The 115,095-nt window shown below is 58.4% G+C and carries 99 protein-coding genes and 1 riboswitch (2 of these 100 only partly in view); of the genes, 45 read left to right on the top strand and 54 right to left on the bottom strand.

Features of this window, described 5'->3' with window-relative positions; translation table 11 throughout:
• Positions 1–181: the 5' portion of a LysR substrate-binding domain-containing protein gene (locus ACW4YW_RS06225; protein ID WP_457136780.1), read on the bottom strand. 695 nt of this gene lie to the left of the window's left edge; the window shows 181 of its 876 coding nt (coding positions 1–181); the start codon lies at positions 179–181; the stop codon falls past the left edge of the window.
• Between the two features lie 244 nt (positions 182–425).
• On the opposite strand from ACW4YW_RS06225, the gene ACW4YW_RS06220 reads away from it, so the two are divergent.
• Positions 426–704, top strand: a complete 279-nt coding sequence (locus ACW4YW_RS06220) for a hypothetical protein (protein ID WP_309565846.1) — start codon at positions 426–428, stop codon at positions 702–704.
• Between the two features lie 74 nt (positions 705–778).
• Positions 779–3,046, top strand: a complete 2,268-nt coding sequence (gene katG / locus ACW4YW_RS06215) for a catalase/peroxidase HPI (RefSeq protein ID WP_457136779.1) — start codon at positions 779–781, stop codon at positions 3,044–3,046.
• 86 nt (positions 3,047–3,132) lie between these two features.
• On the opposite strand, the gene ACW4YW_RS06210 is transcribed toward katG, so the two are convergent.
• The 11 genes from ACW4YW_RS06210 to ACW4YW_RS06160 form a co-directional block, all read right to left on the bottom strand.
• Complete coding sequence (locus tag ACW4YW_RS06210) at positions 3,133–4,350, bottom strand: hybrid sensor histidine kinase/response regulator (RefSeq protein WP_457136778.1); 1,218 nt, start codon at positions 4,348–4,350, stop codon at positions 3,133–3,135.
• A complete protein-coding gene (locus ACW4YW_RS06205) occupies positions 4,340–4,951 on the bottom strand; it encodes a chemotaxis protein CheB (protein ID WP_457136777.1) in 612 nt (203 codons plus the stop codon). Before ACW4YW_RS06205 ends, ACW4YW_RS06210 begins: the two co-directional genes overlap by 11 nt.
• The gene (locus tag ACW4YW_RS06200) at positions 4,948–5,763 is read right to left on the bottom strand and encodes a CheR family methyltransferase (RefSeq protein ID WP_309565842.1); all 816 of its coding nucleotides are present in this window, start codon (positions 5,761–5,763) and stop codon (positions 4,948–4,950) included. Before ACW4YW_RS06200 ends, ACW4YW_RS06205 begins: the two co-directional genes overlap by 4 nt.
• 51 nt (positions 5,764–5,814) lie before the next feature.
• Positions 5,815–9,288, bottom strand: a complete 3,474-nt coding sequence (locus ACW4YW_RS06195) for a response regulator (RefSeq protein ID WP_457136776.1) — start codon at positions 9,286–9,288, stop codon at positions 5,815–5,817.
• 221 nt (positions 9,289–9,509) lie between these two features.
• Entirely contained in the window at positions 9,510–9,707 is a 198-nt protein-coding gene (locus ACW4YW_RS06190; RefSeq protein ID WP_457136775.1) for a DUF3008 family protein, read from the bottom strand.
• 90 nt (positions 9,708–9,797) lie between these two features.
• On the bottom strand, positions 9,798–10,703 hold the full coding sequence (locus ACW4YW_RS06185; RefSeq protein WP_457136774.1) for an efflux RND transporter periplasmic adaptor subunit: 906 nt from the start codon (positions 10,701–10,703) through the stop codon (positions 9,798–9,800).
• 13 nt (positions 10,704–10,716) lie between these two features.
• Positions 10,717–10,914 (bottom strand): DUF1656 domain-containing protein, encoded by a 198-nt coding sequence (locus ACW4YW_RS06180; protein WP_457136773.1) that lies wholly within the window; start codon positions 10,912–10,914, stop codon positions 10,717–10,719.
• Positions 10,907–13,090 carry an FUSC family protein gene (locus tag ACW4YW_RS06175; protein WP_457136772.1) on the bottom strand — a complete coding sequence of 728 codons (2,184 nt, stop codon included), beginning with the start codon at positions 13,088–13,090 and terminating at the stop codon, positions 10,907–10,909. Before ACW4YW_RS06175 ends, ACW4YW_RS06180 begins: the two co-directional genes overlap by 8 nt.
• The gene (locus tag ACW4YW_RS06170) at positions 13,090–14,526 is read right to left on the bottom strand and encodes an efflux transporter outer membrane subunit (RefSeq protein WP_457136771.1); all 1,437 of its coding nucleotides are present in this window, start codon (positions 14,524–14,526) and stop codon (positions 13,090–13,092) included. The genes ACW4YW_RS06175 and ACW4YW_RS06170 overlap by 1 nt, the downstream gene beginning before the upstream one ends.
• A 51-nt stretch (positions 14,527–14,577) precedes the next feature.
• Positions 14,578–15,081 carry a MarR family winged helix-turn-helix transcriptional regulator gene (locus ACW4YW_RS06165; protein WP_309565839.1) on the bottom strand — a complete coding sequence of 168 codons (504 nt, stop codon included), beginning with the start codon at positions 15,079–15,081 and terminating at the stop codon, positions 14,578–14,580.
• Positions 15,082–15,177: 96 nt separating this feature from the next.
• A complete protein-coding gene (locus tag ACW4YW_RS06160) occupies positions 15,178–15,777 on the bottom strand; it encodes a TetR/AcrR family transcriptional regulator (protein WP_457136770.1) in 600 nt (199 codons plus the stop codon).
• A gap of 102 nt (positions 15,778–15,879) precedes the next feature.
• Here ACW4YW_RS06160 and ACW4YW_RS06155 point away from each other — a divergent pair, with 102 nt between their 5' ends.
• The 4 genes from ACW4YW_RS06155 (at position 15,880) to ACW4YW_RS06140 (ending at position 18,642) form a co-directional block, all read left to right on the top strand.
• Positions 15,880–16,671, top strand: coding sequence for a quinoprotein dehydrogenase-associated SoxYZ-like carrier (locus ACW4YW_RS06155; RefSeq protein ID WP_457136769.1), 792 nt, complete (start codon positions 15,880–15,882; stop codon positions 16,669–16,671).
• An 89-nt stretch (positions 16,672–16,760) separates the two neighbouring features.
• A complete protein-coding gene (locus ACW4YW_RS06150) occupies positions 16,761–17,036 on the top strand; it encodes a DUF4242 domain-containing protein (RefSeq protein WP_407993354.1) in 276 nt (91 codons plus the stop codon).
• Positions 17,036–17,386 carry a c-type cytochrome gene (locus tag ACW4YW_RS06145; RefSeq protein WP_457136768.1) on the top strand — a complete coding sequence of 117 codons (351 nt, stop codon included), beginning with the start codon at positions 17,036–17,038 and terminating at the stop codon, positions 17,384–17,386. Before ACW4YW_RS06150 ends, ACW4YW_RS06145 begins: the two co-directional genes overlap by 1 nt.
• On the top strand, positions 17,383–18,642 hold the full coding sequence (locus ACW4YW_RS06140) for an FCSD flavin-binding domain-containing protein (RefSeq protein ID WP_457136767.1): 1,260 nt from the start codon (positions 17,383–17,385) through the stop codon (positions 18,640–18,642). Before ACW4YW_RS06145 ends, ACW4YW_RS06140 begins: the two co-directional genes overlap by 4 nt.
• A gap of 36 nt (positions 18,643–18,678) precedes the next feature.
• On the opposite strand, the gene ACW4YW_RS06135 is transcribed toward ACW4YW_RS06140, so the two are convergent.
• From ACW4YW_RS06135 to ACW4YW_RS06125, 3 genes are all read right to left on the bottom strand, one after another.
• Positions 18,679–19,611 (bottom strand): GGDEF domain-containing protein, encoded by a 933-nt coding sequence (locus ACW4YW_RS06135; RefSeq protein WP_457136766.1) that lies wholly within the window; start codon positions 19,609–19,611, stop codon positions 18,679–18,681.
• Positions 19,612–19,778: 167 nt separating this feature from the next.
• Complete coding sequence (locus ACW4YW_RS06130) at positions 19,779–20,693, bottom strand: DMT family transporter (protein ID WP_457136765.1); 915 nt, start codon at positions 20,691–20,693, stop codon at positions 19,779–19,781.
• Between the two features lie 84 nt (positions 20,694–20,777).
• Positions 20,778–21,674 (bottom strand): LysR substrate-binding domain-containing protein, encoded by an 897-nt coding sequence (locus ACW4YW_RS06125; RefSeq protein WP_457136764.1) that lies wholly within the window; start codon positions 21,672–21,674, stop codon positions 20,778–20,780.
• A 118-nt stretch (positions 21,675–21,792) separates the two neighbouring features.
• Here ACW4YW_RS06125 and ACW4YW_RS06120 point away from each other — a divergent pair, with 118 nt between their 5' ends.
• From ACW4YW_RS06120 to ACW4YW_RS06110, 3 genes are all read left to right on the top strand, one after another.
• A complete protein-coding gene (locus ACW4YW_RS06120; RefSeq protein WP_457136763.1) occupies positions 21,793–22,659 on the top strand; it encodes a pirin family protein in 867 nt (288 codons plus the stop codon).
• A 42-nt stretch (positions 22,660–22,701) separates the two neighbouring features.
• Positions 22,702–23,325, top strand: a complete 624-nt coding sequence (gene ycaC / locus ACW4YW_RS06115) for an isochorismate family cysteine hydrolase YcaC (RefSeq protein WP_457136762.1) — start codon at positions 22,702–22,704, stop codon at positions 23,323–23,325.
• Between the two features lie 174 nt (positions 23,326–23,499).
• On the top strand, positions 23,500–24,498 hold the full coding sequence (locus ACW4YW_RS06110) for a catalase family peroxidase (protein ID WP_407993346.1): 999 nt from the start codon (positions 23,500–23,502) through the stop codon (positions 24,496–24,498).
• A gap of 106 nt (positions 24,499–24,604) precedes the next feature.
• Here ACW4YW_RS06110 and metE read toward each other — a convergent pair whose 3' ends face one another.
• Positions 24,605–26,890, bottom strand: a complete 2,286-nt coding sequence (gene metE, locus ACW4YW_RS06105; protein WP_457136761.1) for a 5-methyltetrahydropteroyltriglutamate--homocysteine S-methyltransferase — start codon at positions 26,888–26,890, stop codon at positions 24,605–24,607.
• Positions 26,891–26,995: 105 nt separating this feature from the next.
• On the opposite strand from metE, the gene ACW4YW_RS06100 reads away from it, so the two are divergent.
• On the top strand, positions 26,996–27,892 hold the full coding sequence (locus ACW4YW_RS06100) for a LysR substrate-binding domain-containing protein (protein WP_457136760.1): 897 nt from the start codon (positions 26,996–26,998) through the stop codon (positions 27,890–27,892).
• Positions 27,893–27,895: 3 nt separating this feature from the next.
• Positions 27,896–28,585 carry an epoxyqueuosine reductase QueH gene (locus ACW4YW_RS06095; protein WP_457136759.1) on the top strand — a complete coding sequence of 230 codons (690 nt, stop codon included), beginning with the start codon at positions 27,896–27,898 and terminating at the stop codon, positions 28,583–28,585.
• A 107-nt stretch (positions 28,586–28,692) separates the two neighbouring features.
• Here ACW4YW_RS06095 and ACW4YW_RS06090 read toward each other — a convergent pair whose 3' ends face one another.
• Complete coding sequence (locus tag ACW4YW_RS06090) at positions 28,693–29,019, bottom strand: hypothetical protein (protein ID WP_457136758.1); 327 nt, start codon at positions 29,017–29,019, stop codon at positions 28,693–28,695.
• A gap of 187 nt (positions 29,020–29,206) precedes the next feature.
• On the opposite strand from ACW4YW_RS06090, the gene ACW4YW_RS06085 reads away from it, so the two are divergent.
• The 5 genes from ACW4YW_RS06085 to ACW4YW_RS06065 all read left to right on the top strand — a co-directional run bounded on the left by ACW4YW_RS06085 (position 29,207) and on the right by ACW4YW_RS06065 (position 35,953).
• Entirely contained in the window at positions 29,207–29,566 is a 360-nt protein-coding gene (locus ACW4YW_RS06085; protein WP_457136757.1) for a hypothetical protein, read from the top strand.
• 74 nt (positions 29,567–29,640) lie between these two features.
• Positions 29,641–30,900, top strand: coding sequence for a TolC family protein (locus tag ACW4YW_RS06080; protein ID WP_457136756.1), 1,260 nt, complete (start codon positions 29,641–29,643; stop codon positions 30,898–30,900).
• A gap of 2 nt (positions 30,901–30,902) precedes the next feature.
• Positions 30,903–32,096 (top strand): efflux RND transporter periplasmic adaptor subunit, encoded by a 1,194-nt coding sequence (locus tag ACW4YW_RS06075; protein ID WP_457136755.1) that lies wholly within the window; start codon positions 30,903–30,905, stop codon positions 32,094–32,096.
• A 21-nt stretch (positions 32,097–32,117) separates the two neighbouring features.
• Positions 32,118–35,243 carry an efflux RND transporter permease subunit gene (locus ACW4YW_RS06070; RefSeq protein WP_457136754.1) on the top strand — a complete coding sequence of 1,042 codons (3,126 nt, stop codon included), beginning with the start codon at positions 32,118–32,120 and terminating at the stop codon, positions 35,241–35,243.
• Positions 35,244–35,344: 101 nt separating this feature from the next.
• Positions 35,345–35,953 (top strand): cation transporter, encoded by a 609-nt coding sequence (locus ACW4YW_RS06065; RefSeq protein WP_457136753.1) that lies wholly within the window; start codon positions 35,345–35,347, stop codon positions 35,951–35,953.
• A 110-nt stretch (positions 35,954–36,063) separates the two neighbouring features.
• Here the strand turns inward: ACW4YW_RS06065 and ACW4YW_RS06060 are convergent, their stop codons facing one another.
• Positions 36,064–36,882, bottom strand: a complete 819-nt coding sequence (locus ACW4YW_RS06060) for an IclR family transcriptional regulator (protein ID WP_457136752.1) — start codon at positions 36,880–36,882, stop codon at positions 36,064–36,066.
• Between the two features lie 158 nt (positions 36,883–37,040).
• Between ACW4YW_RS06060 and ACW4YW_RS06055 the strand changes: the two genes are divergently transcribed.
• The gene (locus ACW4YW_RS06055; RefSeq protein WP_457136751.1) at positions 37,041–37,697 is read left to right on the top strand and encodes a pyridoxamine 5'-phosphate oxidase family protein; all 657 of its coding nucleotides are present in this window, start codon (positions 37,041–37,043) and stop codon (positions 37,695–37,697) included.
• 1 nt (position 37,698) lies between these two features.
• Here the strand turns inward: ACW4YW_RS06055 and ACW4YW_RS06050 are convergent, their stop codons facing one another.
• The 10 genes from ACW4YW_RS06050 to ACW4YW_RS06005 are packed head-to-tail and all read right to left on the bottom strand — an operon-like array spanning position 37,699 to position 48,504.
• On the bottom strand, positions 37,699–40,251 hold the full coding sequence (locus tag ACW4YW_RS06050; RefSeq protein ID WP_457136750.1) for an ATP-binding cassette domain-containing protein: 2,553 nt from the start codon (positions 40,249–40,251) through the stop codon (positions 37,699–37,701).
• A 45-nt stretch (positions 40,252–40,296) separates the two neighbouring features.
• Positions 40,297–41,304 (bottom strand): sugar ABC transporter substrate-binding protein, encoded by a 1,008-nt coding sequence (locus ACW4YW_RS06045; RefSeq protein WP_457136749.1) that lies wholly within the window; start codon positions 41,302–41,304, stop codon positions 40,297–40,299.
• 26 nt (positions 41,305–41,330) lie between these two features.
• Complete coding sequence (locus ACW4YW_RS06040; RefSeq protein ID WP_457136748.1) at positions 41,331–42,308, bottom strand: ABC transporter permease; 978 nt, start codon at positions 42,306–42,308, stop codon at positions 41,331–41,333.
• A gap of 51 nt (positions 42,309–42,359) precedes the next feature.
• Entirely contained in the window at positions 42,360–43,067 is a 708-nt protein-coding gene (locus tag ACW4YW_RS06035) for a YoaK family protein (RefSeq protein ID WP_457136747.1), read from the bottom strand.
• 18 nt (positions 43,068–43,085) lie between these two features.
• Positions 43,086–43,760: a pyridoxamine 5'-phosphate oxidase family protein gene (locus tag ACW4YW_RS06030; protein WP_457136746.1), complete on the bottom strand. Its 675-nt coding sequence runs from the start codon at positions 43,758–43,760 to the stop codon at positions 43,086–43,088.
• Positions 43,761–43,775: 15 nt separating this feature from the next.
• A complete protein-coding gene (locus ACW4YW_RS06025; protein ID WP_457136745.1) occupies positions 43,776–44,651 on the bottom strand; it encodes a DMT family transporter in 876 nt (291 codons plus the stop codon).
• A gap of 50 nt (positions 44,652–44,701) precedes the next feature.
• Entirely contained in the window at positions 44,702–45,952 is a 1,251-nt protein-coding gene (locus tag ACW4YW_RS06020) for an NAD(P)-binding domain-containing protein (protein ID WP_457136744.1), read from the bottom strand.
• Entirely contained in the window at positions 45,949–47,157 is a 1,209-nt protein-coding gene (locus ACW4YW_RS06015; protein WP_457136743.1) for a hypothetical protein, read from the bottom strand. The genes ACW4YW_RS06020 and ACW4YW_RS06015 overlap by 4 nt, the downstream gene beginning before the upstream one ends.
• Before the next feature lie 8 nt (positions 47,158–47,165).
• Positions 47,166–47,675 (bottom strand): GNAT family N-acetyltransferase, encoded by a 510-nt coding sequence (locus tag ACW4YW_RS06010; protein ID WP_457136742.1) that lies wholly within the window; start codon positions 47,673–47,675, stop codon positions 47,166–47,168.
• A 16-nt stretch (positions 47,676–47,691) separates the two neighbouring features.
• A complete protein-coding gene (locus ACW4YW_RS06005) occupies positions 47,692–48,504 on the bottom strand; it encodes a HalD/BesD family halogenase (protein ID WP_457136741.1) in 813 nt (270 codons plus the stop codon).
• Between the two features lie 209 nt (positions 48,505–48,713).
• Between ACW4YW_RS06005 and ACW4YW_RS06000 the strand changes: the two genes are divergently transcribed.
• Together ACW4YW_RS06000 and ACW4YW_RS05995 are read left to right on the top strand one after the other, a co-directional pair.
• On the top strand, positions 48,714–49,733 hold the full coding sequence (locus tag ACW4YW_RS06000) for an isopenicillin N synthase family dioxygenase (RefSeq protein WP_457136740.1): 1,020 nt from the start codon (positions 48,714–48,716) through the stop codon (positions 49,731–49,733).
• A gap of 9 nt (positions 49,734–49,742) precedes the next feature.
• Positions 49,743–50,918 (top strand): M20 aminoacylase family protein, encoded by a 1,176-nt coding sequence (locus ACW4YW_RS05995; protein ID WP_457136739.1) that lies wholly within the window; start codon positions 49,743–49,745, stop codon positions 50,916–50,918.
• Between the two features lie 21 nt (positions 50,919–50,939).
• Here ACW4YW_RS05995 and ACW4YW_RS05990 read toward each other — a convergent pair whose 3' ends face one another.
• Together ACW4YW_RS05990 and pdxR are read right to left on the bottom strand one after the other, a co-directional pair.
• Positions 50,940–51,650, bottom strand: coding sequence for a helix-turn-helix transcriptional regulator (locus ACW4YW_RS05990; protein ID WP_309565807.1), 711 nt, complete (start codon positions 51,648–51,650; stop codon positions 50,940–50,942).
• 210 nt (positions 51,651–51,860) lie between these two features.
• Entirely contained in the window at positions 51,861–53,339 is a 1,479-nt protein-coding gene (pdxR, locus tag ACW4YW_RS05985) for a MocR-like pyridoxine biosynthesis transcription factor PdxR (protein ID WP_457136738.1), read from the bottom strand.
• Positions 53,340–53,481: 142 nt separating this feature from the next.
• Between pdxR and ACW4YW_RS05980 the strand changes: the two genes are divergently transcribed.
• Both ACW4YW_RS05980 and ACW4YW_RS05975 read left to right on the top strand, forming a co-directional pair.
• Positions 53,482–53,970, top strand: a complete 489-nt coding sequence (locus tag ACW4YW_RS05980; protein WP_457136737.1) for an antibiotic biosynthesis monooxygenase family protein — start codon at positions 53,482–53,484, stop codon at positions 53,968–53,970.
• A 177-nt stretch (positions 53,971–54,147) separates the two neighbouring features.
• Positions 54,148–54,405 carry a (2Fe-2S) ferredoxin domain-containing protein gene (locus tag ACW4YW_RS05975; RefSeq protein WP_457136736.1) on the top strand — a complete coding sequence of 86 codons (258 nt, stop codon included), beginning with the start codon at positions 54,148–54,150 and terminating at the stop codon, positions 54,403–54,405.
• Positions 54,406–54,464: 59 nt separating this feature from the next.
• Here ACW4YW_RS05975 and ACW4YW_RS05970 read toward each other — a convergent pair whose 3' ends face one another.
• The 6 genes from ACW4YW_RS05970 to ACW4YW_RS05945 form a co-directional block, all read right to left on the bottom strand.
• Complete coding sequence (locus ACW4YW_RS05970; protein ID WP_407996201.1) at positions 54,465–55,178, bottom strand: TSCPD domain-containing protein; 714 nt, start codon at positions 55,176–55,178, stop codon at positions 54,465–54,467.
• A 71-nt stretch (positions 55,179–55,249) separates the two neighbouring features.
• A complete protein-coding gene (locus ACW4YW_RS05965) occupies positions 55,250–57,409 on the bottom strand; it encodes an adenosylcobalamin-dependent ribonucleoside-diphosphate reductase (protein ID WP_457136735.1) in 2,160 nt (719 codons plus the stop codon).
• Positions 57,410–57,764: 355 nt separating this feature from the next.
• Positions 57,765–58,361, bottom strand: coding sequence for a cysteine hydrolase family protein (locus tag ACW4YW_RS05960; protein ID WP_457136734.1), 597 nt, complete (start codon positions 58,359–58,361; stop codon positions 57,765–57,767).
• 223 nt (positions 58,362–58,584) lie between these two features.
• Entirely contained in the window at positions 58,585–60,123 is a 1,539-nt protein-coding gene (locus ACW4YW_RS05955) for an autotransporter outer membrane beta-barrel domain-containing protein (protein WP_457136733.1), read from the bottom strand.
• Between the two features lie 260 nt (positions 60,124–60,383).
• A complete protein-coding gene (locus ACW4YW_RS05950) occupies positions 60,384–61,085 on the bottom strand; it encodes a response regulator transcription factor (RefSeq protein ID WP_457136732.1) in 702 nt (233 codons plus the stop codon).
• Positions 61,070–62,908, bottom strand: a complete 1,839-nt coding sequence (locus ACW4YW_RS05945) for a sensor histidine kinase (RefSeq protein WP_457136731.1) — start codon at positions 62,906–62,908, stop codon at positions 61,070–61,072. The genes ACW4YW_RS05950 and ACW4YW_RS05945 overlap by 16 nt, the downstream gene beginning before the upstream one ends.
• A 66-nt stretch (positions 62,909–62,974) precedes the next feature.
• Between ACW4YW_RS05945 and waaA the strand changes: the two genes are divergently transcribed.
• Positions 62,975–64,252: a lipid IV(A) 3-deoxy-D-manno-octulosonic acid transferase gene (gene waaA, locus ACW4YW_RS05940; RefSeq protein ID WP_457136730.1), complete on the top strand. Its 1,278-nt coding sequence runs from the start codon at positions 62,975–62,977 to the stop codon at positions 64,250–64,252.
• Positions 64,253–64,273: 21 nt separating this feature from the next.
• On the opposite strand, the gene ACW4YW_RS05935 is transcribed toward waaA, so the two are convergent.
• The 6 genes from ACW4YW_RS05935 to ACW4YW_RS05910 all read right to left on the bottom strand — a co-directional run bounded on the left by ACW4YW_RS05935 (position 64,274) and on the right by ACW4YW_RS05910 (position 72,036).
• On the bottom strand, positions 64,274–64,831 hold the full coding sequence (locus ACW4YW_RS05935) for an isochorismatase family protein (RefSeq protein ID WP_457136729.1): 558 nt from the start codon (positions 64,829–64,831) through the stop codon (positions 64,274–64,276).
• 26 nt (positions 64,832–64,857) lie between these two features.
• The gene (locus ACW4YW_RS05930) at positions 64,858–66,237 is read right to left on the bottom strand and encodes a TolC family outer membrane protein (protein WP_457136728.1); all 1,380 of its coding nucleotides are present in this window, start codon (positions 66,235–66,237) and stop codon (positions 64,858–64,860) included.
• Between the two features lie 26 nt (positions 66,238–66,263).
• Positions 66,264–69,440, bottom strand: a complete 3,177-nt coding sequence (locus ACW4YW_RS05925) for an efflux RND transporter permease subunit (RefSeq protein WP_457136727.1) — start codon at positions 69,438–69,440, stop codon at positions 66,264–66,266.
• Positions 69,437–70,531 carry an efflux RND transporter periplasmic adaptor subunit gene (locus ACW4YW_RS05920; RefSeq protein WP_457136726.1) on the bottom strand — a complete coding sequence of 365 codons (1,095 nt, stop codon included), beginning with the start codon at positions 70,529–70,531 and terminating at the stop codon, positions 69,437–69,439. Before ACW4YW_RS05920 ends, ACW4YW_RS05925 begins: the two co-directional genes overlap by 4 nt.
• 8 nt (positions 70,532–70,539) lie before the next feature.
• Positions 70,540–71,184 carry a TetR/AcrR family transcriptional regulator gene (locus ACW4YW_RS05915; protein WP_457136725.1) on the bottom strand — a complete coding sequence of 215 codons (645 nt, stop codon included), beginning with the start codon at positions 71,182–71,184 and terminating at the stop codon, positions 70,540–70,542.
• Between the two features lie 195 nt (positions 71,185–71,379).
• Positions 71,380–72,036: a protein-L-isoaspartate O-methyltransferase family protein gene (locus ACW4YW_RS05910; protein ID WP_457136724.1), complete on the bottom strand. Its 657-nt coding sequence runs from the start codon at positions 72,034–72,036 to the stop codon at positions 71,380–71,382.
• A gap of 170 nt (positions 72,037–72,206) precedes the next feature.
• Positions 72,207–72,317: riboswitch (TPP riboswitch) on the top strand.
• 68 nt (positions 72,318–72,385) lie between these two features.
• Between ACW4YW_RS05910 and thiC the strand changes: the two genes are divergently transcribed.
• Positions 72,386–74,272 carry a phosphomethylpyrimidine synthase ThiC gene (thiC, locus tag ACW4YW_RS05905; RefSeq protein WP_457136723.1) on the top strand — a complete coding sequence of 629 codons (1,887 nt, stop codon included), beginning with the start codon at positions 72,386–72,388 and terminating at the stop codon, positions 74,270–74,272.
• 49 nt (positions 74,273–74,321) lie between these two features.
• On the opposite strand, the gene ACW4YW_RS05900 is transcribed toward thiC, so the two are convergent.
• Both ACW4YW_RS05900 and ACW4YW_RS05895 read right to left on the bottom strand, forming a co-directional pair.
• On the bottom strand, positions 74,322–74,717 hold the full coding sequence (locus ACW4YW_RS05900) for a type II toxin-antitoxin system death-on-curing family toxin (RefSeq protein WP_457136722.1): 396 nt from the start codon (positions 74,715–74,717) through the stop codon (positions 74,322–74,324).
• Positions 74,714–74,938 carry an AbrB/MazE/SpoVT family DNA-binding domain-containing protein gene (locus tag ACW4YW_RS05895; protein WP_407993321.1) on the bottom strand — a complete coding sequence of 75 codons (225 nt, stop codon included), beginning with the start codon at positions 74,936–74,938 and terminating at the stop codon, positions 74,714–74,716. Before ACW4YW_RS05895 ends, ACW4YW_RS05900 begins: the two co-directional genes overlap by 4 nt.
• Positions 74,939–75,053: 115 nt before the next feature.
• On the opposite strand from ACW4YW_RS05895, the gene ACW4YW_RS05890 reads away from it, so the two are divergent.
• From ACW4YW_RS05890 to mutY, 5 genes are all read left to right on the top strand, one after another.
• A complete protein-coding gene (locus tag ACW4YW_RS05890; protein WP_457136721.1) occupies positions 75,054–76,238 on the top strand; it encodes a pseudouridine synthase in 1,185 nt (394 codons plus the stop codon).
• A 67-nt stretch (positions 76,239–76,305) separates the two neighbouring features.
• Positions 76,306–76,701 carry a YidB family protein gene (locus tag ACW4YW_RS05885; protein ID WP_457136720.1) on the top strand — a complete coding sequence of 132 codons (396 nt, stop codon included), beginning with the start codon at positions 76,306–76,308 and terminating at the stop codon, positions 76,699–76,701.
• 93 nt (positions 76,702–76,794) lie between these two features.
• The gene (locus tag ACW4YW_RS05880) at positions 76,795–77,619 is read left to right on the top strand and encodes an undecaprenyl-diphosphate phosphatase (RefSeq protein ID WP_457136719.1); all 825 of its coding nucleotides are present in this window, start codon (positions 76,795–76,797) and stop codon (positions 77,617–77,619) included.
• A 96-nt stretch (positions 77,620–77,715) separates the two neighbouring features.
• Complete coding sequence (locus ACW4YW_RS05875; protein ID WP_457136718.1) at positions 77,716–80,397, top strand: AsmA family protein; 2,682 nt, start codon at positions 77,716–77,718, stop codon at positions 80,395–80,397.
• 16 nt (positions 80,398–80,413) lie between these two features.
• On the top strand, positions 80,414–81,511 hold the full coding sequence (mutY, locus tag ACW4YW_RS05870; RefSeq protein WP_457136717.1) for an A/G-specific adenine glycosylase: 1,098 nt from the start codon (positions 80,414–80,416) through the stop codon (positions 81,509–81,511).
• A gap of 365 nt (positions 81,512–81,876) precedes the next feature.
• On the opposite strand, the gene ACW4YW_RS05865 is transcribed toward mutY, so the two are convergent.
• Positions 81,877–83,073 (bottom strand): PepSY-associated TM helix domain-containing protein, encoded by a 1,197-nt coding sequence (locus ACW4YW_RS05865; RefSeq protein WP_457136716.1) that lies wholly within the window; start codon positions 83,071–83,073, stop codon positions 81,877–81,879.
• 235 nt (positions 83,074–83,308) lie between these two features.
• On the opposite strand from ACW4YW_RS05865, the gene ACW4YW_RS05860 reads away from it, so the two are divergent.
• The gene (locus tag ACW4YW_RS05860; RefSeq protein WP_457136715.1) at positions 83,309–85,429 is read left to right on the top strand and encodes a TonB-dependent siderophore receptor; all 2,121 of its coding nucleotides are present in this window, start codon (positions 83,309–83,311) and stop codon (positions 85,427–85,429) included.
• Positions 85,430–85,495: 66 nt separating this feature from the next.
• Here ACW4YW_RS05860 and fae read toward each other — a convergent pair whose 3' ends face one another.
• Positions 85,496–86,047 carry a formaldehyde-activating enzyme gene (fae, locus tag ACW4YW_RS05855; RefSeq protein ID WP_457136714.1) on the bottom strand — a complete coding sequence of 184 codons (552 nt, stop codon included), beginning with the start codon at positions 86,045–86,047 and terminating at the stop codon, positions 85,496–85,498.
• Positions 86,048–86,376: 329 nt separating this feature from the next.
• Here fae and ACW4YW_RS05850 point away from each other — a divergent pair, with 329 nt between their 5' ends.
• Genes ACW4YW_RS05850 through ACW4YW_RS05825 form a run of 6 tightly spaced genes read left to right on the top strand, consistent with a single transcriptional unit; the run spans position 86,377 to position 93,233 of the window.
• A complete protein-coding gene (locus ACW4YW_RS05850) occupies positions 86,377–86,802 on the top strand; it encodes a type IV pilin protein (protein WP_457136713.1) in 426 nt (141 codons plus the stop codon).
• A gap of 3 nt (positions 86,803–86,805) precedes the next feature.
• Entirely contained in the window at positions 86,806–87,345 is a 540-nt protein-coding gene (locus ACW4YW_RS05845) for a GspH/FimT family pseudopilin (protein ID WP_457136712.1), read from the top strand.
• Positions 87,336–87,788, top strand: a complete 453-nt coding sequence (locus ACW4YW_RS05840; protein WP_457136711.1) for a type IV pilus modification PilV family protein — start codon at positions 87,336–87,338, stop codon at positions 87,786–87,788. The genes ACW4YW_RS05845 and ACW4YW_RS05840 overlap by 10 nt, the downstream gene beginning before the upstream one ends.
• Positions 87,785–88,822 carry a PilW family protein gene (locus ACW4YW_RS05835; RefSeq protein WP_457136710.1) on the top strand — a complete coding sequence of 346 codons (1,038 nt, stop codon included), beginning with the start codon at positions 87,785–87,787 and terminating at the stop codon, positions 88,820–88,822. The genes ACW4YW_RS05840 and ACW4YW_RS05835 overlap by 4 nt, the downstream gene beginning before the upstream one ends.
• Positions 88,819–89,427, top strand: coding sequence for a pilus assembly PilX family protein (locus ACW4YW_RS05830; protein WP_457136709.1), 609 nt, complete (start codon positions 88,819–88,821; stop codon positions 89,425–89,427). The genes ACW4YW_RS05835 and ACW4YW_RS05830 overlap by 4 nt, the downstream gene beginning before the upstream one ends.
• A gap of 32 nt (positions 89,428–89,459) precedes the next feature.
• A complete protein-coding gene (locus ACW4YW_RS05825; protein WP_457136708.1) occupies positions 89,460–93,233 on the top strand; it encodes a pilus assembly protein in 3,774 nt (1,257 codons plus the stop codon).
• Positions 93,234–93,385: 152 nt separating this feature from the next.
• On the opposite strand, the gene gshB is transcribed toward ACW4YW_RS05825, so the two are convergent.
• The 5 genes from gshB to ACW4YW_RS05800 all read right to left on the bottom strand — a co-directional run bounded on the left by gshB (position 93,386) and on the right by ACW4YW_RS05800 (position 98,613).
• Positions 93,386–94,327, bottom strand: coding sequence for a glutathione synthase (gene gshB, locus ACW4YW_RS05820; RefSeq protein ID WP_457136707.1), 942 nt, complete (start codon positions 94,325–94,327; stop codon positions 93,386–93,388).
• Between the two features lie 14 nt (positions 94,328–94,341).
• Positions 94,342–95,625 carry a glutamate--cysteine ligase gene (gene gshA / locus ACW4YW_RS05815; RefSeq protein WP_457136981.1) on the bottom strand — a complete coding sequence of 428 codons (1,284 nt, stop codon included), beginning with the start codon at positions 95,623–95,625 and terminating at the stop codon, positions 94,342–94,344.
• Between the two features lie 402 nt (positions 95,626–96,027).
• Positions 96,028–97,413: an ammonium transporter gene (locus tag ACW4YW_RS05810; protein WP_457136706.1), complete on the bottom strand. Its 1,386-nt coding sequence runs from the start codon at positions 97,411–97,413 to the stop codon at positions 96,028–96,030.
• A gap of 10 nt (positions 97,414–97,423) precedes the next feature.
• Positions 97,424–97,762: a P-II family nitrogen regulator gene (gene glnK, locus ACW4YW_RS05805; protein ID WP_400882725.1), complete on the bottom strand. Its 339-nt coding sequence runs from the start codon at positions 97,760–97,762 to the stop codon at positions 97,424–97,426.
• A 68-nt stretch (positions 97,763–97,830) separates the two neighbouring features.
• Positions 97,831–98,613, bottom strand: a complete 783-nt coding sequence (locus tag ACW4YW_RS05800; protein ID WP_457136705.1) for a TorF family putative porin — start codon at positions 98,611–98,613, stop codon at positions 97,831–97,833.
• Between the two features lie 254 nt (positions 98,614–98,867).
• Here ACW4YW_RS05800 and ACW4YW_RS05795 point away from each other — a divergent pair, with 254 nt between their 5' ends.
• The 6 genes from ACW4YW_RS05795 (at position 98,868) to ACW4YW_RS05770 (ending at position 107,999) form a co-directional block, all read left to right on the top strand.
• Positions 98,868–99,110 carry an accessory factor UbiK family protein gene (locus ACW4YW_RS05795; protein ID WP_457136704.1) on the top strand — a complete coding sequence of 81 codons (243 nt, stop codon included), beginning with the start codon at positions 98,868–98,870 and terminating at the stop codon, positions 99,108–99,110.
• A 2-nt stretch (positions 99,111–99,112) separates the two neighbouring features.
• Positions 99,113–100,603, top strand: coding sequence for a YifB family Mg chelatase-like AAA ATPase (locus tag ACW4YW_RS05790; protein WP_457136703.1), 1,491 nt, complete (start codon positions 99,113–99,115; stop codon positions 100,601–100,603).
• A gap of 98 nt (positions 100,604–100,701) precedes the next feature.
• On the top strand, positions 100,702–101,652 hold the full coding sequence (locus tag ACW4YW_RS05785) for a VIT1/CCC1 transporter family protein (RefSeq protein ID WP_457136702.1): 951 nt from the start codon (positions 100,702–100,704) through the stop codon (positions 101,650–101,652).
• Between the two features lie 165 nt (positions 101,653–101,817).
• On the top strand, positions 101,818–105,606 hold the full coding sequence (gene metH, locus ACW4YW_RS05780; RefSeq protein WP_457136701.1) for a methionine synthase: 3,789 nt from the start codon (positions 101,818–101,820) through the stop codon (positions 105,604–105,606).
• Between the two features lie 60 nt (positions 105,607–105,666).
• Positions 105,667–107,049 (top strand): UDP-N-acetylmuramate:L-alanyl-gamma-D-glutamyl-meso-diaminopimelate ligase, encoded by a 1,383-nt coding sequence (mpl, locus tag ACW4YW_RS05775; RefSeq protein WP_457136700.1) that lies wholly within the window; start codon positions 105,667–105,669, stop codon positions 107,047–107,049.
• Positions 107,049–107,999, top strand: a complete 951-nt coding sequence (locus tag ACW4YW_RS05770) for an energy transducer TonB (protein WP_457136699.1) — start codon at positions 107,049–107,051, stop codon at positions 107,997–107,999. The genes mpl and ACW4YW_RS05770 overlap by 1 nt, the downstream gene beginning before the upstream one ends.
• A gap of 144 nt (positions 108,000–108,143) precedes the next feature.
• On the opposite strand, the gene ACW4YW_RS05765 is transcribed toward ACW4YW_RS05770, so the two are convergent.
• Positions 108,144–108,605: an HIT family protein gene (locus ACW4YW_RS05765; protein ID WP_457136698.1), complete on the bottom strand. Its 462-nt coding sequence runs from the start codon at positions 108,603–108,605 to the stop codon at positions 108,144–108,146.
• Positions 108,606–108,764: 159 nt separating this feature from the next.
• On the opposite strand from ACW4YW_RS05765, the gene ACW4YW_RS05760 reads away from it, so the two are divergent.
• Positions 108,765–109,679: an SdiA-regulated domain-containing protein gene (locus tag ACW4YW_RS05760; RefSeq protein WP_457136697.1), complete on the top strand. Its 915-nt coding sequence runs from the start codon at positions 108,765–108,767 to the stop codon at positions 109,677–109,679.
• Here ACW4YW_RS05760 and ACW4YW_RS05755 read toward each other — a convergent pair.
• Both ACW4YW_RS05755 and ACW4YW_RS05750 read right to left on the bottom strand, forming a co-directional pair.
• On the bottom strand, positions 109,676–110,242 hold the full coding sequence (locus ACW4YW_RS05755; RefSeq protein WP_457136696.1) for an NADPH-dependent FMN reductase: 567 nt from the start codon (positions 110,240–110,242) through the stop codon (positions 109,676–109,678). The two genes, ACW4YW_RS05760 and ACW4YW_RS05755, sit on opposite strands and share 4 nt — an antisense overlap.
• Before the next feature lie 30 nt (positions 110,243–110,272).
• Positions 110,273–110,929, bottom strand: coding sequence for a pyridoxamine 5'-phosphate oxidase family protein (locus ACW4YW_RS05750; RefSeq protein ID WP_457136695.1), 657 nt, complete (start codon positions 110,927–110,929; stop codon positions 110,273–110,275).
• A 141-nt stretch (positions 110,930–111,070) separates the two neighbouring features.
• Here ACW4YW_RS05750 and ACW4YW_RS05745 point away from each other — a divergent pair, with 141 nt between their 5' ends.
• From ACW4YW_RS05745 to ACW4YW_RS05735, 3 genes are all read left to right on the top strand, one after another.
• Positions 111,071–111,586: a sigma-70 family RNA polymerase sigma factor gene (locus tag ACW4YW_RS05745; RefSeq protein WP_457136694.1), complete on the top strand. Its 516-nt coding sequence runs from the start codon at positions 111,071–111,073 to the stop codon at positions 111,584–111,586.
• A gap of 8 nt (positions 111,587–111,594) precedes the next feature.
• Complete coding sequence (locus ACW4YW_RS05740) at positions 111,595–112,563, top strand: FecR domain-containing protein (protein WP_457136693.1); 969 nt, start codon at positions 111,595–111,597, stop codon at positions 112,561–112,563.
• Between the two features lie 116 nt (positions 112,564–112,679).
• Positions 112,680–115,095: the 5' portion of a TonB-dependent siderophore receptor gene (locus ACW4YW_RS05735; protein ID WP_457136692.1), read on the top strand. 62 nt of this gene lie beyond the right edge of the window; 2,416 of the gene's 2,478 nt are visible here — the first part of the coding sequence; its start codon is at positions 112,680–112,682; its stop codon lies off the right edge, out of view.

Genomic DNA, 115,095 nt, shown 5'->3' with positions numbered 1-115,095 from the left:
CGATCTCGGTAATTTCTACCTGGTTCTTATTGCGCACGAACAATGGCACATCCAGGTAGTCTTCCAGCTTCTTGATCTGGACGCTGAGCGTGGGTTGGCCAATCGCGCACTGGTTAGCCGCATGGCTGAAGTTCTTGCAGTCCGCGACTGCAATCAGGTAGTTCAAGTCTCTCAAATTCATGCTTTTCCCCTCTTGGGCTATCTCCTCCTCAAGCTGCCTTACCGCGCTGAAGCCAGCCCTCGTGAATTGTAACCATCAAGCCCCTTTTCGCCTTATTGATATTGCCCATGATGCCATTGAGCAAATGAATTTCAGTTCCGGCCTGCGGAAGCATTCAATGCTCACAAGCGCGGCAGTTGCCATTCTGGGACTGCCGGGTTTGAAACGCTTCGCTTAAATCATGAATTTATTAAAGGAGATAATCATGAAAAAGACTACGCAAATTGCGGCCCTGATCTTGATGGCTTCCGCCATGTCCAGCGCCCACGCTGATTCCATCCGCCCTTTCGCCAACAGCCTGTTAGGCACCTGGAAGCCTCTGCCCGAGGCGGCCAGCAACCAGCGTCCTGATGTCGACCAATCCCTGAGCCTGTTTGCCAACAGCCTGTTGGGCAAGAGCGAGCGCCAGGCCGGCGCTGTCAGCAACGACAAGCCCGACGTGGACAAGTCGCTTGCCTTGTTCGCCTCCAGCATCCTGCATTGATGCACGGACGGACCTTGCCCCAGGCCGGCAACGGCTCGGGGCAATGCGCATAACAAATCAGAGGAGAAAGTAAAATGAAAGAGAACGCGATTTTCTATATCAAGGTGGTGGTGTTGGCATTGGCTGCCGCCACCCTGGCCAGCCAGGCGCAGGCAGCTGAAAGCAAGCCGGGAAAACAGTACCAGACCGTATCCGGCGAGGCGGCGTTGCAGTCTCCCAAATTCTGGTGGCCCGAGCAGCTTGATCTCCAGCCCCTGCGCCAGCATGCGGCGGAATCCAACCCCCTCGACAAGGCATTCGATTACGCCGAACAGTTCAAGACCCTGGACATCAAGGCGGTGAAGCAGGATATAGAGCAGGTGATGAAGACGTCTCAGCCCTGGTGGCCTGCGGATTACGGGCATTACGGGCCTTTCTTCATCCGCATGGCCTGGCATAGCGCCGGCACGTATCGTGTGGGTGATGGCCGCGGCGGCGCGGGCGGCGGGCAGCAGCGCTTCGAGCCGCTCAACAGTTGGCCGGACAATGGGAGCCTGGACAAGGCCAGGCGCCTGTTATGGCCGGTGAAGCAGAAGTACGGCAACAAGATTTCGTGGGGCGACCTCATGGTGCTGGCGGGCAATGTGGCGCTGGAATCCATGGGCTTCAAGACCTTCGGTTTCGCTGGCGGCCGCGTGGACGACTGGGAGCCTGACATGGTCTACTGGGGCCCGGAAAAGGAATGGCTGGGCGACAAGCGCTACAGCGGCAAGCGCCAATTGGAAAATCCGCTGGCCGCGGTGCAGATGGGCCTGATCTACGTCAATCCGGAAGGCCCGAACGGCAATCCCGATCCGCTCGCTGCCGCCAAGGATATCCGCGAGACATTCGGCCGCATGGCGATGAACGATGAGGAGACCGTGGCGCTGATCGCAGGCGGGCATACCTTCGGCAAGGCGCACGGTGCGGCCAATCCCGAGAAGTGCGTGGGCGCCGAGCCCGCGGCGGCGGGTGTCGAGGAGCAAGGCTTCGGCTGGAAGAACAAGTGCGGCAAGGGCAATGCGGAAGACACCATCACCAGCGGCCTGGAAGGCGCCTGGTCGACTAACCCCACGCGCTGGACGCATGAGTACCTGACCTGGCTCTATACCTTCGACTGGGAAAAGACCAAGAGCCCTGCCGGGGCCATCCAGTGGATTCCGAAGAACGGCCAGGGCGCGAATTTCGTTCCCGACGCGCATATTCCCGACAAGCGCCATGCGCCTATCATGTTCACTACCGACCTGGCATTGAAGGAAGACCCGGAGTACCGCAAGATTTCCAAGCGCTTCCTCGATAACCCGAAAGAGTACGAGCTGGCATTTGCCAAGGCCTGGTTCAAGCTCACCCACCGCGACCTCGGGCCGCGTGCGCGCTATCTCGGCAGCGAGGTGCCGGATGAAGTATTGCTCTGGCAGGACCCTGTTCCGGCCATGGATCATGCGTTGATCGATGCGAACGACATTGCCGGGTTGAAGAGCCGGATATTGGCATCCGGCTTGACGGTGCCTGAACTGGTAAGGACTGCGTGGGCGGCGGCGGCCTCCTTCCGCGGCACGGATATGCGCGGCGGCGCCAATGGCGGCAGGTTGCGCCTTGCCCCGCAGAAGGACTGGGCGGTGAACAACCCCAACGAGCTGGGCAAGGTCCTGAAGCGGTTGGAAGCGGTGCAGAAGGACTTCAACAGCGCGCAGTCCGGAGGCAAGCAAGTGTCGCTGGCTGACCTGGTCGTGCTTGGCGGCGCAGCCGCTGTCGAGAAGGCGGCCAAGGATGCAGGTTACACCGTGACGGTGCCGTTCACGCCGGGTCGCACCGATGCATCGCAGGAGCAGACCGACGTGAAGTCGTTTGCCGCGCTTGAGCCCAAGGCCGACGGCTTCCGCAATTACTTTGGCGAAGGCAACCGCCGCTCTCCCGCCGACATGCTGGTGGAGCGCGCCAACTTCCTCACCCTGACCGTGCCGGAGATGACGGTGCTGGTGGGCGGCCTGCGGACGTTGGATGCCAATGCGGGCGGTGCCAAGCACGGCGTGTTCACCGACCGTCCGGGCACCCTGAGCAATGATTTCTTCGTCAACCTGCTCAGCATGTCCACCAAGTGGTCCAAGGCGGCTTCGGGCCAAGGGATTTACGAGGGGCGCGACCGTGCCACGGACAAGCTCAAGTGGACCGCAACCCCGGTAGACCTGGTGTTCGGTTCCAATTCGGAATTGCGGGCGGTGGCCGAAGTCTATGCGTTCGACGATGCTAAGGAGAAGTTCGTGCACGACTTCGTCAGTGCATGGTCCAAGGTCATGGAGCTGGACAGGTTCGACAAGCGTTGATGCAAATAGCCTGGCACCCTCTTGGTTCTTGGGGGTGCCAGGCTGTTTCTTGTTGTGCCGAGCCGCCGATGCGGCTTTTTTTATGTCTAGGCGTGGTGTGCGGTTTGCTGGATTTGCAACGGCAGTTGCAACGTGAACGTGGAGCCTTCGCCGAGAGTGCTTTGCACCGTGATCCTGCCCTGGTGCGCTTCTGCCAGTTGCTGTGCAATATAGAGCCCCAACCCCAGTCCCGCGCTCACCTGGTTGCCCTGGCAGCGCTCGAAGGCGAGGAAGATGCGGGCCTGGTCTTCGGGCGAGATGCCTAATCCCTGGTCCTTGATGGCAATCAAGGCATTGCCTGCTTGCTGTTGCAGCGAGATATGGATGGGTTTTGCATTGCCATAGCGCATGGCGTTGGTGAGCAGGTTGGCAATGATCTGCTCCAGGCGGAAAGCGTCCCATTCGCCATGGATCTGTTCTTCCGCGTCCAGCTCGAGGGTATAGCCCAGCGTCTTTGCCTGTGGCGTCAGGTCGTGCACCAGGCGTTGCAGCAGCTCGGTCAGGTTGGTGCTGATCGGGCGCACGGACAATCTGCCACTGGAAATGCGCGTGAGGTCCAGCATGTCGTCGATCAAGCGGATCATGTTCTTGATCTGCCGGCGGTCGCGTTCCGTCATCTTTTGCAGTTCCGGCTGGGTGAAGGCCGCGAGGTTGTCGCGCTCCAGCTGCAAGGTACGCACCTGCACATCCAGGAACAGGGTGTTGAGGGGCGTGCGCAGTTCGTGCGCGACCATGGAAATGAAGTTGTCGCGGATGGTGATGGATTTCTCCAGCTCGGCTTGCGTGTGGCGCAGTTCCGCCAGCAGCGATTCCTGTTTTTTCCTGCTGGCTTCCAGCTCGGCGACCTGCCGCTGGATTTCCATGCGTTGTTGGTGCAGCGCGACGAAGACGTTGACCTTGCTCTTGACGGCGCCGATGTCGAGCGGCTTGTGGAGGAAATCGACGGCGCCGGTGGCATAGCCGCGGAAATCGAAGTTGGATTCAGTGGCGGCGGCGGTGACGAATACGATGGGGATGTCGCGCGTCTTGGCCGTGCCGCGCATGAAGTTGGCAAGTTCGAAACCGTCCATGCCCGGCATCTGCACATCGAGGATCGCCAGGGCGAAGTCGTGCTCCAGCATCAGCGCCAAGGCTTCTTCCCCCGATCGTGCCTCATAAATGACACGGTCCTCACCACGGATGATGGCAGCGAGCGCCTGCAGGTTTTCTGCCAAGTCATCCACAATCAGCAACTTGCTGGGCAGCAGCTCTGTATTAGTGGACATGTCTTTCCCCCAATGTAATCAATAGTTGTTCGATATCCGCCAGGCGCAGTATCAAGTCGGGCTTTTGCAGACTGATGGCTGCGCGCGGCATGTAATCTATTTCCGCTTCATCCGGATCCTGCACGACGCTGAGGCCGCCGGCATGCTTGACTGCCTGCAGGCCGGCGGCACCGTCCTGGTTCGCGCCCGTGAGCAAGATGCCCAGCAAGGCGGCTTCATAGGCGTCCGCGGCAGATTCCATCAGGATATCGATGGCCGGCCGCGAAAAGTGCAATGGCGCTTCGCAGCTCAGCGAGAACTGCAAGTTGTGCTCGATCGACAGGTGGTAGCCGGGCGGGGCGAAGTACAGGGTGCCGGGAGCAATTTCTTCCTTGTCCTCGGCTTCCTTCACCGGCAGGCTGAGATGGTGCTGGAACAGCTCTGCCAGTTTGCTCTCGCGCAGGTTCTGCATATGTAGCAGGGCGACGATGGGAATGGGGTAGCGCATCGGCAGTCGATGGAACAGTTTCAGCATGGCGTCGACGCCACCTGCGGAAGCGCCGACGACGACCGCCTGGATCGTGCGCTGCTTCAAGGATTGAATGAGTTTTTTCTGCATCATCCTAGCTTGCGGAAAATACGTTCACGTTTCTGCACGGCTTCAAAATGCTGGCTGTAATCGGAGAAATCGATGCTTTCCTTGCTGCCCAGCCCAAGGAAGCCCCGATGGCACAACGATTCATGGAACAGCCCGAGCGCACGGTCCTGCAGCTTGCGGTTGAAGTAAATCAGCACGTTGCGGCAGGAGATCAGGTGCGTTTCCGAGAACACGCTGTCGGTGGCGAGGCTGTGGTCCGCGAAGGTGACGTTTTCACACAACGAGCGATCGAATAGCGCTGCATTGTAGGCCGCCGTGTAGTAGTCGGAAAACGCCTGTCTTCCGCCTGCCTCCTGGTAGTTCTTGGTGTAAAGCTGCATGCGCGACAACGGGAAAACGCCCTTGCGCGCCTTGTCCAGCGAAACCGGGTTGATGTCCGTGGCATAGATGATGGTGCGTTCCAGCAGGCCTTCCTCGCGCAGCAGGATGGCCAGGGAATAGACCTCCTCCCCGGTGCTGCATCCCGCGACCCAGATCTTGAGGGAGGGATAGGTCCTGAGTATGGGCAGGACTTCCTCGCGCAGGCTGGCGTAATAGCCGGGGTCGCGGAACATCTCGCTCACCGGGATGGTGAGGAATTGCAGCAATTGCATGAACAAGTCGGCGTCATGCAGGATGCGCGCCTGCAGCTCCGAGACGGATTTGCAGTCGAAAGCGCGCACGGCCTGCACCACGCGCCGTTTCTGCGACGAGCCGGTGTAGTCGCGGAAATCGTAGTTGTAGCGCAGGTAGATTGCCTCCGCCAGCAAGCGCAGTTCGATGTCCAGCGTGCTCATGTGAGCGTGCGGCTGTTCCGGGGGGTGTCCAGGCTTTTGTTGCATCGCGCTTTACTCGATATGGTTGAGCCCAGCCGGCAGCCAGACGCGCAGCAATGAATACAGGCGCGAGAGCTCGATAGGCTTGGCGAGGTAGTCGTTCATGCCCGCCTTCATGCATTGCTCCTGGTCGTCCTTCATCGCCTTGGCGGTGATGGCGATGATAGGCAGGCGCTCGAAGCGGCCATCGGCGCGAATGCGGCGCGTGGCTTCCAGGCCGTCCATTTCCGGCATCATGACATCCATCAGCACCAGGTTGATGTCGGGAATCTGGTTCAGCTTGTCGATGGCCTCAAGGCCGTTGCGCGCGACTTCCACCTTCATTCCCTTCTGCTCCAGCGCGCTGGTCAGGGCGAAGACGTTGCGCACGTCGTCATCCACCAGCAGGATATGGCGGCCATCAAACACGCGTTCCCGGCTGCGCAAGGCTTGCAGCATGCGCTGGCGTTCGCTGGAAAGCTCGGATTCGACCTTGTGCAGGAACAGGGTCACCTCGTCCAGCAGGCGCTCGGGCGAGCGCGCACCCTTGATGATGATGGAGCGCGAATACTTCAGCAGTTCCGCCTCTTCATCACGGCTGAGGTTGCGCCCGGTGTAGACGATGACGGGCGGGAAGGCGCAGATGTCCTCGCTCGACATGCGCTGCAACAGCTCGCTGCCCTGCATGTCCGGCAGCTTGAGGTCGATGATCATGCAGTCGAAGATATTGCTGCGCAATTGCTCCAACGCCTGCTCACCGAATTCCACCGCGACGATTTCCACGTCGTCGTCGGCGATCAGCTGGTGCACGCTCTCGCGCTGGCGCGCGTCATCCTCCACCAGCAACACGCGCTTGATTTTCTGCGACAGTTTTTCCTCAAGGCGCGCAAACACCTGCTTCAGCTCTTCCAGCGTCGTGGGTTTGAGCGCGTAGCCGATCGCGCCCAGATGGAGCGCGGCTTCGGTATGGTCCTCGCTGGAAACCACGTGTACGGGGATATGGCGGGTGCGGGTGTTGTTTTTCAGGGTTTGCAGCACGCTGAGCCCCGACTCGTCCGGCAGGCGGATATCCAGCAGGATCGCCTGCGGCTGGTACTCCGCCGCGAGGTGCAGGCCTTCGTCGGCCGCATGGGCCACCAGGCATTGGTAGCCCATTTCATGAGCGAGGTCGAAGAGGATGCGCGCGAAGGCGGGTTCATCCTCGACCACCAGCACCAGGCGCTGAGAGTCCTGGGCTTGCTCGCGGTCATCAGGGAATGCCGGGCCGGTGAACTGCTTTGTCTGCTTGGCAGTGGGCTCCGGTTGCTGCGTGGGTTCGGCAGTATGGGATGGCGCAGGTTCCGGCGGCAGCAAAATGGCGTTGGACTGCCATTCCCGCGGTACCAGCAAGGTGAAGCTGCTGCCTTCGCCGCGGGTGCTTTCCACGCTGATGGAGCCGCCCAGCAAGGCGGCAAGGTTGCGCGAAATCGACAGGCCGAGGCCGGTGCCGCCATAGCGGCGGCTGGAAGTGCCGTCCACCTGGCGGAAAGGCGCGAAGATGGCCTCGTGCATGTTCGGGTCTATGCCGATGCCGGAGTCTTTCACCGTGAAGCTGACCTGGTCGTGCTCATTGGTCGAGATGCGCAGGGAAATATTGCCGCGGTCGGTGAACTTGATGGCATTCGAGAGCAGATTCTTCAGTATCTGTTCCAGGCGCTGACGGTCGGTATAGATCGTGTTTGGCGTTGCCGGATCGACGTCGATCTTGAAGGCGAGCTTTTTCTGCTGCGCCATTGGTTCGAACACGGATTGTAACGAGCTGGCCAAGTGCTGGACGGCGAGTTCCTGCGGCTTCAATTCCAGCTTGCCCGCCTCAACCTTGGAAATGTCGAGGATATCGTTGATCAGGTTGAGCAGGTCGTTGCCCGCGGAATAAATGGTTTGCGCAAACTTGATCTGTTCCTCGCTGAGGTTGCCTTCCCGGTTGTCGGCCAACAGTTTGGCGAGAATGAGGGAGCTGTTGAGCGGGGTCCGCAACTCGTGCGACATATTGGCCAGGAACTCCGATTTATACTGGCTTGCCCGCTCAAGATCCTCCGCCCTTTCCTGGAGCTGGCCTTGCACCTCTTGCAATGCTGCATTCTTTTCATCCAGCCTGAGCGCCTGCTCGGCCAGCTTGTCGTTGGTCTGTTCCAGCTCTGCCTTCTGGTTTTCAAGGGTGGCCTGGGACTCCTCAAGTACGCGGGACTGCTCTTCCAGCTCTTCGTTGCTGGTGCGCAGTTCCTCTTGCTGCACTTGCAATTCTTCGTTGAGCTGCTGGGTTTCGGCCAGCAAATCCTGCAGGCGCTGGCGCGCCAATGCCGCCTCGATGGCGATGCCGAGGTTCCCTGCGATCAGTGCTAGGAACTCCATGTTCAACGGTTCAGGCTTATGCATGAAGCCCAGTTCAACCACGCCGTTGATGCGGCCGTCGTTGTTGATCGGCACGATGGCCAGGTGGCGGGGCATTGCGTCGCCCAGGGCCGAATTGACCTTGATATAGTCGTTCGGCAGGCTGTCGAGGTCGATGAGGCGGTTTTCCGCCACGGCCTGGCCCAGCAGGCCTTGATGTTCGCGCAATACGGAATCCCGCTGCTCATGTTCGGGGCTGAAGCCGTATGTTGCAAAGCGGCGTAACGTGCCATCGTCGTCGCGTACATATATCGCACCCACCTGCACGCCGATATAGCTGGCCAGGAAGTCGAGGGAGATACGGCCGAGCTGCGGTAGCGCCATTTGCCCGATGCCCAGCTCGGCCAGGGCGGTTTGGCCCGTGCGTAGCCAGGCCTGCTGCTGCTGGGCGTCGGCGTATTCCTGCTGGCGTTGCAGGATTACTTCATAGTTGTTCGACAGGCCCAGCAGCTCGCGGCGGCCGAAATAGCCCAGGAAGCCGGTCAATCCCAGCACGAACAGCAGGTAGGAAGCCAGCGAGAAGGAAATGGTCTTGCGCGCATTGTCGTTCCTGTCCTTGAGCAAGCGTTGCTCGTCCATGACGAAATTGCCAAGCTCGTTGCGGATCTCGTCGAACTGCAGCTTGCCGTGGCCCATGCGCAAGGTGGGTAAAAAGTCTTCCTTCGCCCGCCGCTTGTCGATCATGATGCTGGCATAGGCATCCCATTGGTCGATGTAGGCCTGGGTACGCTTGAGGCGGTCGATCTGGGTGGGATTGTCCTTGACCAATACCGTCAATGCCGAGATTTCGGCCTGGATCTTGGGCTTGCTGAGCAGATAGGGCGCGAGGAAGTTGTCATCACCGCTCAGCAGGTAGCCGCGCATCCCGCTTTCCATATTGACGGCGAGCTTGGACACTTCCTGTGCCTTGCCGATCACGCGTTCGGTATGCTCCACCCAGTTCATGGAATCGAGCAAGTTGAGGATGAGGACGACAAAGAGTGCTGCGCTTGCAATACCGACACCAAGCGGCAGCATGATGTTGCGGCGCAGGATGCGCTTGAAACTGGCTTGATCGATATTGGTTTGACCGGTCATGGAGTGCATATCCTGCAGATTTCAAGATGCGGTAGTGTAGCGCAACTGATGGGTTTGCAGGCGTCAAAATCGCCGAATATCGGGAGAATTTCCGGCAAAAACCGGTAAATCCCTACAAAGTAGGAATTGTCTTACAAAGGAGGGTAACGGGGTCCTACATAAAAACGCCGGCAAGGCAAAAAATTGCCTTGCCGGGTTTTATTGCTCACTTAATAAGTGGCTTAATGGTGCGTGTTCTTGTCGACCTTGTACGGCTTGTCTTTACGCTTGGTGGAAGCGAGCTTTTCCAGCTCCTTCTCGCTCATACTGTTGACCATGCTGCGCGAGGCGCCTTTGAGGTCTTTCTTGCTGGCCTCGCCGCGCTTTGCCGAAAGCGCGGCGCCTGCGGCCATTTGCTGAGCCTTGGATTTGGCGGGCATGATGTTCTCCTTTGAACTAAGGTCGAACCAGTCTGCGTGATATCAGGGTATGTTGCAGTCAGCCGATGCCGGGTTTTGTTGTCGGAGAAATCAAGCAGGCGGTACTGCGCTTGTTTTCGTGGTTTGCGTGGCCGGATGCACGATCACCGAGCAGGTCATGCCGGCGACCAGCACGGCGTTTTCAGGGACGTCGTCGATATGGATGCGCACCGGCACGCGTTGCGCGAGGCGCACCCAGTTGAAGCTCGGGTTGACGTTGGCAAGCAGCCTCACGTCGGTCGGGTTGTCGCGGTCGGTGATGCCGCGGGCGATGCTCTCGACATGGCCGTGCAGGACGAAGTCGGTGCCCAGCATGCGGATTTCCGCCGGGTCGTTCACATGGATGAGGGCAAGCTTGTGCTCCTCGAAGTAGCCGTAGACCCAGTAGGATTTCTGGTCGATCAGCGCGAGCTTGGCATCGCCCGCCTGCGCATAGTCTCCCGGCCGCACCAGCAGGTTGGATACCCAGCCGTCGACAGGCGCCCGCACCTCGGTGCGCTTGAGATCGAGCTTCGCATGGCCGAGCTCGGCGCGGGCCTGGTCCAGGTCCGCCTTGGCTGCCAAGGTGATGAGGTCGGAATCCTCGCGGTCTTCGCGCGAGATGACCTGGTCGTCCAGCATGGCGCGCCGCGTCGATTGCCCGCGCTTGAGGGCGAGGTTTATCTTGCGCTGTTCCAGCCTGGCTTCCGCCTCTTCCAGGGTGTGGTGGTAGCGCTCGGCGTCGATACGGAACAATAGGTCGCCTTTTTTCACGAACTGGTTGTCGCGCACCACTACCTCGGTGACCAATCCCGAGACGTCGCTGGCGATATTGACGACATCTGCGCGTACCCTGCCGTCGCGCGTCCACGGCGAGTCCATGTAGCGAACCCAGAGCAAATGGCCCAGGACCACGGCCGCCACTACGATGGCCAAGGTGAGCGAAATGCGCAGGATGTGCTTGTAAAGGTCTTTCATGTGCGTTCCCTTGTCAGTAAATCAGGAGCCCGAGCGAGCAGAACAGGCAGACGAACAGGCCCAGGCGGAACAGCGCGCGGTACCAGATGAATTGGTAGCCGCCCAGCCAGACCAAGGCTGTGTCCAGCAGCCAATACAGCAGCAATGCCGCTAGGAAGGCAAGCATCAACGTCGGCATCAGCGCGTCGAGAAAGGCGATTTCCCTAGGCATGTTGCGGCGCTCCCGGCGGTGGCGTTTCATCGAGCGGGGCGATGGGCGTGAGCACCGAGTCCCTGTCCAGCAGTGCGCCGCGGATGAAATGCAGCATCGCCAGCAGCTGTGCATGGTTGGATACGGTCAGCGCGGTTCTGGATTGCACGCGTTCGATGCTGTTGGCGATCGAGGCGATGGCGATCTGGCGTAATGCAGTGCTGGGCTGCTCGAACAGCCTGGCCAACTGCAGCAGGCTATGGTCTATCGAGCCGCGAATGGCAGGATCGTCCGTGCTGTTCAATTCTGTCCGCAGTGCGATGACGGCCTGGCTGATTTCCAGCGTGGAAAACAGCCAGTTGACCACTTCCTTATCCTTGGCATCGGCAACGCGCCGTGCCGACCCCATGCGCAGGAGCAGCTCCCGTGCATGGGTCTCGAGCTTGACGCGCGCCGGCGGCGGCGTTTGCACGCAGGCGTCCTGGATCAGCTCTCGCAACGCCTGGGCGACGCGGATGCGCGACCACAGGTTGTTGGTGAGGTCGATCAGGCTGTAGAACAGGCCGGCGAGCATGATGGCAAGGAGGTCGGCAATCGCTTCATTGATGAAATTGACCGGGTTGGCGGCAAACACGTTGTTGAAGCCGATATGCAGGAAAAACACGATGAAGATGCCGGAGCCGATCACGGCGATGGCAGGCCTGGTGGTGAACCATGCCGCAATCGCGATTGCGGGGCACAATGCCAGCGCCAGCATGGCGAAACCCTGCGCCTGCGTCAGCAGATGGAAGTTGCACAGGTAAAGCAGCGCCGTGCCGATCAACGCGCCGATGATGAACTGGCGCACCGTCCTGCCCGGCGCAGGCGACGAGGCGAACAGCGTGCTCGCGATGGTGGCAATGGTAATGGCCTCTATGCCCGAACGCAGGTCGCAGGCGATCCAGAGGAAGGACATCACCGCGAACACCAGTCCGCCGCGTATCCCTGCCAGCAAGGCCGCCAGCGGGTCGAAATGCATTCCCAGCCCCGGGGACTGACGGGGCTTAGATATGCCTGTTTTCCCCGGCTGGTTCAGTCCGGCATAGGTATGCACGTAGGCATGCAATTCCGAGAGGGTGCGCAGGCCCAGCTCCGCGCCAGTGGCGAAATCCAGTTTTTCATTCTCGCCGAGTGTGGCCGGCAGCGAGGACTGCACCTCGTTCAGGTGGATGGACCAGCGCTGCAGCAATGCGTCGATAGTGAGCGCTACCTGTCTTGCCTCGTGTTCATCACGCGCTTCGTGCCCGCGGGTCAACACGGCGGACTGGATCGGGGCGAACAATGCCAGCAGGCCGTCCACTACCTGCGGGTGGCCGCTTGCATGCAGGCGCCGCATCAATTGCTCGAACGAGTGCAGGCTGGTGGTGACTGCCATGAACTCGGAGTTCAGCAAGTTGAGCTGCTCGCGGTAGGCGCGCGAGTGGCTGCTCTCCATGGACGAGGAGGCATGGAATATTTCCAGCTCGAATACGTCGCCCACCATGCGCAGGGTTTCCGCCTGAGCGGCGGGGCCGGCGAGTTTCTTGCGGTCCAGGCTGACAAGCAGGCGGGAGAAGTCGCGAAAGCGCTTGCGCACGGCATTGCGCAGCAGTTCGCTGATGCCCTGGGGAAACACGAGCGCGCTCACCAGGCTGGCAGAGGCGAGCCCGACCATGATCTCGGAAAGCCGCGTCATGGCGATGTCGAAGGTCTGCACCGGGTTGAGTGTGGCCGGCAGGCCGACGATGCAGATCGTATAACCCGCCAGCACGAAGGCATAGGATTGATGGTGGCGGAAGACGATGGAGCCCGCGGTGCAAAAGCTGATCCACAATGCTAGGTAGATGAGGAAAGGCACGCGTTCCTGGGCGAACAGCGCGACCAGCAGCACCGAAGTGGCAATCCCGACCAAGGTGCCGATGAGCCGGTAATAGCTTTTGGCCAGCACCATGCTGGTCCTGGTCTGCATGACGATGGCGACGGTAAGCAGCGCGGTGCGGGGCTGTTCCAGCTCGAACCTGAGCGAGACCCACATGGCGAGCATGCATGCCAGCAGTACCTTGCCAATGTAGATCAGCGTCTGCGCGTCCTCGCGCGTCCAGTCGCGCAGCACGCCGAGCAAGGCGTAGCGCCAGCGCGCGTGGCGCATGAAGGCCGGGCCGGTGTTGTTGCGGCTCATCAATGCGCCCCGGCAGACGGCTGGCCGGCTCCACCGCCCAACGCCTTCATCAGCCCGGCATAAGTGCTGAGCCTGGAGGCTTCCAGGTCGACCAGGGCTGTACGCTGGCTGAGCACCTGGTTTTCGGCGTCCAGCACCTTGAAGTAGTTGGACAGTCCGGCATGGTTGCGGGTCTGGGCGAGTCTCCTGGTTTTCTCCGCAAGGCGCAGCGCATCGAGCAGTTCCGCCTGCTGGATCGCGTTGGAATGCAGCGTGACCAGCTGCGCGCTGATTTCCTGCATGGACTGCAGCACGATGGCGTTGTATTGCTCGACCGCCAGGTCGTATTCCGCAGCCGTCGCTGCGAGATTGCCGCGGCGTTGCCCGCCGTCGAACAACGGCAGCGAGATTGCCGGGCCGACGCCTGCCACCAGGCCGCTTTCGCTGAGTATCTTGCCGAAGCCCATGGCCTGCAGGCCAACAAAGCTCAACAGGTTGATGTTGGGGTAGAAAGCCGCCTTGGCGCTGGTGATATTATGGCTGGCGGCTTCGATCCGCCATCTTGCCGCGACGATATCGGGCCGGCGGCCCACCAGGTTGGCAGGAAGGGCATCGGGTAGGCCGATGTCGGCATCCAGGGACAGCCTGGGCGCTTGCAGGTGCTCAGTAAAGCCCGGCCCCTCGCCAGCAAGCGCTGCGAGCTGCTGCCTGGTCAAGGTGATGCGTTCGTCGCTCACCTCCAGTTGCGCCCGTAATCCCGGGACGGCGGATTTCGCCTCGCTGACCTCGATTTCGGTTCCCAGGCCTGCGGCAAGCGCGCGCTTGCGGATATCGAGTTGCTGCTGCGCGATATCCAGCCTGTGCTGGATAATGTCATGCAGCGCATGCTCCCGCGAGAGCGCGATGTAATGCATCACCAGGGCGGTGGTGAGGCTGAGCCTGACTTGCTGGGCCTCCGCAGCCGTTGCCTGGATGCGGTCGAGCGCGCCTTTCCATTGCTGTTCGCGCTGTCCCCAGAGGTCGAGGTCGTAGCCGAGGTTGAGCGTGGCCTTGTTGTTCCACTCAGTATGGCCTCCCCACGGCGGCGGGATGAATTGCAGGTTGGTAAAGCGTTCGCGCACGAAGTTGCCGTTGATGCCGGCTTGCGGAGCGAGCAGTGCGCCGGCGGCCTGCGCCTGTGCTTCCGCCATGGCAGTGCGGCTGCGTGCCGCCCGGATATCGGGGTGTTGTTGCAGGCTGTGGCTGACCAACGCATCGAGCTGCGCATCCTGGAAGACCTGCCACCATTCCTCCCTGGGCCACGGCAGGTCGTGCCGTGCCTGGGTGATGTCATGGCCCACATCCAGCAGGGCGGGGTCTTTAGGTTGTGCCGTGGTGGAAATGCCGGACATGCTCATGCATCCAGGCAACACCGCGATCACAGCGGTGCTGAAAGCCTTGAGGATGTTGCGATGCATGTTGGACTCCCGCCCAGGATAACGATGTAGAAACGGTTTGGTGCGCTTTTGTTACTTGATGATGTCGGCGTTGGCGCCCAGGGTCTGCATATGGCGCACCACATCCTGGCGATGCTGCAGCGACAAGGTGGACATCAGGGCCGCGACGTTGGTGTAGTACACCGGCATGACTTCGTCGAGCTTTTTGCGCCCGGCCGCCGTGAGCTTGATCTTGAGCTTGCGCCTGTCCTTGCGGTCGGTGAGGCGGCTCACCAGCCCTTCGCTTTCCAGTCCGTCGATGAAGCCGGTCATCGTGGCCTTGGTGACGCCGGCCTTCTCGGCCAGCTCCGAAGGGGATGAGCTGAGGTTGTCCTCGCGCAGCAGCAGCACTAGCACCCACCAGCGCCCTTGCAGCAGGCCGTGTTGCGCTAGCATCTTGTCCAGTGCGTCCGAGAGGTCGGACGCGGCGCGCAGGATATTGACGAATTCCCAGATCGCGACGATGTCGGCTTCCGGGTAATAGCCTGCAAATTTTTTCAGCGACTCTGAGGTCGGCAATTCTTTAATTAGTAGCATCGTACGGATTATGATAGTTAGGTGCCATAATGAGTGTCAATAGCCTGCATGGATATTTCCATAAAAATTTTATGGGTTTTATGCATGCAGGCTTGGCTATCGCCTGGCAACCTCGAGTAATTGCTGCTTGTAGAGCGAAAGTGTGCGGGCGATCACTTGTGTGTCGTTCATCGCCTTGGCAAGCAGCAAGGCACCCTCGAGGGTGGCGATATACAGCTCGGCCCAGGCGGCCGCATCAAAGGTGTCAAGATGCTGTTCGGCCTTGATCTGATCGAACATGCCGGCTAACTGGTTGCGCCAGTCCTGGAAATATTGCCGTGAAACCTGGAACAGCCGCGGGTTGGTCTCGGCAAGCCCCATGGTGAAGATGGCGAGCATGCAGCCCTGGCTGAGCTGCGGGTCCTGATAGGAAATAATGGCGTCGTCCAGATAGGCCACCAACTGCTCCAGCCTGGAGGCGTGCGTCGATTGCATGACGTGCTGCTGCCGTTCCAGCGCATCTTGCCAGAACTGCTGCAATACCGCTTCGCCCAGCACTTCCTTGTTGGAGAAGTGATGGAAGAACCCGCCCTTGGTAATGTCGGCCTGTGCGCAGATCATGTCGATCGACATTGCGGAAAAGCCGCGCGAGAGGATTAGGTTCCTGGCAATATGCAGGATGCGATCACGCGTGGATGCAGTGGTCTGGCTGGGCATATGAATGTTCCGTCGAAGTCCTTTATGATGCTATTGACAAATCTGTATACTGGCATAACATACCAACTGGTTGGTATTCTATACGATGAAATGGATAAAGCAATGATGACACGTTTGCTTTCACGAGCACTGCTCGCATTGGGGTTGGCATTATCAATGGCCGCTACGGCGGAAGTCACGGACCAGAAGTGGCAGAGCATGCAGCGCGACTTCTTCCCGGGCAAGACCTTGCAGCAAAGCGATGTAATCAAGATCACCGCGCCCAGGCGTGCGGAAAGCGGCGCCCAGGTGCCGTTTGCGTTTTCCGTCGACCAGCCGGTAGACGGCCAGTACGTGAAGTCGGTCTCGGTGATCGTGGATGCCAACCCGGTGCCGCTTGCCGCCGTGTTCCATTTCAACCCGCATAGCGGCAAGGCCGAGGTCGCGACCCGCATCCGCCTGGAGACGGATTCGCTGGTGCACGTGGTGGCCGAGACCAGCGATGGCAAATGGTATGTCAATGCAGCGACAGTGAGGGCGAGCGGCGGGTGCGGCGGCACGATCGACGGTGACGAGAATGCGGCCCGCCAGAGCGCAGGCAAGATGCGCCTAGCCCTGGATAACGAGGCTGCGGAGGGCGACCTGCGGTATGCCAAGCTGCAGATCAAGCACCCGATGTTCACGGGCCTGCAGCGCGACCTGGTATCTCAGGGCTTCCGTCCCGCGTTCTACATCAGCAAGATTGACGTGCGCTACAACGGCGAGCCGGTGCTGCAAGCGGATACTTACATCGGCATCAGCGAAGATCCCAATATCCGCCTGCCATTCATCGCCAAGCGCGATGGAACGCTCACGGTTACCATTCAGGACAATGAAGACAACGAGTTCACCCAAAGCCTGGCCGTCAAGCTGTAGGCGGCGGGCAACACTCTCGCCTCACTGGTTTCGTTAGCGGCTCTGCGCCGGTTTCAATCGACTCATCATCCCATCATTAAGGAGGAGCAATGCCGAAATTCATCATCGAACGGGAAATTCCAGGCGCTGGCAGCCTGGGCGCCGAGGAATTGCAAGGTGTTTCTGCGAAGTCATGCAGCGTATTGAAGGCCCTGGGACCGCAAATCCAGTGGGTGGAGAGCTACGTCACCGACGACAAGATTTATTGCGTCTATATCGCGCCATCTGAAGAACTGATCCGCCAGCACGCGAGCGAAGGCGGATTCCCTGCCAACCGCATTTCACAAATCAGGCGCATGATCGACCCGACGACAGCAGATTCCTGATGCGGCTTTTCCTGATCGGCCTGCTGGGTATGGGTTATCTCATACCGGGGACGGCATCGGCCGATCCGGCCAACAGCCATATCCGCACGCTGGCGGCTTCCTGCGCGGCGTGCCATGGATATGAGGGCAAGAGCCGCGGCGAGATTCCCAGCCTGGCCGGCATGTCTGCCGAACATTTTCTCGACAAGATGAGGCAATACCGCGATATGCAGGATGACGGCAGCGTGATGAACCAGCATGCCAAGGGCCTGGAGTGGGAAGAGATTGCCGGCCTGGCCGGCTATTTCGCCTGCACTGCTCCCGAGGCGGCGGCCTGCCGCGAATACCGGCAACAGGCGGGTACGCAATGAAGCGCCGCAGCTTCAACAAGCTGGCATTGGCCGGCTTGCTGCTTCCCGCTTCATTGCGCAGTTTTGCCTCGTCGGCAGGCGCGCCGCGCGTGGTGGTGGTGGGCGCCGGGTTTGCCGGCGCGACGGTGGCGAAGTATTTGCGCGTATGGAGCCAGGGCGGCATCGAGGTCATCCTGGTCGAGCCGGGCAAGAGCTTCGTCTCCTGCCCCGCGAGCAACCTGGTGCTGGGTGGCAGCAGGCAGATGCAGGAAATTTCCCATTCTTACGACCAATTAGTACAGCGCCACGGCGTCCAGATGCGGCAGGCCAGCGTTGCCGGCATCGATGCGCACAAGCGCAGCATCCGGCTGGACGACGGCAGCCATATCGCATATGACAGGCTGGTGCTCGCGCCAGGGATCAGCTTCGACTACAGCCACCTCAACGCCCTGGCAGGTACGGATTTGCAGCAACGCTTCCTGCATGCCTGGAAGGCGGGCCAGCAGACGGCCGCCCTGCGGCAGCAATTGCAGGCCATGCCCGACGGCGGCGTGTTCGTGATCACCGTGCCGGCGCTGCCCTACCGTTGCCCGCCCGGCCCTTACGAGCGGGCATGCCAGGCGGCCTATTACCTGCAGCGGCACAAGCCGCGCTCCAAGGTACTGGTGTTGGACGCCAACCCCGCAATCACTTCCAAGCGCGCGCTGTTTGAGAAAGCCTGGTCCGAACTTTATCCGGGGCTGGTCGAGTACCACGCCTCAAGCGAATTGAAAGGCATAGACCCGGGCAAAGGCACGCTTGAAACCACTTTCGAGCGGGTCAAGTTCGATGTGCTGAACCTGATCCCGCCTCAGACCGCGGGCCGGCTGGCATTGGACAACGGCCTCGGCAATGCGGATGGACGATGGTGCGATGTCGATTACGTCACTTACGAATCGCCGCAGGCGCGCCATGTGCATATCCTAGGCGACGCGCTGGATTCCGGCTTGCCGAAATCGGCGCATATCGCGACTTCGGAAGCCAAGGTGTGCGCAAGCGCGATCATCGCCTTGCTGGCTGGCGAGGAGCCCGATCCCGCGCCAGTGTTCGCCAATACCTGCTATAGCTATGTCAGCGCAGACGAGGCCATGCATGTGGCCAACGTCTACCGCTTCGACGAGAAAAGCCGCGAGATGAAGCCGGCGCCGGGCGGCGGCGTCTCGCAGGCCCGCTCTGCCTCCGAGGCGCGCGAGGCGCGTTCCTGGGCGGCCAATATTTGGCATGACGTCCTGGGCTAGATAGGGCCGGAGCAAGCAAAGCCGGCCACCATCGTGCTAGCCGCCGTTGACCACGCAGTCGCGGCCACGCAGCTTGGCCTGGTATAGCCGCTGGTCGACCTGCCCGACGAAGGCCATGGCCTGGTCCTGATGGGTGGGCACCATGGTGCCTACCCCCATGCTCAAACTGAGTATCTGGCCGCCGGGCGAGTTCGCATGCGGGATCTGCTCCTGGAGGACGAGTTCGCGGCAGCGGTGTGCCACTACCTGCGCGGATTCGGCGTCGGTATTGGGCAGGATGAGGACAAACTCTTCCCCACCGAAGCGCGCCAGGAAGTCCCTGGCGCGCACCGCGCCGCTCGCAAGCAGCCTTGCTACCCGCTTGAGGCATTCGTCGCCTTGCAGGTGACCGTAATGGTCGTTGTACTGCTTGAAGTAATCGATGTCGCACATGATGAGCGACAGCGGGCTGCCATGGCGCTGCGCCGTGGCCCACTCCACGTCCAGCACGGAGTCGAACATGCGGCGGTTGGCGACGCCGGTGAGGCCGTCCTTGAAGGACAGTTCCTCAAGCTCCTTTTGCAGCTTGAGCAGTTGCTCCTCGTTTTTCTTGCGTTCGCTGATATCGAACATGAAGCCGATCAACGACTCCACTTCTCCAGCGGCATCGCGCACCACATGCACCACGTCCCGTATCCAAATGTATTGCCCGTCCTTGGTCAGGGCGCGGTAATCCGCCTCGTGGTCGTTGCCGGAACGCGATTGCGAGACGCAGAAATCCACCACCCAGGCCTTGTCGTCGGGATGCATGCGGGAGGCCCAGTCCTGGGCGCTCACCCAACTATCCTGGCTCCAGCCGAGCAAAGCCTCGATCTGCGGGCCGATGTAGGCGAATGTCATGGTCTTCCAGTCGATCTTCCAGGGAATGGCCTTGGTGGATTCCAGCAGGGCCTTGTAAACGGCAGGGTCGTCGGTGTTGGGCGTACTCATGATTCTGGTCGGTGGTTCCTGGCATGCGCAATTCGGCGTAGCTTACAAGCGAATTGCATGCCATGCCTGTATCGGCGGATTCTGTTGAAAATGAACGGGTTGGCGGAAGTTCAAGGGCCGGCCCTTGCGGAAAATATGACTAATTCGTTGATAATCCGGCAGGAAGGCTAGGCCGTATTGCGTGTGGACAATGCGAGGCCGCCCAGGATGGCGGCAATGCCGACGGCATGGAACAGGTGCAGGCTCTCGCCCAGGAACAGCACGGACAGCATGCTGCCGAATACCGGCATCAGGTGGATGAACAGGCCGGCGCGGGCAGCCCCTGCCCTGGCGACGCCAATGGTGTAGAGCGTATAGGCGATCACGGAAGGAAAGATGCCAACATACGCGAGTGCCAGCCAGGTTTCATGCTTCCATGCCGGCGCCGGGCCGGTGTGTAACTCCCAGGCATATAACGGCAACAGCAGAACGATGGCGATGAATATCTGCACGCCCATGAGGCCGATGCGGTTGATATGCGAGGGCAGCCCGCGTAGCCAGAGGGTATAGAGCGCCCAGCAGATCATCGCCGAGAAAATCACCAGGTCGCCGCCGGAAAAGTCCAGGGCCGCCAGTCGCGCCCATTCCCCGTGCAGGATGATGGTAAGCACCCCTGCAAGCGACAGCGCGAGCCCGAGTATTTGCAAAGCATGCAGTTTCAAGCGGTAGAACAATGCGCCGAACAGCAGGATCAGGATCGGGATGCAGGAATTGAGCAGGATGCCGTTGGTCGCGGTGGTGTAGTGCAAGCCGCTGTAGACCAGGGTGTTGAACGCCGCGACGCCCACCAGCGACACGGCCAGCAGGCGCCAGCGGTATTGCAGGTAGAGGCGCCAGTCACGCCGGATGGCCGGCAAGGCGAAAGGCAGAATGCAGGCGAAGGCGATGACCCAGCGCCCTAGCGAAAGCGTGAACGGGGGAATGTCCGCATGCACGGCGCGGCCGACGACAAAATTGCCGGCCCAGAACAGGGGCGGCAGCGAGAGGACCAGGATGAGCAGGAGCGGCGAAAGCGGAGCTTGGCTGGTGGCAGGGGTTTGCATAAGACATACAGTATAGTCGGTCAGGCTATGTTGCGCGCTGTGATCGTGGGGCGGTAACGCCCAGGTTTACCTGCCGGTTTGGTTTTAGGAATTGTCGCCGAACCATGGCCTCAACTCGGACTGGGCGATGTCGATGAACGCGCGCAGCTTGGGCGGCATGAAGCGCTGGCGCGGATACACCAAGTGGATCGGGTCGCTTTGCGCCTGCCATTCCGGCAGCACGCGCTCCAGTTCGCCGATGATCATGCCGGGCTTGCACACATACGTGGGCAGCAATGCAACGCCCTGCCCGTTCAACGCCATGTTGCGTACGATGCCGATGCTGTTGGCCATGGTGCTGCCCTTGAGCGGCACGGTGACGCTGCTGTCTCCGCGACTGAACGTCCAGGCATCGCGGCCCATGGGGCTGAACTGCAGGCAGTAGTGCCGGTTCAGGTCTTGCGGGTGCTGCAATGCCGGGGCATGCTCAAGATAATGCCGGTGGGCGAAAGCCGCCCAGCACACGCTGCCCAGGGGCTTGGCGATCAGGCTGGAATCCCGCAGTGCCCCGGTGCGGATGGCGGCATCGATGCCTTCCGCGACCAGGTCGACGTAGCGTTCCGTCAATACCAGCTCCATTTCCAGCGCGGGATATTGCGATTGCACCTGTTTTACCAAGCCTGCCAGCAGGCTGTCGCCCAGGTCGGCGGGAGCCGAAATCTTGAGCTTGCCCTGCGGCGCCTGCCTGGCGGCATCGATCGCGGCTTCGGCTTCCAGCATATACCCCAGCCCCAGCGCGGCGTGCTCGAAATAGGCCTGGCCGGCCTCGGTCAGGTTCAGGCGGCGGGTGGTGCGCTGCAGCAGCGTGACGCCCAGCCGCTGTTCCAGCCTGGCGACCCTCGTGCTGACGGTGGAAGTGGGCAATTGCAGTTGCCTGGCCGCTGCGCTGAAGCTGCCGGCTTGCACCACCTTGACGAATACGGCGGCCTCGTTGAAATCCACAATTGTTCCATTAATTGAAAAGTAATTTCATATTTAACCATCTAGTGCCATAAAAGTCTTCTCCTTATAGTAGGCCCATCGACATCCACTTATCGACATTCGCTTCAGGAGAACCATCATGAAGAAACTGGCATTCATCAAGCGCAGCAACGGCCGCCATTGGGTAGGCGACGGCTTTCCCGTGCAGAACATTTTTTCCTACCGCGACATCCACGAGGAAATGTCGCCGTTCCTGCTCATGGATTACGCCGGTCCTGCGCAATTCGAACCTACCGAAAAGCGCCGCGGCGTCGGGCAGCATCCGCACCGCGGGTTCGAGACGGTCACCATCGTCTACGACGGCCAGGTCTCGCACCATGATTCCACCAATGCCGGCGGCACCATCGGCCCGGGCGACGTGCAGTGGATGACGGCAGGCTCCGGCATCGTCCACGAGGAATACCACGGCGACGACTATGCCAGGACCGGCGGCGAGTTCGAGATGATCCAGCTCTGGGTCAACCTGCCTGCCAAGGACAAGATGGCCAAGCCGGGCTATCAGGGCATCACAAGCGAGCAGATTCCCGAGGCGGCCTTGCCGGGGAATGCAGGCAAGGTGCGCGTGATTGCGGGCAAGTACAAAGGCAGTCCAGGCCCGGCGCGCACCTTCAGTCCCATGCAGGTGTGGGATGTCCGGCTGAGTGCCGGCAGCGAGGCACGGTTCGACCTGCCTGAGGGCCACACCACGGCGATCTTCGTCCTGCATGGCGCCATCGGCGTGGGCGACGTGCATACCATCCGCCCGGCAGAGCTGGCCGTGATGCAGCGAGAAGGCAGCGAGCTGGTATTGGAGGCCCGGCAGGATAGCGTGCTGCTGCTGTTGAGCGGCGAGCCGCTGAATGAGCCGGTGGTTGGCCATGGGCCTTTCGTCATGAATTCCTGGGAGGAAATCAACCAGGCGATTGATGATTACAACAATGGCCGTTTTGTCACTGTGGAAATTTGAGCGCCTTGAAACATCAACATCATTCATGAAAAGGAGAAAACCATGACCAAGCCCTATGTACGCCTGGACCGCGATAATGCCGCCGTGTTGCTAGTGGACCACCAGGCCGGGTTATTGTCCCTGGTGCGGGACATCGAGCCGGACAAGTTCAAGAACAATGTGCTGGCGCTGGCGGATGCGGCGAAGTATTTCAACCTGCCCACCATCCTCACCACCAGTTTCGAGACCGGGCCCAACGGCCCGCTGGTGCCGGAGTTGAAGCAGCTGTTCCCGGACGCGCCGTATATTGCGCGCCCGGGCCAGATCAACGCCTGGGATAACGAGGATTTCGTCAAGGCGGTCAAGGCGACGGGAAAGAAGCAGTTGATCATCGCGGGCGTGGTGACGGAAGTGTGCGTGGCATTCCCTGCCCTCTCGGCACTGGAAGAAGGCTATGAAGTCTTCGTGATCACCGACGCATCCGGCACCTTCAACGCCATGACGCGCGATGCCGCCTGGGAGCGCATGGTGGCGGCCGGAGCGCAATTGATGACCTGGTTCGGCGCGGCCTGCGAGCTGCACCGCGACTGGCGCCGCGATATCGCAGGCCTGGGCGCCCTGTTTTCCAACCACATTCCCGATTACCGCAACCTGATCACCGCCTACGATACCCTGACAACCAAATAGGCGGAAACGAAATGGTTCCCCGGCTGCCGGGCATGGCGCCGGGGATTAGGGCCGTAGCGGCTGCCACCGGCTCATGCTGGACAGTTTGCATAAGCGCTTGATTGATATTAGGCTAATCGAATTGGCCCAACCAATCTGCAGCCCAGCTTTTTTACGTAATCAGGAGCTTTCATCATGCAACCTGTCGTCCGATCCATGCTGTTCATGACGCTGCTTTTCAATATGCTGCCGACCGTATTTGCCGAGACGCCCGCCAAGCCGGTGGCGGAACAATTGGTGGACACCCTGACCGAGCTTGCCGGGGGACCGCATCCCGGGTTTCGCTCCAACCACGCCAAGGGCATCGTCGTGGAAGGCCATTTCACCCCTGCGGCCAGTGCTGCGGAGGTGACCAAGGCCGAGATATTCACCGCGCCGCACCCGGTCGTGGTGCGTTACTCCAACGCCACCGGCGTGCCCAATAGCGCGGATAACGACGGCAGCGCCTTTCCCAAGGGAATCGCCATCCGCTTCCAGCTCGCGGACGAGGCCAGTGCGGACCTGGTATGCATCTCGGTGAACGGCTTCCCTGCGGCTACCCCGGAAGAGTTCCTGGGCTTGCTGCAGGCCGTCGCGGCTTCGCGCGATAGCCAGGCGCAGCCCAAGCCGATCGAGGCCTTTCTCGGCCAGCATCCCGCTGCGCTCAGATTCGTGACGACACCCAAGCCTGTGCCGGAAAGCTTCGCCACCCAGCCTTTCTTCGGCGTGAATGCGTTCAAGTTCACCAACGCCCAGGGCGAAACGCGCTACGGGCGCTACCGCATCGAGCCGGTCGGTGGCGCTAAATTCCTGAGTGCCGACGCTGCCAAGGCAGTGGATGCGGACTACCTGATGCACGAACTGCCCCGCCGCCTGCAACAGGCGGCGTACAGCTACCGCATCTCCGTACAGCTGGCCGATCCCGGCGACGAGGTGAACGATGCCACGTCGGTTTGGCCGGACAGCCGCCAGGTCGTGGAACTGGGCACGTTGACGATCGATCGTTTCCGCACCGATGGCGCGGCATTCGAGAAAACCGTGATGTTCAGCCCGCTCAACCTGGTGGACGGCATTGAAGCCAGCGACGACCCTATCCTGCATGCCCGCCCTGTGGCCTACAGCATCAGCTTCAACCGCCGCTTGCAGTCACATTGATTGACGATGTGAAAAAACTGGACCGGGGTTCGTGAAGTGAACCCCGGTCCAGTTTTAGTTGCGTTCTCCTGCTGTCTCGTTAACAGGCGCTAAGAGGCTATGGCCTTCAGGCGCGCAAGGTTTTTGCTGCCGCCACCATGTTGGTGAGCGCGGGGATGACCTCGGCCCACTGGCGCGTCTTCAAGCCGCAGTCGGGGTTCACCCACAGGCGTTCGGCGGGAATGCGCTCGGCCGCCTTTTTCATCAGTTGCACGATATGCTCCTGCGTCGGGATATTGGGCGAGTGGATGTCGTAGACGCCGGGCCCGATCTCGTTCGGATACTTGAAGTCGTCGAACGCATCCAGCAGCTCCATGTCCGAGCGCGAAGTCTCGATGGTGATGACGTCGGCGTCCATGTCCGCGATCGAGGCAATGATGTCGTTGAACTCGGAGTAGCACATATGGGTGTGGATCTGGGTGTCGTCCTCCACGCCGTTGGCCGTGATGCGGAACGATTCCACGGCCCAGGCGAGGTATTCCTTCCATTGGGATTTGCGCAGCGGCAGTCCCTCGCGCAATGCGGCCTCGTCGATCTGGATCACGTGCACGCCGGCTTTTTCCAGGTCCAGCACTTCCGCGCGGATGGCCAGGGCCAGCTGGTAGCAACTGACGGAACGCGGCTGGTCGTCGCGCACGAAGGACCAGTTGAGGATGGTCACCGGGCCGGTGAGCATGCCTTTCATCGGCTTGCTGGTCAGCGATTGCGCATACTTGATCCATTCCACGGTCATCGGCTGCGGGCGGCTGATGTCGCCGAACAGGATGGGCGGCTTGACGCAGCGGGAGCCGTAGGACTGCACCCAGCCGAACTGGCTGAACGCATAGCCTTCCAATTGCTCGCCGAAGTATTCCACCATGTCGTTGCGCTCGGCTTCGCCGTGCACCAGCACGTCCAGGCCCAGCTTCTCCTGCTCGCGCACGCTGCGCTCGATCTCCTTCTGCATTGCCGCTTTGTAGCCGGCCTCGTCCAGGCGTCCGGCCTTGAATTCGCTACGGGCATGGCGGATGTCGGCGGTTTGCGGGAAGGAGCCGATGGTGGTGGTCGGGTACAAGGGCAGCTTGAGAGATGCGGCCTGCTTGGCCGCACGCTGGGCATAAGGACTCTTGCGCTGGCCGAGCTTGGCATCCAGCTCGCCGAGGGCGGCCTTGACGGCAGGGTTGTTCACCCGCTTCGAGTTGCGCCGCGCGTCGATTGCGGCCTGGTTGGCGTCTAGCGCCGCCTTGACCGATGCGCGGCCGTTGCGCAGGACTGCCGCCAGCAGCTTGAGCTCATCCAGTTTCTGCACCGCAAACGCCAGCCAGGATTTCACTTCCGCATCCAAGCGCTGTTCGCTGTATAGGTCTACCGGCACGTGCAGCAGCGAGCACGAAGGCGCAATCCACAGGCGCTCGTCCAGTTGCTGCGCCAATGGCTCGATCCAGTCCAGCACGGCATTGAGGTCGGTCTTCCAGATGTTGCGGCCGTTGATCACGCCCAGGGACAATACCTTGTCCGCGGAAAGCAGTTTCAGGAGCGGGACGACATCGTCACGGCCGTTGATCGCGTCGACATGCACGCCGGCAACCGGCAGGCTCGCCACCAGTTCGCGGTTTTCCAGCAGTTGGCCGAAATAGGTCGCCAGCAGCAGCTTGACCTTGACGCTCTTGAAATAGCTGTAGGCGGTCTCGAAAGCATCCTGCCAGGCGTCGTCGAGCTCGGTGACGAGGATGGGCTCGTCGACCTGCACCCATTCCACCCCTTGTGCCGCCAGCGTTTCCAGCAATTCCGCATATACGGGCAATATCCGGCTCAACAGGTTGAGCTTGCCGGAATCGTCCTTGGCCTTGCCAATCGCCAGGTAGGTGACCGGTCCGATGATGACCGGCTTGGCCTTGACGCCTTGCGCCTTGGCCTCGGCCAGTTGTTCCAGCAGGCGGGAGGCGTCCAGCTTGAATTCGCTATTGGCGTTGAATTCCGGCACGATGTAATGGTAGTTGGTGTCGAACCACTTGGTCATCTCGCCCGCTGCCACCCCGCCGCAGCACGATGCATGTTCCTCTACGGATTTCGCCGAGCGGCCGCGCGCGACGCGGAAGTAGTTGTCCAGCTGGTCGCCATGGAAATCCTTGACGCGCTCGGGCAGGTTGCCCAGCGTGAAGCTCATGTCCAGCACCTGGTCGTAGAAGGCGAAGTCGCCGACAGGCGCGAAATCCAGGCCGGTCTGGAGGTCCCAGTGTCGCTTGCGCAGCGTGGTGCCCAGCGCTTTCAGCTCGTCGCGCGAGGATTCGCCCTTCCAGTACGATTCCAGCGCGAACTTCAATTCGCGCTTGGCGCCGATACGCGGAAAGCCAAGGTTGTGGATGGTGGTCATGTCGGGTCTCCAGCTTTTGAATTTGATATCACGGCATGTTAGAGTGATGAAACCATGAGGTAAAATGGTTTTATTTCACGAATTAATGAATTTTATTCATATATTATGCTGGACAGGATACATCTCACCATCATCCAGGAAGTCGAGCGGCAGGGTTCGCTGACCGCGGCGGCCAACGTGCTGTTCCTGACGCAATCCGCATTGAGCCACAGCATGAAAAAGCTGGAGCAGCAGCTCGGCACCGAGATATGGTTGCGCGAGGGGCGCAGCCTGCGCCTGACGCAGGCCGGGCAGTACCTGCTGGCCGTGGCCAACCGCGTGCTGCCGCAACTGAGCCTGGCGGAGGAACGCCTGCGCCAGTTCGCACAGGGCGAGCGCGGCACCTTGCGCATCGGCATGGAATGCCATCCCTGCTACCAATGGCTGCTCAAGGTGGTGTCTCCCTACCTGGCGGCCTGGCCGGATGTCGACGTGGACGTAAAGCAGAAATTCCAGTTCGGCGGCATTGGCGCATTGTTCGGCTACGAGATCGACATGCTGGTGACGCCCGATCCGCTCTACAAGCCCGGCCTGCACTTCCAGCCCGTGTTCGATTATGAGCAGGTATTGGTGGTAGGGCCCCGGCATGGGCTACGCAAGGCCGGTTTCGTGCTGCCGGAGCAGCTCGCGGAAGAAACCTTGATCACCTATCCCGTGGAGATCGACAGGCTGGATATCTATACCCAGTTCATGATGCCTGCGGGCATCAGCCCCAAGCGCCACAAGCCGATCGAGACCACCGACATCATGCTGCAGATGGTCGCGAGCGGGCGCGGGGTGGCGGCGTTGCCGCGCTGGCTGGTCAATGAATACCAGGCCAAGTTCGACGTGACGCCGGTGCGCCTGGGCAGGGACGGCATCGCCAAACAGATTTTCCTCGGCATCCGCGAGGCCGATACGCACATTGATTACGTCAAGGCCTTCGTCGAGCTGGCACAGGCACGAGACATGGAGGAACAATAGACCATGAGCGATTCACGTGATTTCAAGCGCAATCCCTTGCCATTGCCCAACGGCCACAACAAGGTGCTGCTGCATTCATGCTGCGCGCCCTGCAGCGGCGAGGTAATGGAGGCCATGCTCGCCTCCGGCATCGATTACACGATCTTTTTCTACAACCCCAATATCCACCCGCTCAAGGAGTACGAACTGCGCAAGAACGAGAACATCCGTTTTGCCGAGCAGTTCGGTGTGCCGTTCGTCGATGCCGACTACGACCGCGACAACTGGTTCGCGCGCGCCAAGGGCATGGAGCATGAACCCGAGCGCGGCATCCGCTGCACCATGTGTTTCGACATGCGCTTCGAGCGCGCCGCCCTGTATGCCCATGAACACGGTTTCCCGGTCATCACCAGCTCCCTGGGGATTTCGCGCTGGAAAAACATGCAGCAGATCAATGATTGCGGGCATCGCGCTGCCGGGCATTACCCCGGCCTGATTTACTGGGATTACAACTGGCGCAAGGGCGGCGGCTCGGCGCGCATGATCGAGATCAGCAAGCGCGAGCATTTCTACCAGCAGGAGTACTGCGGTTGCGTCTATTCCCTGCGCGACACCAACCACCACCGCGTCGCTGCCGGGCGGGAGCGTATCAAGCTCGGGACATTGTTCTACGGGCAGGATGAAGCGGAGCCTAAGGACTTAAACCAGAGCTGACAGGACGCAACAGCGCCGCATGGCATGCCGGGCAGTATCAACGCGAATGCCACGGCTTGAGTATTTTTGGGGCGATGCTCGCCTCGCAAACAGTCAGGCGGGAACGGTTAATGCACGACCTGGTTTTCCTTGTCCCTCAATATCTTGCCGTTGGTGTAGGCACGGTATAGCGCGATACCGGCCTCGCGTAACTCGCTGGCATCACCGGTCAGCGCAGGATGCCCGAACGATTCTTCACGCACCTTGTAAACCGGGTTGATTTCAAGGTTGTTCTGGGATGAGAGCGACTCGAACCACAGGTGGCCGACGATCAGGCCATTCATGTAGAAATTCACCCTGTAAATCTGCTCGACGGAGATATTCACCACATTGCCAGTGTCGAGGGTGATCAACTGGTCGCGTTTGTTGATGGCTTGGATATCCAGGATAGGCATGATCTGGCGCTTTCAATTTGGGTATTAGCATGCATTATCTGGAAAATGGCGAGAAAGTAACAGATTCAGAATCCCTGATGAATTGCATATCAGATTGATGGGCCCGATCGGAAATGCAAGTAATGCCTGCTGAACGGAAAGACTTTCCCTTCGATGCAAACCCCGGCAATTCATGTACACTAACGCCATGATAAGAATCTTTATCAAAATGCTCGTGTTCGTCTTCCTGCTGGAATCCTCTGGTGCAGCAGTGGCCCAGTATTGCGAGCATGATCTTTACCCCTTGGTTTCCGCCAAGCTTTCTGCGTCAGGCTCGGCGCAAGACTCCATCCAGGCCGCAGCAATTTCCATGGACCAGAGCAATGCCAACTCTGTTGCAGATAACGAATGCGGCTTTTGCCATGTCGGCACTGTTAAATCCTTGATGTTGAACTATGGATTGGTCAGCCCGGATTTGACGCTGCCGCTTGCCCTTGAATCCTTCTTGATATCCCGAACCCGTTCCCCCGACCTGCCCGAACGCCCCAATTGGTTCTTCGCTGCCTAAGTCCAGCGAAAACTTCCCCATGCAATAAATCATGCGTCTTTTCGCTGGATTCTTCATGTTTACCGGAGAATTCAATGCGAACAACCTATGTTGTCATATGTTTCACCCTGCTCTGGCTTTGCTGCAAGCCTGCCCAGGCAGGCGCCATGGAGGCCGGGCAAAGCCTGACTTTGTCCCAGGCCCTGTCGTTGGTGGACGAGAGCAATCCTGAGCTTGCAATTGCCATACGCGAGCAAGAGGCATTGCAGGGCGGCCGCCTGCAGGCAGGCTATTACCCCAATCCCACGATTGCTACCGCTGTGGAAGCAACGAGAAATGCGGCCCAACGCACCGCCATCCAGCTCAACCAGCCGATCGAACTCGGTAATAAGCGCCAGGCCAGAATGGAGGCCGCTGAAAAGCGGTTGACCTCGGCAGCGCTTGGCCGCAAGGCGAAAGCGGCGGAAATCCATGCGGCAGTGACTTCCAGTTTCTACATGCTGCTGGCTGCGCAGGAAAAGCTAAAGCTTGCCCAGTCCATGCTGGAGCTGGCAACACATGCTCGTGAAGCCACGGCTAAACGGGTCGATGCCGGGCAGATTTCGCCTGTGGAGGAAGCCAAGGCTGCCGTTGCCGAGGCAGGCATCGAAATCGAGGTGGCGCAGGCGGAAAGTAATGTGCTGTCCGCACGCAGGAAGCTCAGCGCATTGTGGGGAGGCAGCAGCAATGAGTACGCCATCACGGCCAGCGGCGACCTTGAGATGCTGGCTGGGGTTCCTGAGCCCGCTTTGCTCGGTAGGCATGTGGAGCACGCCCCCAGCGTTGAATTGGCGAAAATGGAAATCGAGGTGCGGCAGGCCCTCACGTCAATCGAGAGATCCAAGCAAACGCCCGATCTTGTCGTGAGCGTCGGGGCGCAGAGAAATGAAGAAATCGGCGCTAACCAGGCGTTATTGGGAGTCACGATCCCAATCCCGGTATTCAACCGCAACCAAGGCAATGTTCTGGAAGCGATCAAGCGCACCGATCAAGCCCAGGATGTGCTCAATGCCCTTCGCATCAGCCTGGCAGCGCAATTAGGCAGCGAGCATGCGCAGTTCTCCGCAGCTCTGAAGGCCGTTCAGACCTTGAAAGGCACCATCCTGCCTCGTGCCGAATCAGCTTTCCATGCGGCGCGCACCGGGTTTGACCATGGCAAATTCAGCTACCTCGAAGTGCTGGACGCGCAACGCACCTTGTTTCAATCGCAAAACCAGTATTTGAGCGCGCTGGCCAGCGCCCATGAGGCGTCCGCCTCCATCGAACGGATATTGGGCGAGCCGATAGCCAGTATTGTCAATGGGCACCAGGAGTGAGCATGTCGTTAAAAAAAATCTCTTTATTCATCAATATCGTATTGATCGCCGCGCTATTGGCGCTGGTCATCCTGCATTTCGGGCAACCCTCTCCTCGCGACGAAGACGAAGTCACGGCGGCACAGAAGGCTGCGGAAATCGAGCATGGCCACGACCACGCGGAGCATGATGGCCATGTCGCCATGACCGACAGGCAATTGTCGCTGAGCGGCATCGAGATACTGGAAGCGAAGCCCGCCATCATCAAGACCAGCCTGAACCTCATCGGTCAGATCAAGCTCAATGCGGACAGGAGCGTGAATGTGACTTCGCGCCTGCCGGGGATTGTCGAATCCGTCGCAATCAATGCCGGGGACCATGTGCGGAAAGGCCAAGTGCTTGCCGTCCTGTCCAGCCAGGCGCTTGCCGACCAGCGGGGCGAGCTTCTCGCAGCGCAAAAGCGCCTCGCGCTTGCCAAGGCCACTTATGAACGCGAGCAGCGGCTATGGGAAGCCCATGTCTCGGCGGAGCGGGATTACTTGATCGCCAGGCAGGCATTGGAGGAGGCGGAAATCGTCCTGGCCCAGGCCGAGCAGAAACTGCGCGCGATCAATACCGGCCTGGAAGGCAGGGACCTGACCCGCTATGAAATCCGCGCGCCGATAGCGGGCGTCGTGACAGAAAAATCCATCACCACCGGCCAGGTGCTCAACGGCACGGAAATGATCTACATGATTTCCGATCTTTCCAGCGTGTGGGCCGAGCTTACCGTGTATGCCAAGGACATCAATTCGATCAAGGCCGGGCAGCAGGTCACCATCAAGTCGGCTACGTTTGATGGCCATGCCCCAGGGGTGGTGTCATATATCGGTTCCTTGGTTGGCGCGGATACGCGCACCACCATTGCGCGGGTGGTATTGCCGAACCCGGAGGGTTTGTGGGTGCCTGGCTTGCCCATCAATGTCGATCTCAGCATGAAGGAGGTGGAGGTACCGTTGGCCGTGTCGGTCGAGGCATTGCAATCGATGGCGGGCGAAACGGTGGTGTTTACGCGCCATGAGGATTCCTTCGACGTACGCAGGGTCAGCCTGGGGCGCAGGGACGGGCGTTATGCGGAGGTGCTTGACGGCCTGCGCCAGGGCGAACGCTATGCTGCCGGCAACAGCTATCTCGTCAAGGCTGAAATCGGCAAAGCCGGTGCCGAGCATGATCACTAGGACAGTAGGAGCGCCGATAGCATGTTTGATAGATTGATTCGATTTGCCGTTTCTCAGCGCTGGTTCGTCATGCTGCTGACCGTGGCGGCGGCCGTCATGGGCGGCTACAGCTACCTGAAGCTCCCGATTGATGCCGTCCCCGACATCACCAATGTCCAGGTGCAGGTCAATACGGCCGCCCCAGGCTATTCCCCGCTGGAAACGGAACAGCGCATCACGTACCCGATCGAAACCGCCATGGCAGGCATCCCCGGGCTTGAGGAGACACGCTCCATCTCCCGCTACGGCCTGTCGCAGGTGACCGTGGTGTTCAAGGAGCATGTCGATATTTATTTCGCGCGCCAATTGGTCAACGAGCGCATCCAGCATGCCAGAGAGTCCCTGCCGCCCGGCATCACTCCCTCCATGGGGCCGACTTCGACCGGCCTCGGCGAGATTTACATGTGGACGGTGGAGGCGGAGCCGGGCGCGCTCAAGGCGGACGGAACGCCATATAGCCCGATGGACTTGAGGGAAATACAGGACTGGGTGGTCAAGCCCCAGTTGCGCAATGTCGCCGGCGTGAACGAGATCAACACCATAGGTGGCTTTGCCAAGCAATACCAGGTTTCCCCGTTGCCTGACCGCCTGGTTGCGCATGGGCTGTCGATGGCCGACGTCGTTTCGGCGTTGCAGAGAAACAATGCCAACGTAGGCGCGGGCTATATCGAGAAATCCGGCGAGCAGTACCTGATCCGCATACCCGGGCAGGTCCGCAACCTGGACGAGATAGGCAATATCGTCGTCTCAGCCCGCCAGGGCGTACCCGTCCGCATCCGCGACATCGCCGATGTGGGCTTCGGGCAGGAATTGCGCAGCGGCGCCGCCAGCGAAAACGGCGAGGAAGTGGTGATCGGCACCGTGTTCATGCTGATCGGGGAAAACAGCCGCGAGGTATCGGCGGCGGTGGATAAACGCCTGGCGGAGATCAACAAGACGCTGCCAAAAGGCATCGTCACGAAAACCGTCTACGACCGGACTGCCCTCATCGACAAGGCGATCGATACCGTCAGGAAGAACCTGGTCGAAGGCGCCTTGCTGGTCGTGGCCGTGCTGTTCGTGTTCCTCGGCAATATCCGCGCAGCCGTCATCACGATGCTGGTCATCCCCTTGTCCATGCTGCTGACCTTTACCGGCATGCTGGGCAGCAAGGTCAGCGCCAATCTGATGAGCCTGGGCGCGCTGGATTTCGGCATCATCATCGATGGCGCGGTCGTCATCGTCGAAAACTGCATCCGGCATATGGCGCATGCGCAATCCAGGCTGGGCCGCCCGCTTTCGCGGGAAGAGCGCTTCGCGGAGGTCTTCGCGGCGGCAAAAGAGGCCCGTCGTCCCCTGGTCTATGGCCAGCTCATCATCATGATCGTCTACCTGCCGATATTCGCGCTGACTGGGACGGAAGGAAAAATGTTCCACCCCATGGCGTTCACCGTGCTGACGGCATTGCTGGCCGCAATGGTGTTGTCGGTTACCTTCATTCCTGCGGCGGTCGCGCTCTTCATCACCGGCTCCGTGCAAGAAAAAGAAAGCCGTGTTTTACACGGCATGAAGCAAAGATACCCGGACATGTTGCGTTGGACGCTAGCCAACCGGGCTATCGTCCTCACGGCAGCCGCCCTGGCTATCGCTCTGGGCGGCCTGATGGCCAGCAGGATAGGCAGCGAGTTCATGCCCAATCTGAACGAGGGCGATATCCTGGTGCAATCGATCCGTATGCCTGGCACCAGCTTGAGCCAGTCCATGGCGATGCAGCGCGAAATCGAGCATACCATCATGCAGTTCAAGGAGGTGGAGCGGGTCTTTTCCAAGGTCGGCACGGCGGAGATTGCCAGCGACCCCATGCCGCCGAGCGCGGCGGATACCTATGTGATGTTGAAGCCAAAAAGCGCATGGCCCGACCCGCGGCTCAGCAAGAGAGCCTTGATTGCACGCATCCAGCATGCGGTCGAGCTTGTGCCCGGCAGCAACTACGAAATCACCCAGCCGATTCAAATGCGGTTCAATGAGCTGATCTCCGGCGTGCGCAGCGATGTCGCCGTCAAGGTCTTCGGCGACGAAATGGGCGTGATGCAGAACACGGCCGGCCAGATAGCGAGCGTGCTGCGCAGGATTCCCGGCGCGGAGGACGTCAAGGTTGAGCAAACCAGCGGCTTGCCCATTCTGACGATCCAGATCGACCGCGAAAAAATCGCCAGGCTGGGCATCAATGTGGACGACGTGCAGCAAACCATGGCGACTGCACTCAACGGGCAGGCTGCCGGGTATGTGTTCCAGGGCGACAGGCGCTTCGACCTCACGGTCAGGCTGCCGGAGCATATCCGCGTCGATATCGAGGCCATTAAGCGGCTGCCGATACGATTGCCCGATCTTGCGGCGAGGAACTACCTGCCGCTCAGCGAGCTTGCCGAAATCGACGTCGCGCCCGCCCCCAACCAATTCAGCCGCGAGAACGGAAAACGCAGGATCGTGGTCACTGCCAACGTGAGGGGCCGGGATATCGGCTCGTTCGTGCAGCAGGCGCAGCGGCAGATAGAACAGGATGTGGAAGTGCCACCCGCTTACTGGCTGGTGTGGGGCGGCACCTTCGAACAGCTGCAATCCGCCACCCAGCGCCTTGCCGTCGTGATTCCTGTGGCATTGCTGCTGGTGATGGCGCTCCTGTACGCCATGTTCGGCAACATGCGCGACGGCCTGATTGTGTTCACCGGTATTCCGTTTGCCCTGACGGGCGGCATCCTGGCGCTCTGGTTGCGCGGGATTCCCTTATCGGTATCGGCAGGCGTGGGGTTCATCGCCCTCAGCGGGGTTGCCGTCCTCAATGGCCTGGTCCTGATCAGTTTCATCCGGGGCCTCCGGGAGGCCGGAGCCCCCCTGCTCAATGCCATCGAGGACGGAGTCGTCACGCGTTTGCGGCCTGTGCTGATGACGGCATTGGTCGCCTCGTTGGGCTTCATCCCCATGGCAATAGCGACCGGCATCGGCGCGGAGGTGCAACGCCCATTGGCGACCGTCGTCATTGGCGGGATACTGTCCTCGACGATCTTGACGTTGCTGGTCCTGCCCTTGCTGTATTGGATCGTTAACCACAGAGAAGAAGTCCAGCCTTGATTGCGGGCCGGGGTGAACTGGATGCAAGATGAACTTGATGACATTGACCGGAGGCTGACATGGCGGATTGCTGTGAAGACAAATCTTGTGCTGTAGAAGCCTTGGCGGCGCGTCAACGCAAGACCTTGCATATCGTCCTAGCCATCAACCTGGTGATGTTTATTGTCGAGTTATCGTCAGGACTATATGCCGGCTCTTCCTCCTTATTGGCCGACTCCCTGGATAATCTGGGCGATGCCGCGACTTATGCATTAAGCCTGTATGCATTGGGGTACGGGATGCGTACAAAAGCCAGGATCGCCTTGATCAAGGCGGCCTTGATTCTTGGCGCAGGGATATTTGTCCTGGGCCAGGTTTGTTACCGCCTAATGTTTCCGGTAATCCCCGTCTATGAAACCATGGGTCTGATCAGCATCCTGGCGTTGCTGGCAAATGGAGTGTGTTTTGGCCTGCTATGGAAACACCGCCGGGAAGACGTCAACATGAGCTCCGTCTGGGAATGCTCACGCAACGATATTGCTGCCAACCTGTCGGTATTCATCGCAGCCGGGTTGGTCTGGGCAACCGGTTCCGGGTGGCCGGATATCATGATCGGCCTTGGTTTGGCGGTGCTGTTTTTACGATCTGCAGTCCGGGTTTTCAAGCATGCTCAAAAAGAGCTTAGGCAGCCGCCGGTCATCCAGATCATCAGGCGCAAGACGCCAAGATAATTCGTTGGCGATCGAGTTCGAGAAAATCTGAGCGCGTCTCTCAATCGGCTGGCAATAGCGTATTGAGGGCGGCCTGTGAGCAGTGTTCATGAAAAGACATTGATCGGGCGCTAAGACTCTATCATGTGGAATTTCTGCAATACGCCTGAAATAAGCTGGGCGGATTCCTGCATCTTGGCAAGGCAGGCATTCAATTGGTCCTTGTCCAATTTCCCGGTGGAGAATGTAGTGCCTATGCCTGCAATCGGGTAGCCGGTTTGGTCGCAGATCGCCACTCCTAGGCCGCTCATGGAACGGTCAAGCACGATGCCGTCGTAGGTGCTGTAACCGTCCTTGATCGCTTTTTTCACCGCGCTGCGGAAGCCGCGTTCATCGAAACCTTCGATACGGTAGTAACGCGGCAGGTTGAGATTGATCACCGACTCGATCTCATGCAGCGGGAGGCGGGCCAATATCGCCATGCAGCTTGGCGTCAGCCCGAGCGGATAGCGCAGGCCCGCCCGCCCCTTTCCTTCCTTGATGGTCAGTTCGCTCTCGTAGCGGCCGATACAGGTATGATCCAGCCCGGTACGGACGCCTAGGTAGACGACCTGCTTGAGGGTCAGCGCCAAGTCGTTGAGGTATATGGAGGCGATGCGTTCGATGGCGTGGCGGCTGATGGCTGTGTAGCCGAGCGCGGCCAGGCTTGGCCCCAGATTATATAGCTGCGTGCCGGGATCTCGGTACGCCCAGCCAATTTCCATCAGCATATCCATGGTGCGGTGGATGGTGGGGCGGGGCAGCCCGGTTCTTGCGACCAACTGGCTCAGGGAGCTGCCTTTGCTGGATCCCTGCGCAATCACCTTGAGCAGGATGACGGCACGGCTGAGGCTGCCTTTGGCTGACGATTCGTCGATGCTGCTGAAAAGGAATTGGGACTCTTGTTTCATTATCGCTGGCGTTGTGATGCGGCTTGGAACCTTTAGCTCCGACTTGACTTGGCGTCTGTTTATGTTAACACTTTTCAGCAACAGGCCGCTTGAAAGCCGCGATCGAGCCAGGCACGAGTGAGAGCCTTGGCTGGGATATACATAACGAGAGAGTGCAGATGAGTGATTTCTATAGTAAACAGCATCGGCATATACAAGAACGGTTCGAAACCACCCAGCTTGCCGACGCAGTACGCAAGAACATCGTCGCGTCGAGCATTACGGCGTCCCATCGCGAGTTCATCGAAAGCAGGGATATGTTCTTCCTGACCACGCTGGACCACCGGGGCTATCCTACTTGTTCCTACAAGGGCGGCGACCCCGGTTTCATCAGGGTGCTGGACGAGAAGACGCTCGCCTTTCCCAGCTACGACGGCAACGGCATGTTCCTCTCGATAGGCAACATGCTCGCCAACGACAAGATCGGCATGCTGCTGATTGATTTCGAGACCCCCAACCGCATCCGTATCCACGGCACCGCCTCGGTGGATTTCGACGATCCCTTGCTAAGTACCTATACGGGCGCGGAGGTGGTCGTGCGCGTCCACGTCACGGATATCTTCACCAATTGCCCGCGCTATATCCACCGCTACCAGCGCATCGAGCGCTCGAAGTACGTGCCCAGCGCCGAGGAGCCGACGCCGGAGCCCCAGTGGAAGCGCATCGACGACCTGCAGTCCGCACTGCCCGAACGCGCCCAAGGGATAGCGGAGTCGTTGGGCGGCCTCATCAGCCAGGAGGAGTACGCGGACAAGGTGAAGAAAGGCGAAGCCTGATCTAGTGCGCAGCCAGGTCCAGGATGCTGTCCTGGCTCGCCTGCTCCAGTTCGCCAGCCACTTTGCCCTTGCGCAGCACCAGGATGCGGTCCGACAGCTTGAGGAGCTCGGGCAGGTAGGAGGAAATCAGGATGACGATCTTCCCTTGCGCCGCCAGCTCCTGTATCACCTCGTGTATCTTCGCGATGGCGCCTATGTCCACGCCGTGGGTGGGTTCGTCGAAGAAGACCGCCTGCGGCGAGAGGATGAGCGCCCGCGCGATGAGGATTTTCTGCTGGTTGCCGCCGGAATAGGTCGCAACCGCCTGCTCGGCATGCAGGCCGCTGATGCCGAGCTTGGCCGTCCATGCCGCGGCCAGCTCGAGCGCCACGTGGCGTGAATACCAGAACCGCCAGCCCTTGCGCGTTGAAAGCAATGCCAGGTAGAGGTTGTCGGCCACATCCATGGTCGCGAACAGGCCGTCCTCATGGCGGTTCTCGGTGACGTAGACCAGGCCGCTCTCGATAGCCTGTCGGGGGTTGCGCAGACTGATTTCCCAGCCTCGCAGCAAGACCTGGCCCTTGACCTTGGCCTGGTCGCGCGAGGTGCCCGTCGCGGCCCTGGCGATTTCGGTCCGACCTGCCCCGACCAGGCCTGCCATGCCGGTGATGCCGTGGGGAGGGAAGTCCAGCGAGATATCCTCGCCCAAGCCGGGCAGGCTGAGATTGCGCAGCTCTAGCCCGGTGCCCTCAGCGGCGTTGAGCTTGGTATGCGCCGCCGGCCCGGCGTAGCTATCCTCAAGTTGCCGCCCCACCATGTAACGGATCAGGGCGGCGCGATCGAGTCCGCCAACCGGCTGTCGCTGCAGAACGCAACGCCCGTCGCGCAGGATAGTCACCTGGTCGGCGACCGCCAGCACCTCTTCCAGGGCATGCGTGATCAATACGATGGCGACCCCCTGCAGCCGCAGATGGCGCAGCAAGGAATAAAAATAATCCGACTCGGCCTGGCTGAGGCTGGCCGTGGGCTCATCGAATATCATCACCTTGGCCTGGAGGCGGATGGCCCGCATGGTTTCCACAAGCTTTTTCTGGGCGATGCTGAGGTCGGCGACTTCTGTAGCCGGGTCGAGCTCCAACTGGAATTCCCGCAGCAGCCTGCGTACCTGCTCCATGGCGTCATGCGTAGGGTAAAGCCAGGGCTCCTGGCCAAGCATGATGTTTTGCGCGACCGTCATATGCTCGATCAGGCTGCTCTCCTGGTAGATCATCGCGATCCCCGCCTGGATACTGTCGGCAGGGGTGCGGAACGTCATGGGCGAGTGCCGGACCGATAATTGTCCGCTGCTTGGCATGACCGCCCCGGCCAGGATCTTGCACAATGTGGACTTGCCCGCGCCGTTTTCCCCCAGCAGCGCCATGATCTCGCCCGGGTAAAGCTTCAGGCTGACATGCCGCAAGGCATGCTGCCCGCCATATTGCTTGCCGATATCGTGCAGGCTCACCACACAGGCGCGGTTACCCGGCACCCCGGCAGCTGCATGGCCGGATGCAACATCCAAGGGGATGTCCAGCGGCCTGGGCACGCCGGCGCCTGGCAGCGGGGCTGGCACTTTTTCCTGCCTGGCCCTTCCCATGACAGCAATCGCGCCCAGTAGCACGATACCGGTCAGCGTGGCGGACAAGCTGCCGCTGATATTGAAGCGGATCAGGCCGTTAATGAGCAGGAAGATGAAGGCAGTGCCGAGCAGGGCGCGCATGATGGAGCCCTTACCGCCGGAAAGACTGATGCCGCCCAGCACGCAGGCGGTGATGGCCATGAGCTCCATGCCGACGCCGGTGTCGGTGCCCGTACTGTTCTGGCGCGCGGCATACAGGATGCCTGCCAATGCTGCCAGCAAGCCGCTGCAAGCATACGACAGCAGGATGACCCGGTTGACGCGAATGCCCGCATGGCGCGCGGCCTTGTTGCTGGCTCCTACAGCGGCAAGGTAGGTGCCCCACCGGCTTCGTGTCAGCAGCAGGTGCGCCAGCAGGCCGCACGCCGCCAGCACCAGCATGTTGATCGGAATGCCCGCAATCGCGCCGCTGCCGATGAAGTCCCAGGCCTCGCTCTCGTGAGAGGTATCCACCAGGTCCATGGCGTAGGCATCCGACACCCACTCGTAACCTGCGCGTAAGATCAGCAGCATGGCCAGGGTGGTTAGGAAGGGCGGTGTCCTGACATAGCCGATGAGTAGGCCGTTGGTTAGGCCGATCAGGAGGCCGACGGCCAGAGTCAGGGGAATCGCGGCCTCCAACGGCACGCCGTGCAGCTTGAGCAGGAAAATCGCCGTGAAGTTGGCGACCGCAAACACCGCGCCCACGGAGAGGTCTATCCCCCCTGCGATGATGACAATGGCCATGCCCGCGACAATCAGCGCGGGCTCGGCATAATCCCGCAGCAATTGCTCGACATTCATCGCACTCGCGTAGTGTGGCAGCAAGGCGGCAAACACGCCGAACAAGGCCAGCATTGCAACCGCCAGCGCCCAGGCGCCAGGGTCGGCATGTTTCATCCAGCCCGGTTTACGCATGCTCCGTCCTTGCACGTCCGATCACGGCCCTTCCGTACAACGGGCTTATTTCGGCAGGTCGTAGCAATAGTTGCGCTCCTGCTTGCCGGTGACCCAATAATTGTTGGAAAGGATGGTTATGTGCTTGCTGCCGGGCTTGTTGCCGCTTTGCAGCAGGCTGATCACGGCGTTCGACACCTGCTCGCCCTGAACGTCGGCGCGGAAAGACAGAATCTTGTGGAAGAGCTTCTGCTCGACCAGGTCGCAATCCGAACGCGGACCGTCGCTGGAAGCGTATACCTTGACCTTGCCTTGCAGGCCCGCGGTCTTCACGGCCTGGGCCGCGCCCTGCTGCATGATGCCCCAGGAACCGTAAGTGGCGCACAGGTCGGGGTGCTGCTGCAAGGTGGTGGCCGTGATCTGGTTGGCCAGGTTGCTGTCCCACTTGGCCGACTGGGTGGAGACCAGCTTGATGCTCTTGTCCTGCTTGAACACTTCCATGAGGCCCTTGAGCTGGTCTATGCTGTCCGTGGCCGTGGCCTCGCCCTGCACGAAGGCAACCTTGCCGGAGGACTTGCCGCCGCCGCATTCCTTGACGATGTCCCTGGCAATCTGGCGCCCGACATCGACGTAATCCACGCCCACGTAGGCATCGGTCGGCTGGTTGGAAAGCAGGTTGACCTGCACCACGTAAATGCCGTTGTCCATGGCGCGCTTCAATTCCTTGGTCAGCAGCGTGACATTGGCGTTCTGCACGATCAGCACGTCCGGCTTTTGGTTGATCAGGTTGGTGACGGCCTGCAACTGGGCGCTGGTGCTGAAGTTGGGGTCGCGCACCAGGAACTTGACGCCGTACTTCTCGAAGTTCTGCCGCATGGCGGCGGTCCACATGTCACCTATCGGGTTGCCGAGGGTGATCGGCACCCATGCCACGGTCTTGCCCTTGACCGCCTTGTCGAAATCGAGCCGCATCTGGTCGCGCGGCGTGGCGTAAGCCACTGTTCCCGCCGTCAGAGAAAGCATCATGCCGCCGAGTAGTAGCTTGCGTAATGGGTTGTTTTTTTTGGTTTTCATGAATCATCTCCTCTTTGTCAAACTGGTCAAATACTTTGCCGGGCGGACTCCTCGTCCAGCGGGTTCAGGCATTTGTCTACGATGAGCACGGCAAGCAGCACCGCGCCCTTGATCATGTTCTGCAACTGACTGTTGATGTCCATGATGGTCATGGCGTTGAGCAGCACGCCCATGAGCAGTAATCCGGCCATCACGCTCGCCACGCTGCCGCGTGCGCCGGAGAAGCTAGCCCCGCCGATGATCACTACCAGGATCACGTCGAAGATCAGCGTGGAGCTCACGGTCTTGAGGTCGACGATGGCCGTGCCCGACACCATGAGCACACCAGCCACGAAGGCCAGCAGCGCCGAGCTCATGTAGGCCATGAACAGAATGGAGCGGATGGGCATGCCGTAGAGCCTGGCAGCCTCGGTATTGTCGCCATAGGCATAGAGGAAGCGGCCGGGCGTGGTATGCGCCAGGAACAGATGCATGAGGAGGGCGCAGGCGGCAAACACCAGCATGGGCACCGGCACGCCGTGCCAGTTCATCGAGAGCACGGTCAGTTCCAGCTTTTCCGGAGGCAGGTTGATGATCATCGAGGGCAGCACGGTAATCCTGGCCAGGCCGACGAAGATGAAGACGGTGGTCAAGGTGACGAACAGCACGGGAATCTGCAGGCGGTCCACCAGCATGCTGTTGATCGCGCCCATCGCCAGGGCCAATGCCAGCCCGGCCAGCAGGCATAACGGCAGGGGGAACCCCAGGACGATGCCCTTCACCACAATGGCCGATGACACCATGCTGATGCCTACCTGGGAGAGGTCGATGCCGCGCACGATGACGACCGGGATCATGCCGAGCGCCAGGATGCCGAGCACCGACACGCTGCGTAGCAGGGTCATCATGTTGCCCCAGGTGGCGAAAGCGTCCAGGGTCACGGCGAACAAAAGCGCCAGCAGGAGCGCCGCCAGCAATACGGCGGTTTCCTGGCTTATGATGCGGGTTCTAAGGAGGGACTTCATATTCGTGTTATTCATTCAACCAGTCATACGGCTGGCGGCTTCGCCAGCACTTTACTTCATTTCGATGCGTATCCTCTGATTCTCCAATGGAACCATCGCCGGCATCAATCCCATGGCGAGCAGCAGCAATATGGGCAAAGCGAGGCATGCGAAGGAAAAGTGCTTCAGCATCAGCGCGCCTAGCACCGCTCCCACGATAAAACAGGCAATCGCGGCCGTGGATTGCTTCAGCCGCTGGCGTGTCTCTAGTGTCGCATTGGACTTGGCAAGGTACAAGTCGACGAAGTCGATGACGGCCTGTACCAGGTTGCCGGTCATGACAGTGGTAGGCGCGCAACCCGTATGCACCAGTTTGTCCTGGGTATTCTGTACACTCATGGCTGCGACCGCGAACAGGCCCGCGGCGATCAGCAACGGGTCATTCGGGTCATGGTGCGGCAGGGAGGCCAGCGCGGCTACCATGGCCAGCACCAGGAGGGCGGCTTGCGTCAGGCAAAGGATGCGCGTCAGTTCGCACCCGTGCGTATGCAGCCTCAGCACCAGGAGCCGCATCAATGCAATGCTGCCTATGAAGGTGGGGATGGCGAGCAGCTTGAGGGCCATGCCCGGGCTGGAATAGCTCAATGACACGCCTATCATCACGATGTTGCCCGTCATGTGGTTGGCAAACAGGCCGAACAGCGCTGCGAATCCGACGACATCCACGAAGCCGCCGGTAAATGACAGTACACACGCCTTGCTGCGGAGGTAGTTGAACATGATCGCCGATGCCCGAATTTAAGCCTTGCCTGTCCGGACCAAGATCTCGTACTCATCAGGCGTGATGGTGCCGCCCAATGCCTCGGCGATATGCTTGTCGCGCTCCGGTAACGCTTCCTGCAGGTTGTCGATGCGTTTCCACTCGGGCAGCCTGGTCTCGGCGCCGTGGCGCGGTACGTAGTTGGAATCCGCCACGCGCTTGAAGCGGTGGATATAGCGCGAGCAATTGACGAAAAGCTCGGTGATCTCAACCCGCACCACCAGCTCGCTGCCGGCATACTCGTCCAGGAGCGGGTCTTCGCGGTCTATGCTGGCGTCGCCGTGAATGCGGATGCGGTGCGGGACTTCGAAGTCGATCAGCAGCATGCCGACCCGGCGGTTGCGCGTGATGTTGCCCATGGAGAGGAACATGCCGTTTCCGTCGTAGCTGGGGAAGGCAAGTGTCTTCTCGTCGAGCACCTTGATGAAGCCGCGGTCGCCGCCCTTGTAGGAGCAGGACGGGTAGCCGCGGTGGTCTATCGTGCTCAGGAAGAACATGTCCCGGCTTTCTATGAATGCTTTATGCATCTCCTCGATTTTCTGGCTGACGATGTTGTTGTGCACTGCGGCGGCCAGCTTCACGGTCTCGAAATCCTCTTGCAGCGCGAGATGCTGTTCGCCGTACAAACCGTCGCGGTATTGACTGCTATCCATATCGATATCCTCGCTTCATGCCGTTCTCGACTTCATCAGCTTGACCCTGGCTTCCGCCAGGTACACGCCGCCCAGGCCCAGTATCAGCGCCAGGCCGTGGTAGAACAGGAAAGGTTCGCCCAATGTGATCACGGCGAACATGGCGCCCAGCGCAGGAACCAGGCAGGGAAACAGGCTCGCGCGCGCCGGGCCGATCAGTTCCACCCCGCGCATATAGGCAAGTTGCGCGGTCAGGGTGGGGCCGACCGTCACGAACGCCAGCACCCACCAGCCCGTGGCATTGGGCCAATAGGTATAGCCTGCCAACATTTCCGTCAGCAGGAGTGGCAAGGACGTCAGCAAACCGCCTATCGCCATGCCGAAAAAGAATACCAGCGCGGGTAGCGCAGGACGCTTGCGAATCGAGAGCGTATAGACGGCATACAACATGCAGGCGAGGATCATGGCGACGTCGCCCAAGTTGAACGAAAGGTGGAGTAGCGTTTCCAGCCTGCCGTGGGAGGCGATCAACACCATGCTGAACAGGGCCATGAGCATGCCGACCACGCTGGCGCCGCTGATATGCTCCTTGAAGTACAGCCAGGCGCCCAGCATGATGAAAGGCGGCATCGAAGTCTGCAAGAGGGTGATATTGACGGCCGAGGTCTTGTAAGCCGCCAGGTAGAACAGGGCGCTGAAACCGGTGAAGCCCGCAAACCCCAGCCAGAGGAAGCGCCGCCAATTGGCCTGCAATACCGGCCATTCCTTCCGGATAGGCTCGCGCAGGAAAATAGCCAATACCGTGCATACGATCAGCCAGCGGAACATGACCAGGCTCATCGGCGAGATATTGCCTGCAGCCAGCTTGGCGGCGATGGCGTTGCAACCCCAGATCGACGCTGTGTAGAGCAAAAGCAGTACTGGGCTATGCCAGAGTTGGCGGAGGATTCTGCCCAGCAACATCATCGCTGGTATTGGCCGCTGACCGCGGCTTGCTGGCGGGTGAGGGATTGCTCCCGCACGCCGAGTTCGCTGGCGAGATGCTGCGATATTTTTTTGGAGGCATAGCCCGCTCCCAATGCGAAACGCATCAGCGGCCCGAAATTATTGACCGTGGATGGGCCGGCGAAATATATCCCGCCTACGGAGGATTCGAAATTGCGGCTGAGCCTGGGCGTATTGCCGATGAGCTGGATATGCTCGCGTATTTCCGCATCCAGGAAACTGATCCTATCGAGGTTGGCCTTGTAGCCGGTAGCCGCGATGACATGATCCGCTTGTATTTCCGATATGTTGCCGTCAGCGCCCCAGAAGCGTAAGTGCGCCTTGTCCTGCGCGGAGTAGGCCGAGATGAGCTGCTGCCCGAGCATGATAGGCACTTTATCGAGCCGCTCCTGTATGAACCATGCGCCCGAGGGGCCGAGAAAGTCCTTGGCAATGCGGATGCGGGACTGGTCCGGCAAATAGCGAAACAAGCCTGGAGCCGAGGCGCACAGCAGGTTCTTCCAACCCGGCCCCAAGCCTGACATCGGGGCCAAGACCCGGCTCCACAGGCCGCGGACCCTGCCTTCCTTCTGGTTGAAGTTGAGCGCGGTGCGCCTTGCGAGCAGCAAGGGTTTCGCGCCAATTTCATTGAGCAATACCGCCATGTCGATGGCAGAGGACCCGCTGCCTATGATGGCGACCTCCTGGCCGGCAAACCGGCTAAGGTCGTGGTGCTGGGAACTATGGGAGAAATGTTGGTTATTGAGTTGTTGCAGCACTGAGGGGGTGTAGCGGAAATAATCGATGCCCACTGCGAGCACCACCTTGCCGGAGGTAAACTGGTCGCCGTTGTCCAGCGTGAGCTCGAAACCCTCGCGTTGCTTTTTCAGCTGCACGACCTTGGCTTCCTCGAGGTGGGGGGCGAATTGTTGCTGGAAGGCAATCCCATATTGCGTGAACAACTCGAGCGAGATCGGCAATCCCTCATCCTCGTAGGGAATGCCGTTCTGCCGGCAATAATCCTTGAGCCTGAACTTGCGCTCGGGGTCGAAGAGCGTGGCGGACAGCCCTGCGGATTTCAGGTGCATGCCTTTGGGCATGTGCGTACGCCAGGTATGCATAGGGCTGCCTATGATCCTGAAGCGCATGCCAAGCTGCTTGAGATGGGCGGCAATGGAAAGCCCGTACGGCCCTGCGCCTACGATGGTGATGTCCGTGGATACGCTCATTCCAATCTCCTGTCCATATTGTTGTTCTTGAATAGATAACCTGTGGGGAAAACAAAGTCCTTGCCCGCCCGCGTCGCTTCAAGGAACGCTTCTATGGTGGGCGTGGTGTAGCCGACAGCTCCTTCGCGGATGGCGGTGGCAGAAATACAGTCGGAGCGCACGACGGGATAAGGATGGATGCCGCCAGACAGCTCGAAGATATTGCGCACCCAGATTCCCCCCACGTCGCTCCCATGCATGCCGTGCAGGGGCTCGCCCGGCGCCAGAGTGGTCTTGATCTTTTCCAGCACGGCAAAGAACCCGCCTTCGTCGTAGACCGCGGGCCAATCCAGTATTTCGACCTTGTCCTGCAGCCCGGCATCGACGATCGCGGCCTGGAGCAACTGCTGGCGCAGTTCATATTCGTAGAACTTGCGGCCGGTAGGGAAATATTGCTTATAGGGGTCGGCGATCGCCGTGGTGCTGTATACGCGCATGCCCGCTTGCTCGGCTATGCTGATTTCCCCTTTTTCCAGCGCGACCCTGTGCAGCTTGGGCACCGTCGTCGGGTGGACATAGACCTTGCGCAGTCCGCGTTGCTGGATGGCCTGCCGCAGAATTCTGACATGCGTCTTGTGCACCGGGTTGAAGCTGCCGAAGAACACACCTACGCCGTGCTTTGGATAATAGACCGAGCGCAGGTCTGCATAGATGCTGGCAACCAGCATCCAGCATAGCAATAGGCTCAGGCCGATTGGCAGGTACAAGGCCATGGGCGCCAGCAGCGTGACCGTTATGAGGACCGCGCTGACGCAGAAGGACAGCAAGGAGTTGCCCGTCCTGTCTCCCCAGCCCTTATAAGCGGCCAGGATGGCGACCGTGTGCAAGCAGCACGAAGCCAGTATCAATACCAAGGTGACGTCCCATGCCGGCGTGCCAGGCCCCGCGATTGCCTGAATCAGCAGCACCAGGGGCGCATGCAATGCCACCCGCAACAGGCGCGCAGGCGTCAGGAAGCCCAGCTTGAGGTTGATCCTGTCCTCAAGCTCCAACATCCATTTGATATAACGCGGTATCGCCTGCAGGCTGATCAGCAGGCCGAGGACATAGCCTATCAATAAGGCCGACACTCTCAGGAGGTCGGGGGCAAATGCCAGATAAGGAACGGAGAATGCCAGCCCGGCATACAGCCTGGAACGGTGCTTGATCCATAATTTCTTGAGCATATGGGCTCCTACTTCTTAATCATGGCGATGTGGGGAATGCGATCCTCAATGTAGGGCTCGCCTTCGGCGACAAACCCGAACCTGCCGTAAAAGTCCTTCAGGTATAGCTGGGAGGAAATCCGGATAGGCTGTCCGTTGCGGATGGAGTCGAGGTACTCGAGCCCCAGGCCGACCAGCGTCTTGCTGATGGGACCGCCCCGCAATGACTGTCGCAGCACTACCCTGCCCATGCTGAAGCAATCAGGCTTGAACAGCCCGAAAGGCACGATGCGCAGGTAAGCGACTAGCTCTTTGCCCAGGTATCCCATCAAGTGGGTGCAATGGATATCCTTGCCGTCGATGTCGACGTACGGCACATCCTGCTCGACGATAAAAATGCTCTCTCGCAGCGCAAGGATGTTGTATAGCTCCGTCAAAGTAAGCGATTCGAAGTTGCTGAAGCGCCAAACCACCTTTTGGCTCAGGTCGTTCTTGATCAATTCCGCCTGCATGGCGTTTTTATCGTATGTATTCATCATGTGTGCTTGCATCCTGTTACACAACGTCCGGCAGGCCGTAAAGCAGATTGGCCGTCAGGCCGTAACGGGCTACTGACGTGGTTTGAAAGGCCAGGTTGACCACCGAGCGGCGTTCGCCGGCCCGCTTCAGCGGGCATACCCGGTGCAGGTTGATATCTGCCCTCAGCAGGTAGGCGTCGCCGCTGTTGTGGGCATGCCGGTCGACCATGCCGTTTTCCTCAGCCCAGGCGATGAGGTCCTGGATGTTGCTGTCCGGCTGGCGTTGCTTACGCCTGCAAATATCCAGCCAGTTCGAGATGAACTCCACTTCGCCGCCGCCGTTCTCCTTGGGGCTTTCCGCAAAAATGATCAACGCATAGGCCGGGTCGTCGAGATGCCAGCCGTGGGTATCGCCGCTGTTGTGCAAGAAGTTGGCGACCATGTATTCCTCGGGGTGCGTGCAGCTGTAGATGCGGCGGCCGGTCAACTGCTCCACGCAGCTGCGCAGCGCATAATGGTGGTACAGGCTGTATAGCACGGGAGCATAGGACTTGATCATGCTGCCTCCAGCTACCGAGAGTTTGCGCGGGGTCTGGTAGCCCGGCATCTCGAATTTCTTGCGGCTGGCTATCAACTCAAGCTGTTCCATCTCCTCGCGGAAAACCGCCAGCGCATCCTCGGAAAGGAACGAGGGAAGCTTGATGTAGCCGGAACGGGCGAATTGTTCGCGCATGTCCAGCAAGTCATCAGGCGAAAACAGCTTGGGCGTGATGAGCTCGTACAAATCAACATTTCTCGCGGTCTTAATGAAATTGCTTGGCTGTTCAAATGCAGCAATCGTGTTTTGCACGGTATCTCTCCCTTATGAAGCAAAGTTTCCTTTGAATGGGTGACAAGTTCCAACAAGGGCTAGGGTGTTGGGGTCCCTGCTTGATTCGCAAATGAAAACTACTTTGAATTATAGGAAGAGGGGGCGGCGAATTAACCTAGCAGAAATGCTAGGTGCAAGCCCGTCGGCAAGCCCCTTAAGATGCGTCTCTGTATCGTAGGAGAGAGACGATGGACGACAATCATTTCACGCAGTTGGAAATCCCGGTCATCGACATAGCGGGCTTGAGAAAGCCAGGCTCGCCCGGTATGGACGAAGTGGTAAGGCAGCTGGGCCAGGCATGCAGGGAAGTCGGTTTCTTCTATATCAAGCACCATGGCATAGCGCAGGACTTGATACGGCAAACCTTCGCCATGGCCGAAACTTTCTTCTCGCAACCGCTGGAACAAAAGCTGGAATGCTCCATGGAGCGGCACAGCAAATGCTTCCGCGGCTATTCCCCGGTGTTGTCCGAGCTGGCCGACGGCAAGCGCAACTCCTACGAACTGATGGAATTCAGCGTCGATTTCCCGCCGGACGCCTCGGAAGTGCTTGCCAAAATGCCCATGCACGGCCCCAACATCTGGCCCTCGATCGAGGGTTACCGCACTGTCCTGACGCGTTATATCGAGGAGATGAACAAGCTGGGTTTTGACCTGATGCGCGGGATCGCCCTCAGCCTGGACCTTGAAGAGAACTATTTCTACAAGGCTTTCAACGGGCGCTCTTTCTGGCAGTTCCGTACTGTGAATTACCCCGAGGCGACCGACGTGGGACGCATGACGGAGAAAATGCCGGAGCTGGAGCAGCGCATGCGCGGCATCGAGATCGGCGATCATAATTGCGGCGCCCATACGGATTACGGTTGCCTGACCATCCTGCTGGCGAACAACCCGGGACTGCAAGTGCTGGGCAAGAACAACGCCTGGTTCGATGCGCCCGTCATAGAAGACGCCTACATTTGCAATATCGGCGACATGCTGCAGTATTGGTCCCGGGATGCCTACGTGGCCACCAAGCACCGCGTGCTCACCAATATCCCGCGCATCTCCCTGCCCTTCTTCTTCCAACCCAACTACGACAGCGTGATCGAGCCGGTCCACACGGTTGAGGGCCTGGCTGGCAAAAGCTACCCGCCGCTACAGTATGGCCCTTACGCCTATAAGAACTACAAAGGCATCTATCCCGCCTGCCCGACTTATGAGAGCTGAATATCCGTGATGGCGAACCTGATCCCGGACATCGTCGCCAGGTCGGCGGAATTCAAGGGCATCCGCCGTCTATTGCACGCGCACCCGGAAACCGCTTTCGAGGAACATGAAACCGGCACTCTGATTGCGAGCAAGCTCAATGAATGGGGCATAGAAGTGCACTGCGGCATAGGCGGCACTGGCGTGGTGGGCGTGTTGCGCGGCCGGCCGGGCGATAAATGCATCGGCCTGCGTGCGGATATGGACGCGCTTCCCATGCAGGAAGGCAATAGCTTCGCCCATTGCTCGCGCTACCGTGAAAAAATGCACGCATGCGGCCATGACGGCCATGTGGCGATGTTGCTCGCCGCCGCCCGGCAGCTTGCCGAGTCCTCCGAGTTCAAGGGCACTGTCAACTTCATCTTCCAGCCGGCGGAAGAAGGAGGCAGCGGCGCCAAGCGCATGATAGCGGACGGATTATTCGAGCGCTTTCCATGTGATGCGGTATTCGCCTTGCACAACTGGCCTGGTCTTGCAGCGGGGACATTTGCCACGCGTCCCGGCCCCATCATGGCCTCCTGCAACGAATTCAATATCACCATCCATGGCAAGGGCGGTCATGCCGCGATTCCCCAGCAAAGCAATGACCCCATACTGGCCGCTGCGCAGGTCGTCAGCGCCCTGCAGTCTGTCGTCAGCCGCAATATCTCGCCGCTCGATAGCGTCGTACTGTCCGTCACCCGATTGCAAGCTGGCACTGGGTTCAACATTATTCCCGACAGCGCGCAGATTGGAGGCACTGTCCGTACTTTCAGCCTCCCGGTGCTCGATATGATGGAAAAGCGCATGGAAAGCATCTGCAAACTGACAGCCCAGGCCCATGGCTGCAGTGCGGAATTCCGCTTCCTGCGCCAATCCATCCCCACTGTCAACGATGCGGAGCAGACCGCCCTTGCCTTGGATGTCATGCGCTCGGTTGTCGGGCAAGACCAGGTGAACGCCGAGGCTGAGCCGACCATGGGGGCCGAAGATTTTGCCTTCATGCTGGCAAAAAGGCCGGGATGTTACGCCTTTATCGGTAACGATGCGCAAAGCCCGGCTACGGAGAGATTTGGCTTGCACCATCCCAGGTACGATTTCAATGACGACCTCATTCCGCTGGGTGCAAGCTATTGGGTCAAGCTGGTGAACGCATTCCTCGATTGAATACGCTGGGAGAACGGGATGCTAGATATAGATCAAGCCGCAACGCAATGCCTTGACCACGGCAAGCTGCGTATTGCTTGCGTTGAACTTGTGCCGCACGTTCGAGAGATGGAAGTTCACGGTCGATTCAGAACAACTGAGTATTCTAGATATTTCCCAGCTCGTCTTTCCTGCGGCGCACCAGTTGATGACTTCTTTTTCGCGCGGCGTCAGCTCGATATGGCTGCTTGGGACTTTCTGGTTGAAACTCTTCGATGATTCAAACACATAATCCTTGAACACTGATAGCAGCGGCATGATCTCGACGATCTTGGCCTGGAGCTGATTGCTCGGTTTCTCCGTAGCAAAGTTCATCATGCCGAATTCGCCATTGGCGCCATGGATGGGAAACACCAGGCCAGAACTCAGGCCGTAGCTTTTACCTTGATCGTACATGGCCTGTTGTTTGGGGCTGGCGTAAATACCCTGGTCCCACAGCAAGGGGAAATGGGTGGAATAGCAATGGTGGATAGTGGGATCGATACTGGAATATTGATGCTCATCATAAATTGCACGCCACTGATGGGCATGGTTCGTCAGCACGAACGCTTCATCCATTGCGCTGCATTTGCTAGGCAACAGCCTGAACATGCATTGCTCAAAACCGTAATTGGCCGTTACCTGAAAAACTGCCTGGGAAAACTGTTCTAAGGTTTTTAACTCAAACAATCTGGCAAATTGATTGATGTGCATACCTTTCCTCTCACTGCCCAAGTACAGTGTTTCTATTGGGTTCTGCTTGGTAACGTGAGGATAAAGAATTACAGGGTAGGGTCAATGGAGGCGGCTTAATAACCTGTCCGGATATCGGACATTGGGATTTAACGTTTTAAAAATGAAGCTGGATTAGTAAGATTGTGGCAGTGACTAAATGATGTGCATTGGGCAGTAGGACTCCATCACTCACGCGATGAGCGTTTTGGCTATCCTGGAAAAAGCCATTTGGATTTGATCTTTTGAAAGGCCGGTATAGCCCAAGATGATCGATCGTTCCCAGGTGCTGTTCTTTGTTCCGAAATAAGTGGCTATATCAAGCAATGGATAAAAGCCGACTTTGGATTGCACGGCAACCTGCTGCAATTCCTTCGCAGTCAATGCACCATCTGGAAGCTGCCATATCATGTGCATGCCGCATTCTTTTCCGAAAAGGATGCTACCTGGAAAGTACTCCTGAATTGCCTCGATGACAGTATCCCTTGCGGCCATGTAAGATTTACGGATTCTTCGCAGGTGTCGCAAGAAAGCACCACTTGTTAGGAAATCTGCAATGACGGCTTGTTCAAGCCAAGGTGCGCCATTATCGAGCAATCCTTTTTCCACTCTGGCTTGATCAATCAAGTGTTGGGGCAATACTGCATATCCAATCCTAATGCTGGCACCAATCGACTTGGAAAATGTTCCGAGGTAGATGACCCGTTCTCTCCGATCCAGGCCAGCCAGAGCTGTCAATGGTGGCCCATCGTAACGAAAGTCGCTGTCGTAGTCGTCTTCGATGATGTAACTGCTGGTTCGGTACGCCCAATCCAGTAATTGCAGGCGCCGGTCCAGTGTCAATGTATATCCGGTTGGAAATTGATGCGACGGTGTCAGGTAGGCGAGTTTTCCGACAAAATCCTCTAGTTGTGAAACGATCATGCCGCTCTCGTCGACTTCAATAGGATGAAATGTGGCGCCATAGTTTTTAAAGAGAAGTGCGGCGCCCTGATAGCACGGATTCTCAATAGCGACGGATGGCTGTCGATTATTCTTGAATAAAATCCTGGACAATAAATTCAGGGCGCCTTGGATGCCGGAAGTAATCACAATCTGGGCCGGACTTGTATTGATCCCGCGGGTTGCTTTTAAATGGTGTGCAACTGCTTCACGCAATGCCTGAAGCCCTTGTGGGTCGCCATACTCCGTTTGGGCGCTATCCGCGTATTTCAGATGCTTGACTACCGAGCGTCGCCAGAAAATGTTAGGAAAGCTGGTGGGATGCGGCCTGCCCACAAAAAAATCGAACTCTGGCCGTAGGGATTTTTCGATCCATAAATATGGTAGGTGCTCAAGCAATTCATGGTGGGAATCCAACTGCTTTTTTCCATGCACTGGCTGCGGGTCGGTGCCATGCGTCATCGCCAACAAACTCACTTCCGGGATTTTCTTGTTAACGTAAATCCCTATTTTTATTTCTGAGGCTATGTAGTCTTCTGCAGCCAAGCGGCTGTAGGCTAGTACGACGGTATTACGGGACACGCCCAATTGTTCCGAGACGCTGCGTGAAGATGGCAGGCGTTGCCCAGCTTCCAGTATTCCTTCCAGAATCATATTGCGTATTGCTTCGTAGATCTGGGTCTGAAGAGATTGACCGTTGAGCTGGTCAATAGCTATCGGCAATTGCATAGGCGGCCTCGGAAAAGAGTACGTTTGATAGCTGGTTCTGGCACCATAAAATACTTCTATCTTGGATCTAGGATAATTCCAAATTTACTTTGATACTTACCTGGCAGTCAATTCACATCATTGGAAAAAAAGGAGTGAGGAGATGTCTATTTATTTAAGCATGCAACGTGTCAGGTTCTCTAGCCCGGATGATTATGAGAAGTTCAAAATCATCTTTGCTGATACACGTACTCATTTGATGAAGCTGCCAGGATTTCTTCATCTGACATGGTGGGTGCATCCAGAAGATCCTACTTGGTTTAACGAAGTCAGCTTCTGGGTGAATAAAGAGTTTCTTAAGGATTGGCATATGGCTACGTATCATCGGCATGCCAAGGAATGGGCGGCACGCGGCGCCATCATGGAAGACATTATTACCAATTTTGAGTTGACGAGTACCAGGCTGCTTAGAGTTTGCCCATGTTGCGGTCTTGTTCAGGACAAACCCTATGATTTGGGCCAAGAACAGAAAACGCTAGCCGAAGCCTGTCCGAAATGCGAGTTCCACTTCCCGGTCATGCAGCCGACTCCAAGCAGTTTTGCCGTATTCAAGGACGTGCTGGAAGGGATAGGTCATACCGCGCCAGTCTGATGAAGAACATTGGCCATTGTCGGGAGATCGGCAGAATGTTGTGAGTTGGCTCTGTCGGCAATTGGGGAAGGTATTTCCATGGGTTGCCAACTAAACATTTGGGATTCTCAATCCATATTATGCGTGATGTTTTAAATATACAGATATGTATATTTTTGTCATTGAAGGTACTTGCATATGAAGTTGCTGGTCTGTACAAAAACACGCCCTTCTCCCAATCAGGACTCGTGCGGCCATCTTGGCGGAGAGGCTTTGTTCTTAAAGCTGCAGGACGCTTTAAAAAGTGCACAGCCTCCGATTGAGGTAGAGGCCGTGGCTTGCATGGGCATGTGTTCGGAAGGGCCCAATGTGCATATGATACCGATTGGCAAGACGTGGCATCATGTGAATGAGCAAGATATTCCAGAGATTGTGGATTTCTGCAAACAAGCTTGAAGTCAGCTGGACATTTTATGGATTTGCAATAATAAAAGCCCGCATTTGCGGGCTTTTCGTTAACCACATTTACTATCCCCGCAATTGAGGCACGTTAGGCATCCGTCCATGACGATGGCAGCCTTGGTTTGGCATTTATTGCATAGTTGCGCGCCGGGCGGGAAGCCTTCGGCATTGGTTTCAGCGCCCGGTTTTGCGTGCTTTTCCATGTACTCGGCGCGCTTTTCGTTGATGAGTTTCTGCTGGTGCTCGTCGGGGCCGGATTTTTTCAGCATGCCGATCTGGTAGAGGTGCTGTTCCAGCACTTCGCCGATTTCGGCGACCAGGCTGGGGATGTATTTCCCGCCTTTCTTGAAGTAGCCGCCGCTGGGCTCGAACACGCTCTTGAGTTCTTCCACCAGGAAGGTGATGTCGCCGCCCTTGCGGAATGTGGCCGACATGACGCGCGTGAGCGCGACGATCCACTGGAAGTGCTCCATGTTCTTGGAGTTGATGAAGATCTCGAACGGACGGCGGTGTTCCTGCGGGGTGCCTTCGTTCATGACGATGTCGTTGATGGTGATGTAGAGGGCGTGCTCGGTCACCGGGGTCTTGATCTTGTAGGTGTTGCCGATGAGCATTTCCGGGCGGCTGAGCGGCTCGCCCAGCTGGACGATTTCGGCGAGCTTTTGCTCGTGCGCTTTTTGCTCGGCGGCGGCTTGTTCGGCCTTGAGTTTGTCTTCTTCGGTGATGACGTTGTAACCGGTGATTTTCTTGTCTATCTTGATTGCCATGTTCGTCTCCTGTGCACGTGCGTCACTGGGACAGGCAAACGGACTCTTAATCCGGTTGCCTGCGATGTGTGTTAGAACTTGCCGTAGTAGCCTTCCTTGAGGGCGTCGTAGAGGTTGGCGGCGGTGTGGATTTCGCCGTCGTACTCGATTTCCTCGTTGCCCTTGGCCTCGATCACGCTGCCGTCGTCCAGCGTAAATTTGTAGGTGGTGCTCTCGAGGTCCTTCTCGGTCACCAGCACGCCCTGGAAGGCTTCGGGGTTGAAGCGGAAGGTGGTGCAGCCCTTTAGGCCTTTTTCGTAGGCGTAGAGGTAAATATCCTTGAAGTCGTTGAAGTCGTAGTCGGTTGGCACGTTGATGGTCTTGGAAATGGAGCTGTCGATCCATTTCTGCGCGGCGGCCTGGATGTCCACATGGGCCTTTGCCGCGATGGTGGAGGAATCGAGGAAGTATGCCGGCAACTGCTCTTCCGCCCTTTCGGAGAACGGCATTGCGTCCGGGTTGACCAGTTCGCGGTAGGCGAGCAGTTCGTAGGAGAACACGTCGACCTTTTCCTTGGATTTTTTGCCTTCGCGGATGACGTTGCGGCTGTAGTGGTGCGCGAACGACGGCTCGATGCCGTTGCTGGCGTTATTGGCGAGGCTGAGCGAGATGGTGCCGGTCGGCGCGATCGAGCTGTGGTGGCTGAAGCGCGAGCCGGTCTTGGCGATCTGCTTGCGCAGTTTTTCCGGGAATTGCTGCATGTAGCGGCTGTAGAGGCCCATGAGCACCTTGCCCTTGACCTTGTCGCCGAGCTTGATGCCGTCTTTCGCCATTTCCGGACGCTTGGACAACAGGTCGGCGGTGATCTCGAATTCTTCCTCCATGATCGGCGCGGCGCCTTTTTCCTCGGCGAGTTCCACGCCGACTTCCCAGCCGACCTCGGCCATGACCTTGGTGACTTCCTCGGTGAACTGCAGCGAATCGGCCTCGCCATATTTCATCCTGAGCATGGTGAGCGTGGAGCCCAGCCCTAGGTAGCCCATGCCGTGGCGGCGCTTGCGGGCGATCTCGTCGCGCTGCTGCTGCAACGGCAGGCCGTTGATTTCGACGACGTTGTCGAGCATGCGCGTGAAGATGGCGACGACTTCGCGGTATTCGCCCCAGTCGAAATAGACGCTGTCGGTGAATGGCTGGCGCACGAACTTGGTCAGGTTGACAGAGCCGAGCAGGCAGGCGCCGTAAGGCGGCAGGGGCTGCTCGCCGCAGGGGTTGGTGGCGCGGATGTTCTCGCAGTACCAGTTGTTGTTCATCTCGTTGACGCGGTCGATGAGGATGAAGCCGGGTTCGGCGAAATCGTAGGTGGAAGACATGATCACGTCCCACAGGCGCTGCGCCTTGATGGTCTTGTAGACGCGGCAGGCCACTTTGCCGTCGGATTCGCGCGTGAGGTACTTGTCCTTGACCGGCCATTCGCGCCAGACCACGGTTTCTTCATTGTCGACGTCGAGTCCGTCCTGCTCGGCTTCCTTCGCCGTGACGGGGAAGGCGAGCTTCCATTCTGCGTCGGCCTTCACCGCTTCCATGAATTCCTTGGTGATCAAGGTGGAAAGGTTGAACTGGCGCAGCCGTCCCGCCTCGCGCTTGGCCTTGATGAAATCGGTCACGTCGGGGTGCGAGATGTCGAAGGTCGCCATCTGCGCGCCGCGGCGGCCGCCGGCGGAAGAGACGGTGAAGCACATCTTGTCGTAGATATCCATGAACGAGAGCGGGCCGCTGGTGTAAGCGCCAGCGCCCGCGACGAACGCGCCCTTGGGGCGCAGGGTGGAGAATTCATAACCGATGCCGCAGCCTGCCTTCAAGGTCAGGCCGGCTTCGTGCACTTTCTCCAGGATGCCGTCCATGCTGTCTTCGACGATGCCGGAGACGGTGCAGTTGATGGTGCTGGTGGCGGGCTTGTGCTCCAGCGCGCCCGCATTGGACGTGATGCGCCCGGCGGGGATTGCGCCGCGGCGCAACGCCCAGAGGAATTTCTCGAACCACAGGCCGCGCTTTTCCTCGGTCTCTTCCACATCCGCCAAGGCGCGCGCCACGCGCTTGTAAGTGTCGTCCATGTCCTGGTCGATGAAACTGCCCTGCTTGGTTTTCAGGCGGTACTTTTTGTCCCAGATGTCCAGGGAAACGGACTGCATCGGGACTTCTGGCACGTCGGCCTCCTGGGTTGCGGGTTTAGCAGTTTTCACGGCCTTGAGCATGGGGGGATCCTCTCTAGTTTTCTGGCTGAATTCGCTGTTTTTTGAATACACGCTTTAATGTTGCGGATTATCCGCCGACCACAACATATAGTGAGTGAATGGAAAGTTATGTCATTTTATTGTGTTGGTCAAGGATGTTTTTTGGTGCATGAAAGAAAGGGAATGCATCGGAAAGAGGCAGGCGGGGTGCATGCCTTTTACCTGCAATGTCTTGGCGCAGGGTGAGTCCTTGCTTCGCTTTATTTTGCTGCCTGGAAAGTATTGGCCGGGCGGGTCAATCGAATTTTCAGACAGTGATCAAATATAAGCAGGAACTAGGTGTTGGGCAGCTGAGCCTGCCCAGTTTCGCGTAATTTTATGCCCGAACGACTTCATCCACGTCATTGGCGATGGCGGCATACAAATCGCGCGTAGCCGCCAGCGCTGCCTTGTGCACATCGGCCGCTGGAACGATGCTGCCATCCGCACCAGGAAGCGCCCGGGTTGCGGTGGCACTGGCGACCACGGTAGGCGCATATCCCAGGTTGAAGCCGCCATGCGCGGTGGAGTTGATGCACATGTGCGTCATGAAGCCTGCCAGCACAATGTTGTGGATGCCCTTGGCCTTCAAGACCTCATCCAGGTTCGTTCCGACAAAGGAATTGGGATAATGCTTGGTGATGATCGCTTCACCTTCAATGGGGGCGACCACGTCCGCGATCTTGCCGATATGGGCGCGAATGTCATATGGCGTACCTTCGCCTGCATCATGCTGGATATGAATCACGGGCACTTCGAGTTCGCGTGCCTTCTCCAATAGGCGCCTGGCCTCCTGCAGTGCAGGCTCTACTCCTTCCAGTGCCATGATGCCTTCGCGGTAGGTGTTCTGGCAGTCGATCAGAATCAGGGCTGAATCGGCTAATAATGCCGGTGTCTGCCCTAGCCCGGTCAAATCTCTCAATGTTGTGGTCATGGCTTCTCTCCTCTTTCCATGGGTTGGTATTGTTGTCCTTCTCAACGACGTGATGAAGGCTGGATATTCAACTGCCAGTATAAAGAGATCAGCTGATGTTGGTGGCTGAAATGAATTTGCTAGGGAGATATGTATCAAGAAAAACCCGGCAGTGTGCCGGGTTTCAATAGAGCCAGCTAGGTTTTGCTGGCTTGATTGGTGTGGAAAATCCAGGGCCGGGATTTTAGAATTTCCAATGGCCGACAATCTGGCCCGTGACTGCGCTATAGCCAGTTGTGCGTTCTCCGTCGAGCTGCAATGAAAGCGAAAAATCTTCAGTCCGTTGGAAACGCAGCGCACCGCCGAGGCTGTAAGTGTTCCTGGCGATTTCCTGGCCTTCCGTTTTAAACGATGCTCCACCGCCTATGAAGTTGGTGGTGGCATTCAAGCCGTCATTCTTGAAGTCATGACGCCATCCGAGTTGAACGGCCGGGAGCATGCGGATACCGTTGGATAGTTCGACATCGCTCGAGAACTTGACCGCGACTAAACTGCGAACCCGGTCGGCGGATTCATCCTGATATTTCAGAGCAAGCGGGCTGCCGCCCTTTTCCGTGTAGCCATCCTGCTTGAGATTGATCCACTCCAAGCCCACAATCGGCGTGATGGTTGAACGGCTGCCAAACGTCAATGGGAAGCCGATATTCACGCGGGCAGCGAGCTGATCGCCGTCATAGCTGCCTTTGGCGATGCCGCTGATCGCGGTATTTCTAGAGCTGTCGTAGTTTTGCCGTGCATAAGCCAGCATGCTTTCCAGATACCATTTGCCGAAATCTTTTGCGGCATAAGCCGTTAATTGATAGGTCTTGATATCGCTACGATCCCCATCGCGGAAATCGCTCATATTGACGTTGGTCTTTGCGTAAGTGAAAGCGCCGCCTACTACCCAGTTGTTATCCAGCAATGTATCGCCGCCAAACGCCATACCGGCGGTGCTCATGTTGTAACCTGCAAAGCCGGAGCGCATATCCTGGTTGCCGCGTCCGCCAAATACTTTGGTCCAGAAGCCGTGTTTTTTCAAGGTGCTGGTGAATATGGTGGATAAATCGCCATTGGCTGCAAGCTTAACCTTGCCTGCTTTGAGGTCTTCAGCGAGCGAGGTCTGGAAGCCGTCGATCCGCAGGGTGTCCAGCCGCATCTGCACCGTATCCAAGTTGCCGGAAATGGTTTGTGCCGCGGCAAAACCGGATGCCTGATTGGTATTGGGCGCGATGCGGTTCAATGCCGCCGTTTGTTGTTCCTTGGATAGCAATACCAGGTCTGCCAGGGCATTGCTCATGGAAGTGTTGGCATTGCCTACGAGACTATCCAGTACGCCAGCAGCGCCTGAGCTGTGAGTCGTGGAATTGGGGGTGAACAGGCCACCGCCGAGTATCGAGGCATCCAGGATGACGGAGCTGGAAAGGATGATCAAGTCTACCGGTGCCCATTCCAGCGTGGGGCTGGCAATAGGAATGTACGTGAACGTATAAGTGCCAGGTGTCAGGTTGCTGAAGGTGGCGCCTTGCCATGATTGTGCAATGTGACCGGAAGTTGTTGGTGTGGCAACCAATGTGGTGCCATCGGAGTAGAAATTGGTGACCCCATCAATCAGCCCGGCAGGTTTGTCGGTCACGAGCAGGGAAAAGGATACGGTGGATGAATAGCTGTTGGGTCCGCTTACCTCAAGACTTCCTTCTGTGAAAGAGGTATTGGAGTGATACGTACCATACCAGAATGTCACTGCGCCTGGGCCGGCGTTTTCATAGCCGACGGATGAAGTGTGCGCATATAGCGTTTGTGAAAACAACGCGCTAATGATCGTTGCAAGCGTTAGCTTCTTCTTAAGGCCTTTAGCCGACATTAAGCCATTTTGATGTGGCTGATTCATGAGTTCCTCCCCCGAATAACAATATGTATATTTAATGCAGTGCATCAGGCACGTGCCGGGATGCTAGCAAAGGGGCGGGGGAGAAAACCTAAAGAAACCTACAAAGCAAAGAGTTAATCGGCGATGGTGATGCTGGCGCAGAGCTGGTAGCCGTAGTTGCGGATGGCCTGGATAGGGTTCAAGTCTGGTTGCGGGCTGATCTGCATGAGTTTTTTCCGTAGCCGCACAATCAGCACCTCGAGCGATGCCTTGCTGTAATCGGGATGGTCGCGTCCCGCCACCTCGAGCAATTGCCAGGTTTCCAGGCGCTGGTCGGGCGCGCGCAGCAAGGCCAGGACCACAGAAGCTTCCTGGGAGTTGAGGGAGACGCTGGCTTGGTGCAGTACCAGCTGGCGCGTCCTGGAATGGAGCGTCAGGCACGACTGGCTTTGGCCTTGCTGCGGCCTCACCCGCCTTGCCAGCGCGTTGATGGCGCTGTTCAGCTCTTCCAGCGCGGCGGGTTTGGTCAGGTAGATGTCGGCGCCTTGGTCGTAGCCTGCCATTTTGTGTTCTGCGAGATTGTTGGCGCTGACGATGATGATGCCGACATTGGGATGAATCTGGCGGATGCGGCGGGTCAGGGTGAGCCCGCTTTCGCCAGGCAGGTTGAGGTCGATGAGCATCAAATCGATGCACTGGATATTCGGGTGCTCGTACAGCGCCTCGGCCGATTCCAGCCCGGTGACGTGGTGTCCCTTGCCGGCAAGGGCGTTGACGGTGACTTCTCTCAATGCGTCGTGGTCTTCCACGACCACGATGTTCAATTGGGTAGCCATAGGATGAATCTGATACGGTGGTGATACACGCTTGCGTTCAGCGAACCGTTCAATGATAACGCCACTGCGCGCGACAGATAAAGCCCGAGGCCGAATCCGGTGTGCTTGCTTGAGTTGGCTTCACGGTAATATTTGTCGAAGATGCGGATGAGGTCGGGAGGCTGGTCCACGCTGTTCTCGAATGAAACGGCGACGCCGCTCCTGCCGTCGTTTTCTGTCTGGGCGTTGATGCGGATGGAGATCGGGCTGTCGGCGGGCGAGTATTTCAACGCGTTTTCCAGCAGGTTGCGGAGCATGAGCCGCAACATCATCCGATCGCAGCGGAATGGCCCGGTGAAGTGCATGGAAAGCTCTACGCGGTTCGTGCATGCATATTCGCCGATCAATGCCTGCAAGATGGCATCGGGGGAGCACATTTCGTAATTGACCTGGACGCGTTGCTCCTCCAGTTTGTTGATCTGGGCGCAACGGTCGATCATGCTGCTGATGTCGCCGATGCTCTGCTCGATGTGATGCTTTGACGTTCCGCTCAGCCCGAGCGAATCCAGCGATAGGCGGATGACGGCCAATGGCGTCTTGAGCTCATGCGTGATCATGGCCATGAAATATCCCATCTCGTCGCGTTTCTGCCGTTCGAAACTCAATTCCTGCTGTGCCAGCCTGAGCGACAGCTTGGCATTTTCAGACTCCTTGCGCATGGCGTTCGAACGCTGTTGCAGGATGATATAGAGCAGGAGGCCCGAGATCATGCTATGGCCCAGGATGGCATTCAGGTGCCACTCGGTGGCGGACGACCAACCAATGATCGGCAAGGTTGCAACGGCAAGGGACAGGGTATGGAGCCCATAGATGATCCTCAGCGTTTTGCGGCTCGGGCTGTTCTCCTTGCTTGCCGTCATGGCCAGGATCAAGAACAGCGGCACGGCCGTGAGGACGAGGTAGGCGTTGAACTGCAGCGCTTCGCGGGCATGCCCGTTGAACAAGCCATACATGAGCACCGGGTAGGATAATGCCATCGCGAGCAAGGCATGCAGTGCGGTCTTGTTGGGCCGGTATGCGGATAGCTGGACGTAATGGAACAGGATGCTGATCCATACGGTAGTCAGGATAATGATGCTGGTCAGGGTGTCGTTGAGTGCCGGGTGCGCTTGCGGAACGAACGGCGCCAAATAGCCGAACAAGGCCAATGCGTAAGCCATGTGGCTGGCCTGGTAAATCGTGAACAGCCCCATGGTCAGGTCGGGCCGGGCGATGAAGCTGTTGGCCGACCAGACGCCCAGCCAGAGCATGATGGCGAGATAGAACACCATCATGAGGTGTTGACGCATCTCCTTCAGGTTGGCGTCGGCATGCGTCAGCGCCTCCACATACATCAATGATGTGCTGGTGGTGTGCAGCTTGAGGTAGTACACCGTCGGAACGGGCTGCCCGTCGATGACGAAACCGTGGGTAATGGCATTGTGGCGCTCGCGGTCCCGGTAGGCGTAGCGATCGCCGGCAACCTTGGACAACCATGTGCCGGGCCGCTGCGGATCCTGGTAATAGAGTGTGGCTTCATCGAGGTAGGTGGGCCGTATCCTGAGTTCGATGCTTTTCTCGGAGGTCGGGGCCACGACAATGCGCATCCATTGCGTGGCGGGCGTATAGCCGGCGATGAGGAGGTTTTTCACCGGCTTGAAGTCCTGCCGCTGGACCTGGCCGATATCCAGCTGGCCGCTGGGGTCGCTGAAGACTTCACGCTTGGCGATCAGGCCGTTGGCGTGGGCGCTGCTTATCCAGCCCACGCAAAGCAGCAAGAGGAAAACGAAGGTTCTTGGAGTCACTGCTGTCAGGTAGAGGCAAAAATCACGAAGCGTGATTATGCCCTGTATTCATGCGAAAATTGGCTGATGCCGCGCCTAATTTACACCTTCCTGATTTATCTCCTGTTGCCTTTTGCCCCTTTGCGTTTGCTGTGGCGCGGTATGCGCCAGCCGGAATATCGTTGGCACTGGGGGGAAAGGTTCGGTTTTTTCAAGACGCCGGTGACCAAGCCCGTCATCTGGATGCATTGCGTGTCCGTCGGGGAAACCCGTGGCGCGGCGCCCTTGATCAAGCTGCTGCAACAGCGATATCCGCAATACCAAATCCTCATTACGCATGCGACGCCCACCGGGCGCGAGGCGGGGGAGCAATTGTTCGGCGACAGCGTGTTGCGCTGTTACCTGCCTTACGACACGCCGGGCGCGGTTGCGCGGTTCCTCGGGCATTTCCAGCCCAGGCTGGGCATGCTGATGGAAACCGAACTGTGGTTCAACCTGATTGCAGGCTGCAAGGCGCGCCATATTCCCATCCTGCTGGTGAATGCGCGGCTTTCCGCCAAATCGGCCCAGGGATATGCACGTTTGGGACGTTTGGCCCGCAACGGCTTGCGGCAATTGACGGCGATTGCGGCGCAGACCGCGCAGGATGCCGAGCGCTTGCAGGCATTGGCGGGCGGCGGGGCAGGGAAGCTGCCGGTTGAGGTCACCGGCAACCTCAAGTTCGATGTCACGCCGCCGGCAGCCGCCGCGGAATTGGGTACTGCGTTGCGCGGCTATTTCGGCAATGCGCGGCCGGTGTTTCTTGCCGCGAGCACGCGAGACGGCGAGGAGGCCATGATCCTGGATGCGGTTGCCGCGGCAAAAATACCGCAGTTGCTGACCGTCATCGTGCCGCGCCATCCGCAACGCTTCGACGAAGTGGCCAACCTGTTGACGCGGCGCGGCATCCATTTCTTGCGCCGCTCCAAGCTATTACAGGCAGTGCCCGCCAATGTGGAGGTTGTGCTGGGCGACAGCATGGGGGAAATGTTCGCCTACTATGCGTCCTGCGATGCCGCCTTCATCGGCGGCAGCTTGCAAGCGCTGGGCGGGCAGAACCTGATCGAGGCCAGCGCCATGAGCAAGCCGGTGCTGGTCGGCCCGCATACGTTCAACTTCGCCGCAGCGACGGAAATGGCGATCGCAGCGAAAGCGGCCTGGCGCGTGCAGGACGTGGCAGACCTGGCGCGGGCCTTGCAGCGCCTATTCGGCGATCCGGAGCTTCGCCAGTCCATGAGCTGGAAGGCGCTGGAGTTCAGCGCCAGTGCGGGAGGCGCTACGCAACGCATTGCTGATTTGGTGTCGCGCTACCTGCCCGATAGGTAATCCCGGCCCGACTGGGCCGGATTACCGCACCAGCCGGGAAATCGCCTTGAAGGCTTCGCCTTCGGCAACACCCAGCCACTCGAACACGATGGATTCCGCATTGCTGACGATCACGCCAGCCTGGCGCAGCCGCAGCAAGGCATTGGCCTTGTTGGCCGGATCGCGCGACAGTATGGCATCTTCCGCCACGATCACCTGGTAACCGTGCTGCTGCAATTGCAGTGCGGTTTGCAGCACGCAGATATGGGCTTCCATGCCTGCAAGCACGATTTGCGGCCTGTCAGCGTGCAATTGCTCTCGGAACGCGGGCACCGCGTAACAGGAAAACGCGGTTTTCTCTATCCTGCAGGCATGGCCCAAGCTGTCTTGCAGGATAGAGATCGTATTGCCCAGGCCCTTGGGATATTGCTCGGTACCGATGGCGGGCACGTCGAGCAGGCGGGAGGCCTGCAGCAAGATGTCGCAATAACGTGTCACCGACGTTATGGCATGCTGGTCCATGGCGGCGGCGAGCCCTTCCTGGACGTCGATGACGACGAGCTGGCTAAGGGAGCGTACGGCTAAATCGGTGGCAGGCATGGACTTGTTCCCGGGTCTATCGTTGCTCAGTCCAACAATTGGCTGGTCAGGACCAGTCGCTCGTTGACTTCGCTCAAGTCGGCCTCATTCAGCAGGCCGACGGCATATCTCAGCCGGAGCACATTCATCAGGTAGTTGTAGCGCGATTGCAGCAAGTCGCGCTTGGCGGTGAACAATTGCTGCTGGGCATTGAGTACGTCCACGCTATTGCGCACCCCGACCTCGTAGCCCAGGTTGGTGGAATCCAGTTGGCTCTGGCTGGAGCTGAGCGCCTGTTCATAGGCCTGGACCTGCGCCACGCTGCCGGTGAGGTTCAGGTAGGCCTGGCGCGTATCCAGTTCGGATTTCCTGCGTGCAGCCTCGACTTCGTCCTGGGCCCTTTGCTGGTTGGCGACGGCTTCGCGTACGCGGGAGCTGACAGCCCCGCCTTGGTACAGCGGAATGTTCAGCCTGAGGCCGATGGTGGCGTTCTGCAAATCGCTGCCGAAGCCATTGGGACTGCCGCTCGCACGGGTGTCGGCATAGCTGCCCACCATGTCCAGCGTTGGCCAGTGCCCTGCGCTCATGCGCTCGACTTCTTGCGTGGCGAGCCGCAGCGCTTCCTGCTGGATGCTCAGCGTCAGGTTGTTCTGTACGGCAAGGTTGACCCATTGCTCCATGTCCAGCGGCTGGGGCGAGCGGGTTTTCAGGTCCTGGCGCACCGTGGCAAGGCGCTCGGGCAACCGGCCCGTGATGGCCTGCACCGCGCGTTTGCGCACCTCGTAATCGTTGAGAACGGTGATTTCCTGGGCCTTGAGCAGATCGAACCTCGCCTGGGCCTCATTCACGTCGGTGATGGTGGCGGTGCCCACCTCGAAATTGGCCTTGGCTTGTTCCAGTTGTTTGGAAATCGCCGCTTTCTGGCTGTTGATGAGGTCGATCTGGTCCTGCGCCATGAGAACGTCGAAATAGGCCTGGGCGCTGCGCAGCATCAACTCCTGCTGCGATTGGATTAATTGCTTGTCCGCCTGTGAGACCTGGGTTTCCGCCTGTTTCATCTGCACCCAGTTTTCCTTGCGCAGGATGGGCTGGCTGAAGTTGACGCCGAAGCCGAAGGTGTCGAAGGACTCCCTGCCCGCGTTGCGGAAAATGGCGTTCTGTCCAAGATAGCGGATGTCGGTCTCGGAATGGCTGGCATCCGTCGTGAAGTTGACGGTGGGACGGTACAACGCTTTGCCCTGCTCGATTTTCTCCTGCGCCGCCAGGTTGCCGCTACGTGCGGCGGCCAGCGTCGGGTCGTTGGTCAAGGCGATTTCGTAGATGTCGAGCAGGTTCTGCCCATTGGCGGCGGCTTGCGCCTGGAACGAGGCCAGGCCGGCTACGGCAATGATGAATAATAGGATGTGGGCAACTCTCATGGCAGTCATCTCAGGAGTATCTGTATAATACCTTGTCAGGGTTGGTTGTCCGGCATTCTAACCCGATACCAGGCGGCATACAGTGCCGGCAGCGACAATATCGTCAACACGGTGGCGACGGTCAATCCTCCCATGATGGCGACCGCCATCGGGCCGAAGAAGGTGTTGCGCGTGAGCGGTATCATCGCCAGGATCGCCGCCGCGGCGGTGAGCATGATGGGGCGGAAGCGGCGCACGGCGGATTCGACGATGGCCTCCCATTCGGGCTTGCCTGCGCGTTTGTCCTGCTCGATCTGGTCCACCAGGATCACCGAGTTGCGCATGATCATGCCCGACAGGGCAATGGTGCCCAGCATCGCGACGAAGCCGAAAGGCTTGTTGAAGATGAGCAGGGCGATGGTGACGCCGATCAGCCCGAGCGGTGCGGTCAATACCACGAGGAAGGTGCGGGAGAGGCTTTGCAATTGCAGCATGAGGATGGTCAGCACGGCAAAGATAAATAGCGGCACGCCCGCCGCCACGGATTGGCCGCCCTTTGCCGACTCTTCCACGGCGCCGCCTGTTTCCAGGCTGTAGCCCAGCGGCAAGTGCTGACGTAGCTCGACCAGCTGTTTTTCAACCTGGCCGGAGACCACCGGCGCCTGCAGGTCGCCGATCAGGTTGGCGCGTACCGTGATGGTGGGCGTGCGGTTGCGGCGCCAGATCACGGCATCCTCGAAACCCGGGGTGATGGTCGCCAGTTGCGACAATGGTACGCTGGTGCCGGCGCTGGTGGGCACCATCAATTCAGGTAGGTGCGAGAGATGGGTGCGTTCCAATGTGTCGCCGCGCAGCACCAGGTCTATGCGCTCGATGCCTTCGCGGAACTCGGTGACGTAAAGCCCGCGCATTGCGGCATTGAGCAGGTTGGCAATATCTGTGGAGCTGACGCCGAGCAGCCTGGCCTTGGATTGGTCGACTTCTATCTTCATCACCTTGCTAGGCTCTTCCCAATCCAGCTGCACATTGCTGAGGTTGGGGTTGCGGCGCATGATGTCGGCCACCTGGTGGCTGATGTCGCGGATTTTATCCACGTCGGGCCCGGAAACGCGGAACTGCACGGGGAAGCCGACCGGCGGCCCGTTCTCCAGGCGCAATACCGAAGCCCGGAGCGCGGGAAAGTCGGTATCGAACAAATGCAGCAGCTTGCCGCGCAGCGCCTCGCGCTCGGCATTGCCATCCGTCAGGACGACGAACTGGGCGAAGCTGCGCTGCGACAATTGCTGGTCGAGCGGCAAATAGAAGCGCGGGCTGCCGCTGCCGATATAGGCCACGTAGTTTTCTATGCCGGATTGTCGTTGCAGCCATTGTTCCAGCTTTTTCACCTCGGCATCGGTGGCGGCGTAGGAGGAGCCTTCCGCCAGGCGCAGGTCGATGATCAGCTCGGGCCTGGTGGAATCCGGGAAGAACTGCTGTTGCACCAGCCCGAAGCCCGCGACCGAGGCGATGAAGAGCAACACCGTGACAATGATGACAATCCAGCGGTGGCGCACGCATTGGGTGATGAGGCTGCGCAGGCGCCGATAGAAGCGCGAATCGTAGATATCGGCCTGCTCGCCCGCGGCCATGTGCTGCAAGTGGTGCTCCCTGCGCTCGGCGAGGCGTCGGCTAATACTCGGGGCGATGCGTTGCAGCCAACGCGCCATGCGGGACGGTGGCTTGGCCGCTTGCTGCCTGTAGTCGGGTAGCAGGTAGTAGCCGAGGTAGGGGACGAAGATCACGGCGGCCACCCAGGAGGCCAGCAAGGCGATTGCCGATACCTGGAAGATGGAACGCGTGTATTCGCCCGTGGAGGACGCGGCTGTGGCGATCGGCAGGAAGCCGGCCACGGTGACTAGCGTGCCGGTGAACATGGGGATGGCGGTGGAAGTGAAGGCGAAAGAAGCGGCTTTCATGCGTTCCCAGCCCTGCTCCATTTTCGAGGACATCATTTCCACTGCGATAATCGCGTCGTCCACCAGCAGCCCCAAGGCGAGGATCAATGCGCCCAGTGAAATCTTGTGCAGGCCCACGCCGAATATCTCCATCAGCAGGAAAGTGACGGCAAGGACGACCGGAATCACGATGGCGACCACGATCCCGGTGCGCAACCCCAGGGACAGCAGGCTGACTCCCAGTACGATGACCAGGGCCTCGACCAGCGAGCGGACGAAGTCATCGACGGAGTGGACAACGGCCCGGGGCTGGGACGAGACGGTGTCCAGGCTGAGGCCGACCGGGAGCTGGGCGTCGATGCGCGCGACGGCGTTATCCAGCGAATGGCCGAGCTGGATAATGTCGCCGCCATGGTTCATGGCGACCCCGAGCAATAGGGTTTCCTTGCCCATGTAGCGCACGCGCGCAGTGGGCGGGTCTTCAAATCCCCGGTAGATCTTGGCGATGTCGCCAAGGCGGAACTCGTTGCCGTTGGCGCGCAGTTTCAACTCGCGCAAGTTGTCCAGCCGGTCGAAGCGCCCGCTCACCGCAAGCCGGATATGCTCCGGCCCGCTGTCGTAAGCCCCGGCGCTATTGACCTGGTTCTGTTGCTGCAGCGTTTCCAGCAGGATGCTGGTGCTGATGCCCAGCGTCGCCAGCTTGGCATTGGCCAGCTCGACATAGATGCGCTGCGGTTGCTCACCGAAAAATTCCACCTTGGCGACATCCTTGATCTTGAGCAACTCGCCGCGGATGGATTCGGCTTGTTCCTTCAACCTGGCATAGTCATAGCCTTCCCCGTGCAGGGCGTAGAGGTTGCCGTAGACGTCGCCGAACTCGTCATTGAAGAACGGGCCTTGAATGCCGTCCGGCAATGTATTGCGGATATCGCCGATCTTTTTTCTCGCCTGGTACCAGACATCCGGCACGGCGGATGGCGGCGTGGAGTCCTTGGCCAGGATGAAAATCAGGGATTCCCCAGGGCGTGAGTAACTGCGCAGGATATCGAGGTAGGGCAGCTCCTGCAGCTTCTTTTCGAGTTTGTCGGTGACCTGCTGCTCCACTTCGTGGGTGCTGGCGCCTGGCCACATCGTGCGCACCACCATCACCTTGAAGGTGAAGGGCGGGTCCTCCGACTGTCCGAGCTTGGTATAGGCCAGCATGCCGGCCAGGGTCAGCACCAGCATGAAGTAAAGCACCAGGCTGCGATGCTCGAGCGCCCAGCTTGAGAGATTGAAGGATTGGCGCTGGTCGTTCATTGGTTGACCTCGGTTTTGACCGGAGTGACCACTTGCCCTTCGTTGAGGGTATGCACACCCGTGACGACGAGGGTTTCATCGCCCTTGAGCCCGGAAACGATGCTGACTCCCTGCTCGCTATAGCTGCCTATGCCGACCGCCCGCGAATGCACTTGATTGTTCGCCTCCACGACCCAAACCTGCGCCTGGCCATGTTGCTCCGACACGGCGGTGCTGGGCAGCACGAATTCGTGTTGCTCGCCTCCCAGCCGTGCGCCTGCCGTCATGCCGATTTGCACCTTGTCGTCGGCATCCAGCAACGATACCTGGGTCTTGAAGGTGCGGGTCGCAGGATCGGCGGCGGGGGCGATTTCCCTGATGCGTCCCTGGTAGGTCTGGTCGCGGTTCGACCAGAGGCGCACGACAGCGCTTTCTCCTACCTTGATGTTTTGCATGCGGGATTCCGGGACGGCGATCTGCACTTCCAGTGCTCCCGGCACGGCTACTCGGGCAATCACCTGGCCGGGATTCACTACCTGCCCAGGCTCTGCGTCGATGGCGGTAACGATACCGTCTCGTTCTGCGGCCAGCGTGGTGTATTGCGCCTGGTTGCTTGCAACCCGGACCTGCGCTTGCGCCTGCTGTACCTGGGCCAGGCTCGATTTCAGGCGCGTTTCAACCGAATCCAGCGCTGCCGCGGAAATGAAGCGCTGCTCGAACAGCTGCCGCTGGCGCTTGCTGTCGGCCTCAGCCAGTGCCAGCTGCGCCTCTGCGGAATGCAATGCGGCCTGGGCGGATGCTAGCGACAGCCTGTTGTCCTCGGCATCCAGCCGCGCCAGTACTTGTCTCTTCTTGACATGGTCGCCGATTTCCACGTGACGCTGGATGATCTTGCCGGCAATGCGGAAGCCTTGAGCCGACTCATAGCGAGGACGCACTTCGCCGATAAGCCACTGGCCATGGTCGCTATGCTGTGCGGCATCTAGCTGCATGACGAGGGCGGGCCTCGGTGGCGGCGTTTCAGATGACGGCTTCTGGCAGGCAACCAATGCCGGGATGGCGAGCGTCAACAGCCATGGATTAATTTGTGTTCGGGAGAATGGTAGAGGCATATCGATACCTAGTGCTTGGAATGGGGCCTGGTGAGGCCTTGGATCATGGCGTTTTGCATGAGGGAAACGCGCTGGTCTATTGGCTGCCAGTCAACCCAGTCGTCTCCCGCCATGCCGATTTCCAGGGCGCATACCCCATGGATGCCCGCCCATAACGTCTGGGCGATCAGGTCCATGTTGGCCAGGTCGGCACGGAATACCTGTTGTTCAAATGCCTGCTGCACCATCGAGCGCAGTAAGGCGTAAGCGTCCTGCTCGATATTGCCTTGGCGCAGCTTGGATTTGTCCTTGCTGTTGCTTGGCTTGGGCGTCATGAACATGAAGCGGTAGTGATTGGGATAGGCCAAGGCGAAACGGGAATAGGCGCTGCAGAGCTCCTTCAACTGCTGTACTGCGTCGGGCGCCGCGTCTGCATTGATATTGCGCAGGTCGTTCGCCAATATCAGGGAGTCGTGATCGCACAAGGTTTGCAACAGGTCGTTCTTGTCCTTGAAATACAAATAGATGGTGGTGGGCGAATAGCCGACCCGTTTGGCGATCTCGCGCATGGAGACTGCCTCCACGCCATGCTGTACAAACAGGTCGCGGGCGGCGTCGAGAATCAGCTTCTGCAATTGCTGGCGTTCTTCTAAGGTTTTGACTCTAGGAGGCATGCGCTGGAAACATGGACATCATCAAGGATGATTATTAAACGCTGTTAACTTAACGGTGTCAATTTGTAGTTTGAGCAAGGGAAGAATCGAGAGCTAGTTAAGCAGGTTTGCAGGAGAACGCGACTCTGACGCAAGCGTCTATGCTACTTGATTGGCAGTACAATAAAACGGGAGCTAAGCTCCCGTTTGATCTACTTAGAAGCTGAATTTTTCCGGCTGAGGGGCGTTTTCGAGCTGAGGGAGCGTGGTCTCGAAAATCACGTCCTGCCGCAAACTGTCTTCGCTGATCCGCCGCACGATGGTGGCTTCCATCACCGGAGGTTCACCGATGACGGCAAACAGCCTGCCGCCGATATGCAGTTGTTTGGTTGCCAGCGGTGGCAGCGCCAACGAACCAGTGAAAACGATCACGTCATAAGGGCCGTTGTCCGGCCACCCGCGCGCGCCGTCGCCTACATGCAGCGTCACATTGCTGATTTGTTGCTGGAGCAGCCTCGCATTTGCCTGGTGGCTAAGCTCGGCGTTGATCTCGATGCTGTGCACCTCTTGCGCTAGGGAGGCAAGCAAGGCGGTGAAGTAGCCGCTGCCGGTGCCGATTTCCAGCACTTTATCGGTCGGCTTGATTTCCAGCGACTGCAGGACGCGGCCTTCCATCTTGGGGGAAAGCATGGTCTGGCCGAAACCGATGGGGATTTCGATATCGGCAAACGCCAAGCCGCGATATTGCTCGGGGACAAACGCTTCGCGCGGCACGCGGCCCAGAAGGTCGAGCACGGTGCCGTCAAGCACCTCCCAGGGGCGGATCTGCTGCTCTATCATGTTGAAGCGGGCTTGTTCTACATCATGGTGCATCGCAATTGTCCTTATCCATCGCATGGCTATCGGTCTGCCGATTATAGCGCCAGACGGCAGAGTTTCAAGCTGGATCGCGTGACCTGCCAGCTTTAGGCACATGCTGCTCTGCATCAACTGTGCATTGTCCACAATAATCTTGATCGAATCAGGGTTTTAACGTACATTCCTTCCATCGCTAGGGGTCTGCTGTTGCACGCTGAGGCATGCAATGGCAGTGAGAATTACCCTTTGAACCTGATGTGGATTATCCCACCGTAGGGAAGCGCAGTTTGGTTTGATGGGGTGATTTCTATTTTTATTCCCCTGTCGGTACTCCAAAAACGCTTCCCGCATTTTGGAGACTTGAATGAACGCCACCGACAAAAACCTGCAGCAGAATTTCCTCAATGCCACCGCCCAGGTCGACCCTGGCGCAACGCAGCCTTTTACCAATTCCCGCAAGATCTATATCGAAGGCTCGCGCCCCGACATCCGCGTTCCTTTCCGCGAGATCAGCCTGTCGGATACGCCGTCGGCATTCGGCGCCGAGAAGAACCCGCCGGTGATTGTCTACGACACTTCCGGTCCTTACACCGATCCTGAAGTCAGTATCGACATCCGTAACGGTTTGCCCGCCTTGCGCGCTGGCTGGATTGCCGAGCGCGGCGATACCGAGCAACTGGACGGCCCGACTTCCAGCTACGGGCTGGAACGGCTGAACGACCCCAAGCTGGCCGACATGCGCTTCAACCTGCACCGCAAGCCGCTGCGCGCCAAGGCAGGCAGAAACGTGTCGCAGATGCACTATGCGCGCCAGGGCATCATCACCCCGGAGATGGAGTTCATCGCCATCCGCGAGAACCAGCGCCGCGAAGGCATGAGTGAGCTTTTACAGACCCAGCATGCCGGACACCATTTCGGTGCTTCCATTCCTGAAACCATCACGCCTGAGTTCGTCCGGGACGAAGTGGCGCGCGGCCGGGCGATCATTCCCGCCAACATCAACCACCCTGAAATCGAGCCGATGATCATCGGCCGCAATTTCCTCGTGAAGATCAATGCCAATATCGGCAATTCCGCCGTGAGTTCAAGCATAGGCGAAGAGGTGGAGAAGATGGTTTGGGGCACCCGCTGGGGCGGCGATACCGTGATGGACCTGTCCACCGGCAAGAACATCCACGAAACTCGTGAGTGGATCATCCGCAACTCCCCAGTCCCGATTGGCACAGTCCCGATTTACCAGGCGCTGGAGAAGGTCAACGGCAAGGCCGAGGACCTCACTTGGGAAATCTTTCGCGATACTTTGATTGAGCAGGCGGAGCAGGGCGTGGATTACTTCACCATCCATGCCGGCGTGCGTTTGCAATACATCCCGATGACCGCTAAGCGCATGACTGGGATTGTCAGCCGCGGCGGCTCCATCATGGCGAAGTGGTGCCTGGCGCATCATAAAGAGTCTTTCCTCTATGAGCATTTCGAGGACATCTGCGAGATCATGAAGGCCTATGACGTCAGTTTTTCGCTCGGCGACGGCCTGCGTCCCGGCTCGATCTACGATGCCAATGACGAAGCCCAGTTTGCCGAGCTGAGAACCTTGGGTGAATTGACCCAGATTGCCTGGAAGCATGACGTGCAGACCATGATCGAAGGCCCTGGCCACGTGCCCATGCACATGATCAAGGAAAACATGGACTTGCAGCTGGAGCATTGCGGCGAGGCCCCGTTCTATACTCTGGGACCTTTGACCACCGATATCGCACCCGGCTACGATCACATCACCTCCGGCATCGGCGCCGCGATGATAGGCTGGTACGGTTGCGCGATGCTGTGCTACGTCACGCCGAAGGAGCACCTGGGCCTTCCGGACAAGGAAGACGTGCGCGTCGGCATCGTCACCTACAAGATTGCGGCGCATGCCGCCGACCTGGCCAAAGGTCACCCCGGCGCGCAGATTCGCGACAACGCCCTGTCCAAGGCGCGTTTCGAGTTCCGTTGGGAGGACCAGTTCAACCTCGGCCTCGATCCTGAGAAAGCCAAGGAATTCCACGACGAGACCCTGCCGCAGGAAGGCGCCAAGCAGGCGCATTTCTGCTCCATGTGCGGCCCGCACTTTTGCTCGATGAAAATTACCCAGGACGTACGCGAATATGCCGACAAGCTTGGCGTGGACGAAGAGGCGGCGCTGAGCAAGGGCATGCAGGAAAAGGCGATCGAGTTCGTCAAGCGCGGCAGCGAGGTTTATCAGAAGGTTTGATGGCAGGTATTGCCATGCATGAAGTAACGGCCAGTTTAACTGGCTGCTTTTATGTCAACACAGTGCTGTGGTGTCTTATCCAGTCTGCAAAAGCATCTTCACTGAGGTTCCCAGCAGCGACATCCAGCATGGTGAGCACCTTGTCTGTATCGGTTGCTGTGAGATCAAAACCGTTCAAACGTAAGAACAGTAACGTCGCCACAAATGCACTGCGCTTGTTGCCATCGGCAAAGGGATGGTTTCGAGCGATGCCATAGCCGTAGGCCGCTGCAAGTGCGGCGCAATCCGGAGTGCCATAGGCAGCCAAATGCTCGGGGCGAGCCAACGCAGATTCCAGCAAGCCCTGATCGCGGATACCCCTTAATCCGCCGTGCTCGGCCAATTGTTCGTCATGGACGGCAAGAATGATGGGCAGGGGAATCCATACCCAGTCACCTTTGTTCATTTTGCTAATTCACGCAGGACGGCGCGGTTTTCCTTCATGATCTTGCGTGCAAGTTCCATTTGCCGTTCGAATTCTTCATTATGTGGTGTAATGCTGAAACCATCGGGCGTTTCGGTGACAAATAACTCATCACCTTTTTCCAGTTTGAACTTGCCAAGCAATTCTTTGGGCAGGATCACGCCCAGCGAATTGCCGATTTGCGTCAGTTTGAGTGTGGACATGGCGATTGCCTCATGAATGTTATAACTTTGGTTATAATACACAAGTTTCTCAGGCGTTCCAATGCATTGATGCGTCAGTCCTGATTGCGATAGCCTGCTATGCTAAAATCACGCCATGACCACGCTTAAATTGAAACCCGGTGCAGCAACTTCGCCGAAGAATCCTGGCAAGCCGCCGGTACGCAGGGCCGACCCCGCCAAGCGTTCGCGTACGTCGGCGCCAGAATATGTGGCGAAGGCTTCGCCGGCAGCCGTTGCAGAAGCGAAAGAACCGGTAAAAAAAGAGCCAGCAAAACCTGTTTCCGCGACTGGACGAAGAGCAGCAGGGCCCGGTAGCACTGGTAGGAGTAATGCCGCTGGCAAATCTCTATCTGCGACAAAGCCACCAGCGCAGCGGCCAGCATCCGCCAGGAAGCCTTATGGCAAAAAAGACGATAATCCTCGCCAGTTTGCTGACCGAGACACGCCGCGTCGTGGCGGCAAGCAACGTGACGGATTCGAGCCTGGCGAATTCAATCAGGACCGGAAGACCAATCCCAGGTTTTCGCCCAAGCCGGTTCCCAGCCAGCCTGAATTGCCCAGGCTTTCCAAACGCATGGCCGAGCTCGGCCTGTGCTCGCGCCGCGAGGCGGATGAGTTCATCGCCAACGGCTGGGTGACGGTGAATGGCGAGGTGGTCGACGTGCTGGGTACGCGCGTATCGCCCGATGCCGAGATCAAGGTCAGCAAGGAGGCGCACAAACACCAGGCGGAGATCGTCACCATCCTGCTGCATAAGCCGGTAGGCTATGTCTCCGGCCAGGCGGAAGACGGTTATGAGCCTGCCGTGGTTTTGGTCCATCCGGACAACCAGTGGGAGGAAGACCCGACCCAGACGATATTCAAGCGCGGACATTTACGCGGGCTGGCGCCTGCCGGGCGACTGGACATCGATTCCACCGGCTTGCTGGTACTGACCCAGGACGGCCGCGTGGCGCGTCAGTTGATCGGTGAGGATTCGACGATCGAGAAGGAATACCTGGTGCGCGTCACCGGGACGCTCAGCGAGGACGGGCTGAAAAAGCTCAATTACGGCCTAAGCCTGGATGGGGTCAAGCTCAAGCCAGCCAAAGTGTCATGGCAGAATGAGGACCAGTTGCGTTTCGTGCTGCGCGAGGGGCGCAAGCGCCAGATTCGCCGCATGTGCGAACTGGTCGGGCTCACGGTGGTCGGACTCAAGCGCGTGCGTATCGGCAGCGTGGCCCTGGGCAAGCTGCCTGTGGGGACTTGGCGCTATTTGCGGCCGGGAGAACGATTCTAAAAGGAAGGGCGAGAGCACTGCTCTTGAGGCTCCGGGCTGGCAACATGGATTTTAAAAGGAATATCGAATGGGACTTTTGGACAGTATTGCAGGCTCGGTGATGAGCAAGGTGGCTGGCAGCAGCGGCAACCCGATGATACAGGCCGGGCTGGAGCTGATAAGCAATTCCGGCGGCCCGCAGGGTGTGCTGGACAAGCTGCGTGAGCACGGCCTGGGTACCGAAGTGGAGTCCTGGCTTGGGTCGGGCAGCAACCTGCCTTTGAGTGCACAACAGGTGCTGCAGGTATTTGGTGCAGAATTGCTCAAGTCGATGGCAGCGCAGTTTTCTATGCCTACCAATGATTTCAGCAGCAAGCTGGCGGAGTACCTGCCCCAGGCCATCGACAAGCTGAGCCCGGATGGTCAGTTGCCTAGCAGCCAGGCGGAATTGATGGCGCGGGCGTTTTCCCTGCTCAAAGGCTGATCGTTGTCGCAAGACGGAGGGAAAGCGCTCCGTACTGTATGGCAGGCATGCAGCATGGCCCATGCTGATTATCAACAATAAAGACGAAACGACATGGATTTTTTACTATTACTCAAGGCGCTCATCCTCGGGATTGTGGAAGGCGCTACGGAATTTCTTCCCATCAGCAGTACCGGCCACTTGATCATCATTGGCGACTTGCTTGGCTACAATGATGACACCAGCAAGGTGTTCAAAATCGTCATCCAACTAGCTGCTATCCTTGCCGTGTGCTGGGACTACCGCGAACGCCTGATCAAGGTCGCCATCGGTCTGCCCACGCAGCCGTCCGCGCGGCGCTTTGTCGGGATACTGTTTATCGGCTTCCTGCCGGCTGCGGTGCTCGGCTTGATATTCCACTCCACTATCAAGGAACTGCTGTTCAACCCGATTACCGTTGCCACTGCCCTGGTAGTTGGCGGGCTCATTATCCTATATGTGGAAAAGCGTACCTATCATCCGCGCATTAACGATGTGGATGAAATGCGCTGGGGCGATGCGCTCAAGGTCGGTTTCGCCCAGGCGCTGGCGATGATCCCCGGCACTTCGCGCTCGGGAGCCACCATCATGGGCGGCTTGATCTTCGGTCTGTCGCGTAAGACGGCGGCGGAGTTCTCTTTCTTCCTTGCCATTCCCACGATGTTTGCCGCCACTGCCTACGACTTGTACAAAAACTGGGCGCTGCTGCGGCTGGAAGATCTGCCGGTGTTCGCGGTTGGCTTCATCGCCTCCTTTGTCGCCGGCATGTGGGCAGTGAAGAGCTTCATTAAGTTCATCTCCAACCATACTTTCGTCGTATTCGCCTGGTATCGTATTGTCTTCGGCCTGGTTGTGCTGGCGACCTGGTATTTCGGCTGGGTGGAGTGGTCTGAAGTCTGACGGGAGCAGCGCGATGATCGTCTACCTACGTGCGTTGCTTGTTCATGCGATGGTCGGTAGCTTATTGTTCTTGCGCAATCAAAACAGGATAGGTTAATGAATAAAATCCTTAAGTATTCCTTGTTTAGCCTCGGCGGAATCGTTCTGGTGCTGGTCATCATCGTGGCGGTGTTCGCCGCCACCTTCAACCCGAACGACTACAAACCCATGATCGTGCAACTGGTCAAGGACAAGAAGCAGCGCACGCTCAATATCGAAGGCGACATCAAGCTTGCATTCTGGCCCAAGCTGGGTGCGGACCTGGGCAGGATTTCCCTCTCCGAGCACAATAGCGATAAAGAATTTGCCGCCGTGGAGGGACTCAAGGTCTCCGTGGCGCTGATCCCGTTATTGAAGAAAGAGCTGGTGGTCGATGCGGTCTATGTGGATGGCGCGCGTGCCAATATCGTGCGCTACCAGGACGGCAGCACCAATTTCGACGACTTGCTGAGCGAAGACAAGGACGAGCCGTCGCAGGAAATCAATTTTGATATTTCCAGCATCAACGTCAGCAATTCCGCCGTGAGCTTCCACGACGAGGCAGCCGGCAACACCTATGCCGTCAAGCAGTTCAACCTCAAGACCGGGCGCGTTGCGCTTGCCACGCCATTCGACCTTGCGAGCGATTTCGAAGTGAGCGCGAGCGCGCCGAAGGTGGAGGCTAAGGTCAAGCTGCAAGGCAACTTCATGGCCGATGTCGAGAACCAGCATTTCGCCGCGCAAAAGCTGGATGCCGTGATCAAGGGCAATATCGCGGATGTGCAGGATGCGGACATTCGCCTGACAGGCGACGTAGATGCGCGCCCTGAAAACATGGAATTCCTCGTGAACGGCCTCAAGCTCGCGTTTTCCGGCCAGCTTGCCGATGCCAAGCTGGTGGCGGATTTCGCTGCGCCCAAGCTGGTAGTGCGTCAGGATGAAGTGTCTGGCGACAAGGCCGAACTGGCCTTCAGCCAGGAAAAAGCAGGCGACAGCATCAAGGCCCAACTGGTGTTGGCGGACATCAAGGGTTCGCCAAGGGAGCTGCAAAGCAGCGGCGTCAATGGCGAGTTCAGCCTCAAGCAAACCGACCGCAGCGTGGAAAGCAAGTTCTCATCGCCATTCAAGGGCAACCTGGAAGATTTGGTGTTCGAGCTGCCCAAGCTGGCAGGCAAGATAGACATCAAGGACAAGGCCTTGCCGAAAGGCGCTGCCCAGGGCGAGTTCGCCTTCAAGCTGCTGGCTGACGTCAAGCAGGAAAAGGTAGACAGCGATTTCAGCCTGGATGTCGAGGACACCAAGCTCAAAGGCGACGTGGCCGTGGCCGGCTTTGCCAAGCCCGATATCCGTTTCAACCTCAATGGCGACAAACTGGACTTGAACAAACTGCTGGGCAATAGCGCAGCCAATGCCAAACCGGCGCAGAAAGCCGCAAGCAAGCCGGCGGCCGAGCCGTCCGCGCCCGATCTTTCCGCATTGAAAGACCTGCTGTTGCAGGGCAATGTGAATATCGGCAGCATCGTCTACGAGAAGTTCCGCCTGGCTGGGCTCAAGCTCGGCATCAAGGCCGACGGCAAGACGCTCAATATCAATCCGTTCAACGTGAAGCTCGACGAAACCACGATCAACGGCAAGTTCGGTATCAGCCGGTTCGAGCGGCCGATCTATCATTTCGACGTCGATATCGACAAGCTGGATGCGGACCGCTATATCACCGACTCCGAAGCGAAGCCTGCGAAACCGGCGCCAGCCACGGCGAGCAAGCCGCAGGAAGACGCCCCCATAGACCTGAGCGCATTGCGGCAATTGAATGCGGACGGCGAGCTGCGCATCGGCTCGCTCAAGGTGGCCAATGTCAAAAGCACCAATGTGCGCATCAAGCTAAAGGCGGACTCGGGGGTGGCCGAACTCGCCCCTTTTTCCGCTAACCTCTACGAGGGCTCCATGAACGGCGCCCTGACGGTTGACGCCCGCAGCATGCCGAATATCGCGATTAAGCAAGACATGAAGAGCATCGCGATCGGCCCCTTGCTGACAGATGCCATCAACAACGACATGCTCAACGGCAAAGGCAGCCTGAATCTCGATATCACCACCAGCGGCGATACCGTGAATTCCCTCAAGAAAGGGCTGAACGGCAAGGCCGCACTCAACCTCAAGGACGGTGCGGTCAAGGGCATCGATATTGCAGGGACGCTGCGTGGCGCCAAGGACAAGCTCAATGCGCTCAAGGGCAGCACCAGCGTCACGGGCGACAAAAGCAAGCAGACGGATTTCAGCGAAATGTCCGCCAGTTTCAATATCAAGAACGGCGTGGCGCACAATGACGACCTCGACATGAAGGCGCCGTTGTTCCGCATTGCGGGCAACGGCAGCGTCGACATTGCCAACGAAACCCTGGATTACCTTGCCAAGCCTACTGTCGTCGCTTCCCTCAAGGGCCAGGGCGGGGCGGGCCTGCAGGAGCTCAACGGCCTCACCGTGCCGGTCAAGCTCACCGGGACCTTCACTAAGCCAGCCTACGCCATCGACTTTGCCGGGCTGGCTGCCGCCGTGGCCAAGAACAAGTTGCTGGAAGGCGCCGGCGGCGCCAAGGGCGAGGCGGTAAAGAACCTGTTGGAAGGCAACCGTGAAGAAGCGGTGAAATCCCTGCTCAACAAGAAAAGCGACCAGAGCAAGGACGAAGCCGGCAGCGAGGCCCCGCCTGCCTCCTCTGAGGACAAGGTCAAGCAGAAACTCCAGAACCTGTTTGGCCGTTGAAATGAATCTCGCTGAGATGAACTTCACGCAATACCCTCCCATCGCCGACAGGCTGGTAGCCTGGCAGAAACAGCACGGCCGCCACGACCTGCCCTGGCAGAATACGCACGACCCGTATGCCATCTGGGTGTCGGAGATCATGCTGCAACAGACGCAAGTGGCGGCGGTGATCGGCTACTACCAGAAGTTCATGCGGCGTTTCCCGAGCATTGCCAGCCTTGCGGCGGCCAGCCAGGATGATGTCATGCAGCACTGGAGCGGTCTGGGCTATTATTCGCGCGCGCGCAACCTGCACAAGGCGGCGCAGCAGGTGATGAGCCTGCATGCGGGCGAATTTCCGCGCGATTTCGATGCCATCCAGGCCTTGCCGGGAATTGGCCGCTCCACGGCAGCCGCCATCTCCTCGTTTGCCTTCGGGTTGCCGCAGCCGATACTGGACGGCAACGTAAAACGCGTATTTGCGCGCTATTTCCTGGTCGAGGGCTGGCCGGGTCTGCCTAGCGTCGAGAAAAAGCTGTGGCAGATCGCGGAAGCAATGCAGCCCCAGGCGGAAATGGGCACTTATGCGCAGGCCTTGATGGACCTGGGAGCCACGGTTTGCGTCCGCAGCCGTCCGCGTTGCGCCAATTGCCCATTGCAGGAAGATTGCGGCGCGCTGCTGGCGGAGCGCGTTGGCGAACTGCCTGCTTCCAAGCCGCGCAAAACCATCCCGGAGAAAGCCGTGCAGATGCTGGTGATAACAAATGGAAACCGCGTCTTGCTGCAGAAGCGCCCGGATAGCGGAATCTGGGGCGGGCTATGGAGCTTGCCTGAACTGGAGATCTGCCAGGACGGCCGGGCATGGGGGCGGCAGGCATTCGGCGTGGAGGGAGTTGCGCCGATTTCGCTTGTGCAGTTGACCCATGTATTCACGCATTTTAAGTTGCATATCACCGCCAACCATATGCCTGTGGACGCTGTGCCTTTACAGGCGCGGGAAGCGGGCCTGCAATGGATACCGCTAGATGATGCGATCGACGCCGCGCTACCGGTGCCGGTGCGCAAGATACTGCAGGCCTTGGCTGCGCAGCAACAAGTTGCAAGCCCCGGCCAGCGGCAGTTGGCGCTGGTTTGATGTAGAGCCGCTAAGAGCCTGTTCAATGTCTTTTCATCAGGTACGTTGCCCCGGCAGGGTAGTCGAAGCAAGGCGCAAACCGCAGACGGGCTTATTGCCCGGCGAGGATTTGCAACACAGCAGCGGCCGCGCTGCCGGGGTAACCCGAAGGGCATGGCCCCAAACCGCGCCCGCTCTGCGTTGCAGTCCTTGGCAAGGCATCAGCATTACCTGCGGACTGCGCCTTGACCGGACACGGTTTGGAGCCATGCGTGCCCGATGAAAAGACATTGAACAGGCTCTACATCCTTCTGTCGTTGTTGTCCTGCCGTGCTGTTTGTATTGTCCGCGGAAACCTGGCCAGAATCGCTGCGCTTAATGCGAGTCTAGGTGGCTCTCCTGGCCCTTTGGTCCAGTCTGCGTGATTGCCGCTTGCGCAGCCAGATGATGATGCCTGTCACGCTCAGCATGGCGACAACCGCGCCCATGACTGAAATCAGGATGCGCCCCGGCAATCCCAGGATACGTCCGGAATGCAGCGGAAACTGGGCTTGCATGAAGATGTCTCCTGCGCTGCCTGTGCCGGGAATGCTTTCTCCGACAATGCTGCCGTCCTTGCCGTCGAAATAGAGCCAGGGGTTGCCCAGGCCGCCGTCGCCGTGGTCATTGCCGGCCTCGAAGAACCCCACGCCATAGAGCCCGAAGGCGGGCGAGTAGAACACGGCGCCAGCCGGTGCTGTCCAGCCGCGCTTGCGGGCCTCCGCACGTGCAATCTCAAGGACCTGCTCACGCCGGATGTCCGGCAGCAACGGTTCGTCCTCGGGCTGCGGCATGCGGGATGCGAACGGGCTGGGGCTGAGGCTGGAGAAGGTTTCCACCAACGGCCGCATGACCTGGAAATTCAGGTTCATGGAGACGGAGGTAACGGCTAGCATGAGCAGCAGCAGCCATACCCAGACGCCGCCGGAGCGGTGCAGGTCGAAATTGAGCTTGTAGCCGCCCTGCTTCCAGCGAAAGGCAAACGATTTGCGCCAGGACTTGACGTTGGGAAACGATATCCACAGCGCGATCAGGTTATCGAACACCCAGATGATGGCGATGATGCCCATGAACAGCATGCCGAGTTCCAGGCCCCAGGCATCGGGGATATGCATGCTGTAGTGCAGTTTATAGAGAAACGGCAGCAGGTTCTCGCGCGTCAGCGACACGGCGCCCCATTCGCGCTGGCCTTGGATTTCGCCATTGGCCGGGTTGAGGGCCACCTGGTTGTAACCCAGCGGTTTGGCCTTTCCAGTCGCCGCATCCGGTGTGGCGCTGACGCTCATGCCCAGTGTATGGCCAGGTTCTATGGCAAGCGGCAGATACGTTACCATCAATTGCGGGCGCTCTTGTTCCAACTGGTTGGCAAGCGCCAGTGGGGATTGCGCGGTTCCTTCGCCGGCTGCGTGGAACAATGCGGGGTTCAGCCATTCGTCCAGCTCGTGGTCCCAGGAGATCACGGCACCGGTCAGCCCGGCGATGAAGAGGAACACGGCCATGGCGAGGCCGAACCATCGATGGATGACAACCAGGTATTTACGCATTGAAAAGCAATAATGGGTGGAGGTAAAAGTCGATATTTTATATAATAGATAATGAGTTTTATTAAAAATAATCAAGCGCAACAGTAATTTTGTGCATCTTGTAGGCCGGAATTTCGACTGGCTGCATCAGTATCACCATATCCGATCGGGGAATTTGCACCGCTGGGCAATTCCCTGTCCCACGCCTTGCGTTCGCAGGGTTGCCCGGCATTGCTGAATTCAATGCGGGAGCATCATGAAATCCAAATCTACACATTACCGTATGTGCGGGTGGCTGGTCAGCCTTGCCATCATGCAGGCACATGCTGCCGAGGAGAAATTGCCGGAAGTGCAGGTGAGCAGCCAGATGGAGAAGGAGACCCCCACAAGCGCCGTACGCGGCTATACCGCCAAGCGAAGCGCGACGGCGACCAAGACTGACACCAGCATCCTGGAGACGCCGCAATCCGTCTCCGTGATCACGGCAGACCGGATTGAAGACCAGCGCGCGCAATCGATACAGGAAGTCCTGCGCTACACTGCCGGGGTCGTGTCCGACCAGTACGGGCTGGATTCAAGGTCGGATTCCTATGCCATCCGCGGCATGGATGCCACGCAGTACCTGAATGGCCTGCGCCAGATCAACACCTTCTACTCAGAGACCGTACGTCCCGACCCTTATGCCATGGAGCGCATCGAGGTGTTGCGGGGGCCTTCTTCCATGCTGTACGGGGCGGGCGGCGTCGGCGGCGTGGTCAACCTGGTGTCCAAGCGCCCGCAGACGGAAACCAAGCGCGAAATGAGCGTCTTGCTCGGCAATTACCAGCGCAAGCAATTGCAAGCCGATTTCACGGGACCGGTTGCGGACAGCGACAGTTTGTTCTACCGCTTGGTCCTGCTGGGGCGCGATAGTGAGAGCCAGGTCAAGCATGCGGGGGATGAGCGCACCCTGATTGCGCCTTCGCTGACCTGGAAGCCGAACGATCGCACCAGTGCGACCTTGCTGGCCCAGTACCAGCGCAATGACGGACGGCCCACGCCGCAGTTCCTGCCTTGGTCCGGCGTGCTGCGTCCCAACCCGAACGGCAAGATTCCGTTCGACACCTATCTCGGCGATCCCGGCTTCGACCGCTACGTCTCCGAATCCACCCATCTGGGCTGGGCACTCGAGCATGCGTTCAACGACCACCTGAAGTTCAGGCAGAACGCCCGCTACACCAGCAGCACGAACGATTACCGCAGCCTCTACCCCGACAGTTTCAGCGCCAACCCTTATATCGATGCCAACCAGCGGGTGCTGAACCGGTACGTGGATGTTTCCGAGACGAATTCCAAAACCGTCAATCTCGACAATCACCTGGAAGCCAGCTTCAATACCGGCGATTTTTCACATACCTTGCTGCTGGGTTTGGATTATGGGCGTTTTCGCCAAGCCAAGAATATCGGTTATTCCCTCAATCCCAATAACTCGATTGATGTCTACGACCCGATCTATACCCCGGTGGATACGTCCGGCCTCGTATTGACGCCCTCATTTTCGCGCCTGACCCAGGCCGGCATCTATGTGCAGGACCAAGTGCGCTACAAGCAATGGGTGCTAACGGCCGGCATACGCCGCGACGAGGCCAAGAATGAGGTCCAAGGGGCTGAAACCAAGCGGGATTACGCCACCACGGAACGCTACGGCCTGACTTATGTTGCCGAGAACGGCTGGGCACCTTATCTCAGCTATGCCGAATCCTTCTTACCTGTTGCCGGAACCGACCGTTTGGGCGGTTTGTTCGAGTCGCAGCGCGGCAAGCAATGGGAGCTGGGAGTGAAGTATGAGCCGCCGGGTTCGCGCACGCGCCTGACTGCAGCGGTGTTCGATATGCGCGACCAGAACCGCCAGACGCCCGATCCCGTCAACCCCAGCTATTCAATCCAGCGAGGCGAGATCCGCACGCGGGGCATCGAGTTGGAGGCAACCAGCTCTTTGACCAACCACTTGAGCCTGATTGCAAGCTACAGTTACCTGGATGCACGTTACAACAAGACCAACAACCCGGCTGAGCGAGGCAACCAGGTCGAGACCATCCCCAAGCACCTGGCTTCGGCATGGGCAGTGCAGCGCTTTGCGCTTGGCGACCTGCATGGGTTCCGCGCCGGCCTTGGGGTGCGCTATATTGGCAGCAGCCAGGATGCCTACGAGCAGCTAAAGGCGCCGGACGTCACGCTGGTCGATGCCATGCTCGGGCTGGATTACGGGTCGTGGCGCTATGCGCTCAATGCCAGCAATCTGTTCGACAAGGAGTACGTCTCCACTTGCATCTCGCGGGGCGATTGCTGGCTGGGGCCGCGCAGGCAAGTGATTGCCAGCGCCACCTATTATTGGTAAGCGCTTGCTTTCGATGATGAGTAATAAAAAAGCCCGCGGAGCGGGCTTTTTAGAATGAAGCCAGGCTTAGATATCGCCCCAGCTTTCCTCCCACATGCAGTGCTTGATCTTGTGGCGGTTGGCGATGAGTTCGTCGATAGTCGGCTCATCGTTCAGCGCGCGCTTGATCGCGAGCTTGGTGGCTTCATAGTTGTTCTTGTACATGTCGGCCTTGTCCAGCTTGCCTTCCTTTGCCAGCGGGCCGCAGCCTGGATCGATCCAGACCAGGCTGATAATGGCCAAGTCGTTGACCTGGTCCTTGGGGATGATGCCTTCGATCACACAGTCGAGAATCGCATCTGCGGTAGCTGCCTGCACTACGCCGCCGAACAGTTCGATATTCATGGAATCCTTCAACGTTACCTTAGGCACCATCATGGTGGCGGGACGTACCAGCTGGTTGATGTCGCGTACGGCGAACATGGCGGAATGGCCCTTGGTCTGCGCCATCAGGTTGGCAAACGCCTGGCCGACGGGGCCGTCAACAGCGCCGATCACGATTTCTGGCATTGCGGCGGTGACGTCTTTGCCTTCGCTGAAAATAGTGGCTTCACCAGCCTTGAAAACGATTTTTGACATCTGGATATCCTTAAGGGAAGAGGTAAATAAACGAAACGCTGTATTTTACCCAAGCGGCAGGGGTGGGGCAAACTTCCGGAATGTTCAGCCCCTGGCTAAAGGCGTCCGACAAAACTCGGCGGGGCGATCCTGGCTGGGTGACTTGCCGGGACCGTAAAAACTGCACGAAGGCGGCCGGAAGAATTTTGGCTACCCTCCTAAACGGCTAAATCTCAGCAGCGGTGTGATCGTTATACCGTTTATCGGTACAGCGCTTCCGTTTGTCGGACGGATTGGCAAACAAGCTGGCTTGCATTGCATGATGCATTCTGGGCAAAAAAGGAATACTGATGAAACCTGGGCAAAAGGGCTTTACCTTGATCGAACTGATGGTGGTGGTGGCCATTATCGCCATTCTGGCATCCATCGCCGTGCCTTCCTATTCGCGCTATGTGGCGCGCGCCAAGGTGGCCGAGGCCATCTCGCAATTGTCCGATATCCGCAACCGCATGGAGCGCAACTATCAGGATAAGCGCCGTTACAGCTGCGAGGACGTCGTCATGCCGGCCAGCCCTGCGGTGCAGTATTTTACCTACGCATGCGGCACGCCCAACGGAGACCAGACCTTCCTCATCACGGCTACCGGCGTGGCGGCGCAAGGCATGACCGGCTATGAATTCACCATCAACCAGGATAATGCACGCCGAACGACGGCATTTCCTGATGCCACGGTACCGGCGAATTGCTGGATCACCAAGCATGGCGGGAGTTGCTGAGGCATGAAGCAGCGCGGCTTTACATTGGTGGAGTTGATCGTGACCTTGACGGTATTGACGATTCTACTGGCGGTGGCCGTCCCTAGCTTCCGGGAAATGTTGCTGAACTTCCAGATACGCTCCGCCGCGGAAGGCTTGAATACCGGCTTGCAACTCGCGCGTGCAGAGGCCATCCGCCGCAATGTCAATGTCGTGTTCACCTTGAGCGACAATGCCACCTGGACGATCGGCTGCCAAGTGGTGGTGGCCGATGCCGACAACGATGGCGTGGAGGATTGCCCCGAAGTCATCCAGAGCAAGGAAAGCACTGAAGGCGCAGTCAACGTCAATGTAGAAGTGGTGCCGGCAGGCGCCACCAGCGTGACCTTCAACGGTCTTGGCCGGGTCACGTTCAACAATGACGGCAGCAACGTCATGCGCCAGGTGGATATCGCTGCGGACGAAGGCAACGGGCGCAACCTGCGCATCCTGATCCGGGGAGGCAGCGTACATTTTTGCGACCCTAACGTATCTACAGTCGGAGACCCACGCGTATGCGCCTAAGGCCCGTTCATCAAAAGCTGCGCGCTACCCAGGGCGGCTCTATCCTGTTGGAAGGGCTGATCGCCATCCTGGTGTTTTCCATGGGCATATTGGCGATCATCGGCTTGCAGGCCGCTTCCATGAGGACCGTATCCGATGCGCAATACCGCTTGGAGGCAAGCTATCTCGCCAATCGCCTGGTTGCCAGCATCTGGACGGCCGGGCCATCCCAAATTGCAAATTATGGCTTGCCGGGAGGCAGTTCCGAAACGCTGGCAGAATGGCTAGCCGACGTGAAAAAGCGTTTGCCCGGTGCCGACACCAAAGCGCCCACGGTCGTGATCGCGGGAGACGCGACCGCAGGCTACACCGCGACAGTGACCGTATTCTGGCAGCCGCCTTCAGAAACCGAGCCGCATAGCCATACCACGGTGGCCTATATCAATAACAACCCAACGCCATGAAGACAAGCGCAATCCTGAAGCATCATGCCGGGTACAGCCTGGTGGAAATCATGGTTGGCATGACTATCGGCCTGCTAGGCCTGCTGGTGATTGCACAGGTGTTGTCCGTATCGCAGGACAGCAACCGCACGACCAATAGCGGCGGCACTGCCCAGCAGAATGGTGCGCTGGCCTTGTTGGCGATAGAGCGCGATATCCGCCAATCCGGCTACGGCATGAACGTATCGCAGAACCTGGGCTGCCAGGTGGCAGGCGTCGATAGTACCACCGGGCGGGATGTACGTTTTCTTTTTACTCCCACGGTGGTTACCCAGGGCCTCGACACGGCTCCGGATGAGATTCAGTTGACCTACAGTAATGCCAGCATGGTGACCAGTCCCTCTGCGCTCATGAAAGATTCAGCGGCTACCGGCACCAATACGGTATACACGGTCACCAATCGTTTCGGCTTCACCGTCGGCGATGTGGTGGTCGTGGCAGCGCCGGGCCTGGATTGCGATTTGGCCCAGATTACGGCTACGCCTGCCAACCCTTACCAGAACGACATCCAGGTCGCTGCCACGGCGCGTTATCGCGGTAGCCAGGTGTTCAGTTCCGGTGCGCAGGTATACAACATGGGCAGGAACCCGGTCAGTAACCGGTATTCCATCGTGGATGGCGGCCTGCAGGTATTTTCCGAGCTTACAGGCGAGGCGGAACTGGTGGCGGATGGCATTGTCGATCTGCAGGCCGATTACGGCCTCAACCTGGACGGAGATACGGAAAACACCGTGGACGAGTATCGGGCGTCGGCAGATTTGGATAGCAGTGGCGTGGTCAGCTGGGATGAGTGGGAGAAAGTTATCGCCATCCGTATCGGGCTGGTGAGCCGCAGCAGCAAAAAGGAAACAAGCGCAGTTACGACGGAAGTGCCGAGCTGGGCAGGCGGCACTTTCAGCAACGTGTCCAACCTGGCGGATTGGCAGCAGTACCGCTACCGGGTGTTTGAAACCACGGTGGTGATCCGCAACATCTTATGGAAGCCTCCTTCATGAAAACGCCTTTGCGAACCAGTTCGAGCGTCATGCGCCAGCGCGGCGTCGTGCTCATGGTGGCGCTGATCGTGCTCATCGCCATGACGCTGGCAGGCCTGGCCTTATGGCGCGCCGTGGATTCCGGCAATGTCATTGCCGGCAATCTTGCCTTCAAGCAATCAGCCACCATGTCCGCTGACCGCGGCTTGCAGGCGGCATTGGTTTGGCTGGACAACAACCGCAATGCGCTGAATGACAACAACACCTCCCATGGCTATATCGCCAACACCCTTACCACGGAGCCTGACTGGTATGGCAATGCGGTCTGGAGCAATGCCGTGGACCTGGGCACCGATGCAGCAGGCAACCGCGTGCAGTACCTGATCCACCGACTCTGCCGTACCACGGGCGCTTATAACGGCGAGGACGGCACAGGCCAGGCCAATTCCTGCTCCACCTCTTTATCCAAGGCGCCAGTCACCAATGCCTCGCTGGGAAGCAGCCTGCAGATCGGCGCGGCCGTTTACCAGTCCAATCCGTCCGTGTACTACCGCATCACGGCCCGCGTGCTCGGACCAAGAAACACCGTCAGCATCGTGCAGGCCACGGTCATGGTGCCGGTATAAACAGAACCCCAGCATTTCCAGGGAGCAAGACAATGCAGCAACAAAAAAATCAAAGAGGGTTATGGTGGCAGGCTCTGCTGTTGGCAGGCTGGTTGATGGGATTTGCATGGTTTGCTAATGCTGCAGTGACGGATATTTCCAGTAATCCGCTTTCCACTGCTTCCGGTACCGTAGTCAGGCCGAACGTGATGTTTGTGCTGGACGATTCGGGGAGTATGAACTTCAATTTTATGCCGGATTTCCTTGGATACGGCAATTATAGAGCTGGCAAATGCAGGGCAAGTAATGGCGACATGAGTGCGTCATGTGCAGGTACTTCACAAAGTGGTCAAAATAAACCAACTGCAGGTGGTGATCCTCCAGTCTACAGTCCTTTGGTTAATGCGGTTTATTACAACCCTGCTATCAGTTACACGCCGCCAATAAATCCCTGTGATATATCACAAACATTGCCAACCATGAATGGTACTAATACCAATGGCTGGCAAGCAGTGAGGGTGGTTGGTCATGCTATTGACAATGACTCCTGCGCACAGAATTCTGTATTCGCGAATATTTTGACTCAATATCCAGAGAGAGAATATTGCGGTTCGGTTTACAACCCTAATACTCGAAGAAATGAAACGGTATGCAAACGAAATGGAATAGATGGGCCTACAACCGGCACTACTCGTGGTTATGATTGGCCCGATAGTACATTTTCGACAGGGCGCACTCGAAATAGTAATCCTCATTATTTCCTGATAACGCCTAAGGAGTATTGTACGAAGAGCAATCTCGAAGAGTGCGAGCTTCGTTCAACACCAAGTGCAACACATAGCTATCCTGCCTATGTCAGATATTGCAACTCTATAAATGATGCCAGTTCTTCTACTGTAATAAGTGGTGGCGGCAAATGCCAAGATAAACATACCACTACGTATCGTTATGCGCGATATGGGAATTTCGTGCGAATTGATATAACGGATACCCAATCCTTTACCAAGTATCCCGATCGTATAGATTGTGCTGGTTCAACATGTAGTTATGCGGAAGAAATGACGAATTTTGCTAACTGGTATGCTTATTATCGGACTCGGTCATTTGCAATGAAGAGTGCTGCAGGACAGGCATTTGCAACGATAGACAATAATTATCGAGTTGGTTTCTTGACCATTAATCCAGGTTCGCCGGTATCTGCGAGTAAATACCTCAAAATTGACGATTTTGAGCCCTCGCATAAAGAAAATTGGTATAAAAAATTCTATGCTTCAGATGTGAGCGGGAGTACTCCTTTACGACAAGCGCTTTCACGAGTTGGCCGTCATTATGCAGGTGTGAAAACTGGCATTAATGTTGGAATGAATGAGGACCCAGTGCAATTTGCCTGCCAGCAAAACTTTACTATCTTGACTACAGATGGATATTGGAATGATCCAAATAATGCTGCTGGTATTACGATTAGTGGAGGTCCTATTGGTAATCAGGATAATGTAGATGGAGGTTATTCCAAACGTGTAGATGGCGCATTTGACGGTGGATTGTCAGAAGCAACTAATACTCTTGCTGATGTTGCAATGTATTACTACAAGACTGACCTGCGTCCCAATATGGATGACAAGGTGCCTACTACCAGCAAGGACAAAAACGCAAAACAACATATGAATACATTTACCTTGGGTCTCGGACTTGATGGTGAAATGAATTATCGCTCTGACTATGAGATTGCAAATGATGGTGATTTTGCCAGAATAAAACAAGGTGATAGGGATTGTAGCTGGGCCCCAAGGGAAGAATGTAATTGGCCAATTCCTTATGCAGAGTCTCCTAGCTCTTTAGACGACCTCTGGCATGCCGCAGTCAATGGACGTGGCTTGTATTTCAGCGCCAAGCAGCCCAAGGAGTTAATTTCTGGTTTGCGCAGCGCCTTGGCTGGCGTATCAGATAGAACCGGTGCCGCCGCAGCGTCGGCAACCAGTAGTCCCAATATTACCCAAACCGATAACTATATCTTCAGTTCTACTTACCGTAGCGTGCACTGGGACGGCGATGTGCAGGCGCAGACGATCAACCCGACCGATGGAACCGTAAGCGAAGCGCATGTATGGAGTGCGCAGGCTCAGTTGAGTGGCGGACGGAGCATTTTCAAGTTTAACCGTGATACCAAAACAATCGAGCCGTTTGCCTGGGACAACCTGAGCACTGAGGAAAAAGTCTATTTTAATAATAAGTGCGAATTGCTCTCGCAATGCAATGGTTTCAATGCAGATATCAAAGAGATTGCAAACTCAGGCGAGAACCTGCTGAATTACCTGCGGGGGCAGTCCGTCAATAGTGGTGAAGTGAGCCAGACGGACAAGGCATACCGTTTGCGCACGCATCTGCTGGGCGATATCGTGAATTCGGCGCCTGCATATGTGAAGCAGCCGCGATTCAACTTCATTGACAACGTGGTGCCTAATTATCAGACCTTCAAGAATGATCACGCCGACCGTCATGGCATGCTGTATGTCGGCGGCAATGATGGCATGCTGCATGCGTTCAATACCACCAACGGCAATGAAAGCTGGGCCTACGTGCCGCAATCCGTCATGCCGAACATGTATAAGCTCGCGGACAAGAACTATGGCGCCAATCACCAGTTCCTGGTGGATGGCTCTCCGCAGGTCATGGATGTCTACGATGCTTCTACCTCGGCCTGGCGCACAATTCTTGTTGGCGGGCTGAATGCAGGCGGACGCGGTTATTTTGCATTGGATGTGACTGATGAAGACAATCCGAAAGCATTGTGGGAGTTCTGCCATACCAACAGCTATTGCAACCGCTGGGATGAGGATTTGGGCCTGACATACGGCAACCCTATCATTGCAAAACTGCCAGAAGGTAATGCGCATGCCGGACGCTGGGTGGTGATTTTCACTTCGGGTTACAACAATGTATCGCCGGGTAATGGACAGGGATATGTCTATATCGTCGATGCGATCACAGGCGCATTGATCGAGAAGGTTGGAACGGGCGTGGGGACGGCGGAAAGTCCCAGCGGCTTCGCCAAGCTTGCCAGCAGTTCCGGCATCAATGGCAATGCGGATATCAATGCGACCTTGGTAGCGTTGTATGGGGGAGACCTTGAGGGGAATCTATGGAAAGTGAACCTGGAAGCATCTATTCCAGCAATCACCAGGATGGCCAAGCTGACTGATCCTAATGGTTTAGGGCAACCTATTACCACCAAGCCGGAAATCGGCAAGGTGCCGAAAGTGACCGAACCGGTGATTTTTGTTGCAACAGGGCGTTACTTGGGATTAAGCGACGTGACGAATGCACAGGTGCAATCTGTCTATGCGATCCGTGACAATAGCGTAAGCTATAACGGGCGCTCTTTGACGCCGAGAACGATCACCCACGGTGATACGACCTCTTCGATCGCAGGCAGCGATCTGGATTGGGCAGGCGGAGGCTGGTATGTCGATTTGCCCGAATCGCGCGAGCGGGTGAATCTTGATCCCCAGTTGGCGTTAGGCACGCTGACGGTCAATAGCAATACGCCGCAGATCGACAACGTGAATTCAGATGGCTGCTCATTGGGCGGGACGACCCGGGTTTACCAGTTTGATTATAGGACGGGCTTGATGGTGCCCGGCGCGACGCATTTCGGTCAGAAGCTTGCAACGGGGTTATCCGTGGGGATGGTGATTGTCCGCTTGCCCAATGGACAGCTCAAGGCGATCATTACCGATGCGCAAGGCCGGAAAACCACGATCGGCATTGATACTGCCGCATCAGATTCCGTGTCACGGCGTACAGGTTGGCGCGAGCTGACCAAATAACGAACGGATAGGCAATGGATTGAAGCCAGGGATGTTCCCTGGCTTTTTTCTTGAGGCTGCAACCTTCTGGTGTTGCTGACTTGCCGCACTACTTGTAATGCCTACGTCAGAACGCCTCGTCCGAATTGCTTTGCTGAGTTTGTCGGCTGCGCTTATTTCCGCGCAGACTCTTCCAGCTTGTCGAGCAGGATGCTGGCCGGGTTGCATTCCGTCTGTGCGGCAATTTCCACCATGCCGGTCGGGCTGGTGACGTTGATTTCGGTCAGGTGTTCGCCGATCACGTCCAGGCCGACCAGGAACAGTCCCTTTTCCTTGAGCACCTTGCCGACGGCATTGGCGATTTCGTAGTCGCGCCCGGTCAGCGGCTGGGCCACGCCTTTGCCGCCTGCCGCCAGGTTGCCGCGCGTCTCGCCGTTTTGCGGGATGCGGGCCAGCGCGTAAGGCAGCGGTTCGCCGTCAATGACGATGATGCGCTTGTCGCCTTGCGTGATGGCGGGCAGGTAGCGCTGGGCCATGATGGTCTGGCTGCCGTGGCGCGTGATGGTTTCAAGAATGACGCCGAGGTTGGGGTCGCCTTGTTGGAGGCGAAACACGCTGCTGCCGCCCATGCCGTCCAGCGGTTTCACGACAATATCCTGGTGTTGCGCCAGGAAATCACGGATCAGTGCCTGCTCGCTGGAGACCAGGAACGCAGGTGCGAACTGCGGGAAGTTGAGCACCGCGAGCTTTTCGTTCCAGTCGCGAATAGAGCTTGGGTTGTTATAAACGCGCGCACCTTGCCTGGCGGCCTGTTCCAGCAGGTAGGTGCTGTAGAGGTATTCGTTGTCGAACGGCGGATCCTTGCGCATGAGGATGGCATCGAATGCCTCCGGGGCTTCTTCATGGATTTCACCTAGCGAATACCAAGGGGCGCCGTCGATGAATCTGAAAGGCCGGCTACGCAGCCTGGCTTCATGGTGGCGAAGCAAAAGGCCGTGTTGCAACGCCACGAATAAGGAGTGCCCACGCGACTCGGCTTCGCGCATGATGGCGAGGCTGGTGTCCTTGTATGGCTTGAGGCTGTCTAGCGGGTCGAGGATGAAGGCGATGCGCATTATTAGCCTCCTAGTTAGCCCAGCAAGTCCGGGTCGGTTTCCTGTAGCTCGATGGTGGCGGCGAGTAATGCCAGGCGCGCCACCACGCCGTAGGCATAGAAGCGGTTAGGTGCCGCATCCGGCGCGCCGGCACAGTCCGGCGTGGAGCATGGCGTTTCGAATGCCAAGGGTTCGAAGTGCATGCCTGGCGCATTGAGGTTTTCGTCGGCGCCGCGTGAAGTATGGACCCGGTAGAAGCCGCCCACCACGAAGTGGTCCATCATGTAGACGACGGGTTCGGCCACGGCGTCGTTGAGGTGCTCGAAGGTATATACCCCCTCCTGCAGGATGACCTCGCTCACTTTGAGCCCCTCCTTCACCACAGACATCTTGTTGCGCTGTTTGCGGTTGAGGTCGCGGACGTCGTCAGCGCTCTTGACGGTCATGATACCCATGCCATAGGTGCCCGCATCGGCCTTGACGATGATGAAGGGCTCCTGGTTCACGCCATATTCCGCATATTTGCTGCGGATTCTTGCCAATAAGGCTTCCACTTTCTCGGCGAGTTGCTCCTCGCCGACGCGGGCATGGAAATCCAGCCCGCCACAGGTGTCGAAATAGGGATTGAGCAGCCAGGGGTCTATGCCGATCAGCGGGGCGAATTCCTCCACCACGCGGTTATATGCGGCGAAATGCCTGGACTTGCGGCGGGTGGCCCAGCCTGCATGCAATGGCGGAATCAGCGATTGCTCCAGACCCTTTAGGATGTCGGGAACGCCCCCGGAAAGGTCGTTGTTGAGCAGGACAGCGCAACTGTCGAAGTTGTCCAGCACCAGTCGGTTGCCTTTGCGTTGCACCGGCTCCAACAGGATGCTATGGCCGTCGTGCGTTTCCAGGAAGGTAGGACCGGTAATCTCGGGTGCAATGCTGCCAATGCGGACTTCGAGTCCGGCCTGGCGCAGGATATGGGTGAGAGCGTAGATATTGCGCAGATAGAAGGTATTGCGCGTGTGGTTCTCCGGGATCAGCAGCAGGCGGCGCGCATCAGGGCAGATCTTCTCCACCGCCACCATGGCGGCCTGGATGCACAATGGCAGGAAGTCCGGGTTCAGGTTGTTGAAGCCGCCTGGGAACAGGTTGGTGTCCACCGGCGCGAGCTTGAAGCCTGCGTTGCGCAGATCCACCGAGGCATAGAACGGTGCGCCGTATTCCTGCCACTGGCTGCGGAACCAGTGTTCGATGCGCGGCATGTTTTCCAGCAGGCGTTTTTCCAGGGTGAGCAATGGGCCGGTAAGGGCCGTCGTAAGGTGGGGAACCATCATGTTGTAAGTGGACACCTGATAAGCCAAGAGAGTAGGCGGAGATTTTAGCCTAAAGCAGGGAGGAGGCGAAAAAAAAGGGCGCTTTAAGCGCCCTGAGGAGGAGGAGATAATGCATAAAACTAGGCAGTAAGATGTTCCTGGTCTTGCGACGTAAAGATCAAATTACGCTTGCTAATACATAAGCAATCACCGTGCCAGTTTTATGAGCTTGAATCTAGGCTTGAATCGGCACGATCGGTCTGCTTTGATGGTGTCGCTGTGACGAAGTGGTGCAGGATTGCCCCGATTGGGTGCGCCTGGATATTTTTCTGTGCGATGCGCTGGCGAGACAGGTGGAAACACAGAGATAGAAATATAAACGGGCGCTGAAAGCGCCCGTTGTGTTGAAGCTAGAAGGTGTTAGTAGTGATAGGCGCGTTCACCGTGCTCTGAAGTGTCCAGGCCTTCACGTTCGGCTTCTTCGCTGGCACGCAGGCCGATGAAGATATCCACGATCTTGAACAGGATGTAGCTGCCGATGCCGCCCCATACGATAGTCACGCCGATGGCTACCGCCTGCGCGTAGAGCTGGCTGCCCATGGTGGTGCCTTCTTCATAGCCTACGCCGCCAAAATCCGCGCTCATGAGGATGCCGGTGCCGATGGCACCGATCAGGCCGGCTACGCCGTGGATGCCGAACACATCCAGGGAGTCGTCATAGCCAAGCTTGACCTTGAGGCTGGTGACCGCCCAGAAGGCGATGACGCTGGCAATGAAGCCCAGCACGATGGAGCCGACAGGGCCGAGGAAGCCGCAAGCAGGCGTGATGGCAACCAGGCCCGCAACCGCGCCGGAAACGGCACCCAGCAGCGAAGGCTTGCCCTTGAACAGCCATTCGGCAAATACCCAGCCCAGCACTGCGGCGCCAGTGGCCGCCTGGGTGTTGATCAGCGCGAGGCCGGCAGTGCCATCGGCAGCCAGCTCACTGCCGACGTTGAAGCCGAACCAGCCTACCCACAGCATGGAAGCGCCTACCATGGTCAGCGTGATGCTGTGCGGAGGCATGGCTTCCTTGCCGTATCCAAGGCGCTTGCCGACGACGATGGCGCCTACCAGTGCTGCAATACCGGCATTCATGTGCACGACGGTGCCGCCTGCGAAGTCAGCCGCGCCGAGGTCGCCCAGGAAACCGCCGCCCCATACCATGTGGGCGATCGGGATGTAGATGAATGTGACCCACAAGGCGAGGAACGCCAGCACCGCGGAGAATTTCATGCGCTCGGCAAAACCGCCGACAATCAGCGCAGGGGTAATCGCCGCAAAGGTCAATTGGAAAGTGACGAACACGTATTCAGGAATGGTGCCGCCGTCGAGCAGGGTATCTGGCCTGATGCCGGATAGTAGGGTCTTGCTGAATCCGCCGATATAGGCATTCAGGCTACCGCCGTCTGTAAAGGCCAGGCTATAGCCGTAGACGACCCAGATCACGGACATCAGCGCCGTCGTCACGAACACTTGGGTCAGGACGGATACCATGTTCTTGGTGCGAACCAGGCCGCCGTAGAACAGGGCGACGCCGGGAATGATCATCGCCAATACCAGCACAGTGGCGACAATGGTCCAGGCCGTATCGCCGGCGCTGAGTGTCAGCACGGCCTCAGTCGCTGTATCTACCGCTTCTGCGGCAGCGGGCGCAATTTCAGTGGTGACGGCTTCATCAACGATGACAGCTTCTTCTTCAGCCAGCGCAAAGCCGGAAAAACCCAGCGCGCCAACCAGTGCAATCATGGAAAGAATTTTTTTCATATCAAACCCCTTAAAGCGCATCGGCGCCGGTTTCGCCAGTACGGATGCGATAGACTTGTTCCAAGTCGAAGACAAATATCTTGCCATCACCGATTTTGCCGGTTGTGGCAGATTTTTCGATAACTTCCACTACCTGGTCAAGTAATTCGTCGGCAATCGCAACTTCCAGCTTGACCTTGGGCAAAAAGTCGACAACGTATTCTGCACCACGGTAAAGCTCAGTGTGTCCTTTTTGGCGGCCAAAGCCTTTGACCTCAGTGACGGTGATCCCCTGCACACCAATGGAAGACAGGGCTTCACGCACTTCGTCAAGCTTGAAAGGCTTGATGATGGCGGATACAAATTTCATGGTTATCTCCTCTGGTAAAAAGCAGAAAGGCAAGGCAAACCGCCTTGCCTTCTATCCTGACTGTCTTCTTAGAAAGTCTTTTGGACGAAGAAAGTCCAGTTTTCCTTGCCGGAGAACACAGGGCCGTAAGTGAATGCGCCGCGGTCAGCATCGGTGTCGGTATAGTAGCCGCCGACGACAATGCCGTTATCCCAGGCCTTGCTCAAGCCAAGCTTCCAATCGGTATAGTCGAAATAGCTGGGACCGTTACCGAACTCCTGGCGGCCTACGTGGGCAATCGCGCTGTAGCCGCTTTCACCGAATGGTACTTCCAGTGTCAGGTCGATGTAGCTGGCGCCACGGCCTTCAAAACCGAAAGCAGATTTGCTAGGCGACCAGGAGTACTTGGCGGATACCCACTTGTAGGAAAGGCCGCCGTAGATTTCAGTGGTATCGGCGTTGTAGGTACCTTGCACGGAGTTGCGACGGCCAGGATAGATATATTGGTTCACGCCGACATCGTATGTAATACCAGTTTCGCCGATTTCAGCGGTGTAGCCTCCGTAGATATCCCATTCCATGCTGGAACTGTTATAAGCACGGCCATCACCTACTTCTGTATCTGCCAGCCAACTGATGCTGGAACCCCAGGTACCGATATAGAAGCCGCTGGCATGGGAGTAGTCCACACCGCCTTGGATCGCTGGACGGTCACCGGATTGGCTGGTACCACGGAAGATGTAGTTGCTTGTCAGGCCGATGTTGTATGTAATAGTGTGAGGGGAGGTTTCCTCAGCAGCTTCTTCGGCCATGACGGCGGCAGGTGCTGCAAAAGTGCCAACGATGGCGGCAAGTAGAAGCGAATTACGCATGATGTACCCTTTCAAGGTTTTGAAAAATAAAACAGCAACGAAAACTCTGCATTGGGTAATAAGCAACACCTGTGCCATAAAAACAACATACATATAAAACAATTACTTACGTGCTATTTTTTGGGATTTTCGACGGTCTGGAATGGTGCGTTGCTTGATTTTTATTTGTAAGTGATTGAGTTTGTTATGTTTAATCTGGATTTCTGCTAGTAAAAAACTGCTAAACTGCGAATGTTTTGGGAGGTTTTTAAGTAATGAGTACTCAGTTTATTGATGAATTATCCAATAAAATCAAAGAAATATATTCTTCCTTGCCAGCAGAGGGCGTCGAGCGCAATTTGCATGCACTATTACAGGGCGCATTCACTAAACTGGAGCTTGTGACGCGTGAGGAGTTTGATATCCAGGCGGAAATGCTGCGCAAGACCCGGGCTCAACTGGCTGATTTGGAAAAGCAATTGGCCGAAATAGAAGCGAAGCTGGAACAAGCTTCCTAAGCATGGCGCTGGCGGTTCTGCATAGCCGTGCGCTGGCCGGGATGGAGGCGCCTGAGGTCGCGGTGGAAGTCCACCTTGCCAACGGATTGCCGAGCTTCACCATCGTTGGTTTGCCCGAAGCCGAGGTCAAGGAAAGCAAGGACAGGGTGCGCGCCGCCCTGCAAACGGCACAGTTCGAATTCCCGGCCCGCCGGATTACGGTTAACCTGGCGCCAGCTGACCTTCCCAAGGAGAGCGGCCGTTACGATTTACCCATTGCGCTGGGGATCTTGGCTGCCTCCGGGCAAATACCCGCAAAAGAGCTGGATCAATATGAGGTGGCGGGCGAGCTCGCATTGACCGGCGAGCTGCGCCCGATCCGCGGCGCGTTGGCCATGGCATACAAGGCCAGGGAAAGCGGCCGTACCTTTATCCTGCCCCAGGAGAGTGCCGCCGAGGCGGCACTGGTGCGAGGCGCTACAGTCCTGCCTGCGACAAGCCTGCTGCAGGTATGCGCCCATCTGTCAGGCCGTGAGCTGCTGGTGCCGCAACCGGTCAATATCCCGCAAAGTTTCTCAGTCGATGTCGATTTTGCCGAGGTCAAAGGGCAATTACAGGCCAAGCGTGCGTTGGAGATAGCAGCCACAGGCGGGCACAGTGTATTGATGTCCGGGCCGCCTGGCACCGGCAAATCCATGCTGGCCTCGCGTTTTGCCGGCTTGTTGCCTGCGATGACGGAGGCGGAGGCGCTGGAATCTGCCGCTATCCAATCGCTCAACAAAGGATTTCGCGCCCGCGATTGGGGCAGGAGGCCTTATCGTGCGCCTCACCACACGGCTTCGGGCGTGGCGCTGGTGGGCGGCGGCGCGATTCCCAAGCCCGGCGAGATCTCTTTGGCGCATCACGGGGTCTTGTTCCTGGACGAGCTTGCGGAATTTGACCGCAAAGTGCTGGAGGTATTGCGCGAACCCCTGGAATCCGGGCATATCACCGTTTCGCGCGCAGCCCGACAGGCGGAGTTCCCCGCGCGTTTCCAGCTGGTTGCTGCCATGAACCCGTGCCCATGCGGCTATTTCGGGCATCCCAATGGCAAGTGCCGGTGCACGCCGGACCAGATATCCCGTTACCGCCACCGCCTTTCCGGGCCCTTGCTGGACCGGATCGATATCCATATACAGGTGCCGGCATTGAGCGAGGATGAATTAATGCATGCGCCGGCCGGAGAGGCGAGTGCCGTGATCAGGTCAAGGGTCGAGGCGGCAAGAAAGCGCCAGTTGGATCGGCAGGGGACCAGCAACCATATGCTCACAAGCCAGCAGGTGGACGAGCATTGCCAGCCGGACGAAGCAGGCGGCGCATTGCTGAAGCAGGCGATCGCCCGTCTTGACCTTTCCGCACGCGCTTATCATCGCATCCTCAAGGTAGCACGCACGATTGCCGACTTGGCAGCCAGCGACGCCGTGCAAAGCGCGCATATTGCCGAAGCGGTGCAATACCGCCGTCTGGGACTGTAGCCAAGTTGGATGCATTAAAAAGTTGGCACGAAGAGCAGCGCTCTGCCTATTTGTACAAAGAGCTGTCCCGGCGCGAACCGGACAAGGCACTTGCCGACATGTTTCAAGGCTTGGCCACGGCTGCTGCCGAGCAAGCCAGGGTCTGGGAAGCCAAGTTGGCTGCTGCAGGGCATGTGGTGCAAGCCTATCGGCCGGATTTGCGTACGAGGGTGGTGGTATTCCTGCTGCGCAGCCTGGGGGCCAAGCGTATCCGCCCGGTATTGGCCGCAAGCAAGGTGCGTGGGCTTTCGGCGTATGGCGCCAAGCGTATTGCGTTGTCCTCGCATGCCATGCCGACGCAGGTCAACGAAGTGGGCGGGCGGCACAAGCTGGCTGGCAGCAACGGCGGATTGAGGGCTGCCGTGTTCGGTGTCAATGACGGCCTGGTGTCGATAGCCTGCCTGGTACTGGGCGTGGCGGGAGCCGCGAGCAATGCCTCGGTCATCCTGTTGTCGGGTATCGCGGGGTTGCTGGCGGGTGCGTTTTCCATGGCGGCAGGCGAATACATTTCCATGCGCTCCCAGCGCGAACTGTTCGAGTACCAAATTGCGTTGGAACGGGAAGAGCTGGCCTTGTATCCGGAGCAGGAGGCTGCGGAGCTGGCGCTGATCTACGAGGCGCGGGGATTGACGCAGGAAGAGGCACGGCAACTGGCCGGCCGGCTGGTGGCTGACAAGGAACTGGGGCTGGATATCCTGACCAGGGAGGAGCTGGGCCTCAATCCGGACGAATTGGGTTCGCCATGGACGGCGGCCATTTCTTCATTCGCATCGTTCTTGCTCGGGGGCACGATTCCATTGCTGCCATGGTTGCTGAGCGTCTCATCCCATGCGCTGGCGCTGGCGTTCGGCCTGACCGGCGCCGCCCTGTTCCTGGTGGGGGCCTTGCTCGCATTGTTCAGCGGACGCAACATGCTCTACGGCGGTGCGCGCATGCTGCTGATCGGCGCTGCGGCAGGCGGCATGACTTACTGGGTCGGCAGCCTGCTGGGCTCAGGCCTGCCGGTCTAGCGGCAATGCAGGGCGATCCCGGCCACGCATTAAAGTGCAAGGAGAGCGTTATTGCCCTACCCGAATGCGGGGTAAGTTATGCGCTGTGCCGCTCCTGTTTTATAATCACGCCCTGAATATTCAATCACCTGGCAGTTATCCGATTCGCCAGCATTAAGGTTCCGCATGAAACGTTACGAAATGTCCCCAACCGAGGTCTTGCTGCGAGAGATTCTCGCCAAGCGCATCATGATTCTCGATGGCGCGATGGGGACCATGATCCAGCAATACAAGCTGACGGAGGAGGATTACCGCGGCGGCCCGCAAGGGCGTTTTGCCGATTTTGCCGCGCCAGAGGGCGAGCGGGAGCTGTTCGTCAAGGGTAACAATGAGTTGCTGACCTTTACCCAGCCGCGGATCATCCAGGAGATACACGAGCAATACCTGGCAGCCGGGGCGGACATTATCGAGACCAACACCTTCGGCGCGACCAGCGTGGCGCAGGAAGACTATTTCATGGCCCACCTGGCCTATGAAATGAATGTCGAGGCCGCCAAGCTGGCGCGTGCGGCATGCGACAAGTACTCCACGCCGGACAAGCCGCGCTTCGTGGCGGGCGCGCTGGGCCCGACGCCCAAGACCGCCTCCATCTCCCCTGACGTGAACGATCCGGCAGCGCGCAACGTCACCTTCGACCAGCTGGTGGCGGCTTACCATGAGCAGACCCGCGGCCTGGTCGAGGGCGGCGCCGACATCCTGATGGTCGAGACCATCTTCGACACGCTCAACTGCAAGGCGGCCTTGTTCGCGATTGACCAGTATTTCGAGGAAACCGGCAAGCGCCTGCCGATTATGATTTCCGGCACCGTGACGGATGCTTCGGGACGCATTCTTTCCGGCCAGACGGTGCCCGCATTCTGGAACTCCGTGCGCCATGCGCGTCCGCTGACGATAGGCCTGAACTGCGCCTTGGGCGCCGCCCTGATGCGGCCTTATGCGGAAGAGCTGAGCAAGATCGCGGATACCTTCGTCTGTATCTACCCGAACGCGGGCCTGCCCAACCCGATGTCGGATACCGGCTTTGACGAGAAGCCCGCCGATACCTCCGCCTTGCTGAAAGAGTTCGCCGAGAGCGGCTTTGTCAACATAGCCGGCGGCTGCTGCGGCACCACGCCGCCGCATATTGCCGCAATTGCCGAGACGGTCAAGGATATCCCGCCGCGCCGCATCCCGGAAATCCCGGTGGCGACCAGGCTGGCCGGGCTGGAACCGTTCACGATCGATGAAAACTCACTGTATGTGAATGTCGGCGAGCGTACCAACGTTACCGGCTCTAAGGCCTTTGCGCGCATGATCCTCAACGAGCAATACGAGGAGGCGCTGGTTGTGGCGCGCCAGCAGGTGGAAAACGGCGCGCAGGTGATCGACATCAACATGGACGAAGGCATGCTGGACGCCATCCATGCCATGACGCACTTCCTCAACCTGGTGGCTTCCGAGCCCGATATCGCCCGCGTGCCCATCATGATCGACTCGTCCAAGTGGGCGGTGATCGAGGCCGGGCTCAAGTGCGTGCAGGGCAAGTCCATCGTCAATTCCATCTCCATGAAGGAGGGCGAGACCGAGTTCCTGCGCCAGGCCGCGTTGTGCCGCCGCTACGGCGCAGCGGTGATTGTCATGGCGTTCGACGAGGTCGGGCAGGCCGATACTTTCGAGCGCAAGGTCGAGATTTGCAAACGCGCTTACGACCTGCTGGTGGAAAAGCTGGATTTCCCGCCCGAGGACATTATTTTCGACCCCAACATCTTTGCCGTGGCGACCGGTATCGAAGAGCACAACAACTATGCGGTGGATTTCATCAATGCCACGCGCTGGATCAAGGAAAATCTGCCCCATGCGCGGATTTCCGGCGGCGTATCGAACGTGAGCTTCAGTTTCCGCGGCAACGAGGCCGCGCGGGAAGCGATACATACCGTGTTCCTCTATCATGCCATCCAGGCCGGCATGACCATGGGCATCGTCAACGCCGGCATGATAGGCGTGTACGACGACCTCGACCCCGAGCTGCGCGAGCGCGTGGAGGACGTGGTGCTCAACCGCCGCGAGGATGCCACCGAGCGCATGATCGAGTTTGCCGCCACGCTGGCGGCGGGCGGCAAGAAACAGGAAGCCACGCTGGATTGGCGCGGCACGCCGGATAGCCCGGTGACGGTGGAAAAGCGCCTGGAATACGCCATGGTACACGGCATTACCGAATTCATCGTCGCGGATACCGAGGAAGCACGGCAGAAGGTCATGGATGGCGGCGGACGCCCGATCCACGTGATCGAGGGGCCGCTCATGGACGGCATGAACGTGGTCGGCGACTTGTTCGGCCAGGGCAAGATGTTCCTGCCGCAGGTGGTGAAGTCGGCCCGCGTCATGAAGCAGGCCGTGGCGCACCTGGTGCCGTTCATCGAGGAAGAAAAGCGTGCCGAGGAAGCGCGCACGGGCATCGTGTCCAAGCCCAAGGGCAAGATGGTGATCGCCACCGTGAAGGGCGACGTGCACGATATCGGCAAAAACATCGTCTCGGTGGTGTTGCAGTGCAACAACTTCGAGGTGGTCAACATGGGCGTGATGGTGCCTTGCGCGGAGATCCTGGAGCAGGCAAAGGCTACCGGGGCCGACATCATCGGCCTTTCCGGCCTGATTACGCCCTCGCTCGAGGAAATGGCCTACGTGGCGCGGGAAATGCAGCGCGACCCGTATTTCCACGGCCTCAAGATGCCGTTGCTGATCGGCGGGGCGACTACTTCGCGTGCGCATACCGCGGTCAAGATCGCGCCGCACTACGACGGCCCGGTGATTTACGTGCCGGACGCCTCACGTTCGGTCTCGGTGATGCAATCCTTGCTGACGCCGGAGCAGCGCGACAGCTATATCGCCGAGCTGGAACAGGATTACGAGCGTGTGCGTACCCAGCATGCCAACAAGAAGGGTACGCCGATGCTGACCTTGGCGGATGCCAGGGCCAACAAGGCCAGGCTCAGCTTTGCCGGCGAATATGCCCCGGTCAAGCCCAAGTTCATCGGGCGCCGCGTATTCAAGAATATCGACTTGGCTACCATCGCCCAATATATCGACTGGGGCCCATTCTTCCAGACCTGGGACCTGGCGGGGCCTTATCCCGCCATCCTCAAGGATGAGGTGGTGGGAGAAGCGGCGACCAAATTATTCGCCGAAGGCCAGGCCATGCTCAAGAAGATCATCGACGGTCGCTGGCTCACGGCCAGCGGCGTAATCGCCCTGTTGCCGGCCAATACCGTCAATGAGGACGACATCGAGATTTACACGGACGATACCCGCAGCCAGGTAGCGTTCACTTACTACGGCATGCGCCAGCAGACCCAGAAGCCGGTGGTGAACGGCGAGCAACGGCCCAACCAGTGCCTGGCCGACTTTATCGCGCCCAAGGACAGCGGCATCGCCGACTACATCGGCATGTTCGCCGTGACGGGCGGGCTGGGCATCGAGAAATACGAGCAGCGTTTCGAGGCTGCGCATGACGATTACAGCAGCATCATGCTGAAATCGCTCGCCGACCGCCTGGCGGAAGCGTTTGCCGAATACCTGCATGAGCGCGTGCGCAAGGACTTGTGGGGGTATGCGCCCGAGGAAGCCTTGGGCAACGAGGCGCTGATCAAGGAGCAGTACCGCGGCATCCGTCCGGCACCCGGGTATCCCGCCTGTCCGGACCACACCGTCAAGCCTGACATGTTCAACCTGATGAAATGCGAGGAAGTGGGCATTCAACTCACCGATTCGTTTGCCATGATGCCGGGCGCCGCGGTTTCCGGATTCTATTTCGCCCACCCGGAATCGAAGTATTTCAGCGTGGACAAGATCGGCGAGGACCAACTGCTGGACATGGCCAAGCGGCGCGGGTTGCCGCGTGAATACCTGGAGCGCTGGCTGGCGCCAAATTTATCCTGACCTGCCCTGGTCATACGGCTTTGCTACAATCAACCCTGATTCGAAAGTTTATTTAGCGTTATGCATATCCATATTCTCGGTATTTGTGGCACGTTCATGGGCGGCATCGCGGTGCTGGCGAAGGCTGCCGGGCATCGCGTGACAGGCTGCGACGCCAATGTCTACCCGCCCATGAGCACGCAGCTTGAGGCCCAGGGCATAGAGCTGATCGAAGGCTTCGGCCCGGAACAGGTTTCCCTCAACCCCGATATCTACGTCGTGGGCAATGTGGTGGCGCGCGGCAACCCATTGATGGAGGAAATCCTCAACCGCGGGCTGCCCTACATCTCCGGCCCGCAATGGCTGGCGGAAAATATCCTCTATGCCAGGCAAGGCGAGCAGGCAAAGTGGGTACTTGCTGTTGCGGGTACGCACGGCAAGACAACGACCACTTCCATGCTGGCATGGATACTGGAGCATGCAGGACTTGCGCCTGGCTTCCTCATTGGCGGCGTGCCTGAGAATTTCGGCGTATCCGCGCGGCTGCCCGGCGTGCCGCGCCAGGACGACAAGAGCATCTCGCCGTTTTTCGTGATCGAGGCGGATGAATACGATACGGCGTTTTTCGACAAGCGCTCCAAGTTCGTGCACTACCGTCCGCGCACGGTCATCCTCAACAACCTCGAGTTCGACCATGCTGACATCTTTGCCGACCTGCATGCGATAGAAACCCAGTTCCATCACCTGGTGCGCACTGTCCCCAGCAATGGCTTGGTGGTGGCGAATGGCAAGGAGGACAGCCTCAAGCGCGTGATCAAGCGCGGGTGCTGGACGGGGGCGGAATATTTCGGCACGGATTGGCAGGCGGTTGATGTGGACGCGGAAGGCGGATTCACGGTGCGCTTCAAGGGCAAGGCGCAAGGCCGCGTGCAATGGCAATTGCTGGGCGAGCATAACCGCATGAACGCGCTGGCTGCCCTGGCTGCGGCCCGGCATGCCGGGGTCGCTATTGATGCCGGGATAGAGGCGTTATCCCAGTTTAGGAACGTCAAGCGCCGCATGGAAGTGCGGGGCGTGGCGAACGGCATCACGGTTTACGACGATTTTGCCCACCATCCCACGGCCATCGCCACTACGGTGGCCGGTTTGCGCTACAAGGTCGGCAAGGCGCGCATTCTTGCCGTGCTGGAGCCGCGTTCGAACACCATGAAGCTGGGCGTGATGAAGGATGCATTGCCCGGCAGCCTGGCCGACGCGGACCTGGTGTTCTGCTATGGCGAGCATTTGGGCTGGGATGCGGCAGCGGCCCTGCAGCCAATCCAGCACAAGGCGGCGGCATTCGACAGCATGCCGGTGCTGATCGAGGCGATCGCTGCCGAGGCGCAGCCGGGCGACCATATCCTGGTCATGAGCAACGGCGGCTTTGGCGGTATTCATGAACGCTTGCTGGAGAGGCTGGCCTAGTGAAGCTGCAAGGCCTGAAAGAGATGGGCGTCCTCGGCTGGGCCTTGCTGCTTTCGGCCGTGTTTCACGTCATCCTGATTCTTTCAGTCAATTTCGAGGCGCCAAACCTCAAGTTCCTCAAGGACAAAATCCCGCCGCTGGAGGTGGTCCTGGTCAATGCCAAGACCGAATCCAAGCCGAAGAAGGCCGATGCCCTGGCGCAGGCCAACCTCGATAAAGGCGGAAATACCGACCAGGACAGGCAGATGAAGACTGCCCTGCCGCCGCCGAGGAAAAAGAAAACCGAGGTGGCCCCCAAGCAGGCGGTAGAAGCCTCGGCCGCCTCGCGGCCGGGCGAGGAAAAGCAGGAGCAGACCCAGCAGGACAAGGTGGCGGAGCTGGAACGCCAGGCGCAGGAGCTCATGACCCAGCTCAAGGAGCAAAAAAAGCTGGAGTCCGCGCCTGCGCAAAGCGCCGCCACTTCAACGCCCGACCACGGCCAGCAGCAGGATGCTCCCAAAAACCTCAATGCGCGCGACCTGGTAGCGAGCAGCATGGATATTGCGCGGCTGGAGGCGCAGATCGCCAAGCAGCAGGATGAATACCAGAAGCGTCCCAAGCGCAAGGAACTGGGCGGGCGTACGCAGGAATACCGCTTTGCCACTTATGTCGAGGCATGGCGGCAGAAGGTGGAGAAAATCGGCAACCTCAATTATCCCGAGGCGGCCAAGGAGCAAAAGCTTTACGGCAAGTTGCAGCTGTCGGTCGATATCCGCGCGGACGGCTCGATAGACAAGATCCAGGTTACACGCAGCTCAGGCCACAAGATACTCGATGATGCGGCCAAACGGATCGTGGAGCTGGCGGCGCCTTATGCGGCATTTCCCGAGGATATCCGCAAGGAGTACGACATCATCGGCATTACCCGCACCTGGACCTTCACCAAGGAAGACAGCCTGGCAACTCAGTAGTCTCGCGTCATGGGGAGCGAGTGAGCTTAAGAGCGGATAAGCAAATCCGGCGTAGCCTATCTATCTGGCTAAGCGCTCTGCCCTAGGCAGTACAGCTAGTAGACAAGGCAGGGCAACAACGCCGGTAAAGTTCTGTTAGCCGCTCTAAATGCCCATGAAGACGTGCTCGCCGTGGTCCAGCCGCACGGAAATCGCTTTCTTCAATGCTTCGCTACTGCCTTGGTCCAGCGCCTGCGGCAGGCTTTCTCGCTTGGCTTCCCCCCATATCGGGTTGGGAAAGTGGCGGTCGCGCTTGTAGCGCGGGATCACGTGCCAGTGAACGTGCGGCGTCATGTTGCCCAGACTGGCGAGGTTGATCTTGTCCGGGCGCATGACTTCACGCACGGCTTCTTCCACTGCAAACACGACCAGCATGAGATGGTCGCGGTCCGCAGGCCTGAGGTCGCTCATTTCCTTGACGTGGCGGTTGAGGATGACGCGGCAAAACCCCGGATAATCCTGGTCTTCCACGCGTACCACCCTGCAGAGCTCGTCCTGCCAGAGGATTTCGCCGCCTGCGGTGGTACAGAGATCACAGTTCTTGTGGAAAGACATTGTTCTGGTCATGAGGGGTTGTCAGGCTTCAATATGGCACGTTTAATGCTAACTGTTTGTATGGATATGACATTCAATGTGGAACTTTGTGCCCGCGTGTACAGTCTTGCATTGGATTCGTTTTGGCCGCAACTCGGCGGCTGCAAGTATTGTCAGGGATTATAAATCAGTATGTCCAGATTTCTGCCGGGCAAGCGTTTGGGCTTGCTGTTGATTGTCTTGGCTGCATTGCTGGCCGTTGCTTACGCTTTCAGGCTGGAAGCCATTGCGTGGCACTTGTGGGGCACGCAGCAAGCCAAGCACGATACCTTGGGCCTCAAGGGTTACACTGTCGAGCATGAGGCGATCGAGATACCGGGAGTCGGGTCGGACCTTTCCGATTTGAGCTATAACCACGAAACCCATACCCTGTTCACCGTTTCCAACCAGCAACCCTTGATTGTCGAATTATCCCTCACGGGCGAAGTGCTGCGTAAAATCCATGTCAAGGGCATCAAGGACATGGAGGGTATCGCCCATATCGGTGGCAACCGCTTCGCCCTGCTCAACGAGGCCAAGCACAGCTTGGTGATTGCCGACATTCACGCTGGCGTGGACGAACTGGATGTCAGCGGTGCGCCCTCCCTCACGCTTGCCATGTATGCCCATGACAACAAGGGGTTCGAGGGCATCGTCTGGGACAAGGAGCGCCAGCGCTTGCTGGTGGCAAAGGAACGTTCCCCCAAGCGCGTGATCGCCATTCATGGCTTCGTCGATGCGTTGCCTGGCCAGCCGGTGGATATCCATATCGAGAAGCTGCAGGAAACCGCTTCCTGCGGCCTGAGGGATTTGTCCGCCGTGACTTACGACGCCAGCACAGGGCATGTCCTATTATTAAGCGATGATTCGCGCATGGTGGCGGAATACGATGCCGAAGGCAAAATGCTGGATACGCTCGCGTTGTGGCGCGGTTTCCAGGGCCTCTCCCGCAGCGTGCCGCAGGCTGAAGGCTTGGCCATCGGGCCGGACAAGCGTATTTACGTGATCAGCGAGCCCAACCTGTTTTATGTTTTCAAGCCGGGCTCCGGGAAAAAGTCTACGATTTAGCTTGGGGATTTAGCCCGGGCCGCAAATTGCGCAAAGCCCTGGACGAATTTCCCCAGCTCATCCTTGTGGCGTTGGTCAGTCAGGTTGCCTTGATCGTCAAACGCCTCATGGGCGCGGGAAAGAAGCAATTTTCCACCGTTCCAGTACTGGACGCCAAGCTGGCGTAGCACAGTCAGCCAGGCATTTTGCGCCAAAATGGTGCCGAAGCCCGATGGAGTGGCGCCAACCACGGCAAAAGCGCGCCCCTGAAATACCTTGGGAATGTCCGCGGGCGGGCGCGACAGCCAGTCGACCGCGTTCTTCAACACGCCGGGAATGCTGCCGTTGTATTCAGGCGTGGCAATAATGACGCCGTCGCTGGCGATGACCTTTTGCTTCAATGCCGTCACGGCTTCCGGAATGCCGGATTGCCCTTCCAGGTCGCCGTCGTAAAGCGGTATGCCGTGCAAGGTGGCAATTTCAAGCTCTGCCCCTTCTGGCGCCAATGTTTTGGCCGCCTTCAACAACGCCGTGTTGAATGATTGTTTGCGTAAACTGCCGGAAATCCCGAGTAGCTTTGCCATACCAGTCTCCCTTGAGGTTGTGCTTCTCTGTCAGGCATTGCCTTTCATCACGAGTTCCCCATATTGCTCAGGGGAAATCGTGCCGCCCATGGAAGCCACCTTTGCGAGATCCTTCGGCTGCAGGACATCCTGCACGGCATCGATGCGCTTCCATTGAGGCGTCGGCGTGACGCAGCCCGGCTGTGGAACGTAAGGGGAGGCTTGCACGCGCTGGTGCTTGTGGATATAGCGCGGGCAATTGATGAAGATTTCCTCGATCTTGACCCTCACCACCAGTTCGGCCTCCTGGTATTCCGCCAGCAATGGGTCGTCCGGCGTAATGCTCGCAGTGCCATGCACGCGGATGCGGTGCGGGGTTTCAAAGTCGATGAACAACATCCCGATCCTGGGATTGAGCGAGAGATTGCCCATGGAGAGGTACATGCTGTTGCCGTCCAGACTGGGGAAAGCCAATGTCGTGTCATCCAGAATTTTCACAAACCCGGGCTGGCCGCCTTTGTGGGAACAGGTAGGAAAGCCACGGTGGTCTATGGTGGAAAGAAAAAAGAAATCGCGGCTGCCGATAAAAGCGGCATGCTCTTCTGGAATACTGGGCAGCACGATCAGGTCGCGCACCCGGTCCGCCATGGCCGCACCATCAAAATGTTCCTGCCATTGCCTATGCTGCTCTCCGTAAAACTCGCCCATGTTCACCTCCTTCATAACTTTAGTATTTACTGACCTGTATAGCGGCATGGTAAGGATAGTTCTTTCCGGGAGTCAAGAGTCCTTGCCTGATAAATTGGCGCTCATATAAAATGAGAAATATTCTCATTAATTGATGGTCAAATGGAAACGCTCCCGGATTCGCAGCAACAACTGCTGGGTACGCTATATACCGAGCATCACGGCTGGTTGCAAAGTTGGCTGCGCAAGAAGCTGGGCTGCGTATTCGAGGCGGCAGACCTGGCGCAGGACACCTTCGTACGGATCGCCTTGCAGCGCGAGCTGGAGAACCTGCGCGAGCCGCGTGCCTACCTTACTACCGTCGCGCATGGGCTCATGGTCAACCGGTTGCGCAGGCGCAAGCTGGAGCAGAGCTACCTCGAAGCCTTGGCGCAGGCGCCCTCCAGCGAAGCGCCCTCGCCGGAAATGCAGGCCATGCTGCTGGAAACCCTTTTGGAAATCGACGCCATGCTGGACGGCCTGCCTGCCAAGGTGCGCATCGCTTTCCTCATGGTGCAGCTGGAAGATGCCTCGCATGCCGACATTGCGCGCCGTCTTGACGTCTCGGTGAGCTCGGTGCGTAAGTACATCATGCTTGCCCTGGCTCACTGCCTTTCCATCGAAATGCCTGCGGTTTAGGCGCCTGCATGTCCACTGTCCCGCCACCAACCGAACAGGCCGCCTTGCAGGCTGCGATTACCTGGTATGCCCAGTTGAGTTCGGGCGAGGCCAGCGAAGCCGACCATGCCGCATGGCAAGCTTGGCGCGAGCAAAGCGCTGAACACCAGGCTGCCTGGCAACGCGTGGAGTCTATCACCGGCAAGTTCGAGCATGTGCCGAGCAAGCTCGGCATGGCGACCCTGACCCCGCAAAAGCGCTTGGAGCGCCGCAAGGCGCTCAAGCAGCTTGCCATACTGCTTGCCGTGGGCGGCGCAGGCTGGCAAGCCTATCGCGAACTGCCTTGGCAAAGCTGGAATGCCGATATCCGTACCGCGATTGGCGAGCAGCGCACGTTGGCGTTGGCTGACGGCAGCCGATTGGTCGTCAATACCGATTCCGCACTGGACGTGGCGTTTGATGCCCGGCAGCGCCTGATTCGCCTGCACAGCGGCGAAATCATGATTGATACCGGCCAGGAAACCGGGCCATACCGGCCTTTTCTCGTCCAGACCAGCGAAGGGCTGCTGACTGCTTTGGGTACGAAATTCAGCGTGCGCCAGACCGATGGCGGTACCTTGCTCAGCGTCCTGGCGCATGCCGTCAAGGTCGAGCCGCATTCCGCGCCTGGGCAGGCTTATACCGTGAACGAAGGCATGGCCAGCCTGTTTTCTGCCCATGGGCAGATCACCCTGGGCCCGTTGTCGCCACAAGCGTCGAGCTGGGTCGATGGGTTTATCTATGCCGACAACCTGCCTTTGCCGCAATTCATCGCAGAACTGCAACGCTACCGCAAAGGCTGGCTGCGCTTGGCCCCTGAATTGCATGAGTTGAAGATTTCCGGCTCTTTCCCGGTCAAGGATACCGATGCCGTATTGCACAGCATTGCCAGGACCCTGCCGGTCAATATCACCATGTTCACCCGCTACATCGTATTGCTGGAACCTCGCTCAACATAAAGCCTGATCTCCGGTTCGGGCAAGCCCGCCAAAATAATTTTCATTTTCGATTGTCACTTTTCGATTTTCGTTTGGCAAAGCAGATAGAGACGTTCAATCACTATCCAGGGAGCATCATGCCAAAAGAAAAAAACCCCCATGCATTCAAGCGCCGCACCATTGCCTTGCTGTTGCAGGCCAGCCTTGCAACAGGCGCGTTGATGCCGATGCATATGACACACGCCGCCGAACCGGCCGCGGCGGAAGCAAAAACCTACGCTATCGCAGCCGGCCCTCTGGGCGCGGCGCTTTCCACGTTTGCCACCCAGGCTGGCGTGCTGCTGTCTTTTGATCCAGTGGTAACCCAAGGAAAAACGACGACAGGCCTCAATGGCAGTTACACCATCAGTCAGGGATTTGATGTTTTGTTGAAAGGAAGCGGCCTTGCCGCGAGGCAAGAACGTGATGGTGGCTATGCCTTGACCAAAGCATTGAGTCCACAGGCAAAAGGTGAGGATATTCTGCCTGAGGTGAGTGTGAAGACGAGGCGTGAAAAAGCGAATGACAGGCTGGTCACGGAAGGTACAGGTTCTTATGCAGCATCAGGCGCAAGCATTCTGAAAGGAGTGGATTCGCTGAAAGATATTCCCCAGTCAGTGACCGTGATGACGAGGCAGAGAATAGACGACCAGCGACTGGATACGCTGGCGGACGTATTGGCCAATACGCCTGGAGTGACATTGGTCAAGCGCACGGGCGGCGGCAGCGATATTTATTCGCGGGGGTTTCAAACCAACATCATCCAATATGACGGGGTGCCATTGTCCCGCAGTTACACCAACGGCAACCTGCTGTTGGCAAGTTCTGTCTACCTGGACCGAGTTGAAGTGTTGCGAGGAGCGCAGGGCTTGCTGGAAGGGGCAGGCAGCCCTGCTGGCGCGATTAATTTGGTGCGCAAGCGCGGATTGGCTGAAACTTCGATCATGGCCGAAGGCCGTGCGGGTTTCTGGGATAATTATGGTGCGCGAATCGATGCCGGAGGCGCGCTGAATGAGGCAGGAAGTATCCGTGGCCGTGCCGTGCTGGATTATGAGGATAAAGGTTCATTTATAGACAAAGTGTGGGATCGCAATCTGAACGCCTATGCCGCCATTGATATTGATGTGGCTCCAGATACTACGATCGGGGCAGGTATCGCTTTCTCGCGTTTGAATGGAAATAGCAGCCTCTATTACGGGTTGCCGCGCTATGCCGATGGCACGACATTGCCCATTTCCAGAAAAGCCAATCTTGATGCCGACTGGAGCGAGGCGACGCGTCGGGAAACGCAGTTGTTCCTCGACCTTGAGCACAGGTTCAATGCGGATTGGACGTTGAAGGCGGCCGGGGTCTATACCGATGAGGAATATGATGCCGTGACTGCCCTTTCGTATTTCAGGTTGATTCCTGTGAATGGAAACTCGATGACGGCCCCAGGTTTTAAGTATGATTTCGGCGGCAAGAGCAAAGGGTTCAATGCCAATGTCAATGGCAAATTGCAGGCGTTTGGCATGGCACACGAAGTGGTGCTTGGCGCGAATTATTCAGATCAGGAGCGTCGTGATGTCTTTAATGAATATGCGAATACGACGGTCAACGTCTTTGACCATCAGGCGGCTATTTCTACACTTGATTCGCGGGTATTGAGCCGTACAAGAAACCTGAGCTCCGACACTACCCAGAAAGGCATCTATGCGCTTTGGCGTAGTCATTTGACGGAGCGCATGACGTTGATAGTCGGCGGACGTGCAAGTTGGTACAAGTATGCATCTTCCATCGTCAACCCTGTAAATGGCGCGATTGTAACCAGTTCCAACGAGAAAGAGAGTGGCGAGGTCACGCCGTATGGCGGGCTGGTATATGCGCTGACGCCACAGTGGTCGCTGTATGCGAGTTATACGGAGATATTCGAGCCGCAAAGTGCATTGGATACCCAGCTTAAAGTCCTGCAACCGATGACGGGCGTCAATTATGAGGCGGGGGTCAAGGGCGAGTTGTTCGATGGCGCCTTGAATGCATCCTTGGCCATTTTCCGTGTCGATCAGAAGAATCGGGCTGTCATAGACTATGACGCTCCCATGATATGCGGCGGATCATATTGCTCCCGCTCGGCAGGAAAAGTCCGCAGCGAAGGTTTCGAGATCGAAGCGCATGGACTGGTGGCAAGCGGTTGGCAGGTCAGTGGCGGTTATACATACAATCGTAACAAGTATCTGGATGACAGCGACGAGAGCCTGGTCGGCAAGCCGTTCAGTTACGAAACGCCCAGACATATGCTGCGCCTGTGGTCTGACTATCAATTGCCGGGAGCGCTCGATAAATGGCGCGTTGGCCTGGGCGTCAATTACCGCAATGCACAGAAGACAGACAGCGATGCCATGCTGAACCCTGTGCAAGGAAGTTATGCGGTATGGAATGCGCGGGTCGGTTACCAAATCGATAAAAACTGGTCGGCATCCATGAACGCCGACAACTTGTTCAATAAAGAGTACTACTCTTTTATCTCGAACAACT

Source organism: Methylobacillus pratensis, from assembly GCF_054072455.1.
Note: the sequence above shows the minus strand (reverse complement) of the source record. Positions and strands in the feature narration are given on the sequence as shown.

Excerpts from the sequence above, each read along its gene's own strand:
- ACW4YW_RS06010 (WP_457136742.1), bottom strand. The coding sequence starts at position 47,675 with ATGATGAATACATACGATAAAAACGCCATGCAGGCGGAATTGATCAAG.
- ACW4YW_RS06200 (WP_309565842.1), bottom strand. The coding sequence starts at position 5,763 with ATGAGCACGCTGGACATCGAACTGCGCTTGCTGGCGGAGGCAATCTAC.
- ACW4YW_RS06070 (WP_457136754.1), top strand. The coding sequence starts at position 32,118 with ATGTTTGATAGATTGATTCGATTTGCCGTTTCTCAGCGCTGGTTCGTC.
- ACW4YW_RS06060 (WP_457136752.1), bottom strand. The coding sequence starts at position 36,882 with ATGAAACAAGAGTCCCAATTCCTTTTCAGCAGCATCGACGAATCGTCA.
- ACW4YW_RS05860 (WP_457136715.1), top strand. The coding sequence starts at position 83,309 with ATGAAATCCAAATCTACACATTACCGTATGTGCGGGTGGCTGGTCAGC.
- ACW4YW_RS06050 (WP_457136750.1), bottom strand. The coding sequence starts at position 40,251 with ATGCGTAAACCGGGCTGGATGAAACATGCCGACCCTGGCGCCTGGGCG.
- gshB (WP_457136707.1), bottom strand. The coding sequence starts at position 94,327 with ATGCGCATCGCCTTCATCCTCGACCCGCTAGACAGCCTCAAGCCATAC.
- ACW4YW_RS06000 (WP_457136740.1), top strand. The coding sequence starts at position 48,714 with ATGGACGACAATCATTTCACGCAGTTGGAAATCCCGGTCATCGACATA.
- ACW4YW_RS05915 (WP_457136725.1), bottom strand. The coding sequence starts at position 71,184 with ATGCCTCCTAGAGTCAAAACCTTAGAAGAACGCCAGCAATTGCAGAAG.
- ACW4YW_RS06160 (WP_457136770.1), bottom strand. The coding sequence starts at position 15,777 with ATGCCCAGCCAGACCACTGCATCCACGCGTGATCGCATCCTGCATATT.
- ACW4YW_RS06130 (WP_457136765.1), bottom strand. The coding sequence starts at position 20,693 with ATGCAAACCCCTGCCACCAGCCAAGCTCCGCTTTCGCCGCTCCTGCTC.
- ACW4YW_RS06020 (WP_457136744.1), bottom strand. The coding sequence starts at position 45,952 with ATGAGCGTATCCACGGACATCACCATCGTAGGCGCAGGGCCGTACGGG.
- ACW4YW_RS06045 (WP_457136749.1), bottom strand. The coding sequence starts at position 41,304 with ATGAAAACCAAAAAAAACAACCCATTACGCAAGCTACTACTCGGCGGC.
- ACW4YW_RS05970 (WP_407996201.1), bottom strand. The coding sequence starts at position 55,178 with ATGGCAATCAAGATAGACAAGAAAATCACCGGTTACAACGTCATCACC.
- ACW4YW_RS05975 (WP_457136736.1), top strand. The coding sequence starts at position 54,148 with ATGAAGTTGCTGGTCTGTACAAAAACACGCCCTTCTCCCAATCAGGAC.
- ACW4YW_RS05865 (WP_457136716.1), bottom strand. The coding sequence starts at position 83,073 with ATGCGTAAATACCTGGTTGTCATCCATCGATGGTTCGGCCTCGCCATG.
- ACW4YW_RS05745 (WP_457136694.1), top strand. The coding sequence starts at position 111,071 with ATGGAAACGCTCCCGGATTCGCAGCAACAACTGCTGGGTACGCTATAT.
- ACW4YW_RS05995 (WP_457136739.1), top strand. The coding sequence starts at position 49,743 with ATGGCGAACCTGATCCCGGACATCGTCGCCAGGTCGGCGGAATTCAAG.
- ACW4YW_RS05790 (WP_457136703.1), top strand. The coding sequence starts at position 99,113 with ATGGCGCTGGCGGTTCTGCATAGCCGTGCGCTGGCCGGGATGGAGGCG.
- ACW4YW_RS05845 (WP_457136712.1), top strand. The coding sequence starts at position 86,806 with ATGAAGCAGCGCGGCTTTACATTGGTGGAGTTGATCGTGACCTTGACG.
- ACW4YW_RS06195 (WP_457136776.1), bottom strand. The coding sequence starts at position 9,288 with ATGACCGGTCAAACCAATATCGATCAAGCCAGTTTCAAGCGCATCCTG.
- ACW4YW_RS06170 (WP_457136771.1), bottom strand. The coding sequence starts at position 14,526 with ATGCATCGCAACATCCTCAAGGCTTTCAGCACCGCTGTGATCGCGGTG.
- ACW4YW_RS05960 (WP_457136734.1), bottom strand. The coding sequence starts at position 58,361 with ATGACCACAACATTGAGAGATTTGACCGGGCTAGGGCAGACACCGGCA.
- ACW4YW_RS05810 (WP_457136706.1), bottom strand. The coding sequence starts at position 97,413 with ATGAAAAAAATTCTTTCCATGATTGCACTGGTTGGCGCGCTGGGTTTT.
- ACW4YW_RS05980 (WP_457136737.1), top strand. The coding sequence starts at position 53,482 with ATGTCTATTTATTTAAGCATGCAACGTGTCAGGTTCTCTAGCCCGGAT.
- gshA (WP_457136981.1), bottom strand. The coding sequence starts at position 95,625 with ATGGTTCCCCACCTTACGACGGCCCTTACCGGCCCATTGCTCACCCTG.
- ACW4YW_RS06135 (WP_457136766.1), bottom strand. The coding sequence starts at position 19,611 with ATGAGTACGCCCAACACCGACGACCCTGCCGTTTACAAGGCCCTGCTG.
- ACW4YW_RS05895 (WP_407993321.1), bottom strand. The coding sequence starts at position 74,938 with ATGTCCACACTCAAACTGACGCAAATCGGCAATTCGCTGGGCGTGATC.
- ACW4YW_RS06095 (WP_457136759.1), top strand. The coding sequence starts at position 27,896 with ATGAGCGATTCACGTGATTTCAAGCGCAATCCCTTGCCATTGCCCAAC.
- glnK (WP_400882725.1), bottom strand. The coding sequence starts at position 97,762 with ATGAAATTTGTATCCGCCATCATCAAGCCTTTCAAGCTTGACGAAGTG.
- ACW4YW_RS06175 (WP_457136772.1), bottom strand. The coding sequence starts at position 13,090 with ATGAGCCGCAACAACACCGGCCCGGCCTTCATGCGCCACGCGCGCTGG.
- ACW4YW_RS05825 (WP_457136708.1), top strand. The coding sequence starts at position 89,460 with ATGCAGCAACAAAAAAATCAAAGAGGGTTATGGTGGCAGGCTCTGCTG.
- mpl (WP_457136700.1), top strand. The coding sequence starts at position 105,667 with ATGCATATCCATATTCTCGGTATTTGTGGCACGTTCATGGGCGGCATC.
- ACW4YW_RS06075 (WP_457136755.1), top strand. The coding sequence starts at position 30,903 with ATGTCGTTAAAAAAAATCTCTTTATTCATCAATATCGTATTGATCGCC.
- ACW4YW_RS06080 (WP_457136756.1), top strand. The coding sequence starts at position 29,641 with ATGCGAACAACCTATGTTGTCATATGTTTCACCCTGCTCTGGCTTTGC.
- ACW4YW_RS06110 (WP_407993346.1), top strand. The coding sequence starts at position 23,500 with ATGCAACCTGTCGTCCGATCCATGCTGTTCATGACGCTGCTTTTCAAT.
- katG (WP_457136779.1), top strand. The coding sequence starts at position 779 with ATGAAAGAGAACGCGATTTTCTATATCAAGGTGGTGGTGTTGGCATTG.
- ACW4YW_RS05890 (WP_457136721.1), top strand. The coding sequence starts at position 75,054 with ATGACCACGCTTAAATTGAAACCCGGTGCAGCAACTTCGCCGAAGAAT.
- ACW4YW_RS06145 (WP_457136768.1), top strand. The coding sequence starts at position 17,036 with ATGCGGCTTTTCCTGATCGGCCTGCTGGGTATGGGTTATCTCATACCG.
- mutY (WP_457136717.1), top strand. The coding sequence starts at position 80,414 with ATGAACTTCACGCAATACCCTCCCATCGCCGACAGGCTGGTAGCCTGG.
- ACW4YW_RS05840 (WP_457136711.1), top strand. The coding sequence starts at position 87,336 with ATGCGCCTAAGGCCCGTTCATCAAAAGCTGCGCGCTACCCAGGGCGGC.
- ACW4YW_RS06190 (WP_457136775.1), bottom strand. The coding sequence starts at position 9,707 with ATGCCCGCCAAATCCAAGGCTCAGCAAATGGCCGCAGGCGCCGCGCTT.
- ACW4YW_RS05875 (WP_457136718.1), top strand. The coding sequence starts at position 77,716 with ATGAATAAAATCCTTAAGTATTCCTTGTTTAGCCTCGGCGGAATCGTT.
- ACW4YW_RS06140 (WP_457136767.1), top strand. The coding sequence starts at position 17,383 with ATGAAGCGCCGCAGCTTCAACAAGCTGGCATTGGCCGGCTTGCTGCTT.
- ACW4YW_RS06155 (WP_457136769.1), top strand. The coding sequence starts at position 15,880 with ATGATGACACGTTTGCTTTCACGAGCACTGCTCGCATTGGGGTTGGCA.
- ACW4YW_RS06185 (WP_457136774.1), bottom strand. The coding sequence starts at position 10,703 with ATGAAAGACCTTTACAAGCACATCCTGCGCATTTCGCTCACCTTGGCC.
- ACW4YW_RS06220 (WP_309565846.1), top strand. The coding sequence starts at position 426 with ATGAAAAAGACTACGCAAATTGCGGCCCTGATCTTGATGGCTTCCGCC.
- ACW4YW_RS05765 (WP_457136698.1), bottom strand. The coding sequence starts at position 108,605 with ATGACCAGAACAATGTCTTTCCACAAGAACTGTGATCTCTGTACCACC.
- pdxR (WP_457136738.1), bottom strand. The coding sequence starts at position 53,339 with ATGCAATTGCCGATAGCTATTGACCAGCTCAACGGTCAATCTCTTCAG.
- ACW4YW_RS05835 (WP_457136710.1), top strand. The coding sequence starts at position 87,785 with ATGAAGACAAGCGCAATCCTGAAGCATCATGCCGGGTACAGCCTGGTG.
- ACW4YW_RS06055 (WP_457136751.1), top strand. The coding sequence starts at position 37,041 with ATGAGTGATTTCTATAGTAAACAGCATCGGCATATACAAGAACGGTTC.
- ACW4YW_RS06120 (WP_457136763.1), top strand. The coding sequence starts at position 21,793 with ATGAAGAAACTGGCATTCATCAAGCGCAGCAACGGCCGCCATTGGGTA.
- ycaC (WP_457136762.1), top strand. The coding sequence starts at position 22,702 with ATGACCAAGCCCTATGTACGCCTGGACCGCGATAATGCCGCCGTGTTG.
- waaA (WP_457136730.1), top strand. The coding sequence starts at position 62,975 with ATGCCGCGCCTAATTTACACCTTCCTGATTTATCTCCTGTTGCCTTTT.
- ACW4YW_RS05930 (WP_457136728.1), bottom strand. The coding sequence starts at position 66,237 with ATGACTGCCATGAGAGTTGCCCACATCCTATTATTCATCATTGCCGTA.
- ACW4YW_RS06205 (WP_457136777.1), bottom strand. The coding sequence starts at position 4,951 with ATGATGCAGAAAAAACTCATTCAATCCTTGAAGCAGCGCACGATCCAG.
- ACW4YW_RS05795 (WP_457136704.1), top strand. The coding sequence starts at position 98,868 with ATGAGTACTCAGTTTATTGATGAATTATCCAATAAAATCAAAGAAATA.
- ACW4YW_RS05990 (WP_309565807.1), bottom strand. The coding sequence starts at position 51,650 with ATGCACATCAATCAATTTGCCAGATTGTTTGAGTTAAAAACCTTAGAA.
- metE (WP_457136761.1), bottom strand. The coding sequence starts at position 26,890 with ATGACCACCATCCACAACCTTGGCTTTCCGCGTATCGGCGCCAAGCGC.
- ACW4YW_RS05740 (WP_457136693.1), top strand. The coding sequence starts at position 111,595 with ATGTCCACTGTCCCGCCACCAACCGAACAGGCCGCCTTGCAGGCTGCG.
- ACW4YW_RS05925 (WP_457136727.1), bottom strand. The coding sequence starts at position 69,440 with ATGAACGACCAGCGCCAATCCTTCAATCTCTCAAGCTGGGCGCTCGAG.
- ACW4YW_RS05800 (WP_457136705.1), bottom strand. The coding sequence starts at position 98,613 with ATGCGTAATTCGCTTCTACTTGCCGCCATCGTTGGCACTTTTGCAGCA.
- ACW4YW_RS06015 (WP_457136743.1), bottom strand. The coding sequence starts at position 47,157 with ATGCTCAAGAAATTATGGATCAAGCACCGTTCCAGGCTGTATGCCGGG.
- ACW4YW_RS05880 (WP_457136719.1), top strand. The coding sequence starts at position 76,795 with ATGGATTTTTTACTATTACTCAAGGCGCTCATCCTCGGGATTGTGGAA.
- ACW4YW_RS06030 (WP_457136746.1), bottom strand. The coding sequence starts at position 43,760 with ATGGATAGCAGTCAATACCGCGACGGTTTGTACGGCGAACAGCATCTC.
- ACW4YW_RS06165 (WP_309565839.1), bottom strand. The coding sequence starts at position 15,081 with ATGCTACTAATTAAAGAATTGCCGACCTCAGAGTCGCTGAAAAAATTT.
- ACW4YW_RS05785 (WP_457136702.1), top strand. The coding sequence starts at position 100,702 with ATGTTTCAAGGCTTGGCCACGGCTGCTGCCGAGCAAGCCAGGGTCTGG.
- metH (WP_457136701.1), top strand. The coding sequence starts at position 101,818 with ATGAAACGTTACGAAATGTCCCCAACCGAGGTCTTGCTGCGAGAGATT.
- fae (WP_457136714.1), bottom strand. The coding sequence starts at position 86,047 with ATGTCAAAAATCGTTTTCAAGGCTGGTGAAGCCACTATTTTCAGCGAA.
- ACW4YW_RS06090 (WP_457136758.1), bottom strand. The coding sequence starts at position 29,019 with ATGCCTATCCTGGATATCCAAGCCATCAACAAACGCGACCAGTTGATC.
- ACW4YW_RS05950 (WP_457136732.1), bottom strand. The coding sequence starts at position 61,085 with ATGGCTACCCAATTGAACATCGTGGTCGTGGAAGACCACGACGCATTG.
- ACW4YW_RS06150 (WP_407993354.1), top strand. The coding sequence starts at position 16,761 with ATGCCGAAATTCATCATCGAACGGGAAATTCCAGGCGCTGGCAGCCTG.
- ACW4YW_RS06210 (WP_457136778.1), bottom strand. The coding sequence starts at position 4,350 with ATGTCCACTAATACAGAGCTGCTGCCCAGCAAGTTGCTGATTGTGGAT.
- ACW4YW_RS05755 (WP_457136696.1), bottom strand. The coding sequence starts at position 110,242 with ATGGCAAAGCTACTCGGGATTTCCGGCAGTTTACGCAAACAATCATTC.
- ACW4YW_RS06180 (WP_457136773.1), bottom strand. The coding sequence starts at position 10,914 with ATGCCTAGGGAAATCGCCTTTCTCGACGCGCTGATGCCGACGTTGATG.
- ACW4YW_RS05965 (WP_457136735.1), bottom strand. The coding sequence starts at position 57,409 with ATGCTCAAGGCCGTGAAAACTGCTAAACCCGCAACCCAGGAGGCCGAC.
- ACW4YW_RS05885 (WP_457136720.1), top strand. The coding sequence starts at position 76,306 with ATGGGACTTTTGGACAGTATTGCAGGCTCGGTGATGAGCAAGGTGGCT.
- ACW4YW_RS05850 (WP_457136713.1), top strand. The coding sequence starts at position 86,377 with ATGAAACCTGGGCAAAAGGGCTTTACCTTGATCGAACTGATGGTGGTG.
- ACW4YW_RS06100 (WP_457136760.1), top strand. The coding sequence starts at position 26,996 with ATGCTGGACAGGATACATCTCACCATCATCCAGGAAGTCGAGCGGCAG.
- ACW4YW_RS05900 (WP_457136722.1), bottom strand. The coding sequence starts at position 74,717 with ATGAACAAAGGTGACTGGGTATGGATTCCCCTGCCCATCATTCTTGCC.
- ACW4YW_RS05935 (WP_457136729.1), bottom strand. The coding sequence starts at position 64,831 with ATGCCTGCCACCGATTTAGCCGTACGCTCCCTTAGCCAGCTCGTCGTC.
- ACW4YW_RS05830 (WP_457136709.1), top strand. The coding sequence starts at position 88,819 with ATGAAAACGCCTTTGCGAACCAGTTCGAGCGTCATGCGCCAGCGCGGC.
- thiC (WP_457136723.1), top strand. The coding sequence starts at position 72,386 with ATGAACGCCACCGACAAAAACCTGCAGCAGAATTTCCTCAATGCCACC.
- ACW4YW_RS06085 (WP_457136757.1), top strand. The coding sequence starts at position 29,207 with ATGATAAGAATCTTTATCAAAATGCTCGTGTTCGTCTTCCTGCTGGAA.
- ACW4YW_RS06035 (WP_457136747.1), bottom strand. The coding sequence starts at position 43,067 with ATGTTCAACTACCTCCGCAGCAAGGCGTGTGTACTGTCATTTACCGGC.
- ACW4YW_RS05760 (WP_457136697.1), top strand. The coding sequence starts at position 108,765 with ATGTCCAGATTTCTGCCGGGCAAGCGTTTGGGCTTGCTGTTGATTGTC.
- ACW4YW_RS06040 (WP_457136748.1), bottom strand. The coding sequence starts at position 42,308 with ATGAAGTCCCTCCTTAGAACCCGCATCATAAGCCAGGAAACCGCCGTA.
- ACW4YW_RS05750 (WP_457136695.1), bottom strand. The coding sequence starts at position 110,929 with ATGGGCGAGTTTTACGGAGAGCAGCATAGGCAATGGCAGGAACATTTT.
- ACW4YW_RS05910 (WP_457136724.1), bottom strand. The coding sequence starts at position 72,036 with ATGCACCATGATGTAGAACAAGCCCGCTTCAACATGATAGAGCAGCAG.
- ACW4YW_RS05920 (WP_457136726.1), bottom strand. The coding sequence starts at position 70,531 with ATGCCTCTACCATTCTCCCGAACACAAATTAATCCATGGCTGTTGACG.